Annotated in this window: 118 protein-coding genes, 4 pseudogenes and 1 other annotated feature (1 of these 123 cut by a window edge); of the genes and pseudogenes, 58 read left to right on the top strand and 64 right to left on the bottom strand. The window is 55.4% G+C overall.

Going from position 1 to position 113,377, the window contains the following annotated elements:
* Window positions 1-20: the final stretch of an acetolactate synthase 3 large subunit gene (locus TR2A62_RS02040; RefSeq protein ID WP_009157531.1), read on the top strand. Its footprint begins 1,732 nt before the window's first position; the window shows 20 of its 1,752 coding nt (coding positions 1,733-1,752); its start codon lies beyond the left edge, outside the window; the stop codon is at window positions 18-20.
* A gap of 92 nt (window positions 21-112) precedes the next feature.
* Window positions 113-676 (top strand): acetolactate synthase small subunit, encoded by a 564-nt coding sequence (gene ilvN, locus TR2A62_RS02035; protein WP_009158573.1) that lies wholly within the window; start codon window positions 113-115, stop codon window positions 674-676.
* An 80-nt stretch (window positions 677-756) separates the two neighbouring features.
* Here ilvN and TR2A62_RS02030 read toward each other — a convergent pair whose 3' ends face one another.
* Window positions 757-1,011, bottom strand: a complete 255-nt coding sequence (locus TR2A62_RS02030) for a calcium-binding EF-hand (protein WP_009159666.1) — start codon at window positions 1,009-1,011, stop codon at window positions 757-759.
* A gap of 349 nt (window positions 1,012-1,360) precedes the next feature.
* Here TR2A62_RS02030 and TR2A62_RS02025 point away from each other — a divergent pair, with 349 nt between their 5' ends.
* Together TR2A62_RS02025 and TR2A62_RS02020 are read left to right on the top strand one after the other, a co-directional pair.
* On the top strand, window positions 1,361-2,515 hold the full coding sequence (locus tag TR2A62_RS02025) for an aromatic ring-hydroxylating dioxygenase subunit alpha (protein ID WP_009158936.1): 1,155 nt from the start codon (window positions 1,361-1,363) through the stop codon (window positions 2,513-2,515).
* Entirely contained in the window at window positions 2,512-2,721 is a 210-nt protein-coding gene (locus TR2A62_RS02020; protein WP_009159214.1) for a hypothetical protein, read from the top strand. The genes TR2A62_RS02025 and TR2A62_RS02020 overlap by 4 nt, the downstream gene beginning before the upstream one ends.
* Here TR2A62_RS02020 and TR2A62_RS02015 read toward each other — a convergent pair.
* Window positions 2,718-3,812 (bottom strand): anhydro-N-acetylmuramic acid kinase, encoded by a 1,095-nt coding sequence (locus tag TR2A62_RS02015; RefSeq protein ID WP_009158300.1) that lies wholly within the window; start codon window positions 3,810-3,812, stop codon window positions 2,718-2,720. The two genes, TR2A62_RS02020 and TR2A62_RS02015, sit on opposite strands and share 4 nt — an antisense overlap.
* Window positions 3,813-3,873: 61 nt before the next feature.
* On the opposite strand from TR2A62_RS02015, the gene tyrS reads away from it, so the two are divergent.
* Window positions 3,874-5,127: a tyrosine--tRNA ligase gene (tyrS, locus tag TR2A62_RS02010; RefSeq protein WP_009160566.1), complete on the top strand. Its 1,254-nt coding sequence runs from the start codon at window positions 3,874-3,876 to the stop codon at window positions 5,125-5,127.
* Here tyrS and TR2A62_RS19305 read toward each other — a convergent pair.
* A complete protein-coding gene (locus TR2A62_RS19305) occupies window positions 5,124-5,255 on the bottom strand; it encodes a hypothetical protein (protein ID WP_009160515.1) in 132 nt (43 codons plus the stop codon). The two genes, tyrS and TR2A62_RS19305, sit on opposite strands and share 4 nt — an antisense overlap.
* Before the next feature lie 46 nt (window positions 5,256-5,301).
* On the opposite strand from TR2A62_RS19305, the gene TR2A62_RS02005 reads away from it, so the two are divergent.
* Entirely contained in the window at window positions 5,302-6,159 is an 858-nt protein-coding gene (locus tag TR2A62_RS02005) for a GNAT family N-acetyltransferase (protein ID WP_009159791.1), read from the top strand.
* Here the strand turns inward: TR2A62_RS02005 and TR2A62_RS02000 are convergent.
* From TR2A62_RS02000 to TR2A62_RS01990, 3 genes are all read right to left on the bottom strand, one after another.
* Window positions 6,156-7,127, bottom strand: coding sequence for a DUF3179 domain-containing protein (locus TR2A62_RS02000; protein WP_009160448.1), 972 nt, complete (start codon window positions 7,125-7,127; stop codon window positions 6,156-6,158). The genes TR2A62_RS02005 and TR2A62_RS02000 overlap by 4 nt on opposite strands.
* An 89-nt stretch (window positions 7,128-7,216) precedes the next feature.
* On the bottom strand, window positions 7,217-7,771 hold the full coding sequence (locus tag TR2A62_RS01995; RefSeq protein ID WP_009159017.1) for a peptidylprolyl isomerase: 555 nt from the start codon (window positions 7,769-7,771) through the stop codon (window positions 7,217-7,219).
* A complete protein-coding gene (locus TR2A62_RS01990; protein ID WP_009157286.1) occupies window positions 7,764-8,270 on the bottom strand; it encodes a peptidylprolyl isomerase in 507 nt (168 codons plus the stop codon). Before TR2A62_RS01990 ends, TR2A62_RS01995 begins: the two co-directional genes overlap by 8 nt.
* A 134-nt stretch (window positions 8,271-8,404) precedes the next feature.
* On the opposite strand from TR2A62_RS01990, the gene pgk reads away from it, so the two are divergent.
* From pgk to TR2A62_RS01960, 6 genes are all read left to right on the top strand, one after another.
* Window positions 8,405-9,592: a phosphoglycerate kinase gene (gene pgk / locus TR2A62_RS01985; protein WP_009160859.1), complete on the top strand. Its 1,188-nt coding sequence runs from the start codon at window positions 8,405-8,407 to the stop codon at window positions 9,590-9,592.
* A gap of 126 nt (window positions 9,593-9,718) precedes the next feature.
* Window positions 9,719-10,648: a class I fructose-bisphosphate aldolase gene (locus tag TR2A62_RS01980; RefSeq protein WP_009159425.1), complete on the top strand. Its 930-nt coding sequence runs from the start codon at window positions 9,719-9,721 to the stop codon at window positions 10,646-10,648.
* A 175-nt stretch (window positions 10,649-10,823) separates the two neighbouring features.
* Window positions 10,824-11,123: a septum formation initiator family protein gene (locus TR2A62_RS01975; protein ID WP_040821025.1), complete on the top strand. Its 300-nt coding sequence runs from the start codon at window positions 10,824-10,826 to the stop codon at window positions 11,121-11,123.
* Window positions 11,124-11,270: 147 nt separating this feature from the next.
* Window positions 11,271-12,272, top strand: a complete 1,002-nt coding sequence (pdhA, locus tag TR2A62_RS01970; RefSeq protein ID WP_009158774.1) for a pyruvate dehydrogenase (acetyl-transferring) E1 component subunit alpha — start codon at window positions 11,271-11,273, stop codon at window positions 12,270-12,272.
* Window positions 12,273-12,275: 3 nt separating this feature from the next.
* Window positions 12,276-13,646, top strand: coding sequence for a pyruvate dehydrogenase complex E1 component subunit beta (locus TR2A62_RS01965; protein WP_009157754.1), 1,371 nt, complete (start codon window positions 12,276-12,278; stop codon window positions 13,644-13,646).
* A 12-nt stretch (window positions 13,647-13,658) separates the two neighbouring features.
* A complete protein-coding gene (locus tag TR2A62_RS01960) occupies window positions 13,659-14,954 on the top strand; it encodes a pyruvate dehydrogenase complex dihydrolipoamide acetyltransferase (RefSeq protein WP_009159755.1) in 1,296 nt (431 codons plus the stop codon).
* Window positions 14,955-15,060: 106 nt separating this feature from the next.
* Here the strand turns inward: TR2A62_RS01960 and cysE are convergent, their stop codons facing one another.
* The 4 genes and pseudogenes from cysE to TR2A62_RS18930 form a co-directional block, all read right to left on the bottom strand.
* Window positions 15,061-15,870, bottom strand: a complete 810-nt coding sequence (gene cysE / locus TR2A62_RS01955) for a serine O-acetyltransferase (protein ID WP_009160757.1) — start codon at window positions 15,868-15,870, stop codon at window positions 15,061-15,063.
* Between the two features lie 78 nt (window positions 15,871-15,948).
* Window positions 15,949-16,251: a hypothetical protein gene (locus TR2A62_RS01950; protein ID WP_009157462.1), complete on the bottom strand. Its 303-nt coding sequence runs from the start codon at window positions 16,249-16,251 to the stop codon at window positions 15,949-15,951.
* A 479-nt stretch (window positions 16,252-16,730) separates the two neighbouring features.
* A pseudogene (locus TR2A62_RS18935) lies at window positions 16,731-17,783 on the bottom strand (DNA-packaging protein); the annotation flags it as partial.
* 64 nt (window positions 17,784-17,847) lie between these two features.
* Window positions 17,848-18,216, bottom strand: coding sequence for a hypothetical protein (locus tag TR2A62_RS18930; RefSeq protein WP_009159079.1), 369 nt, complete (start codon window positions 18,214-18,216; stop codon window positions 17,848-17,850).
* Between the two features lie 457 nt (window positions 18,217-18,673).
* On the opposite strand from TR2A62_RS18930, the gene TR2A62_RS01935 reads away from it, so the two are divergent.
* The 4 genes from TR2A62_RS01935 to TR2A62_RS18345 all read left to right on the top strand — a co-directional run bounded on the left by TR2A62_RS01935 (window position 18,674) and on the right by TR2A62_RS18345 (window position 22,669).
* Window positions 18,674-18,907, top strand: coding sequence for an acyl carrier protein (locus TR2A62_RS01935; protein WP_009158003.1), 234 nt, complete (start codon window positions 18,674-18,676; stop codon window positions 18,905-18,907).
* 389 nt (window positions 18,908-19,296) lie between these two features.
* A complete protein-coding gene (fabF, locus tag TR2A62_RS01930) occupies window positions 19,297-20,559 on the top strand; it encodes a beta-ketoacyl-ACP synthase II (protein ID WP_009157585.1) in 1,263 nt (420 codons plus the stop codon).
* A complete protein-coding gene (gene mltG, locus TR2A62_RS01925; protein WP_009158626.1) occupies window positions 20,559-21,713 on the top strand; it encodes an endolytic transglycosylase MltG in 1,155 nt (384 codons plus the stop codon). Before fabF ends, mltG begins: the two co-directional genes overlap by 1 nt.
* A gap of 620 nt (window positions 21,714-22,333) precedes the next feature.
* Complete coding sequence (locus TR2A62_RS18345) at window positions 22,334-22,669, top strand: hypothetical protein (protein ID WP_009158436.1); 336 nt, start codon at window positions 22,334-22,336, stop codon at window positions 22,667-22,669.
* Here TR2A62_RS18345 and TR2A62_RS01920 read toward each other — a convergent pair.
* The 8 genes and pseudogenes from TR2A62_RS01920 to TR2A62_RS01880 form a co-directional block, all read right to left on the bottom strand.
* Window positions 22,633-23,861, bottom strand: a protein-coding gene (locus TR2A62_RS01920; protein WP_369699497.1) for an IS3 family transposase whose coding sequence is annotated in 2 segments (ribosomal slippage) — window positions 22,633-23,564 and window positions 23,564-23,861 — 1,230 coding nt in all. Because the reading frame shifts where the segments join, the coding sequence is not laid out codon by codon here. The two genes, TR2A62_RS18345 and TR2A62_RS01920, sit on opposite strands and share 37 nt — an antisense overlap.
* Window positions 23,458-23,574: a sequence feature (AL1L pseudoknot), on the bottom strand. Its footprint overlaps the gene before it by 117 nt.
* A gap of 720 nt (window positions 23,862-24,581) precedes the next feature.
* Window positions 24,582-24,713 (bottom strand): annotated as a pseudogene (locus TR2A62_RS18335) (IS481 family transposase); the annotation flags it as partial.
* A gap of 243 nt (window positions 24,714-24,956) precedes the next feature.
* Entirely contained in the window at window positions 24,957-25,640 is a 684-nt protein-coding gene (locus tag TR2A62_RS01905) for an aspartate/glutamate racemase family protein (protein WP_009158121.1), read from the bottom strand.
* 6 nt (window positions 25,641-25,646) lie between these two features.
* Window positions 25,647-26,369 (bottom strand): ABC transporter ATP-binding protein, encoded by a 723-nt coding sequence (locus TR2A62_RS01900; protein ID WP_009160439.1) that lies wholly within the window; start codon window positions 26,367-26,369, stop codon window positions 25,647-25,649.
* A 3-nt stretch (window positions 26,370-26,372) separates the two neighbouring features.
* Window positions 26,373-27,155 (bottom strand): ABC transporter ATP-binding protein, encoded by a 783-nt coding sequence (locus TR2A62_RS01895; RefSeq protein WP_009159405.1) that lies wholly within the window; start codon window positions 27,153-27,155, stop codon window positions 26,373-26,375.
* Window positions 27,152-28,132 (bottom strand): branched-chain amino acid ABC transporter permease, encoded by a 981-nt coding sequence (locus TR2A62_RS01890; RefSeq protein ID WP_009158402.1) that lies wholly within the window; start codon window positions 28,130-28,132, stop codon window positions 27,152-27,154. The genes TR2A62_RS01895 and TR2A62_RS01890 overlap by 4 nt, the downstream gene beginning before the upstream one ends.
* Window positions 28,133-28,136: 4 nt before the next feature.
* On the bottom strand, window positions 28,137-29,006 hold the full coding sequence (locus TR2A62_RS01885) for a branched-chain amino acid ABC transporter permease (RefSeq protein ID WP_040820034.1): 870 nt from the start codon (window positions 29,004-29,006) through the stop codon (window positions 28,137-28,139).
* A gap of 92 nt (window positions 29,007-29,098) precedes the next feature.
* Window positions 29,099-30,286 carry an ABC transporter substrate-binding protein gene (locus tag TR2A62_RS01880; protein WP_040820031.1) on the bottom strand — a complete coding sequence of 396 codons (1,188 nt, stop codon included), beginning with the start codon at window positions 30,284-30,286 and terminating at the stop codon, window positions 29,099-29,101.
* A 226-nt stretch (window positions 30,287-30,512) separates the two neighbouring features.
* Here TR2A62_RS01880 and TR2A62_RS01875 point away from each other — a divergent pair, with 226 nt between their 5' ends.
* Window positions 30,513-31,235, top strand: a complete 723-nt coding sequence (locus TR2A62_RS01875) for a GntR family transcriptional regulator (protein WP_009160883.1) — start codon at window positions 30,513-30,515, stop codon at window positions 31,233-31,235.
* 621 nt (window positions 31,236-31,856) lie between these two features.
* Here TR2A62_RS01875 and TR2A62_RS01870 read toward each other — a convergent pair.
* Window positions 31,857-32,675, bottom strand: a complete 819-nt coding sequence (locus tag TR2A62_RS01870; protein ID WP_009159470.1) for an aldo/keto reductase — start codon at window positions 32,673-32,675, stop codon at window positions 31,857-31,859.
* A 66-nt stretch (window positions 32,676-32,741) separates the two neighbouring features.
* A complete protein-coding gene (locus TR2A62_RS01865; protein ID WP_009158259.1) occupies window positions 32,742-33,674 on the bottom strand; it encodes a phytanoyl-CoA dioxygenase family protein in 933 nt (310 codons plus the stop codon).
* Between TR2A62_RS01865 and TR2A62_RS01860 the strand changes: the two genes are divergently transcribed.
* From TR2A62_RS01860 to TR2A62_RS01850, 3 genes are all read left to right on the top strand, one after another.
* A complete protein-coding gene (locus TR2A62_RS01860; protein ID WP_223296058.1) occupies window positions 33,625-34,656 on the top strand; it encodes an AraC family transcriptional regulator in 1,032 nt (343 codons plus the stop codon). The two genes, TR2A62_RS01865 and TR2A62_RS01860, sit on opposite strands and share 50 nt — an antisense overlap.
* A 706-nt stretch (window positions 34,657-35,362) precedes the next feature.
* Window positions 35,363-35,785, top strand: coding sequence for a hypothetical protein (locus TR2A62_RS01855; RefSeq protein ID WP_009157786.1), 423 nt, complete (start codon window positions 35,363-35,365; stop codon window positions 35,783-35,785).
* A gap of 60 nt (window positions 35,786-35,845) precedes the next feature.
* A complete protein-coding gene (locus tag TR2A62_RS01850) occupies window positions 35,846-36,349 on the top strand; it encodes a hypothetical protein (RefSeq protein ID WP_009157538.1) in 504 nt (167 codons plus the stop codon).
* A 29-nt stretch (window positions 36,350-36,378) separates the two neighbouring features.
* On the opposite strand, the gene TR2A62_RS01845 is transcribed toward TR2A62_RS01850, so the two are convergent.
* From TR2A62_RS01845 to fabD, 3 genes are all read right to left on the bottom strand, one after another.
* Window positions 36,379-36,681 carry a hypothetical protein gene (locus TR2A62_RS01845; RefSeq protein ID WP_009160703.1) on the bottom strand — a complete coding sequence of 101 codons (303 nt, stop codon included), beginning with the start codon at window positions 36,679-36,681 and terminating at the stop codon, window positions 36,379-36,381.
* Window positions 36,682-36,883: 202 nt separating this feature from the next.
* A complete protein-coding gene (gene fabG, locus TR2A62_RS01840) occupies window positions 36,884-37,621 on the bottom strand; it encodes a 3-oxoacyl-ACP reductase FabG (RefSeq protein WP_009159643.1) in 738 nt (245 codons plus the stop codon).
* Between the two features lie 22 nt (window positions 37,622-37,643).
* Entirely contained in the window at window positions 37,644-38,582 is a 939-nt protein-coding gene (gene fabD / locus TR2A62_RS01835; protein WP_009160212.1) for an ACP S-malonyltransferase, read from the bottom strand.
* 258 nt (window positions 38,583-38,840) lie between these two features.
* Between fabD and TR2A62_RS01830 the strand changes: the two genes are divergently transcribed.
* The gene (locus TR2A62_RS01830; RefSeq protein ID WP_009157575.1) at window positions 38,841-39,179 is read left to right on the top strand and encodes a P-II family nitrogen regulator; all 339 of its coding nucleotides are present in this window, start codon (window positions 38,841-38,843) and stop codon (window positions 39,177-39,179) included.
* Between the two features lie 30 nt (window positions 39,180-39,209).
* Entirely contained in the window at window positions 39,210-40,616 is a 1,407-nt protein-coding gene (gene glnA / locus TR2A62_RS01825; protein ID WP_009159954.1) for a type I glutamate--ammonia ligase, read from the top strand.
* A gap of 91 nt (window positions 40,617-40,707) precedes the next feature.
* Here the strand turns inward: glnA and TR2A62_RS01820 are convergent, their stop codons facing one another.
* Together TR2A62_RS01820 and TR2A62_RS18660 are read right to left on the bottom strand one after the other, a co-directional pair.
* Window positions 40,708-41,481, bottom strand: a complete 774-nt coding sequence (locus tag TR2A62_RS01820) for a PqqD family protein (RefSeq protein ID WP_009158142.1) — start codon at window positions 41,479-41,481, stop codon at window positions 40,708-40,710.
* Window positions 41,482-42,003: 522 nt separating this feature from the next.
* Entirely contained in the window at window positions 42,004-42,327 is a 324-nt protein-coding gene (locus TR2A62_RS18660) for a hypothetical protein (RefSeq protein WP_223296057.1), read from the bottom strand.
* Window positions 42,328-42,568: 241 nt separating this feature from the next.
* Between TR2A62_RS18660 and TR2A62_RS01815 the strand changes: the two genes are divergently transcribed.
* Genes TR2A62_RS01815 through TR2A62_RS01805 form a run of 3 tightly spaced genes read left to right on the top strand, consistent with a single transcriptional unit; the run spans window position 42,569 to window position 44,447 of the window.
* Window positions 42,569-43,672: a hypothetical protein gene (locus tag TR2A62_RS01815; protein WP_009160576.1), complete on the top strand. Its 1,104-nt coding sequence runs from the start codon at window positions 42,569-42,571 to the stop codon at window positions 43,670-43,672.
* 31 nt (window positions 43,673-43,703) lie between these two features.
* A complete protein-coding gene (locus TR2A62_RS01810; protein ID WP_009159786.1) occupies window positions 43,704-44,072 on the top strand; it encodes a hypothetical protein in 369 nt (122 codons plus the stop codon).
* Window positions 44,073-44,447 carry a hypothetical protein gene (locus TR2A62_RS01805; RefSeq protein ID WP_009157515.1) on the top strand — a complete coding sequence of 125 codons (375 nt, stop codon included), beginning with the start codon at window positions 44,073-44,075 and terminating at the stop codon, window positions 44,445-44,447.
* On the opposite strand, the gene TR2A62_RS01800 is transcribed toward TR2A62_RS01805, so the two are convergent.
* Genes TR2A62_RS01800 through TR2A62_RS01795 form a run of 3 tightly spaced genes read right to left on the bottom strand, consistent with a single transcriptional unit; the run spans window position 44,444 to window position 46,382 of the window.
* Entirely contained in the window at window positions 44,444-45,382 is a 939-nt protein-coding gene (locus tag TR2A62_RS01800; RefSeq protein WP_009157591.1) for a methyltransferase domain-containing protein, read from the bottom strand. The two genes, TR2A62_RS01805 and TR2A62_RS01800, sit on opposite strands and share 4 nt — an antisense overlap.
* A gap of 32 nt (window positions 45,383-45,414) precedes the next feature.
* Complete coding sequence (locus tag TR2A62_RS18925; RefSeq protein WP_009157856.1) at window positions 45,415-45,660, bottom strand: hypothetical protein; 246 nt, start codon at window positions 45,658-45,660, stop codon at window positions 45,415-45,417.
* The gene (locus TR2A62_RS01795; RefSeq protein ID WP_009160555.1) at window positions 45,657-46,382 is read right to left on the bottom strand and encodes a DUF3445 domain-containing protein; all 726 of its coding nucleotides are present in this window, start codon (window positions 46,380-46,382) and stop codon (window positions 45,657-45,659) included. Before TR2A62_RS01795 ends, TR2A62_RS18925 begins: the two co-directional genes overlap by 4 nt.
* Window positions 46,383-46,489: 107 nt before the next feature.
* Between TR2A62_RS01795 and dddP the strand changes: the two genes are divergently transcribed.
* Window positions 46,490-47,830, top strand: coding sequence for a dimethylsulfonioproprionate lyase DddP (gene dddP, locus TR2A62_RS01790; RefSeq protein ID WP_009159900.1), 1,341 nt, complete (start codon window positions 46,490-46,492; stop codon window positions 47,828-47,830).
* A 218-nt stretch (window positions 47,831-48,048) separates the two neighbouring features.
* Window positions 48,049-48,618 (top strand): annotated as a pseudogene (locus TR2A62_RS01785) (OsmC family protein); the annotation flags it as partial.
* Between the two features lie 101 nt (window positions 48,619-48,719).
* Here TR2A62_RS01785 and TR2A62_RS01780 read toward each other — a convergent pair.
* From TR2A62_RS01780 to TR2A62_RS01770, 3 genes are all read right to left on the bottom strand, one after another.
* Window positions 48,720-49,325: a biotin transporter BioY gene (locus tag TR2A62_RS01780; protein WP_009159209.1), complete on the bottom strand. Its 606-nt coding sequence runs from the start codon at window positions 49,323-49,325 to the stop codon at window positions 48,720-48,722.
* Window positions 49,326-49,400: 75 nt separating this feature from the next.
* Window positions 49,401-49,817, bottom strand: a complete 417-nt coding sequence (locus TR2A62_RS01775; protein WP_009158939.1) for a DUF6314 family protein — start codon at window positions 49,815-49,817, stop codon at window positions 49,401-49,403.
* Window positions 49,818-49,819: 2 nt separating this feature from the next.
* Entirely contained in the window at window positions 49,820-50,155 is a 336-nt protein-coding gene (locus tag TR2A62_RS01770) for a hypothetical protein (protein ID WP_009158414.1), read from the bottom strand.
* An 83-nt stretch (window positions 50,156-50,238) separates the two neighbouring features.
* Between TR2A62_RS01770 and purB the strand changes: the two genes are divergently transcribed.
* From purB to TR2A62_RS01735, 8 genes are all read left to right on the top strand, one after another.
* Entirely contained in the window at window positions 50,239-51,540 is a 1,302-nt protein-coding gene (purB, locus tag TR2A62_RS01765; RefSeq protein WP_009160601.1) for an adenylosuccinate lyase, read from the top strand.
* Between the two features lie 82 nt (window positions 51,541-51,622).
* Entirely contained in the window at window positions 51,623-51,793 is a 171-nt protein-coding gene (locus TR2A62_RS18655; protein ID WP_009159796.1) for a hypothetical protein, read from the top strand.
* A gap of 63 nt (window positions 51,794-51,856) precedes the next feature.
* On the top strand, window positions 51,857-52,387 hold the full coding sequence (locus TR2A62_RS01760) for a tetratricopeptide repeat protein (protein WP_009159819.1): 531 nt from the start codon (window positions 51,857-51,859) through the stop codon (window positions 52,385-52,387).
* Between the two features lie 71 nt (window positions 52,388-52,458).
* Window positions 52,459-53,520 carry a flagellar motor switch protein FliG gene (locus TR2A62_RS01755; RefSeq protein WP_009158535.1) on the top strand — a complete coding sequence of 354 codons (1,062 nt, stop codon included), beginning with the start codon at window positions 52,459-52,461 and terminating at the stop codon, window positions 53,518-53,520.
* Between the two features lie 37 nt (window positions 53,521-53,557).
* Complete coding sequence (locus TR2A62_RS19300) at window positions 53,558-53,911, top strand: SH3-like domain-containing protein (RefSeq protein ID WP_009157736.1); 354 nt, start codon at window positions 53,558-53,560, stop codon at window positions 53,909-53,911.
* Entirely contained in the window at window positions 53,901-54,182 is a 282-nt protein-coding gene (locus TR2A62_RS19295) for an SH3-like domain-containing protein (protein WP_009160163.1), read from the top strand. Before TR2A62_RS19300 ends, TR2A62_RS19295 begins: the two co-directional genes overlap by 11 nt.
* A gap of 3 nt (window positions 54,183-54,185) precedes the next feature.
* Window positions 54,186-54,830, top strand: coding sequence for a nitrile hydratase subunit alpha (nthA, locus tag TR2A62_RS01740; RefSeq protein ID WP_009160091.1), 645 nt, complete (start codon window positions 54,186-54,188; stop codon window positions 54,828-54,830).
* Window positions 54,831-54,906: 76 nt separating this feature from the next.
* Window positions 54,907-55,797, top strand: coding sequence for a lysophospholipid acyltransferase family protein (locus TR2A62_RS01735; RefSeq protein ID WP_009158530.1), 891 nt, complete (start codon window positions 54,907-54,909; stop codon window positions 55,795-55,797).
* 13 nt (window positions 55,798-55,810) lie between these two features.
* Here TR2A62_RS01735 and TR2A62_RS01730 read toward each other — a convergent pair whose 3' ends face one another.
* On the bottom strand, window positions 55,811-56,515 hold the full coding sequence (locus TR2A62_RS01730) for a thioredoxin family protein (protein ID WP_009158408.1): 705 nt from the start codon (window positions 56,513-56,515) through the stop codon (window positions 55,811-55,813).
* A gap of 207 nt (window positions 56,516-56,722) precedes the next feature.
* Between TR2A62_RS01730 and acnA the strand changes: the two genes are divergently transcribed.
* Window positions 56,723-59,407, top strand: a complete 2,685-nt coding sequence (acnA, locus tag TR2A62_RS01725; protein WP_009157292.1) for an aconitate hydratase AcnA — start codon at window positions 56,723-56,725, stop codon at window positions 59,405-59,407.
* Between the two features lie 120 nt (window positions 59,408-59,527).
* On the opposite strand, the gene TR2A62_RS01720 is transcribed toward acnA, so the two are convergent.
* Genes TR2A62_RS01720 through yajC form a run of 10 tightly spaced genes read right to left on the bottom strand, consistent with a single transcriptional unit; the run spans window position 59,528 to window position 66,298 of the window.
* Window positions 59,528-60,061, bottom strand: coding sequence for a DsbE family thiol:disulfide interchange protein (locus tag TR2A62_RS01720; RefSeq protein ID WP_009160939.1), 534 nt, complete (start codon window positions 60,059-60,061; stop codon window positions 59,528-59,530).
* Window positions 60,054-60,203 carry a heme exporter protein CcmD gene (gene ccmD / locus TR2A62_RS01715; protein WP_009159217.1) on the bottom strand — a complete coding sequence of 50 codons (150 nt, stop codon included), beginning with the start codon at window positions 60,201-60,203 and terminating at the stop codon, window positions 60,054-60,056. Before ccmD ends, TR2A62_RS01720 begins: the two co-directional genes overlap by 8 nt.
* Window positions 60,196-60,927 (bottom strand): heme ABC transporter permease CcmC, encoded by a 732-nt coding sequence (gene ccmC / locus TR2A62_RS01710; RefSeq protein ID WP_009158794.1) that lies wholly within the window; start codon window positions 60,925-60,927, stop codon window positions 60,196-60,198. The genes ccmD and ccmC overlap by 8 nt, the downstream gene beginning before the upstream one ends.
* 41 nt (window positions 60,928-60,968) lie before the next feature.
* Window positions 60,969-61,625, bottom strand: coding sequence for a heme exporter protein CcmB (gene ccmB, locus TR2A62_RS01705; RefSeq protein ID WP_009158032.1), 657 nt, complete (start codon window positions 61,623-61,625; stop codon window positions 60,969-60,971).
* Window positions 61,622-62,236 carry a heme ABC exporter ATP-binding protein CcmA gene (ccmA, locus tag TR2A62_RS01700; protein ID WP_009159477.1) on the bottom strand — a complete coding sequence of 205 codons (615 nt, stop codon included), beginning with the start codon at window positions 62,234-62,236 and terminating at the stop codon, window positions 61,622-61,624. The genes ccmB and ccmA overlap by 4 nt, the downstream gene beginning before the upstream one ends.
* A 3-nt stretch (window positions 62,237-62,239) precedes the next feature.
* A complete protein-coding gene (locus TR2A62_RS01695) occupies window positions 62,240-62,596 on the bottom strand; it encodes an Mth938-like domain-containing protein (RefSeq protein WP_009159610.1) in 357 nt (118 codons plus the stop codon).
* Between the two features lie 10 nt (window positions 62,597-62,606).
* On the bottom strand, window positions 62,607-63,332 hold the full coding sequence (locus TR2A62_RS01690) for a sulfite exporter TauE/SafE family protein (protein ID WP_190275689.1): 726 nt from the start codon (window positions 63,330-63,332) through the stop codon (window positions 62,607-62,609).
* Window positions 63,333-63,342: 10 nt separating this feature from the next.
* On the bottom strand, window positions 63,343-64,317 hold the full coding sequence (secF, locus tag TR2A62_RS01685) for a protein translocase subunit SecF (RefSeq protein ID WP_009158138.1): 975 nt from the start codon (window positions 64,315-64,317) through the stop codon (window positions 63,343-63,345).
* A gap of 1 nt (window position 64,318) precedes the next feature.
* Window positions 64,319-65,983: a protein translocase subunit SecD gene (gene secD / locus TR2A62_RS01680; protein WP_009160292.1), complete on the bottom strand. Its 1,665-nt coding sequence runs from the start codon at window positions 65,981-65,983 to the stop codon at window positions 64,319-64,321.
* Window positions 65,984-66,010: 27 nt separating this feature from the next.
* Window positions 66,011-66,298 carry a preprotein translocase subunit YajC gene (gene yajC / locus TR2A62_RS01675; RefSeq protein WP_009159332.1) on the bottom strand — a complete coding sequence of 96 codons (288 nt, stop codon included), beginning with the start codon at window positions 66,296-66,298 and terminating at the stop codon, window positions 66,011-66,013.
* 165 nt (window positions 66,299-66,463) lie between these two features.
* Here yajC and serS point away from each other — a divergent pair, with 165 nt between their 5' ends.
* Window positions 66,464-67,756, top strand: coding sequence for a serine--tRNA ligase (gene serS, locus TR2A62_RS01670; protein WP_009158723.1), 1,293 nt, complete (start codon window positions 66,464-66,466; stop codon window positions 67,754-67,756).
* A 28-nt stretch (window positions 67,757-67,784) separates the two neighbouring features.
* On the opposite strand, the pseudogene TR2A62_RS01665 reads toward serS, so the two are convergent.
* Window positions 67,785-69,032 (bottom strand): annotated as a pseudogene (locus tag TR2A62_RS01665) (DUF2235 domain-containing protein).
* A gap of 107 nt (window positions 69,033-69,139) precedes the next feature.
* Between TR2A62_RS01665 and TR2A62_RS01660 the strand changes: the two are divergent.
* A complete protein-coding gene (locus tag TR2A62_RS01660; RefSeq protein ID WP_040820020.1) occupies window positions 69,140-69,847 on the top strand; it encodes a hypothetical protein in 708 nt (235 codons plus the stop codon).
* 4 nt (window positions 69,848-69,851) lie between these two features.
* Here the strand turns inward: TR2A62_RS01660 and der are convergent, their stop codons facing one another.
* The 3 genes from der to TR2A62_RS01645 are packed head-to-tail and all read right to left on the bottom strand — an operon-like array spanning window position 69,852 to window position 73,453.
* Entirely contained in the window at window positions 69,852-71,339 is a 1,488-nt protein-coding gene (gene der / locus TR2A62_RS01655) for a ribosome biogenesis GTPase Der (RefSeq protein WP_009158286.1), read from the bottom strand.
* A gap of 47 nt (window positions 71,340-71,386) precedes the next feature.
* The gene (locus tag TR2A62_RS01650; RefSeq protein WP_009160899.1) at window positions 71,387-72,703 is read right to left on the bottom strand and encodes a PQQ-like beta-propeller repeat protein; all 1,317 of its coding nucleotides are present in this window, start codon (window positions 72,701-72,703) and stop codon (window positions 71,387-71,389) included.
* Between the two features lie 54 nt (window positions 72,704-72,757).
* Entirely contained in the window at window positions 72,758-73,453 is a 696-nt protein-coding gene (locus tag TR2A62_RS01645) for a hypothetical protein (protein ID WP_009157805.1), read from the bottom strand.
* Between the two features lie 293 nt (window positions 73,454-73,746).
* Here TR2A62_RS01645 and TR2A62_RS01640 point away from each other — a divergent pair, with 293 nt between their 5' ends.
* From TR2A62_RS01640 to TR2A62_RS01630, 3 genes are all read left to right on the top strand, one after another.
* The gene (locus TR2A62_RS01640; protein ID WP_009158624.1) at window positions 73,747-74,979 is read left to right on the top strand and encodes an efflux RND transporter periplasmic adaptor subunit; all 1,233 of its coding nucleotides are present in this window, start codon (window positions 73,747-73,749) and stop codon (window positions 74,977-74,979) included.
* Window positions 74,976-78,671, top strand: coding sequence for an efflux RND transporter permease subunit (locus tag TR2A62_RS01635; protein ID WP_009159491.1), 3,696 nt, complete (start codon window positions 74,976-74,978; stop codon window positions 78,669-78,671). Before TR2A62_RS01640 ends, TR2A62_RS01635 begins: the two co-directional genes overlap by 4 nt.
* A 62-nt stretch (window positions 78,672-78,733) precedes the next feature.
* Window positions 78,734-79,060 carry a DUF1801 domain-containing protein gene (locus TR2A62_RS01630; RefSeq protein ID WP_009158043.1) on the top strand — a complete coding sequence of 109 codons (327 nt, stop codon included), beginning with the start codon at window positions 78,734-78,736 and terminating at the stop codon, window positions 79,058-79,060.
* Here TR2A62_RS01630 and TR2A62_RS01625 read toward each other — a convergent pair.
* Complete coding sequence (locus tag TR2A62_RS01625) at window positions 79,057-80,880, bottom strand: ABC transporter ATP-binding protein/permease (protein WP_009160263.1); 1,824 nt, start codon at window positions 80,878-80,880, stop codon at window positions 79,057-79,059. The genes TR2A62_RS01630 and TR2A62_RS01625 overlap by 4 nt on opposite strands.
* Window positions 80,881-80,990: 110 nt before the next feature.
* Complete coding sequence (locus tag TR2A62_RS01620) at window positions 80,991-82,442, bottom strand: LysM peptidoglycan-binding domain-containing protein (protein ID WP_009159082.1); 1,452 nt, start codon at window positions 82,440-82,442, stop codon at window positions 80,991-80,993.
* 105 nt (window positions 82,443-82,547) lie between these two features.
* Here TR2A62_RS01620 and TR2A62_RS01615 point away from each other — a divergent pair, with 105 nt between their 5' ends.
* Window positions 82,548-83,096, top strand: coding sequence for a TIGR00730 family Rossman fold protein (locus TR2A62_RS01615; RefSeq protein WP_009157998.1), 549 nt, complete (start codon window positions 82,548-82,550; stop codon window positions 83,094-83,096).
* Window positions 83,097-83,208: 112 nt separating this feature from the next.
* On the opposite strand, the gene TR2A62_RS01610 is transcribed toward TR2A62_RS01615, so the two are convergent.
* Window positions 83,209-84,762 carry a phosphatidylserine/phosphatidylglycerophosphate/cardiolipin synthase family protein gene (locus tag TR2A62_RS01610; RefSeq protein ID WP_009159024.1) on the bottom strand — a complete coding sequence of 518 codons (1,554 nt, stop codon included), beginning with the start codon at window positions 84,760-84,762 and terminating at the stop codon, window positions 83,209-83,211.
* A 434-nt stretch (window positions 84,763-85,196) separates the two neighbouring features.
* Between TR2A62_RS01610 and TR2A62_RS01605 the strand changes: the two genes are divergently transcribed.
* Window positions 85,197-85,820 (top strand): RNA ligase family protein, encoded by a 624-nt coding sequence (locus TR2A62_RS01605; RefSeq protein ID WP_009159621.1) that lies wholly within the window; start codon window positions 85,197-85,199, stop codon window positions 85,818-85,820.
* A 129-nt stretch (window positions 85,821-85,949) separates the two neighbouring features.
* Here the strand turns inward: TR2A62_RS01605 and TR2A62_RS01600 are convergent, their stop codons facing one another.
* On the bottom strand, window positions 85,950-86,549 hold the full coding sequence (locus TR2A62_RS01600; RefSeq protein WP_009159567.1) for a superoxide dismutase: 600 nt from the start codon (window positions 86,547-86,549) through the stop codon (window positions 85,950-85,952).
* 493 nt (window positions 86,550-87,042) lie between these two features.
* Here TR2A62_RS01600 and TR2A62_RS01595 point away from each other — a divergent pair, with 493 nt between their 5' ends.
* From TR2A62_RS01595 to TR2A62_RS01585, 4 genes are all read left to right on the top strand, one after another.
* Window positions 87,043-88,344 (top strand): hypothetical protein, encoded by a 1,302-nt coding sequence (locus TR2A62_RS01595; protein WP_009160858.1) that lies wholly within the window; start codon window positions 87,043-87,045, stop codon window positions 88,342-88,344.
* Window positions 88,345-88,599: 255 nt separating this feature from the next.
* The gene (locus tag TR2A62_RS18915; protein ID WP_223296142.1) at window positions 88,600-89,100 is read left to right on the top strand and encodes a glycosyltransferase family 2 protein; all 501 of its coding nucleotides are present in this window, start codon (window positions 88,600-88,602) and stop codon (window positions 89,098-89,100) included.
* Window positions 89,079-89,399, top strand: coding sequence for a hypothetical protein (locus TR2A62_RS18910; protein WP_009159308.1), 321 nt, complete (start codon window positions 89,079-89,081; stop codon window positions 89,397-89,399). Before TR2A62_RS18915 ends, TR2A62_RS18910 begins: the two co-directional genes overlap by 22 nt.
* Before the next feature lie 137 nt (window positions 89,400-89,536).
* A complete protein-coding gene (locus TR2A62_RS01585; RefSeq protein WP_009160424.1) occupies window positions 89,537-90,349 on the top strand; it encodes a sulfotransferase domain-containing protein in 813 nt (270 codons plus the stop codon).
* A 30-nt stretch (window positions 90,350-90,379) separates the two neighbouring features.
* Here TR2A62_RS01585 and TR2A62_RS01580 read toward each other — a convergent pair whose 3' ends face one another.
* The 6 genes from TR2A62_RS01580 to TR2A62_RS01560 form a co-directional block, all read right to left on the bottom strand.
* Window positions 90,380-90,928 (bottom strand): hypothetical protein, encoded by a 549-nt coding sequence (locus tag TR2A62_RS01580; protein WP_009159269.1) that lies wholly within the window; start codon window positions 90,926-90,928, stop codon window positions 90,380-90,382.
* Window positions 90,929-91,029: 101 nt separating this feature from the next.
* Window positions 91,030-91,599: a sarcosine oxidase subunit gamma gene (locus TR2A62_RS01575; protein WP_009160089.1), complete on the bottom strand. Its 570-nt coding sequence runs from the start codon at window positions 91,597-91,599 to the stop codon at window positions 91,030-91,032.
* Window positions 91,592-94,603: a sarcosine oxidase subunit alpha family protein gene (locus TR2A62_RS01570; protein ID WP_009160936.1), complete on the bottom strand. Its 3,012-nt coding sequence runs from the start codon at window positions 94,601-94,603 to the stop codon at window positions 91,592-91,594. Before TR2A62_RS01570 ends, TR2A62_RS01575 begins: the two co-directional genes overlap by 8 nt.
* Window positions 94,600-94,929, bottom strand: coding sequence for a sarcosine oxidase subunit delta (locus tag TR2A62_RS01565; RefSeq protein ID WP_009157740.1), 330 nt, complete (start codon window positions 94,927-94,929; stop codon window positions 94,600-94,602). Before TR2A62_RS01565 ends, TR2A62_RS01570 begins: the two co-directional genes overlap by 4 nt.
* 114 nt (window positions 94,930-95,043) lie before the next feature.
* Window positions 95,044-95,214, bottom strand: coding sequence for a hypothetical protein (locus TR2A62_RS18650; RefSeq protein ID WP_009158769.1), 171 nt, complete (start codon window positions 95,212-95,214; stop codon window positions 95,044-95,046).
* Window positions 95,215-95,485: 271 nt separating this feature from the next.
* Window positions 95,486-96,733 carry a sarcosine oxidase subunit beta family protein gene (locus TR2A62_RS01560; RefSeq protein WP_009157505.1) on the bottom strand — a complete coding sequence of 416 codons (1,248 nt, stop codon included), beginning with the start codon at window positions 96,731-96,733 and terminating at the stop codon, window positions 95,486-95,488.
* Between the two features lie 182 nt (window positions 96,734-96,915).
* Here TR2A62_RS01560 and ccmI point away from each other — a divergent pair, with 182 nt between their 5' ends.
* The 3 genes from ccmI to TR2A62_RS01545 are packed head-to-tail and all read left to right on the top strand — an operon-like array spanning window position 96,916 to window position 98,782.
* Window positions 96,916-98,079, top strand: coding sequence for a c-type cytochrome biogenesis protein CcmI (gene ccmI, locus TR2A62_RS01555; protein ID WP_050761058.1), 1,164 nt, complete (start codon window positions 96,916-96,918; stop codon window positions 98,077-98,079).
* A complete protein-coding gene (ruvX, locus tag TR2A62_RS01550) occupies window positions 98,076-98,552 on the top strand; it encodes a Holliday junction resolvase RuvX (RefSeq protein WP_009157416.1) in 477 nt (158 codons plus the stop codon). The genes ccmI and ruvX overlap by 4 nt, the downstream gene beginning before the upstream one ends.
* Window positions 98,549-98,782, top strand: a complete 234-nt coding sequence (locus TR2A62_RS01545) for a DUF1289 domain-containing protein (protein ID WP_009158945.1) — start codon at window positions 98,549-98,551, stop codon at window positions 98,780-98,782. The genes ruvX and TR2A62_RS01545 overlap by 4 nt, the downstream gene beginning before the upstream one ends.
* Here TR2A62_RS01545 and TR2A62_RS01540 read toward each other — a convergent pair.
* The 5 genes from TR2A62_RS01540 to TR2A62_RS01520 are packed head-to-tail and all read right to left on the bottom strand — an operon-like array spanning window position 98,774 to window position 103,260.
* Window positions 98,774-99,535 carry a hypothetical protein gene (locus tag TR2A62_RS01540; protein WP_223296056.1) on the bottom strand — a complete coding sequence of 254 codons (762 nt, stop codon included), beginning with the start codon at window positions 99,533-99,535 and terminating at the stop codon, window positions 98,774-98,776. The two genes, TR2A62_RS01545 and TR2A62_RS01540, sit on opposite strands and share 9 nt — an antisense overlap.
* Before the next feature lie 5 nt (window positions 99,536-99,540).
* Window positions 99,541-100,365: a sulfite exporter TauE/SafE family protein gene (locus TR2A62_RS01535; RefSeq protein ID WP_009157702.1), complete on the bottom strand. Its 825-nt coding sequence runs from the start codon at window positions 100,363-100,365 to the stop codon at window positions 99,541-99,543.
* Between the two features lie 55 nt (window positions 100,366-100,420).
* Entirely contained in the window at window positions 100,421-101,413 is a 993-nt protein-coding gene (gene dusA, locus TR2A62_RS01530; RefSeq protein ID WP_009160588.1) for a tRNA dihydrouridine(20/20a) synthase DusA, read from the bottom strand.
* Window positions 101,414-101,461: 48 nt separating this feature from the next.
* Window positions 101,462-102,553: a Gfo/Idh/MocA family protein gene (locus tag TR2A62_RS01525; protein ID WP_009159710.1), complete on the bottom strand. Its 1,092-nt coding sequence runs from the start codon at window positions 102,551-102,553 to the stop codon at window positions 101,462-101,464.
* Window positions 102,554-102,564: 11 nt separating this feature from the next.
* Window positions 102,565-103,260 carry a GntR family transcriptional regulator gene (locus TR2A62_RS01520; protein ID WP_009158706.1) on the bottom strand — a complete coding sequence of 232 codons (696 nt, stop codon included), beginning with the start codon at window positions 103,258-103,260 and terminating at the stop codon, window positions 102,565-102,567.
* 102 nt (window positions 103,261-103,362) lie between these two features.
* Between TR2A62_RS01520 and TR2A62_RS01515 the strand changes: the two genes are divergently transcribed.
* The 6 genes from TR2A62_RS01515 to dctP all read left to right on the top strand — a co-directional run bounded on the left by TR2A62_RS01515 (window position 103,363) and on the right by dctP (window position 109,174).
* The gene (locus TR2A62_RS01515) at window positions 103,363-104,520 is read left to right on the top strand and encodes an LLM class flavin-dependent oxidoreductase (RefSeq protein WP_009159078.1); all 1,158 of its coding nucleotides are present in this window, start codon (window positions 103,363-103,365) and stop codon (window positions 104,518-104,520) included.
* On the top strand, window positions 104,521-105,417 hold the full coding sequence (locus tag TR2A62_RS01510; protein WP_009159843.1) for an aldo/keto reductase family oxidoreductase: 897 nt from the start codon (window positions 104,521-104,523) through the stop codon (window positions 105,415-105,417).
* The gene (locus tag TR2A62_RS01505; protein ID WP_040820010.1) at window positions 105,417-105,908 is read left to right on the top strand and encodes a flavin reductase family protein; all 492 of its coding nucleotides are present in this window, start codon (window positions 105,417-105,419) and stop codon (window positions 105,906-105,908) included. Before TR2A62_RS01510 ends, TR2A62_RS01505 begins: the two co-directional genes overlap by 1 nt.
* Window positions 105,909-105,984: 76 nt before the next feature.
* On the top strand, window positions 105,985-106,581 hold the full coding sequence (locus tag TR2A62_RS01500; RefSeq protein WP_009159828.1) for a TRAP transporter small permease: 597 nt from the start codon (window positions 105,985-105,987) through the stop codon (window positions 106,579-106,581).
* Window positions 106,581-108,074 carry a TRAP transporter large permease gene (locus tag TR2A62_RS01495; protein ID WP_009158731.1) on the top strand — a complete coding sequence of 498 codons (1,494 nt, stop codon included), beginning with the start codon at window positions 106,581-106,583 and terminating at the stop codon, window positions 108,072-108,074. Before TR2A62_RS01500 ends, TR2A62_RS01495 begins: the two co-directional genes overlap by 1 nt.
* A 32-nt stretch (window positions 108,075-108,106) precedes the next feature.
* A complete protein-coding gene (gene dctP, locus TR2A62_RS01490; RefSeq protein ID WP_009160501.1) occupies window positions 108,107-109,174 on the top strand; it encodes a TRAP transporter substrate-binding protein DctP in 1,068 nt (355 codons plus the stop codon).
* Window positions 109,175-109,386: 212 nt separating this feature from the next.
* Here dctP and TR2A62_RS01485 read toward each other — a convergent pair whose 3' ends face one another.
* A complete protein-coding gene (locus TR2A62_RS01485) occupies window positions 109,387-109,857 on the bottom strand; it encodes a tetratricopeptide repeat protein (protein WP_050761104.1) in 471 nt (156 codons plus the stop codon).
* Window positions 109,858-109,917: 60 nt separating this feature from the next.
* Between TR2A62_RS01485 and TR2A62_RS01480 the strand changes: the two genes are divergently transcribed.
* Window positions 109,918-111,171, top strand: a complete 1,254-nt coding sequence (locus TR2A62_RS01480; RefSeq protein ID WP_009158157.1) for a cytochrome-c peroxidase — start codon at window positions 109,918-109,920, stop codon at window positions 111,169-111,171.
* On the opposite strand, the gene TR2A62_RS01475 is transcribed toward TR2A62_RS01480, so the two are convergent.
* Both TR2A62_RS01475 and TR2A62_RS01470 read right to left on the bottom strand, forming a co-directional pair.
* Window positions 111,168-112,397 (bottom strand): glycerate kinase, encoded by a 1,230-nt coding sequence (locus tag TR2A62_RS01475; protein ID WP_009158602.1) that lies wholly within the window; start codon window positions 112,395-112,397, stop codon window positions 111,168-111,170. The genes TR2A62_RS01480 and TR2A62_RS01475 overlap by 4 nt on opposite strands.
* A 23-nt stretch (window positions 112,398-112,420) precedes the next feature.
* Window positions 112,421-112,993, bottom strand: coding sequence for a nitroreductase family protein (locus TR2A62_RS01470; RefSeq protein WP_009160218.1), 573 nt, complete (start codon window positions 112,991-112,993; stop codon window positions 112,421-112,423).
* 128 nt (window positions 112,994-113,121) lie between these two features.
* On the opposite strand from TR2A62_RS01470, the gene TR2A62_RS18905 reads away from it, so the two are divergent.
* Window positions 113,122-113,377, top strand: a 256-nt coding sequence (locus TR2A62_RS18905; protein ID WP_223296055.1) for a hypothetical protein, incomplete at its 3' end; no start/stop codon positions are given.

The raw sequence follows: 113,377 nt of genomic DNA, 5'->3' as shown, positions 1-113,377 counted from the left end.
CAGGACAGACATTCGTATGATCGCCCTGCCCCTTACATTTTTGCAAAACACGCTCACTCTGCGCCCTGCACGTCTCGTCGTTGCGGCGCAACAGACCAAAAGGACCCTATAAATGTCCGCACTACATATCAAAAAAGGCGCGACGAGCCACTCTGCATACAACCTAAGATCGAATTACGGAGACGAGGTTGAACGCCACACGCTCGCGGTCATCGTGGAAAATGAACCGGGTGTTTTGGCTCGTGTAATTGGTCTGTTTTCCGGTCGTGGCTACAATATCGAAAGCCTGACAGTTTCGGAAATTGATCACGAAAGCCGCCGTAGCCGGATCACTGTTGTGACCGCTGGGACACCCCAAGTGATTGACCAGATACACGCACAGCTTGGACGGATCATTCCGGTTCACGAAGTTCACGACCTCACATCCGAAGGCCCAAGTGTCGAGCGCGAGCTTGCATTGTTCAAGGTCGCGGGCGACGGGGAAAAGCGGGTCGAAGCCTTGCGCCTCGCCGATATTTTTCGCGCCAATGTGGTTGATAGTACCTTGGGGTCGTTTGTCTTTGAGGTCACTGGAACGTCTGAGAAAATCGATGCCTTTGCCGATCTGATGCGCCCGCTTGGTTTGCAAGAACAGGCACGGACGGGTGTAGCAGCACTGTCGCGCGGCGCAGACTAAAGCACTGTTATATTAGCTTAACTCCTTCCCACGCACAGGCACGGGAAGGAGCACTTAAGACAGACGTGCGGATCTGGGGTTTATCCGTCTGTCACAGGCAACAGGGCCGCGTCTTGTGCTGCGACCATCTCTTCTGCGTCGATCGCGCCGTCTGCATTGGCATCGATCGCAACAAAGAGTTCTTCGTTCATTTCGGCATAGGCCTCGGTCAACTCGGGAAAGCTGTAGAGGCCATCGCCATCCGTATCGACCGCCGGATCAATTTCCATTGCGAATGCAGTGGTCGCAATCAGCGTGGTACCAGCGAGGCTCAGGGCAAAAACGGTCTTGGTCATGGGTCGTCTCCTGTTTGTAGTCTCGTGAGTGGTGAGAACGAGCGCCGTGATTGGCGGCTCGTCACAGGGTTTGCCCCAATACGCTTTCGTCACGCTAGAACCAGTATCCAATCATCCATTTTCGCGCGGCTTCCTGCCCGTTTAGCGGGAATTGCCTGCAATCCTCCGCGCATTTTCGCGAACGATGATGCGATCGGCAGAGGATGTCCGACCCACACATCGGATTTGGGCGCTTTCTCACTTGTTGAGCTGTGAACATGTCGCTGTGAGAAAAACGCAGGTCGCGGTGATAAAAGTCTGCGCTCAGAAATGCGGTACCTTTTGTGTTGTATCTTTAGGGAATCGCATCATGGCAAAAGACCTCGACACGACCGACCTCGCCCCTGTCCGCCAGCCTCTGGAAACTGCGAACGGGTTGCCCAACGCGCATTATATTGACGATGCGGTGTTCCAAGAAGAGAAACACGCCATCCTCTTTGACAGCTGGACAGGACTAGCCGTCGCATCAGACGTTCCCGAGGCCAGAGATGCCAAGCCGATTGAATTTCTCGGCGTTCCACTATTACTGATCAGGTCCCGCGAGGGCGAAGTGCGGGTGTTTCAAAACATCTGCCGTCACCGCGGCATGATTTTAGTAGATGCGCCTCGCAAGATTGAGGGGGCGATCCGCTGCCCCTATCACAGCTGGTGCTATTCGACGGCAGGCAAGCTGGTGTCGACACCCCATGTCGGCGGCCCAGGCCACAATACGCATGAGGCGATCAAGAAGGACGACCTCGGATTAACCGAAATCGCCAGCTACATCTGGCGCGACATCGTATTTGTGAACATCTCGGGCACAGCCGAGCCCTTTGAGGTGGTGAATGCCGACCTGATGGACCGGTGGAAAGAGTTTGACCAACCCCACCATCATGGCGGTGAAGACAGCCGGTTTGATCTAGATGTCCAGACCAACTGGAAGCTCGCCGTCGAAAACTATTCTGAAAGCTACCACCTGCCGTGGGTCCATCCGGGTCTCAACAGTTATTCACGGCTAGAAGACCACTATCACATTGACGAAAAAGGCAAGTTTTCGGGCCAAGGCACTTTGGTGTATCGCCAACTGACCGACGATGCTGGTCAAACATTGCCTGATTTTACCGAACTCTCCGAGTTCTGGAACGAAGGCGCTGAGTATATCACCGTCTTTCCAAACGTGCTGATGGGCGCGCAACGCGACCATGCTTTTGCGATTATTCTCGAGCCGAAATCGACGCAGCAGACGATTGAACACGTTCATCTCTACTATGCATCCGCGACGATTGACCAAGGTTTGCGGATCAAGAATGCCACCCTTTGGAAAGAGGTTTTCGAAGAAGATATTTTTGTTGTCGAAGGCATGCAAAAGGGCCGCCATGCACCGCATTTTAATGGTGGGCGTTTTTCACCTGCGATGGACGGCCCAACGCATTGTTTTCATGATTGGGTTGCAACCAAAATCGAGACGCATCGCGCTGCCGAATGAACGAGCTCGACACACGGCTGTTGGCGGCACATGCGCAGGGTGATCAATGGGCGTTGGTCGCGCTCTATACCCAAGCGGCGGATCAAGCAGCCGACATAGATGCCGCATGTTTCTATCTAACCCATGCGTATGTCTTTGCGTTGGAACTGAACCACCCCGATCAGGATGCGCTGTTTAAGCGACTGCGAGCGGCCGGCCGCGTCTAGCTCGGCTGACTTAGGGTGCCACCAGCAACGGCACCGCGGACACCGGTCGTGCTGGGCCCCGACGTGGGCAAGCCGCGCATGACGCGAACCGCTAAATGAGCAAAAGCTTGGGCCTCTAACATATCCCCATCTAGCCCCACCTCTTCGACAGGCACGACACGCGCCGGTACGGCCTGTGCCAATGCCTGCATCAGGGCCGCATTATGCCGCCCCCCGCCGCACACGAGGATCTGGGCAACTGCCGTCGAGAAATAGGAACACCCTTGGGAAACAGACTGCGCCACACATGCGGTCAAAGTAGCCGCTGCATCTGCGTCGCTTAACTCAGCAACAGCCTCAGACAGCTGGGAGAAACTATCGCGGTCCAGCGACTTGGGCGGCATCTTTGCAAAATAACGATCCGACAAGAACGCATCGACAATTGATTGGTCCGCTGTGCCCGACAATGCCAATGCGCCGCCTTTGTCGATCTCGACACCACATCGCGCGCGCATCAGGTCATTCAATGGGGCATTGGCAGGACCAGTATCGAACGCCAACAGCGCGCCGTCTTCTTCGGGTTGATCATAGCTGGGATCAACGTAGGTCACATTCCCGACCCCACCGAGGTTCAAAAACGCGATGGGCTCGGACGCCCCGATAAAGCGACCGCAGGCAAAGTGGAAAAACGGTGCCAGAGGGGCCCCTTGCCCGCCTAGCTGCACATCAGCGCTGCGAAAGTCCCAGACCACAGGAACATCCAGAACCGCCGCCAAGACATCACCTGACCCCGCCTGATGGGTTCCACGATCCTGCGGATCATGGGCCAGTGTTTGACCATGAAAGCCCACGACATCGATGTTCTCAAAGCCAGACAAAACCTGGGCGTGGACCGTTTCAATCACTTCGGCGGCTTGCGCCACATCGTCGTCATGCCAACGGCCTAAAACACCGCGCAAGACCCCTCGTTCGGCATCCGAATATGCACGGTATGCAGTCGGTCCAAAGCTGCTGATTGTCACGCCATCCGTGACCACCACGGCGGCATCCACACCGTCCAACGATGTCCCGGACATCGCGCCTAGGGCTGTCACTGGTCCTGAATTCAACATACGCTTCCCCTTTGCGCGTGGCGCGCCTATAGAGTTCGGAGTAATTCTAAGGGACCGATCGATGACCTACCATCCAAAATCCGACTTTATCACCGTGATGATCGAACGTGGCTTTTTGGCCGACTGTACCGACTATCAAGGTTTGGATGATGCGTTTGCCGCGGGCGTTGTGCCGGCGTACATCGGTTTTGATGCAACTGCCCAGTCGTTGCATGTTGGATCACTGATCCAAATCATGATGCTGCGCTGGCTGCAAAAATGTGGCGGCAAGCCGATCACCTTGATGGGTGGCGGCACGACCAAGGTCGGTGACCCGTCGTTCCGCGCGGACGAGCGTCCGTTGCTGACCACCAAACAGATCAATGCAAACATCGCTGGGATCAAGCAGGTCTTTGCCGCCTATATTGACTACGAGTCCGGTGACGACACTCAGGCGTTGATGCTGAACAACGCTGAATGGCTCGAAGACCTGAATTACCTCGATTTCCTGCGCGACATTGGTCGCCATTTCAGTGTGAACCGCATGTTGGCATTCGAAAGCGTCAAATCGCGACTGGATCGCGAGCAAAGCCTGTCGTTCCTCGAATTCAATTACATGATCCTACAGGCGTATGATTTCCTTGAATTGAACCGTCGGTACGGCTGTCTGTTACAGTTGGGCGGCAGCGACCAGTGGGGCAATATCGTTAACGGCATCGACCTGACGCGCCGGGTTTTGGATCATGAAATCTATGGCCTGACCTCTCCTCTTTTGACAACCAGCGATGGCAAGAAGATGGGCAAATCGCAGGATGGTGCCATTTGGCTGAATGCCGAGATGTGCGCGCCCTACGAATTCTGGCAGTTCTGGCGCAACACCAACGACGATGACGTTGGTCGGTTCCTCAAGCTCTACACCGACCTGCCGATCGCCGAATGTGATCGTCTCGGCGCGCTCGAAGGGTCCGACATCAACGAGGCCAAGATCGTGCTCGCCAACGAAGTCACCAAATTGTTGCACGGCAAAGATGCCGCCGCTGCCGCCGAGGCAACTGCGCGCGAAGTGTTTGAAAAGGGCGGCGTGGGCGATGATCTGCCAACGTTGACTTTGACCGCTGACGACGTGTCCGATGGCATTTCGGTTGTGCAGCTGATCGTGCGGTCCGGCCTTGCCGGATCAGGCAAAGAGGCCAAACGCTTGATCGCTGACAACGGGGCCAAGATGAATGACGAAGCCCTGACCGACGCTGGCATGGTCTTGCAAGCCGCGGATTTGGTTACACCAATCAAGCTGTCCGCTGGCAAGAAACGTCATGCATTGGTCCAGCTGGGCTAAATAATCGCCTGCACCACAGCCACAAGGCACATCGCGGAGATAGCAACCGCGATGCCCAGAAACAGGCGCAATAACACTGTCGACGTTGGCGGCGGAATTACGTGACCCATGACGGATTTGTTTTTCATGTCCGCGATTAATCACATTTTAGGTAAATAGCCGGTTAATCGCGGGATGACCTCGATAATCCCGCTGCAACAGCATCCTACATATCATCGCGCATTGACCCTCATTGGGGCCGATGCAGACTATGTTGATGGCACGATGGTTCTTCGGCGGCGGTTGCCCATGTTGGGTCAGGTTGCTCTTGTTTCAAGAGCCGCCGAGGTTCCAATCGACGTCTTAGCCCAACAAGCCCGCATCGTTCTGATCAATGCCGAGACCGCGGAACAGGCGGCTCGGCTTCGTGCGTTTGGGGCCGTTCAAATTGTAACCCCACGGTCAATCGCCGAACTTGCGTTGACGCAATCTGAAGCGGATCAACGCAACCTCATGCACGGTAAATGGCGCAATCGGTTGGTCGCAGCAGAACGGGCCAATCTTTGTGTAGATCGCCGTTCCTTTGATCCTGATGGTCACGGCTGGCTTCTGCAATCGGACCAAGACCAACAGCGGCGCAAAGGGTTTCGTGGATGGCCACCTGCCCTAACCCATGCCTTTGCATCCACCAACCCAACAAGCACCCATGTCTGGACTGCCTACGCCCAAAGCAAACCCATTGCAGCGATCATGATGTTGCGCCACGGCGCCGTGGCCACCTATCACATTGGCTGGAGCAGTGACGCAGGCCGGAACGTTCACGCGCATTGTGCGTTGATCTGGCGTGCCAGTCGTTGGCTCGCAGCCCAAGGGCACAGCCTGTTGGATTTGGGGGGGATCGAAACACAGCATGCGCCCGGTTTGGCGCGTTTCAAACTGGGGACCGGCGCCGTCCCACGCGCCCTAGGGGGGACGTGGGTTTATACGGCGCCAACCGGCTTTCTTTCACGCGGGGTCCGGCGTATCGCCATGAGAACCCCGCTCGCGTCCTAGCTACCTAGCATCCATTCGCCATCTGGGAAAAACGCATGGAAGGCGAAGGCGAACATCACGTCATGGGCCACATCCGCGCCAGATGCATCGCGCACACGCACAGTGCCGACTTCTTTGGCCTCTGCAATGTCGCGCGCGTCCAAGGCCGAGACTTGCCCCTCTTCCCAAGACAGCGTCAAACCGTTCTCTGATACGGTGCCAGCGCGCAGGCGGGAAACAGGCCAAGCCTGTTCACCCACACGGACCACACGGACCAGCGCGGGGATATCATGGGGCGGCAATTCGCCGGAATATAGGAACGGTCGGTGTGACCCGTCGTAGCCAACATAAGGGTTTGATCCATAGGGGCGATTGTGACCTGTCGGTTCGGCCATCACGATCCCGTCGGGATTGCGCGCGCGGAATTGGTCCCAGCTTTCCATCCAAGTCGGCAATTGAAACAGTTCGACACCTGTCAGCTCGCCCACAATGCCAGTGCCGATGGCCTGCTGCCACCAGCTTTGAGTTTCGCGGTCAAACATCACCATATCCGAATTGCGCAACTTGCCCGATACGCCAAAATTCAGAACCCCGGCTTCGGTGCGCCGATCAAATGTGATGCCTGAATTGCACAATGGGCAAAACGTCACCGCAATCGGGACCCCTGCCACAGTATCATTCACAATCTCATGCCACGTCAGATACCGCACCGGATAGGCACGTGGTTCAGCACCGTCGATTTCAACAGCGATCACCGGCTCGCGGCCGCCAATGTCCATCTCGTCCGCGACGCGAATGAATTGGGGATCCGTTAATGCAGGAATACCGTCCTTGGGGGGCCCACCCGATAGAATCTCAACCCAGTTTTCTACGGTCGTTTTTTCAAAGTCCGTGTCGGGCCATTCGAATGACCAAAATTCAGGCGAGGCGTTGGCCAGACTGCCAGACAGGGCAATCACAGCAGCAGATGCGAGGGTTCTAAAAAACATGGGCGCGGCTCCTTTTGGCCAAACTGTGCCAAGGAACCACGCCCAGTGATAGGTCTCTCGCGCAACTGTGATGCTGCGCGAGGTTGTTCTTATTCGGTGACGGCCACGGTGACCATTCGGTCAGGCTCGCCCAGAACCGACCCGTTCGGGCCTTGGCCCAATTTGATCGCGTCGACGGTTTCCATACCAGCCGTGACTTGGCCGACGATGGTGTATTGTCCGTCCAGAAATGCACTGGACTCAAACATGATAAAGAACTGGCTGTTGGCCGAGTTCGGGTTCTGCGACCGCGCCATGCCAATCACGCCACGCTCGAACGACAACTCGTTCGAAAACTCGGCTGGCAGGTCGGGCAAATCTGATCCGCCCATACCAGCACGGCTGGTGTCTTCACCCGCCTTACCGAACTGCACATCGCCTGTTTGCGCCATGAAGCCTTCGATCACGCGGTGAAAGACCACGCCATCATAGGCACCCTCACCCGCCAGTGCCGTGATCCGCTCGACGTGCAAAGGTGCGACTTCTTCGAACAGATCAACAGAGATGGTGCCGTTTGCTTCGCCCGCAACAGTGATGTCGAGGCCAGCGGCCTGGACACCACCCGGTGCAGCAACAATCGCAAGTGCCGCCAGCGCCTTACGCATCTGCGGCTACCTTGACCGAAATCATGCGGTCCGGATTCATTGGCGGCTCGCCACGTGCGATCGCATCAACATGCTCCATTCCAGATGTCACCTGTCCGTAGACAGTGTATTGACCGTTCAAGAAGTTGTTGTCGCCAAAGTTGATAAAGAACTGGCTGTTTGCGCTGTCTGGGTTTTGCGAACGGGCTGCGCCTAGCGATCCACGCGCGTGCGGAACTTTGGAGAATTCTGCTGGCAGGTCAGCCATGTCAGAACCGCCCGTACCGGCCATGCGGATGTTAAAGTCGTTTTCCATGTTGCCGTTTGCGACGTCACCAGTCTGGGCCATAAAGCCGTCGATCACACGGTGAAAGGCGACATTGTCATATGCACCGGAACGAGCCAGCTCTTTCATCCGCTCGACGTGCTTGGGTGCTACATCTGGCAGCAACTCGATGGTTACTGTGCCGTCTTTGAGTTCCATCAGGATTGTGTTTTCGGGATCTTTAATATCGGCCATTTGCCTGCTCCTCAGAGTGTATTGTTTCGCGCCGGACCCTAGTGTCCCATGCGCAGAATGCCAAGGTCGCCAGTTGACCTCATCGCGCATACGTAAGAGGTAGACCCCAAATTACCAACCAGAAGGGGTTTGAGATGGGCTGGAAAACACTCGACGACATGGAATTGGATGGCAAAACAGTGCTGACGCGCGTTGATATCAACGTTCCCGTCGAAAATGGCGCTGTCACTGACACGACCCGCATTGACCGGATCGTCCCAACCATTCGCGATATTCTAGCCTCAGGCGGCAAGCCGGTTCTCTTGGCCCACTTTGGCCGTCCAAAAGGTCAAGTTGTCCCCGAGATGTCCCTCAAACCGCTTGTTCCAGCGCTCGAGGCGGCCTTTTGCACCGCGGTCACATTCATCGAACGACCCAGCCGCGAGGCATTCGATGCTCTCCCCCAAGACGCTGTTGTCCTGATCGAAAACACCCGCTTTTCCGCGATGGAAGAAGCAAACGACCCCAAAATGGCCGGTTTTCTTGCGACCCTCGGTGACATCTATTGCAATGATGCGTTCTCAGCGGCGCACCGCGCGCACGCATCGACCACTGGTGTGGCCGAACTCTTGCCAAACTGTGCCGGACGTTTGATGGCCGAAGAGCTTGCCGCTCTAGAAAAAGCACTTGGCGACCCACAACGTCCTGTCGGGGCGGTGGTTGGCGGGGCCAAAGTCTCGACCAAGCTCGACCTGTTAAACAACCTTGTTGAAAAACTGGACGTGCTTATCATTGGGGGCGGCATGGCAAATACGTTCCTGATGGCCCAAGGCGCACAATTGGGCGCATCTCTGGTAGAAGCTGACCTGCTGGACACCGCCCGTGAAATCATGGCCAAGGCACATACAACTGGATGCGCTCTGGTTCTGCCAACTGACGGTCTTGTCTCACGTGCCTTCGCTGCTGGTGCGAACTTTGAAGAGATCGAACTGACCGCCGAGACCGTACTCGACGCCGACCAAATGGTACTTGATGCAGGTCCCGCAAGCGTGGCTGCAGTAATTTTACAAATTGGCGACCTCAACACGTTGATCTGGAATGGTCCACTGGGCGCATTCGAGATCGAGCCATTCGACACAGCCACAATCGCCTGTGCGCAGATCGCAGCACAGCACACACGCGATGGATCACTCGTTTCCGTGGCAGGTGGCGGTGATACGATTGCTGCATTGAACCAAGCCGGTGCTGCAGCTGATTTCACATACATCTCGACCGCCGGTGGTGCGTTTCTTGAATGGATGGAAGGCAAAAAATTGCCCGGCGTCGCGGCTTTAGGAGGCTAAACGCCGGAATATCCGGCGACAAAACCTGATGCTAGCGCAAACACACGAAACGTTAGCGCTAATACATTTGCAACATTTTTTGCTGCCCCTTATGGCGTCCTCAGAACGTTAATTCAGAGGTCTGCCATGAAAGCTACACGCGCCGTTTCCCAAATTCTCAAGAACTACGAAGGCGAGACGCCTGGTGTCAAAGCGAACCTCAACCGGATATTGATGACGGGCAAACTGGGTGGCACGGGCAAGATGGTTATTCTGCCCGTCGACCAAGGATTTGAGCATGGCCCGGCACGGTCCTTTGCACCGAATCCAGACGCATACGACCCGCACTATCACTACAAACTGGCGATTGATGCCGGCCTGAATGCCTATGCGGCCCCTTTGGGTATGCTAGAGGCCGGCGCTGACACATTTGCGGGTCAAATTCCAACGATCCTCAAAGTGAACTCAGCAAATTCGTTGATGCCAGACGAACAGCCCAAAACCCAAGCTATCACTGGCAGCGTGGATGACGCGTTACGCCTGGGCGCGTCGGCCATCGGCTTTACGATTTATCCAGGATCATCCGCTGGTCTGGGCATGTTTGAAGAAATCGCTGAAATGCGCCGCGAGGCAGCGGCCGTTGGCATCGCCACAGTGATCTGGTCTTACCCGCGCGGCGAAGCGTTGGACAAGGACGGCGAAACAGCCATCGACATCGCAGCCTATGCCGCACAAATCGCGGCACTGCTTGGTGCACATATCATCAAGATCAAGCTGTCGACGGACCATCTGTCGCTGAAAGAAGCCAAATCTGTCTACCAAGATGAAGCGATCGACATCGCAACCCAAGCAGCGCGCGTCAAAAACTGCGTCGACAGCGCCTTTGCCGGACGCCGCATCATGGTGTTCTCGGGCGGGTCGAAAAAAGGTGCCGACGCCATTTATGACGACGCCCGCGCAATCCGCGATGGCGGCGGCAACGGCTCGATCATTGGACGCAACTCCTTCCAGCGCTCGCGTGCCGACGCGCTCAATATGCTGGGCAAGATCGTCGATATCTACCGCGGCAAAGCCTAAAACCTAGGGCACGCTGCACAATCGGCGTGCCCCCACCCTTTTCTAAAAACGCAACATCTGCCCACGCCAAGGACATCCCCCCCACATAAAGGGGATTCCCAAAACGAATCAGATGTGCGATTCTGCCCGAACCAGCCAACAAGAGCTGTTTGATAACTGGACTGAGGCAGACCAGATGACCCTAAGAAAACGCCCCGCTTTTGGCGCCTTGATGTATTTCTCCTGCATTTTCATGCTGGGGCTATATTTCACGTTTGCGGCTGTGCAGGGCGACTTTGGCGTCTTTAAACGGGCCCAGGTCGACGCCGAGGCAGATACCTTGGCTGTTGAGCTGGCCGAAGTTCAGGCACAGGTTGACACCATGGAAAACCTGACCCAACGTTTGTCGGACAAATATCTCGACCTTGACCTCTTGGACACCCAAGCCCGCGATGTACTTGGCATGATCCGCGCAGACGAAATCGTCATTCGCTAACTATATCCCCTATTTTACACTTAAAAACCGCTATGCACTGGGCGCAGACCTGCTGCGACTATTCCGGTTTTGTATTTCCGATCCATTTAGGCTATGAGATAGTTTAACACTAAACTACTTTCATAACGTCGGGGAGGACGGCCCAAGATGGCAGCCAAGAAATCCACCAAGAAACCGAATGTCTCAGCAGACGAATTGCTGGGCCATTATCGCGAGATGCTGTTGATCCGGCGCTTTGAAGAAAAGGCTGGCCAGCTTTACGGCATGGGACTGATTGGCGGCTTCTGCCACCTCTACATTGGACAAGAGGCCGTTGTTGTCGGTCTCGAAGCTGCCGCCGACGAAGGCGACAAGCGCGTCACATCCTACCGAGATCACGGCCACATGCTGGCCTGCGGAATGGACCCCAAGGGTATCATGGCCGAATTGACCGGACGCGAAGGCGGCTTTTCCAAGGGTAAAGGCGGCTCGATGCACATGTTTTCCAAGGAAAAGCATTTCTACGGCGGCCACGGCATTGTTGCGGCTCAGGTTCCACTGGGGGCTGGCCTTGCATTCTCGGACAAGTACAAAGGCAACGACCGCGTGACATTCGCCTATTTCGGTGATGGTGCGGCCAACCAAGGTCAAGTCTACGAGACCTACAACATGGCAGAACTTTGGGACCTTCCGGTGGTTTTTGTAATTGAAAACAACCAGTACGCCATGGGTACAAGCGTTCAACGCTCGACCAAATCCCCGTCCTTGTGGGAACGCGGTGCAGCTTACGGCATCGAAGGCGAAGAAGTTGACGGCATGGATGTTCTCGCTGTCAAAGAAGCCGGTGAAAAGGCTGTCGCCCACTGCCGCGCTGGCAAAGGACCCTACATCCTAGAGGTCAAAACCTATCGCTATCGCGGCCACTCTATGTCGGATCCTGCGAAATACCGGACCCGCGAAGAAGTTCAAAAGATGCGCGACGAGCGTGATCCGATCGAACAGGTTCGCGATCTCTTGCTGACCGGCAAGCACGCGTCCGAGGACGACCTCAAATCCATCGACAAAGAGATCAAAGCGATCGTGAACGAGGCCGCGGAATTCTCGAAAGAGAGCCCCGAGCTCGCACTCGAAGAGCTTTGGACAGACATCTACGCGCAAGAGGACGTATAAATCATGGCAACAGAAATTCTCATGCCCGCCCTCTCGCCCACGATGGAAGAAGGCACGCTCGCTAAATGGATGGTCAAAGAAGGCGACACAGTTTCGTCCGGGGACATCCTAGCTGAAATCGAAACCGACAAAGCCACCATGGAATTCGAAGCCGTCGACGAAGGTACGATCGGTAAAATCCTGATCGCCGAAGGCACCGAAGGTGTGGCTGTGAACACAGCAATCGCAGTTCTTCTCGAAGAAGGCGACGACGCGTCAGCGATTGACAGCCTTGCTTCAGCCCCTGCCCCAGTTGCAAGCGCAGAACCCGCCGCACCGGTGGCACCTTCAGCAGCCGCAGCACCTGCGCCCGTTGTCGTCGACGCGACACCCGATTGGGCCGAGGGAACCGAGGTCAAATCAACCACTGTTCGCGAAGCATTGCGTGACGCGATGGCCGAAGAGATGCGCCGCGACGACAGCGTTTTCTTGATGGGTGAAGAAGTCGCCGAATACCAAGGTGCCTATAAGATTTCCCAGGGTATGCTGGATGAATTCGGCGCCAAACGGGTTATCGATACGCCGATCACCGAGCACGGATTTGCGGGTATCGCCACAGGTGCGGCCTTTGGCGGTTTGCGCCCGATCGTCGAGTTCATGACATTTAACTTTGCCATGCAAGGCATTGATCACATTATTAACTCTGCCGCCAAGACACTCTATATGTCGGGTGGTCAGATGGGGGCTCCTATGGTGTTCCGTGGTCCAAACGGTGCTGCTGCACGTGTTGGTGCACAACACTCTCAGGACTACGCTGCATGGTATATGCAGGTGCCGGGCCTCAAGGTTGTGATGCCCTACTCAGCAGCGGATGCAAAAGGTCTAATGAAGACTGCGATCCGTGACCCCAACCCAGTGATCTTCCTCGAAAACGAAATCATGTACGGCAAATCCTTTGATGTGCCGGTCATGGATGATTTCACCATTCCGTTTGGCAAGGCCAAGATCGAACGCTCGGGCGACGATGTCACCATCGTGTCGTTTGGCATCGGTATGACCTATGCGCTTGAAGCCGCCGAGAAATTGGCAGCTGACGGTATCAACCCCGAAGTGATCAACCTGCGGACCCTGCGCCCAATGGACACCGAGACGGTCCTCGCGTCTGTGCGCAAGACAAACCGTTGTGTCACAGTTGAAGAAGGCTGGCCTCAGGGCAGCGTCGGCAACTACATCAGTTCGGTTATCATGCAGCAGGCGTTCGATTACCTCGACGCGCCGGTTGTAAATTGCACCGGCAAGGATGTTCCAATGCCTTATGCCGCCAATCTCGAAAAGCACGCGCTGATCACCGCTGATGAAGTGGTCGAAGCCGTCAAATCCGTCACATACCGCTAAGGGAGCGCGCAGATGCCAACAGAAATCCTCATGCCCGCCCTCTCGCCTACGATGGAAGAAGGCACACTGGCCAAATGGCTCGTCAAAGAAGGCGACACAGTTTCGTCTGGCGATCTTTTGGCCGAGATTGAAACCGACAAAGCCACGATGGAATTCGAAGCCGTCGACGAAGGTACGATCGGCAAGATCCTGATCGCCGAAGGCACCGAAGGTGTGGCTGTGAACACAGCAATCGCTGTTCTTCTTGAAGACGGCGAAAGCGCAGACGACATCGGGTCCGCCCCAGCAGCGGCCGCGGCCCCTGCTCCGGCAGCAAAATCCGACGATGCGCCAGGAGCACCTGTAGCAGCTGCGCCTTCAGCACCAGCAGCGGCACCAGTTGCCAACAACGGAACGCGCATCTTTGCGTCACCACTTGCCCGTCGCATCGCAGCAGACAAAGGGCTTGACCTGAGCCAAATGGCTGGTTCCGGTCCAAAGGGTCGCATCGTCAAGGCGGACGTCCAAGGTGCCGCAGCCCAACCCGCGAAACCTGCGGCAAGCGCTCCAGCAGCCACGACGGCCCCTATGGCGTCGGGTCCGTCGTCAGATGCTGTCATCAAGATGTACGAAGGTCGCAGTTTCGAAGAAGTACCGCTCAGCGGTATGCGCAAGGTGGTTGCGACACGTTTGACCGAGGCCAAACAAACCATTCCGCACTTCTATCTGCGTCGTGACATCCAGATCGACAACCTGTTGTCCTTCCGCGCGCAGCTGAACAAACAGCTTGAGGCCCGCGGCGTCAAACTCAGCGTCAATGACTTTATCATCAAGGCCTGTGCATTGGCCCTTCAATCAAACCCCGAGGCAAACGCCGTTTGGGCGGGTGATCGCACACTCAAAATGGAAGCATCTGATGTTGCCGTGGCCGTGGCGATCGAAGGCGGCCTGTTTACACCTGTTCTTCAAGATGCAGAAAACAGATCTCTCTCGGCCCTCTCGGCTGAAATGAAGGATCTCGCGTCCCGCGCCCGTGACCGCAAACTGGCACCTCACGAATATCAGGGCGGCAGCTTTGCCATTTCAAACCTCGGTATGTTTGGCATCGACAACTTTGACGCGGTGATCAATCCGCCGCATGGCGCAATCCTTGCGGTTGGTGCTGGCAAGAAACGCCCACATGTTGGCGCGGATGGCGAGCTTGGCGTTGCGACAATCATGTCGTGTACCTTGTCCGTCGACCACCGTGTGATTGACGGCGCTTTGGGCGCTGAATTATTGCAATCCATCGTCGACAATCTCGAAAACCCGATGGGTATGCTGGCCTAACAGCTCTGGGAAACAAAACTCTGGTGTCTGGTGCTACGCGCCAGTCACACACAAAAAAGGCCCCACTGATATTCAGTGGGGCCTTTTTCGCATGTCTTGGCTAGAATTAAGCGCCGTCGTTCAGCAACTGATCCATCGTTAGGGACGGCTGTGAACAGCCCGCCTCGCCCACGATCCGCGCAGGCACACCCGCAACGGTCTTCATCGGAGGGACAGTTTCCAGAACGACTGAACCCGCTGCAATCCTGCTGCAATGGCCAATCTCGATGTTCCCTAGAACCTTGGCGCCGGCACCGATCAAAACACCATCGCCGATCTTGGGATGACGGTCGTCGTCTTCTTTGCCTGTACCACCCAATGTGACGGAATGCAGCATCGATACATTGTCGCCGACCACAGCCGTTTCACCAATGACGATCGAATGGGCGTGATCGATCATGATCCCCTGCCCAATCTTAGCGGCTGGATGCACGTCGATGCCAAAAACTTCGGACACGCGCATTTGAATGAAATAGGATAAATCTTTGCGGCCCTGTTCCCACAGCCAATGCCCCATACGGTAAGCTTGGATCGCTTGGAACCCTTTGAAATACAGCAACGGCTGAATAAACCGGTGACAAGCTGGGTCGCGTTCGAACACGGCCACCAGATCTGCACGCGCAGCGGCCGACAGCTCCGGTGCCGCGGCATATGCCTCATCTGCGATCTCGCGCAAAATCTGTTCAGACATTTCACCGGATGCAAGCTTCATCGACATGCGAAATGCCAAAGCTGCCTCAAGCGTGTCGTGATGCAAAATGCTAGAATGCACGAGACCGCCCAACAGCGGCTCTCCTGCGACGGCCTCGGTTGCCTCTGACTTGATCCGATCCCAGACCGGATCGACAGATGTCACATTTGTATTCAGCTTACCCATGGGGATATCCTCGTATCAGGCCCTTGTCCTACCCTAGATAGGCACCCGAGGCCAAGAACAAACCCGTGATGCTCTCAATCACTGATTTTGATCGGCAATTCTCGCTTTCCAACAGGTTATCCCATCAATGACGATCCGCATCGCCGCGAGGAATTCCACGATGCATCTGCCCGGCAAAGGCGCCAACGGTCGCGCCGTTGCGGCTGACATCAGCGCCCCTTCCCCACGTCCGGCCAAACCGCGACCTAGCCGTTTGCGGGCACAATCTGCGAGATGCGGGTCCCGCAGCATATCCGCAACCAACTGGTCCTGCGCCTCTGGCGGCACGGACATCGCCGCCCGTGCCGCCATGATGATATCTTCGACCAACAGCCCCCGCATCAGGCTGCGACATCCACCGATCTGAATGGACCTGGTCCAAACTTTTCAGACACTTGCGCGACCGCAAGCTGGTAATTCGCCCCACCAGTATCCGCAGATCGCAGGCCTGTAAAATAGGTCCAGGTTGTCGAGGTCACGACGGTTTCACGGACAATCGCCCCTTCAACAATGACACGTACCAGATATTGCTCACTGGCCTCGCCCAATGGCACGTCCAACCCGACCCAAGCGTTCCCATCAATTCGCGTTCGGCGGATCCATGAGACGGCCGTGTCTCCTCCGTCTTGAACCACGTTGATGTGACATGGCGCGTATGGCCGCAGGCCGATCCCTTGGAACGCCTGCACCTCGTATTGGTAGGACGGATCGTCATTGGGCCGCAGAGCAGGACCATATCGGAAGTGCCGCGCCACATCGCGCGCACTCGCCGCCAAGCCAATTTGCTCAGGCACGCCATCAAGCAAGACAACCCGCGAACCGACATGATGCACCCGCCCTTGTTCATACAGCGCGGCCACTGGCTCTGCCCGGGCCACCTTGCCCTTGCTCGCGCGGACAGATGTATATGACACCAGCGGATCGACCTGTCGGACGACGGCTTCTACCAGTGATCCGCCTTGGTTCACCTCAGCCACCAAACATTCTGCCCCATGGCGGTGGTATGCCGCAACCGCGGCCTCGGCCCACTCAAGCGGTGACGCAGCCGCAACTGTTGCATCCTCGATCACATATGCCCGCCAATCTTGTGGTGGCCCGTCCATCGTCACGCCTACTACGATAATTCCGCAATCATCCGATCCCATGTGCCCTGTGACCGGCGGATCCACCGATACCAACACGCGATCGCACTGCGGCACGACTTCTACATGACTGGCCTCTAACCCCTTCGACGTCCACAACGCGCCCTCAGCATCCGCAAGCAACACACCATCCAATTCCTGGCGCCCCAATCGCGTGCCAGCGTATCTTGTGCGCACCTCATCCAGAAACGCGTCCGCCAAATGCGCCGCATTCGCTTCGGTTGTGCCATGAGCCGTCACCGTCGACGATCGTGCCAATAAACTTCGTAGCACACCCACATTGCGCGGCGTTGTCGTCACACAGACACGCGGATCATCGCCTAGCCGCATACCAAACTGCAGCATATCCCACGCCTCTTGGCCCTTTTTCCATTTGGCCAGCTCATCCACCCATGCCGCATCAAACTGCGGTCCACGCAGCCGCTCAGGATCACTGGCCGAAAACAGCTGAGCGACTGCGCCGTTCGGCCAACACAGTTGGCGACGCGTAGTGCTCCAAACCGGACGACGGTCATCGGGCGAACAGGCCAAAATCCCACTCTCACCAAAGACCATCACCTCGCGGGCTTGTTCAATTGTCTCACCGACCAATGCAACACGGGTCGCTGGCCCCACATCCAGCGGCCCTGATCCCTCGACCTGCGCACGCACCCATTCTGCGCCTGCGCGCGTTTTGCCAGCACCGCGACCGCCCAAAATTACCCATGTGCGCCAGTGCCCCTCGGGCGGCAACTGATGCTCGAACGCTCAGAACTCAAAAAGAAAAGGCAGAGCACGAAGCTCTGCCTCATCAAGTTCACTCAGAAACGCGGCCTGATCTGCTACATCTGCGCAAGCGACCAAGCTTGCACCTGATCGAACGCCGTGTTGCGTCAAAGTCGATGACCTCCCCAAGGAGCCCGTTTTCCTTGTCTGATCGTTCATCAAGCCGTTTCTCCAGTTCCAAAGACAGCCGCAAAGCCGCCTCGAGTTCCTTTTGTCGTTTCGTCATTTCAGTGGCTGAACCGTCCTCTCCGGCGTCCATTCGCCGGAGCATTTCAGTCAAATCGGCACTAATGCGGCGGAACAAAACCAAACTGTCGCCTAGCCGTTCCATTGGCAAAGCCTCACCCACTTCACCTCGCACGCCACCCTGCTCGGGGGTCTGTTTTTGATCCATTTTCATAATGAACTGCCTGTATTGGGGGGAAACCGCCACAAAGGGAAAGCCACATCAGGCCTGTCGTCCACGCTGCCCAGACTGACAAATTGGCCTCTAGCTACAAACTGAGAACCAACCCACAAAACCCCATAAAGTCAAGCCTTACCAGTAACTTAGGTTTCAACCACCGTTCGCAATGATAGGACTTACTTAACCTCTCAAGCGCCCCAAGCAGGTGTTTCACCTTGTGCCGCGGCGCTCGTCAACGCGCTGTAACCGGCCAAAACTGTGTGCTTGCGAAACCATTTGCACCTTGTCGCACCTATGCTATAGGCGGCGCACAACCAAAAGGCTGTGGACCTTGCGCCACGGCTGATCGGACCTTACCTAAGGTTCACTAAGCCGCCCATATGGGCAACACAGCATGCAACTCTCGCATGCACCCTATGGGCCTCGGCCCCCAAAAGATGAGGACTTGCACATGAGCGACGTCGCAGATCGCGTTCGTAAGATCGTAGTAGAGCACCTTGGTGTAGAAGAAGACAAAGTGACGGAAGCCGCGTCCTTTATCGACGACCTGGGCGCAGACAGCCTGGACACCGTTGAACTGGTTATGGCGTTCGAAGAGGAATTCGGCATCGAAATCCCAGACGACGCTGCTGAAACCATTCAGACTTTCGGCGACGCCGTAAAGTTCATCTCGGCCGCTTCCTAAGACGCCCGAACCGCCATCGCGGCGGACATGGACGGATCCGTCCCACGACATTTAAAAACGCGCTCAGCACACAGCTTGGGCGCGTTTTTCTTTGGCTGACACTTCATTCATATGACCATCACCCGACGGCCCTTTCTTTCGCACCGAATCCGAATCCTGCTTGGGTTTCTTTGCCCTCGACATGGCCCTGTCCCTCCACACCAAAGCAAGACAAAGCGCAACAAAATCTGCGCGGGCCTTTGCCGATTCCAAGGTCTCAAAAGTGCACGCAGTTCTTTCATTGACCGTTGCTCTTGCCCCATAGGGGCTTGCCGTTGTATCCAGCGCGAAACGATGTGGGGATCGCGCATAAATAGATGCCCACATGTGATCAAAAGCGAGGGCAGAATATGCGTCGAGTAGTTGTAACAGGCTTGGGTCTCGTCACCCCTTTGGCAGACGGCGTCGAGCCTACATGGTCGCGTCTTTTAGGCGGACAGTCTGGCGCGGGCACAATCAAGCAATTTGATGCCTCTCACCTTGGCACTGGGTATGCATGCGAAGTTCCCTTGGGGGACGGCACAGACGCCACATTCAATGCCGACACCTATATGGCCCCCAAAGAACAGCGCAAAGTTGATGACTTTATCCTCTTTGGTGTCGCAGCAGCCCAGCAAGCTGTAGAAGACGCTGGCTGGATGCCCGAGGATCAAGAGAGCCTCGAGCGGACTGGCGTCATGATCGGCTCTGGCATCGGTGGCCTGAAATCCATCGCAGAAACAGCAGTGATGATCAAAGAGCGCGGCCCACGCCGCGTCAGCCCCTTCTTTATCCCTGGTGCGCTGAGCAACCTGGTTTCGGGCCAGGTCGGCATCAAATACGGGTTCAAAGGCCCTAACCATGCTGTGGTCACAGCGTGCTCAACCGGCGCGCACGCGATTGGTGATGCATCTCGCCTGATCAAATACGGCGATGCTGACGTGATGATCGCTGGTGGTGCCGAAGCATCCATTTGTGAAATCGGTATTGCAGGTTTCAACGCATGCAAGGCGTTGTCGACCAAACGCGCCGACGATCCAACCAAAGCGTCCCGTCCCTACGACGCAGACCGCGACGGATTTGTGATGGGCGAAGGTGCCGGTGTCGTCGTTCTCGAAGAATACGAACACGCCAAAGCACGCGGCGCCAAAATCTATGCAGAAGTGCTGGGTTACGGCCTTTCTGGCGACGCCTACCATATCACAGCCCCGTCCGAAGACGGCGAAGGCGGTGAACGCTCCATGCGCGCCGCGCTCAAGCACGCCGGTATCGAACCTGCGGATGTCGATTATATCAACGCCCACGGCACATCGACCATGGCAGACGTCATTGAATTGGGCGCTGTCGAACGGATGATGGGCGACGCAGCAGGCTCGGTGACCATGTCGTCAACCAAATCTGCGACAGGCCACCTTTTGGGCGCTGCAGGCGCAATCGAAGCTGTGTTCTCGATCCTCGCGATCCGCGATCAGGTGGCCCCGCCCACCATCAACCTCGACACCCCAGCGATCGAGACCTCCGTTGACCTTGCCCCCAACAAGAAAGTCGAGCGAGAAATCAACATCGCCTTGTCGAACTCCTTTGGCTTTGGTGGCACCAATGCGTCCGTCGTCTTTGGCAAGGTGACTGGCTAATGTGGCGCCACATCGCCTCGAACGCACTGACATTTCTCGTTGTCGCAGCCTTCTTAGTGGCGGGTGTCATTGTTTGGGGCCAGCAACAGTTCCGCGCTGAGGGTCCGCTGGACCAAGCGATCTGTCTGCGTGTTGAAAGCGGCTCAAACATGACCCGTGTGTCCGAAGACCTAGTCGAACAAGGCGCCATCGGTTCGCGCGCGCTGTTCCGCATGGGCGCCGACTACACTGACAAAACCAGCCAACTGAAGGCAGGCAGCTTTCTGGTCCCAGAGGCCAGCACGATGGAAGAAATCATCGACATCGTGACACGCGGCGGCCAATCTACTTGCGGCACAGAAGTCGTCTACCGTGTTGGCATCAACAGCGTCACAACCCAAGTCCGTCAACTGGACCCTGCAACCAACCGCTTTGTTGAAAAGGCATCGTTCAATCCCGAAGTTGACGAAACCCCCGAAGACTACACTCGCGTCCGCGACCTATCCGACACACGCTACCGTGTCGCTGTGGCCGAAGGCGTAACCAGCTGGCAAGTTGTCAATGCCCTCAATGGGTTAGAAGTGATGGGGGAAGAATTCTCTGACACACCACCCGAAGGTTCCCTCGCGCCAGACAGCTACGAACTGACCCCCGAGATGGCCGTTTCACACGTGATCACGCGCATGACGTCAGCCCAAGAGCGCATCCTTGCAGACGCATGGTCCAAGCGCGCATCAGACCTCCCTCTTGCCTCTCCAGAAGAGGCCCTCGTGCTCGCCTCTATCGTTGAAAAAGAGACTGGCGTGGCAGACGAACGGTTCCAAGTCGCCAGCGTCTTTACCAACCGCCTAAACCGCGGGATGAAGCTGCAAACCGACCCGACAGTCATCTATGGCATTACCAAGGGCGAAGGCATCTTGGGTCGTGGACTGCGTCAATCCGAACTGCGCCGCGAAACACCGTGGAACACCTATGTGATCGCCGGACTGCCCCCCACCCCAATCGCAAATCCAGGGCGCGCGGCGATCGAAGCGGCGCTGAACCCAGACACCACCGAATATATCTTCTTTGTGGCGGACGGCACGGGTGGGCACGCATTTGCAACAAACCTCGACGACCACAACAGCAACGTCGCTGTTTGGCGCCGGATCGAAGCCGAACGCGCCAATCAATAGGCTCGGGCCTTTTTCTGAGACATGTCTACTGGTTGAAGATACGCAGCACCAATCTGCGTTGGCGACGTCTTTGACAGCTACTGTGTCATAGGGATCATGATCTCACGATCAGCGCCTACGGCGAGCGGGGAGCGGGGAGCGGGGAGCGGGGCTCTGCCGCGCAAGGGGCCATTGCTCCAACGACCGAGTGGTCATTCCCCAAATTTTCGTGAACAACGACGCTCGATCAGGGCATCGTATCACACCCAAAACTCCCATAAAATCATAGATTATCAGTTATAATCACCGATACGGGGCTATTTTACGAGGTTGTTTACGGGGTTGTTTTGCATAATTCTGGAGATACTCACTCGGCACTGCTTCGGTTGGAAGCTACCTCGTCATTTTTTGACAGCAACGACACAAACAGACCACGGTTCGTCAGAAATGGAAGTACGGTTCCTCGCAAAACAACCTCTTTTGGTTTACATCAAAGTCAACCAATGGGGTCATCAATGTCCAAGACAATCCAAGACAAGCTTCCACAGTAAGTTTATCGGACGCCTTTTGGGGTCTACCGTCTGCGTAGGAATGTCCCGAAAGACATTGTGGAAGTGTCAGGTCGCAAGCTCTGGTAAAAGGTGCTAGGCAACGATTTCAAAGATGCGATGCGTACTTACTCGACAGCCTTGCTGGAGTTTGATCGCTTTGTTGCCACCTATCGGAATGAAGCTCCTGTTCGTGACGCCGCCCTTGCGATTGTTTCTTCCGAGTACGGTGAAGAGGCAATGCTACAGTTGGCTCGTGGTGATGTTGATGAAAACCTCGACTTTGCCTTGATGGATTTGTCCGACAAGGTTGAGGGGGTGGTCTCCAAGGAAGTTCAGGCAGTGATACATTCTGAACCGCCCCGGTTTTACCGGAGACTGTTTAGTTCTTCTCAAGCGACTTTATCGAGTGTGTTCATGTTTGCATAGAAGGCCTCCTCTGCCTCAGTTGGTGTGATGTATCCGATGGGTTCGAGCAGTCGGCGATTGTTGAACCAGTCGACCCAATTGAGCGTTTCCCACTCGACCGCGTCAGCGGATTTCCATGGCCCCAATCTGTGGATGACTTCGGCTTTGAACAGGCCAAACATCGTCTCGGCCAGCGCGTTATCATAGCTGTCACCGACTGTTCCAACAGACGGCTCCAAGCCCGCATCAGCGAGGCGTTCGGTATATTTGATCGACAGATACTGGCTGCCCCGATCGCTGTGATGGATCAGGCTCTCTGAAGGCCGTCTTTCGTAAAGGGCCTGTTCAAGCGCGTCCAAGACAAACTGTGTCTGCTGCGATCTGGAGGCCTTCCAACCGACGATCTTGTTGGCGAAGGTATCGATGACGAATGCCACATAGACAAACCCTTGCCAGGTCGAGACGTAGGTAAAATCTGACACCCAGAGTTGGTTGGGCATTATTGCGCGGAACTGCCTGTTCACTCGGTCCATCGGGCACGGCAAAGCCTTGTCTGCCCAAGTCGTTTTGACCTTCTTGCCGCGACGGACACCTTCGATACCGATGTCACGCATGAGCCGCTCAACCGTACAGCGCGCCAAATCATAGCCTTCGCGGCGCATGGCATGCCACAGTTTACGGGCACCATAGACAGACTGGTTATCGTCCCAAATCCGCTTCATCTCAGCGCGCAATTCAGCATCACGTTTGGCGCGATCCGACGCTTTGTCTGGATCATCCTCGACGGCCAGATGCGCGTAGAACGTCGAAGGGGCAATCTGCAAAACGCGACAAATCGGCTCGACCCCGCAGACATCACGATGTTCTTTGATAAAGCTGATCACTTCCGAAACGGGCGGTCGAGCTCCGCCTGAGCGGAATACGCTGATGCTTTCTTCAGTATCTCATTGGCTTGCCGAAGCTGGCGGTTCTCGCGCTCCAGGGCTTTGATCCGGTCACGTTCAGCCGTCGTCACACCATCACGTCGACCGCTGTCCGCCTCAGCTCGTCGAACCCACGCCCGAAGCGTATCAGGCCCACAACCAATCTTAGGCGCGATCGATTTGATCACTGCAGACTGACTGTCAAATTCGCCCTGATGCTCAAACACCATCCGTACAGCACGTTCGCGTACCTCTGGCGAACATCTGTTTCCACATTTGTTCTTTTCCATAACCCAGTATCCTTACTTCTGGGTCTCCGGCAAACAAGGGGCGGTTGAACTTCTCCAAAGGGTGGCTGTCAGGTGGAGACATTGTTGCCCTAGGTCACAGTCTTTGACCCTCATGGCCGGTACTTCGGAGACCCTCGCGCCGGTATCACGCAACACGGATTTAGCAATTGTACATGTACGTAAAGACCAGCGTGTCCGTGCTCCACTGCCCCGTCGGCCGACAGTTCTGGTAGACCTGCTTCTGACCCGATAGCTGAATGCGAAGTGGGTTCCGCAGCACGGGGCCTTCAACATAATATTCCGATGGACTAGCCGGACAGGCATTTGAGAAAACGCGGGCCGTACCGCCATACCATTCGCCAGACTTCCGCCCGTTGAATAGCAGCGTACCCGGATATACGCCAGCCGGGCTTTGCCAGCTGTGTGGAGTGGACTCGTACCAAAACCAGCGGTCATTGTCGCTTGCTGTAAGCCGCATAACCGAGCCATTGTGGTTCCAGCAACTGTCGGCTGCGGCTTGTGAAGCGAGCAAAAGGACAAATAAAAATATCCGCATGTTTGTTATCCTGTCCGAGGAATGTTCTGAGCAGCTCCACTTGAGTGGTTCGTATTTAAAGTTAGTGTATGATTTGCCTTTGGTCCATCTTTACGATGGTTTCAGTCTCAGGTGCGGTTACTGGCTGGGCGCTTCAGGGCCCACTACAGCTTTTCTCTAAGCGCTTAGTAAGGTGCCTTTCCATTGTGCGCCCCATTCGGTCTGTGGAAGTTGTAGGAGGCTTCCCATTCGCCCAATCTGGCTTCGAGATTGACGTCGCCTTTGTAGCTGAGAGGTTGATATAATTCTTGCTGGTCGAGGCACCAATTTTACTCGTCTTGGGGTATAGGGGGTTCTTCTTCAGGAACTGGATCACTTGTCCGTGGGCAAGCCGAGCGCGATTGTCGTTCAGTACCCCGAACTGGTCTCGGGTTTATGGAGGAAGGATCGACGGGCAATTTCGCTGCGCTTGTGCCAAGGTCCGCTTCGGAGCACGCATGCTCAGACAAGTTCCAAGTATATGTGCGTCAAGATGCAGTGGAATGCCGCTAAACGCGTCATCAATTCTGCGAATAGGCTCCGATTTTTGAGGTCCGCAACCGATTGTTCACAAGCGCTTCTGCAAAGGTTACGCCTGCCGCAATGCCATCGATAACAGGAAGCCCGAATTCCTTGCTGAGCTGCGCCATCAGATCGGTCATCCCCGCACATCCCAGAACGATTGCTTCTGTGTTGTCTTGCGCGATGGATTCGCGGATTTCAGACTTGATTTTGAACAGTGTCGCCGGATCGCCTTCTTCCAGTTTCAACACCGGAATATCTGTGGCCCGAACGCGGGCGCATTTTTGGGCAAGCCCGTAGAGCATCAAGTTATTCTCCAGGCCGGGCACGGAGCGTGAGAGGGTCGTGATCACGCTAAACTTGTTCGCGATCATACTGGCCGCGTGATAGGCGGCCTCGCCAATGCCCAAGACAGGCACATCCACTAGCGTGCGCACCGCGTCCACACCGGTATCATCAAAGCAGGCAATGACGATGGCATCTACGTCCGGATGCTTTGCCACCTCGGCCAGCAAGCCAGGAATGCAGGTTGCGACGTCCAGAAAGCCTTGAATACTGGCCGGTCCATCTTGCGAGTTCGCGGTCACGATTTGTGTATCAGGACGGGCGATGGCGCGGGCTGCAATCGCGATTTTGTCTGTCATGGATGCGGTTGTATTGGGGTTGATCACAAGGATTTTCATGTCAAATCAAACCTCTCCGCCAAGGTAGGCAGCCTTGATCCGGTCATCATGCAGCAATTCCCTGGAGTTCCCTTCGATGACAACATTTCCGGTCGCCATAGCATAGGCGCGGCGCGAAATGCTGAGCGCCATACGTGAATTTTGCTCCACCAATAGTACGGACACACCCTCATCGCGGTTGATGGCAACGATCGAGCGCGCGATGTCCTGAACCAATTTGGGCGCGATCCCGAGGCTCGGTTCGTCCAGCAACAACAGCTTCGGCTTGGCCATCAACGCGCGGCCAATCACCATCATCTGTTGTTCGCCACCAGAAAGCGTGCCCGCCGCCTGAGAATATCGTTCCTTGAGGCGGGGAAAGCGGGTCAGAATGCTGTCCAATGTGTTCTGGATGTCGGCCTTGTCTGCGCGGGTGAAGGCCCCCATCATCAGGTTGTCTTTGACGGACATAAACGGGAACACACGGCGGCCTTCCGGCACCATTGCGATACCCCGTTTGACGATGTCGGAGGGGTCAGTGCCGTCCACGCGGTCTCCTTCGAAAGTCACGGATCCCTTGGCAGGCTTCGCCAAACCGGTGATGGCGCGCAGGATTGATGATTTGCCCGCCCCATTGGCTCCGATCAACGCAACCGTCTCACCTTGGTTCACATTCAGGGAAACACCTTTGAGTGCATAGACATGATCGTAATAAAGTTCGACGTCTTTGAAATCTAACATGGCTGTCATGATCTACATTCCGATCTCGTCGTCGACGCTGCCCAGATAGGCCTCGATGACTTTTTCATTGTTCTGGATTTCCGAAGGCGTGCCTTCGGCGATCTTTTCGCCAAAGTTCAGCACAACAATCCGGTCCGAGATTTTCATAACCGCGGGCATGTCGTGTTCAACCAGCATGACCGTCACCCCGCGTTCGTTGCGCACCGAACGTACCAAATTGACCATATTCATGGTCTCGTCGTGGTTCATGCCGGCAAAGGGTTCATCCAGCAGCAGCACCTTTGGGTCTGTCGCAAGGCCGATCGCAATGCCAAGCGCGCGCAGGCTACCCTGCGGCAGATTGCTGGCCTGTTCACCACTGATCGGCGACATACCGAGAAACTCCAGCAACTCATCCGCATATTTTTCAAACGTGGTGACATCGTCTCTGGCCGTCTTGGACCCCCAGAAGTAACCCGCGAGCGAGGCCTTGGCGCGCAGATGCTGAGCCACCACTACGCTTTCGCGCACGGTCATGCTTTTGAAAATGGTGGTTTCCTGAAACGTGCGAACGACCCCCTTGCGCGCCACGATATGTGGTTTGAGGTTGGAGATACGCTCACCGCGATAGATTACCTCTCCGCTGGATGTCGGCGTGAAGGAGGTGATCATCTTGAACAGCGTGGATTTCCCCGCGCCGTTCGGTCCGATGACGGACAGAATTTCGTTCTCTGCCACATCAAAGCTGATATCATTATTCGCCGTCAGACCACCGTAACGCTTGGTGACATTCTTGACCTGAAGAAGCGCACTCATTTGACACCTCCTTTGCCGAGACGGATACTCAGCAAGCCGTTGGGCAGGAAGCGGATGATAATTATCAGGAGTGTTGCATAGATCAGCATCTGGTATTTGCCGAATTCGAACAGTAGGTCCCAGCCAAAGTAGAGCGCCAGCGTGCCAAGCATCGGGCCAAATACATAGCCAAGGCCACCAAGGAAGCAGTTCAGCATGAAATCTACGCTGTCTTTCACCACGAAGGTGGCAGGGTAGACAGACTGTGAGATCGACCCGAACATCGCGCCACCGATGCCACCGAAAAAGCTGGAGATCGCGAAAATCAAAATCCGGATATAGGTGATGTTCACCCCAATCGAGCTGGCGAGTTCCTCATTTTGCTGCATGGAGCGGCATAAGTGACCAAGGCGCGAGTTCACCAATCGGTAGAGCGCGGCATAGGTGATGATCATCAAGATAATGGCCGTAAAGTAGAAGGCCATCCGCGCGTTTTCCAAAGTGGAGAAATCAGGAACTAGCGGCATACTAAAGATCGAGATCGCACCGGGCAGTGGAATACTGGTAATGCCCTTGGCGCCGTTCGTGATTGGCAAGGCCAGCGCGGTCAATGTGGCCACTTGGGTCAGCACCAGTGTGATCATCGCAAAATAGACCCCACGCAGCCGCAAGATGGGCAAGCCAATGAGAACGGCAACAAGAGCCGCGAACAATCCTGCCGCAGGCAAAGAGAGCCAGAAAGACCACCCCGTCTTTACCACCAGGATGGCCGAGACATAGGCCCCGACAAGGGCAAACGCACCCTGTCCGATGTTGATGCGGCCGATATAAAACGTCAGCCAGACCCCCGCACTCGCAATCGCCAGAAGCGCCACGGAAGTCAGGGTAAAGTAAAAGTCCCACCGGCCAGTCGCCGCGATCAGGACAGGGACGCCTACGAAGAAGATAGCCAGAAAGGCAACAACGCCCATTATTTGAGTTTTTGAGAAGTTCAGCATGCGATCAACCCCAAGGTTTACCCATCAGACCCTGAGGCCGGATAGCGAGGAAAATCATCAGTGATACGAAAATCAGCAGATATGTGATATCGCCATATTGCGACAGATAGGCGAGGCCAAACGCTTCCATAAAGCCCAGAATGAAGCCGCCCCAGATGGCGCCCGAGATGACCCCTGCGCCCCCGATCATCACCATCATAAAGGCCTTGATCGACGTCGGGCCGCCCATGCCAAGGTTGATGCCTGTAATGGTGACGAGCAAGCCACCAACAAGACCCGCTAGCATGGCGCCAAGCGCGAAGCCGATCATCGAATAGCGGTCCACGTTGACGCCCATAAGTTGTGCGGCTGTCCTGTCTTGTGCCAACGCACGCAGCGCGCGGCCCGTCTTAGAATATTGCATCAAGGCGATGAAAGCGACGATAGAGAGAATGGCCAGAATACAGATCAATATGCGGTCGTAAGGCATGATCAGACGGAAATCCCAGTTGAAAACCCCGTCAACGATCTTGGGAACGCCACGCTGCTTTTCGCCGAAGATCAAAAGGATCAGGGCATCCAGCAAAAAGGCGATACCCGCCGCAAGAAGCATCGTGCTCTCTTCGCGTGCAGACCCTTTGATCACTGGAGCGAACAGGTATCGTTCAATCAGCGCGCCGACAATAGCCAAGGTGATGCATGACATGAAAAGCGCCAATACAAATGGCACGCCCCATTGTCCGTAGAACGTATATGTCACAAATCCGCCAATGACATACATCTGCCCATGGGCAAAGTTGAGAACATTCATCAAGGCGAAAATCAGGGTCAATCCCAGTGCGATCATCGCATACTGGGAACCCAGATAGACTCCATTGGCCATTACCTGTTCCATGAGCACTTTCTTTCTGTGATTAAAACCGGCCTTGCCGGCAGATAGGGACTGATCCCGGCCGAAGCCGGAAGCAGTGTGTCATAGAACGTGGTTTAGTCGACGCGCGCGATGAACATCGTCTCGAACGCACCATCCTGGTAGACGTTGACGACCAGTGGCACCGCGATCTGACGCTTTTGACCAAAAGAGCTCATACCCACGTAGCGCAGCTTTTCATCACCGTTCATATAGGGGTTTGGTGCTTCAAAGCTGTCCATGGACGCTTGGAAGGCCGCCACGTTTTCGATGGCTTCGGGCGTGGCTTTGATCGTCTCAAGGATATACTCGAGCGCGTAGACCTTGGTGTTGGATTCGTCATTATACTCCCCAAACATGGATGTGTACCGCTCTACGAATTCATTCATCATCGGCGAGGCCAGTTCCGGTGTGGACGCGCCACCAACGGAGATAAAGCCATTGGCCAAATCACCGGCACCTTCCGCCAGAACGCCTGCATCCTGTGCGGTTTCAGTGGAGATCAGACCCTCAAAGCCCAACTCACGCGCGGAGCGGATAAGCTGTGGAGCGTTGGCAGGTGAAACACCGGAGAGCACCAGCAGATCAGGGCGCGTGCGCAGGATTGGTGTCAGCACAGGCGTGAAGTCCGTTGTATCGACTTGATACGTGACGCTGTCGGACACAACTTCCAGACCCAGTTCCTTGGCTGCGGCCACCCCGCCGTCACGCTGGCTGAGCGGATCGGATTCGTTTGCGGCAATGAAGGCAACCGTTTTGACACCTTCGTTTTCCATCAAGTGCTTATAAATCGCGGGGCCTGACTGGTAGTTGGCAATCATGCCCAGCACAGCGTTCGACGCAGGCGCTGAATAAAGCTCTTTCGGGAACGCATAAGGGAAGTACATGATGTCGTTGGCTTCGGCGACCGGACGCACAGCTGCTGCCCCGTCGTCAACGTTTGGTCCGACAACATAGTGGATGCCTTCTTGTGCCATTTTCTCCATGCCCGCGATGGCGCGCTTGGGGTCTTTCTGGTCATCAAAGGAAACGATTTCAATGTTGTAGGTTGTACTGCCGATGGTGTAGCCGCCGGTCTCATTGATCCAAGCCGCACGCGCTTCCATGGAGCGCTGGTTTGAGATACCCCAAGCCGCAGCCGGACCGCTGGTCACGCCAACAAATCCAATTTTCAGGACAGGGTTTTCTGCGAGGGCAGCAGTCGACCCAAATGCAGTCAATGTTGCAGCGGTAAGAACCGCCTTCATAAGTAATCGTCTTTGCATGTCTTAACTCCCGTTGAGTTCATTTTCGACGCGTTTCGCGCTATTATTGACCGGCAGTTAGATGGAATCCCCATGTCTGCCGCGCCATCAGTTCACGATTGTTAACAATTTTTGTCAACACAGTTAGCATTTTCGTCGACAAAGCCTAACGCTTGGCCTTAGACAGATTAAAGTTTAAGCATGTAAAGCCAACGAGGCCGCAGAATTATTCAACTTTGAAAGTGACATGGTGTCCTCTACTCATCATCAAAACAGCATCGGTAAGACGGAGACTAATCCGGGATCAGATGAAAATTTTATTGTTGAGCGCATCTACAAAGCGGTGATGGAACAACGTTTGGCACCAAACACCAAACTGAGCGAAGCGCGCCTGTGCGAGACGTTTGGCGTTGGTCGGATGCGCATTCGGCGCGCCCTTTTGCTGCTCTCAAGTCAAGGCATCGTAGAGTTGCAGTCAAACCGTGGGGCCTATGTCGCCTGTCCCGACAAGTCCGAAGCGACCGACGTCTTCGCCGCAAGGTTGTTGATCGAACCACCGCTCGTTCGATTGCTGGCGCAGAACGCAAGTGATCTTGATCTGACCGTTCTTGTCGATCATATTGCGTTAGAAGAGGCCGCCCGCGCGCGAAACGAGCGCACAGAAATCATCCGGTTATCTGGCGAATTTCACACCAAACTCGCCCAAGCAACGAGCAATAAATTTATCTTTCGAATGATGCGCGAACTGGTAACGCGGACATCGCTGATTGTTGGCCTCTTTGGATCATCACAAAATGCAAGCTGCCCGGATGACGAACACAGCAACATTCTAAAGGCGATCCAGTCACAGGACCCAGAAAATGCTGAACAGCTTCTCATATCTCACTTGAACCACATTCAGAACGGCCTCGATATGGACGTGCGCCAGCAACCCCAAGATGATTTAGTGGCTATCCTGGTGTCAGATTAATCAAGGATCTGACCGATCTGCGTTGGCAAACAGAGAACTTTTCTTTTTGTTCAGCGAGGTCTAAGCTTTAAAACTCATGGGTTCTACTCGATCAAAGCCGTTATTCGTGCACCATGCAGCATCGGTGGCTCTGGGCTCATTTCTGCCATTCGCTGCGCTTTGGTTGAAAGTCTGCTCAGACCTGTCACTTGTCCACTTCGCCATCACTCCACCCATACCTGCAATATGTGCTCCTGCATGACCTCCAGCGCATACCCCGAACCATAGTTGCTAACCACTCCGCCCAAGGTGGAAACGGTGGGAAGCAGCCCTTTGCTACATTCTGCCCCGATGTCTGCTTTGCGGGACATAGCGACGGTGATAACAGTCGACCTTCACCAATATGTCTCTAGCTTGATGGAGTGACAATTAAGCAAAATGCGCACAACGGCCAGACCCCTTACGGGGTTCTCCGAGACAAGCTATAGTAGCAACGCAATTGTCTCAAAAGCTCGGCTAGGCTACACTCAAAGTCAGATGATACGCAATTCGTGCGGCGTCTGTTGCTGCTGTGTCATGCAGCGATGGGTTGCAAAGCCGCGCGTGTCGGGCTGATGTTTTGGTGACAGAGATTCGTGCGAGCTAGTCCCACTCAGGCACGAAAGCGTTATCGGTTTTGCCTACGATCCGATAATTGGTTGCGTTCAACGCATCGATCCTCGCGACATCGACGTTGGATAATTCGAAATTCATGATGTCGAAGTTTGCACGGATGTTTTTGGACTTTGTCGACATCGTGTTTAGGCTCACACCTTTCTGCAAAATCCACTTTAGCACGACTTGGGCCGCTAATTTTCCGTACTTGACACCAATTTCTGAGATCTCCGGGAATTCGAAGACGCGGCCACGGGCGACCGAGCAATACGAAGAAACAGGTACACCGAGATCGCTTGCACCATTTAGAAGCCGAGATTGATCTAAAAGCGGGTGAAATTCGACTTGGTTTGTAACGGGTGGTTCACCAAGTACGTCGATTGCGGTTTTGAGCATCGCAACAGTATAGTTTGAGACACCGATGTGCCGGGCCAAACCCAGTTCTTTGGCCTCCAGTAGCAGCTTCAAAGAAGGAACAACATCGCCATCAATCGGCGGCCAGTGCAGCAAAAGGACGTCAACGCAGTCAACGCCAAGGTTGGACAGGCTTTGTCTTACCGATGGAATGAAGGATTTAGCGTTCATTCTTTCAGGATGAACTTTGGTGGTTATGAGGAAATCCGAAAGCGGAATTCCGGCCTCAGCAATTGCCAAACCTGTTTCAACTTCGTTTCCGTACCATTGCGCTGTGTCAAATGCGCGATAGCCAACTTCAACAGCTGTCGCGATCGCTTTCCGCGCTTCGCTTCCGGCCAATGGAAATGTTCCAAATCCTCTTTGGAAGGTTCTTTGCTGAAAAATTCCCATTGCTTTATTTCAGCGTCAGCAAACTAGTCACTTTATTAGTTCCCGACCACTGCACTCTTGTTCGAGCTACCATGGAGCAAGCCCAAGCAGCTTTTGTCCCAGATCGGTCAGCTTTGCGACCTCCGCATTGTTCTTTTCCCATTCGCGAGGATCGCCCGGGAAGGCGTCTCTTTTGGGGTGGTCTTGCTCTCGCCAAAGTCGAACACGTTCCTCACGCTCAACCTCGTTATCGGCTTCTGCGGGATGCATCGAAATATACTGCGCCATTCTCGGCCGATTTCCAGAGTGATTGGGTCGCACACCATGCGCCAAAAGTGTATTGAAAACCAGCAAATCCCCTGGATCCATTTCGATGTTTTCTCGCAACATTCCTGCCATATCAGGGTGCATGGGATCTCGATCTGCTGGTTGCGTCGCCTTCCATTCCTCAAAGTGCTCAAATAAGTACGGAACGCACTGAAAGCCACCTGTTTCCTCATCCTGAGGCATCAGACTCAGAACGCCCTGGACACCAATTGGTAGTGGATCAAGCGATGTATCCACATCCCAATGAATGAACCCATCCAGGTTTCCTTTGACTTTCTTGGGGGGGTTGAGATTGGCACGGTCGATCGTGACCCAAAGATCTTCGCGATCCCAGATATCGACGAAAATATCATAGACCCGCTGTTCCGTACGATTATCCCAAAGGCACTGATGATTGTAGATTTCCAGCATTCCGGTGTTGTTAAGCTCTGTCATCTTATGATCGCGGCGCTGTGGCGCGTACCAAGTGGATTGATCGTGTGGATCCTTTTCGTCGAACTGCCAAAGTACTTCGGTCAAGCGTTCAACGTTTTCCTGCAGGACGGCTTGGCGCACGATCACATAGCCCTTTGTGGTCCACTGATCCCAGTCTGCCTGCGACAACACCCGTAGTGGAAGCCGCTTTTGGATCAGGTGCAGTGGCGTGGTGCTGGATGTTGTGGGGTGGTGGTCAAGTACTGCAGGTTCCGGCATTTCAGGCTCCTCTTGGTCAGTGTACATTATAAAATATCTTACACGATGCTACGCGCCAAAGTGGTCGACATCGATCCAATTCCAGTACTATCTTGGCGTCATGACGGCAGATGAATCTAAAAAAACTTCAAATCGTGAAATTATAGCACGGTGCGACGATCTTTCCTGGCAACGATTGGACCGGCGTCTTGAAGAGGAAATACCGTTCATTTGGCACCATCATCCCGAGATGGAGTTAACGCTGACGCTGAACTGCAAGGGGCAGCGCTTCATAGGTGACCATGTTGCCGAGTTCAGTGATGGCGACCTTGCAATAGTTGGGTCAAACCTACCGCACACTTGGGTGTCGAGCGAACGCATGAACAAAGGTCACCCGTTCAAAGCAAAAGTGATCTGGTTTGACAAAGAATGGCTAGACAGTATCGCGCAAAGTACTCCTGAATTCTTGCCGCTCGAAGGCTTTTGTGAACGGGCGCAGCGCGGGTTAAGTTTTTCCTACGCAACAAAGCAAAAGGCACGACCCATCATTCTGAGGCTCTTCGAAATCCCACACCGAGATGGGATCACGTCACTACTAGAGTTGCTGCGGCTTTTGGCACAGGATCAGCACGCCGTGCCTTTGGCCTCGCATGGTGTCGTGCAAAGCATCAACCAAAGCTATGATCGCATCAATCGTGTACTGAACCATCTTCATGAGAATTATGAGAAGGCCGTTGGCCTGAACGACCTTTCGGAGATTGCCGCGTTAAGCCAATCGGGTCTACACCGTCTTTTCAAAAAGCATGTTGGCGTCACCGTTTCCAACTACATCATCAACCTCCGCATTGGCGAAGCTTGTGCGCGTTTGGCTGCAACGGATGCCCCAATCAGCGTCATCTCACAAGACGTCGGGTACCAATCTCAGGCTAATTTCAACAGGCACTTTCTGCGTCTGCGATTGATGACACCTCGGGCATATCGGAACACCTTTCGGTCTTCGTGATACAGTTGGCCCAGCAGCGTTTCGTGCTTGTATCTGGGCAACCCAGTCGCCGCGGCGGCTGGCCTCAAGACGTTGGAGGTGCTGCGCCGCAAAGGAGGCTATGACATCCTTCGGGCCATTGCGGGGGGTTTTGGTGTAAGCCATTGTAACGGCTCCTTCTATTGGATGTTTGAGGGGGGGTGACCCTCTTCTAGAAGGTCTGGTTTATCTTGTTCTCTTTGGAAGAGACTGTGGGATTTCTCGGATTTTCACCCGTAAAAAACACGCAGCATCTCGCTACGCTCTTTCATAAGGGTCAAGTATTTATTCTTCCCATAAAATCATGGGGAATGTGAGAAACAGCCAAAGGGGTGTTATCATTATTCCGCCCTATTTATTCGGACTGCTGTCTTCATAAGGGTCAAGTATTTATTCTTCTGATGAAACCATGAGGTTTGATGACATCATTATCATTATTCCGCCCTATTTATTCGGGCAGTATCTCATAAGGGGTTCCTATTTATTCGGAGGTGCCTTGGGTCATTATTCCGCCCTATTACCTGCTCTGCCGTTTTCATAAGGCTCAAGTATTTATTCTTGCTGTGCGAATAAGGAAATCGTACCACGTTGTCTCAAAATGATAGCAAGCCTATCCGAAAGAGTAGACTGATTATCCTTTTGGTGATACTTGACGTATACGTCACCCAGAATTGTCAAAGGAAGCACCATGAACGAACTGACCCCTATTGGAACTGACTATCAAGCTGTTAGAGCGAAAATCGAAGGGACTATCCTGCCAAAGCTGGCAGAATTTGAAGAGTATTCTCTCGCCCAACTGTCCAAGCATGTGGCTGACGAGATGCGCGGTATTCATGTCAAGAACACTGCGAACCTGATGTCGCTCTTTACCTCTGACTTATACGAAGATTGTGTTTCTGCGTATGGAGCAGACACTTCTAGCGACGACTTCGTAGACTTCTGTCTTCAAGAGCTGAACGACAAGATTGCTTTCATGTCTCTCGTGGCTTGGCCTGTTGCTTACGACAGGGAAGGTGCGTGGTCTGCTTTGAGTTTTCATATGCCTCAGTGGGCCGACAAGGTCAGCATCATTGGCGAGCACGCTAGTTCCAATATTGGGGATGTTATCTAGGAAAACGCTGAGTTCTCACCGACACAGATTGACGAGATTTCGGAAGCCTTCAGTGGCGACTTGGACAAGGCCAAGGCTGTCTATCGCGACTTCACTGACGGTTGCGCTACTGGGATGGGGATGGATGACCTGCTACAAATCGGTCGCGAAATAGCGGTGGGTATTCCTTACACTATGACTGAAACAGCACCTCCTGTACCAAACCCGATGACCCTTGAGTACTTGGTTGAGGTTTTCTCAAACGGCTACACCAAAGAACAGGTTGAAGGGTTTGTTGAAAAGCTTGGCTTAGACGAGGTCGCATACATGGCAGAAGTTCACGCTAAACTGCGCTACAAAGCGATTGAGGAAGACCCAACGGCTGAGACAGAACGGCCAGAAAACCACAGAATGCTTGTAGACGCGTTTGGAGGTGCTTTCACAGAACAAGAAGCTGTCTCTAATGCTGTTGCCTTTGATTGGGATGTGAACAGGGCTGCGAACCTCTACAAAAACCTCATAGACGGTTCTGCTAGTCACATGTCCGTGGAAGACCTTATCAGTGCAGGTAAAGAGACTGTCTGACGCCTAATCAGAACTACGGGGTGGCAGACTTATCGATAGCTTTGCCATACTGGGGCAAAACTGTCATACCCTTGATCGCGTCCCTGTTGCTCACCTACACGAAACGCTGCTTCGAAAGCTTGTTCGATTGTCTGGAGTTCTTCAGTCCCTTCGTGAGAGAGCAGTCGGAAGTTCTCGGAGTACAAAGTGCATAGGTGCTTGTTGCCTTCTTCCTCATCGACCAACACCTCGACCTGTTCCTCATCGGCTTGGATGACTGTTCCTCGGAACGGTCCAACACCGTGAACCTCTGCAATCACAACACGGTCTTCTTCTCTGAAAGTATGGTCCAAGACTGTCTCTTTGGATGTTGCGAAAACAATGCCCAGAGTGACTGTTCAGGGTTCGTCCGTTTCTGACTTTTGGAGGTCCGTTTTTGACGTTTGGTCAGTTCTTTTCAGTGGTTTTACGAGGACGTTCACGGGAACGCTTTTAGATTTTGCGACCCAGATTCTTGTTTATAATTCAATACTTACAGATTGACACGATTCCCGATCAGAGCATCGCCATCCCACCGTTGACGTGCAGCGTCGTACCTGTGACGTAACCTGCCTCGGGGCTCGCGAGATAGAGCACCGCACTTGCGATCTCTGCGCTCGACCCCATACGGCCAGACGGGATTTGCGTCAGGATCCCGGTCTTCTGATCATCTGTCAGCTTGTCCGTCATTGCGGTTTCGATGAAACCAGGAGCCACGGCATTTACTGTGATCCCACGGCTTGCAACCTCGTAGGCCAATGACTTGGACATCCCAACCATACCCGCTTTGGATGCTGCATAGTTGCCTTGTCCAGGGTTACCAGTCGCGCCAACGACCGAACTGATGTTGATGATCCGGCCCCAACGGGCCTTCATCATGCCGCGCAGCACACCTTTGCACAGCTTGAACGTCGCGGTCAGGTTCACGTCAATGACGCTGTTCCATTCATCGTCCGACATCCGCATGAACAGATTGTCCCGCGTAATGCCTGCGTTGTTCACCAGAATATCGACCGATCCCATTGCCTCAGCGGCTTGCTTGGGCAGCGCGTCAACAGCCTCCATATCACTTAGATTACAAGGCAAGACATGCGCCCGCTCGCCAAGCTCTGTAGCCAAAGCTTCGAGCGGCTCAACCCGTGTGCCAGACAAACTAACCGTCGCGCCTGCACCATGTAAATGCCGTGCGATATCACCACCGATGCCACCAGATGCACCTGTGATGAGAACGTTTTTACCATTGAGATCAAACATATATCTGTCTTTCTTTGTTCAGTTAAGCGTCAAGAGACGCAACAGCAGCATCCACATCAGCAGACGTGCCGACAGCGCGGCATGTGATGTCGCGATTGATCCGACGGACCATCCCAGACAGCGCTTTGCCCGCGCCAATTTCCCAAATCTTGGTCACACCTTCAGCATCCATTTGCTGCACGCTTTCGCGCCAACGCACAGACCCGGTGACCTGCTCAACCAGCAACGCGCGGATCTCATCTGGATCGCTAACTGCAGCTGCCCGAACATTTGCAATAACTGGAACGGCAGGTGTCGAAATCTGAACCTCAGCCAAGGCCGTCGCCATCGCATCCGCTGCAGGCTGCATGAGCGCACAGTGGAACGGTGCGCTAACAGGCAGCAGAACCGCCCTCTTGGCGCCGCGCTCTTTGGCAATATCAACAGCCCGTTCAATTGCGGCCTTATGGCCAGAGACGACAACTTGGCTGGGGTCATTATCATTGGCGGCTTGGCAAACGTCGCCTTGGGCCGCCTCGGCTGCCACCGCTTGGGCCGCCTCAAAGTCGAGACCTAGCAGCGCTGCCATAGCGCCAACGCCCACAGGCACCGCGTCCTGCATAGCCTTGCCGCGAATACGCAACAAACGTGCAGTGTCCGCCAAACTGATCGCACCGGCCGCGGCCAATGCCGAATATTCGCCCAACGAATGCCCTGCGACGAAAGACGCCGCATCGATTGAAACACCGCGCGCTTCGAGCGCTCGCATCGCTGCAATAGATGTCGCCATCAATGCTGGCTGTGCGTTTTGTGTTAGCGTCAGCTCCGCAATATCGCCTCCCCAAATCAGCTTGCTTAGATTTTCGCCCAGAGCGTCATCAACTTCTTGAAACACGGCCTGTGCTTCGGGCACGGTAGTGGCCAAATCATGGCCCATTCCGATGGCTTGAGCCCCTTGGCCCGGAAAAACGAATGCGCGCATGGTGTCCCTTCCTTGCGAGGTTTTCCCACCTCTAGCGGCTTGGCTTGCAGCCTTCAAGTTCGCGATCCCCCTAGGTCAACCGACACCCTCAAAAGCATCATAGATTCAAAACTGATTACTTTTTGTGCAAGCCGCACTAAATCTCAGCAATGCGCCTCATTTTCGCGCAGCCTGCCAACAACGGTAGTGCGCGGAAATTGAGCCATCGCAGCATCCGTGATCCAAACCATTCAACAGTCAGCTTAGGGAGCCGCTGCCATGAAGAAAATCGAAGCGATTATCAAACCATTCAAATTGGACGAAGTCAAAGAAGCCCTTCAGGACGTTGGTGTCCAAGGTCTCTCTGTGATCGAAGTAAAAGGCTTTGGCCGCCAAAAGGGCCACACCGAGCTTTATCGCGGCGCAGAATACGTCGTTGATTTCCTGCCCAAGGTGAAAATCGAAGTCGTTCTATCCGACGATCAGGTTGACGCCGCAGTCGAAGCAATCATCGCAGCCGCGAAAACCGATAAAATCGGCGACGGCAAGATCTTTGTATCGACCATCGAACAAGCCATTCGCATCCGTACCGGTGAATTCGGCGCAGACGCTATCTAATCCATCCCCCTGCATCAGAGGATACTACCCATGAACAACCAAGAACTCGTCCAAAAGATCAAAGATGAGGAAATCGAATACGTCGATATCCGTTTCACTGATCCGCGCGGTAAACTTCAGCACGTCACCGTGATTTGTGACGAAGTCGACGAAGACTTCCTCGAAGGTGGCTTTATGTTTGACGGCTCGTCCATCGCAGGTTGGAAGTCGATCGAAGAGTCCGACATGAAGCTGATGCCAGACGCATCCTCAGCCTACATCGACCCCTTCTATGCGGAAAAAACCATCTGTGTGCACTGCTCGATCGTGGAGCCGGACACAATGGAGCCATATGCACGTGACCCGCGCGGCACTGCCGAAAAAGCCGAAGCGTACCTGATCGCATCCGGCATCGGTGACCAGTCGTTCTTTGGTCCAGAAGCTGAATTTTTCTTGTTCGACGACGTTCGCTTCTCGAACTCGATCAACAAAGTATCCTACGAAGTAGACGCCCAAGACGCATCTTGGAACACAGACACCGAGTATGAAATGGGCAACATGGGCCACCGCCCAGGCGTCAAAGGCGGCTACTTCCCCGTCAACCCAATCGACGACGCACAGGACATCCGTTCTGAAATGCTCTCGACCATGAAGCGCATGGGCATGAAGGTCGACAAGCACCACCACGAGGTTGCTTCTTGCCAGCACGAGTTGGGTCTCGTCTTCGGCTCGCTGACCAAACAGGCGGATGAGCTGCAGAAATACAAATACATCATCCACAACGTGGCGCACGCTTACGGCAAATCGGCAACCTTTATGCCTAAGCCAATCGCAGGCGACAACGGCACAGGCATGCACGTGAACATGTCGATCTGGAAAGACGGCAAGCCGCTCTTTGCTGGCGATAAATACGCCGACCTGAGCCAAGAAGCGCTCTACTTCATCGGTGGTATTCTCAAGCACGCCAAGGCGCTCAACGCGTTCACGAACCCTGCGACAAACTCTTACAAGCGTTTGATCCCGGGCTTCGAGGCGCCTGTTCTGCGCGCGTATTCGGCTCGCAACCGTTCGGGTTGTGTTCGTATTCCATGGGCAGAATCGCCCAAGGCCAAGCGCGTCGAGGCACGCTTCCCCGACCCAGCTGCGAACCCATACCTGTGCTTTGCGGCCCTGCTGATGGCTGGCCTAGACGGCATCAAGAACAAGATCGATCCAGGTGCGGCGTCCGACAAAGACCTGTACGACCTGCCACCAGAAGAGTTGGCAGAAATCCCAACAGTCTGTGGCTCACTTCGCGAAGCACTGGACGAACTCAAGACCGACATGGACTTCCTGCTCGAAGGTGACGTGTTCACCAAAGACCAGATCGAAGGCTATATCGACTTGAAGATGGAAGAGGTCACTCTGTACGAGCACACGCCTCACCCAGTTGAATTCGGTCTCTACTACAGCTGCTAATCTCCCAGCAGCTTAGGATTACCATAGGCGTCCCCTTTGGGGGGCGCCTTTATTGTTGGTGTATCTTAAGTTTTTCAGGCGAGCCGCAGGTCTAGGTCGCAACCAAAAGACCGGCACGTCGAAACCGTCGGACCGCACCGCTGACGTCGTTCTCTATCTGTGCGGCATCAACAGTTGGGAATGCGGCACTCAAAATATCGACAACCTCTCTTTCACGGGTGCGCACGTCAAATAGTCCTAACACCCGCAGCGCCCCCTTATCCAAATGAACGATATTGCGTTGATCCGCCGAAACACCAAAGGCTTCTCCCTCCAAATCAACCACTGTCGCCTGCGCACGCCGAACCAACGGTTGATCCGGTTCGCTATCACCCCATCCCAACTCTACGTTTTCAACAGCAGGCAACACAGGCATCATAAGGGACGGCGCGTCCCCGTTCGCAAACGCAGTTTCAAGCGCCTGCGCCGCCGCAACAACATCGGAATACCGCAACAGATAACACGGCAAATGCTCAACCATATGGAACAAAGCCGCCAATATCTGATCACCATCCGCATCTCGAGAAAAATTCTGTTTTAAAAATGATTTCAGCATCTTGCCGCGTGATACCTCGACCAACTCGGTCTCGGCATCTGACGCATAGTCAATGCTGACAAAGGCGCAAAGCGGCGCAGACGCATCTTGGTCGGCAATAACTGGCGACGGGACATAGAGATACTGGCGGTTCTGCGACCCTGCGTGCGCCTCGATATGATCGCGTACAGCGGGTGGCAATTGCTCTGGTAGCGGCAGGCGCAAGCGGATCGAAGCAACGGTTGCACGCCCAACGATCGGAGCTCCAGAGAGCGCGCTGATCGGCAACACATCGTCGCTGAAAACCCCATGTCCTCGCGCGCCCAAAAACCGCCGTCATAACAGATTTCCCTGCCCGTCGCGTTGCAGGCATGACCACCAACCCCTCGCCCACCTGTACGGCAGAGGCATGCAGGCACAAATCATCGGGGCGTTCACGCGTTCTTTGTCGTGCGGCATGTGCAATTAAATCGCACACCATATTGACCAGCGACGCATGCGGGGCGGGTCCGTCACCAAAGTCAGACGAAAACACAAACCCGTGGTCTGTGCGTTCCCGCGTGGCAAACGGGGTTGCGTCTGTCACATCTACAATCTCGAATGGCCAGTTTGGCAGAAACTCTGAAAAGTCTCCCGCATTCCAACCTTCGCCAGACAAACGAACCGGGGCCACGAGACCCCGGAGCATTAAGTTTTGCTGATTCATACCTGTCTCATTCATGGGTTTTGATAACAGGCTACCGGTTCAACCATCTTCTGCAAAGTTGCATGAGAAGTACCATGCATCAAACACAATAGATCCGGTATCCGAGATCAGGGTGTAACCAAACAGGTGCGGAAATCATCCATTGTCGTGCTGGTCTTTTTGCAGGAATTATATTTCCGTACCTGACCGGCCGTATAGGAATGATCGCTTGGCAAGCTTGGCAAGCTGGCACCGCTTGAGGCACTCGATGCGCTAGACACACTCGACACGCTTGATGCGCTAGAGGCGCTCGACACACTGGATGCGCTTGACGCACTCGAGGCGCTAGACACACTGCTCGCACCTGCGGTCGAAAGCGTCGAAAATCCGGGGGCGACATAGGCCGCTGTTGCAAACAATCCCAAACGGGACAATGCAGCGCGGCGGGTCATTGGGGCGCTCTTTTTCTTCATATTTCAATTCATTTTTTGCGACTTTCTCGTCTCTTCTGTTTTTTTATCTATCCACTCATTGTGGCCAAACTAGGACCTGCGGGCAGTCCCCCCAGCGGACAACATGCACTAAACCTTATTATGAATAGGCCACTGTTTGCTTCCCTTTTTCTGCGACACCTTCTAACTCTGTATTCTCAAGTGCCGGTTAGCTCCGGCAAAGTTGGATTTAGGTGCCTCGATGCAGTCCCAAATTGTTGATCTCGCAAGCGTAGTCTTTGACACCGACGGACCCAGCCGCGAGTTGCCTCGCCCGCACCGCGATGCACCCCCAGAGGCCGTCGCAAAATATGACCGCAAGACACTGATTTATCACACGTATTGGGCTGACGACGCTCTCTATTGTATTTGCCCAAAACTGCGGAATTTTGCCAAACTCTTGGGGGATATGACCTTTGCCGCCGATGGCCAAACATTGCCGCGGCCGCACCTGAAATCTTATCGCCGTCACGATATCCTGCGGTTTGACTGCCCAACCCGCCCAATCGAACTGACCATTCGCGGTGCCGGCCACAATTGGACCCTGCCCCTTCATGCACCAGACCAATGGCGCGGGTTTGAAGATCGCAACACGCTGATGACGCTTAGCCAAAACAACGATCTACGCTGGATCAGCGATTGGGCGCGCTATCATGTCAGCGCGCAGGGGGCGCAGGCGCTCTTGCTCTTTGACAACGCCAGTACGGCCTATACGCCCAAACAGATTGTTACTTCGCTTGAACAAACGGGTCTTGAGCACGTGACCGTCGTGCGCACGCCCTACCCATACGGCCCAAGATTTCGCACGAAACCGTGTCACATTGCCAAATACTTGCAGGCTGGAATTCTAAACATCGCACCACGTGACATGCTCGCCCGTGCGCGCGCCATTTTGCAGATCGACGTGGACGAACTGGTTTGGACGACAGGCGCAAACATTTTCGACCGTGCCGTTGCTCACCCTTTGGGCTATCGCCGCATTCCCGGGGTTTGGCGCATGGTGCATCCCGACACGCAAAACCCGACACATATCGACCACACCTATATCCAGACAAACGCCAAACAAGTTCCTAGCAAGTATTGCGCCGTTCCCTCAGGATGGCTGCGCCGTCATGAATGGGACGTGCATGTCATCAATGGCCTACCGCGCCTATCGATCCACCAAAGGCCGAACCCAGAGGTCGGGTTTTATCACTGCAGGGCGATCGGCACCATGTGGAAGGGGACAGGCCGTATCCAAAACCTTGATCTTGGGCCACGCGATGAGGCTGCACATGCAACGCTGACACGCCATCTCACGTCATAATTTCGCGCAGACCTGCGACTATCACATCGCCATGGCAGAATATCATCCCCTAGATGTGCGGCACAAAGCACAGGCACAAACCGGCAAATCACGGTTCAATTTCTCAAAGTCCCCAACACCGGGCTTTGACAACGCAATCCTTGATGCGCCCGCTTTCGACACGCCACCTACCACGGCAGGAAAACGGGCCACTCTGACCCAGCCTTGGGTCGACGCCAAACAGGACAGCAGGTTTTCCGACAATTTTGAATCTCGCATGTCCAACACAGTAGCGCCTAGTCAGCAGAGCAACCCGTTTACGGTCGACCTCGTGATCAACACGGCCAAAAGGTTCTACACCTATTTCGGATGGCGCGGTCTTCTGGCACTGTTCTTCGTGCTCCAGTACTTGGCGTTTTGATTGTTGTGGAAACGGCGAACAGAAAACCCCTATGACCCACCGGTACTAAACACATCCAAACCCGTCCAACTGGTGGATTTCCTCGCAGATCGCACCCCTGCGCACGCAGCGCACCGCTCTGAGGCGGAGAAGGCCCAAGACCTTCGTGCAGCTGGCGACGCCGCCGCTGAGAAAGTTTTGCGCGAACCCGACGGTGTGATCACACAGGTCTTCAAGCCAATCCGCTCCGAAATTGCCCGCGCCCTTGTCCACAGCAACTCACCGCTCAAGATCACCACTGGGATCATATCCCTTGCGGTTGTGTACTACCTTGCGGTGGAGATAGATCGGATCTCGCAGGCCACCAATATGCTTGTCTACGGACAACAGTTCTAACGGCGCAGCAGCCGTGAATACCACATTTTGTTCCAGCCACATAAAGCGTCATCCAGCGCCGCCCAAGCCGTATCAAACGAACCCTGTTCCAGACCCGACCCTGCCTGTAGCTCGGCCAGACTGCGGCGTCCGTTGATCCCTGCCACCGCCCGCGCAATGCCCTTGGGAACCGCCAGCTTTAGCGTAACCTCGCCCTGTACAATCGGAACAGACCCACTGTTGGCAATCACCTGTGCCAGCTTGTTCGCCAACTTAGGATCATTGCGCGTCCCGTCGAGATGGGGAACCTGATCCGGCCGAGCGACAGCCCGTGACACGGCGCCCCGTGCGTCTGGCACGGCATAGCCCACATGAACCTTCATTGAGCCTGACAACTGTTCCGCAACAGACATCGCAGTCATCCAGTCCAAACCATGATCAACCACAGCGTAGAGGGCAGGATCATAGGCGCTAGGGGCCAACAGATCGACCAATCCCAACCCTGCGCCTTTCAGTTCGTCCAGCAGTTCGGACACTGCATATGGGCGGTCCGTGGAATGCAGCAACAAATCATAAAATCCGGCATCCCCACTGGTGTGATCGACGACATGGGTATTGCGCGCAAACATATGTCCATCAGGCAGCGTCTCGAACACCGCTTCGGCGGCAGCCAGTTTTACCGCTGGTGGCAAATGGCCATAGAGCGTCTCGAATGCGGCCTGAAGCGGATAAACCCCTGCCCGACCGTATGGCGCATAGACCATAAACCCCAAGCCGCCACCGGGGGCCAAAGCCCCAGACAATGCCGCAAACCCTGCGGATGGGTCCGGCAAATGATGCAACACACCACAGCAATCAATATAGTCGAACGACCCCAAATCAGGCGCATCCAGCAGCGATCCGGTCAGGAACGTGATCCCCTCTAACCAGCGTTCGGCCGCACGAGCCTCGGCCACGGCGCGGCTCGCCTCAGACAGATCGATATATGTTATGTTATGTCATGTTGCACCTTAGCCGCGCGCAACATCACGGCCAGCTGGATCAACCCGTCGCCCGTGCCGCCGCCGGCCACCAAGACCCGAGTGCCTGCCGCCCAATCGCGCGCGCCGTCCCACAGATAGTGATCCATCTCCATCAACACGGACGGTGATCCTGTAATCAGCCGCTTTGCCTCGTCCGCAGGATCGCGAGCAGGATATGGGTAAACCTCATATTGAGCTTTGACAGTGCTCATGATGTCTCCTGGTTGAACACAAAACTATGGATCGAGAACACAACAGCGCGCGTCTTGGGTAGGCGCATGACAACTTGCCGCTCGCTGCGAAAATATGGGGCTGGTGCGTCGCTGATCAGTTTACCAGAGGGCTGAAACAGATGCGGCTCGTGATAACTCAAACCATTGACCCGCCACAGTGGGCGGCCCACTTGGACACCATCAAACAATCGCTGAACACGCTTGGCGATTTCGCCTGCATACTCGGGAACCGGGTCATGGATTGCGGTCAGCGGACGACCGATTTTATCTGCCAGCCGCCAATTGGCAGGGAAACAAACAACAGCCGCAACTAACAGATGCTCGTCTGATCCATCTGGACGCTGCAACACACACATATCTGCCTGTACCAACCGTCCAATCGTGCCCAAAGGGTCCCCAAGCGGCACCCTCACCCCATCTGGACACAGCACATCGTCGTCGCCGACTTGAAAACCATCAGCCCCTCGCAGCCCGTCGATCACGACCTCGAACAGCTCTTGCGCCGCGGCAACGCCTTCGGGCAACACCGCAAGCACATCTGTTTCTTGCTGATCCAACCGCGCGCGACGCTCTGCCATCTGCGCCTCGTAGTCTGGCGTTCGCCACAACCAACCCTCATCTCCGACAGGCCCAATTCCGGGCAAGACACAGGCGGCCTGCTCGACAGGATCATACGGCAGATCAATAATATTTCGGATCATCCACCCCCCAATCGCGCCGCAAACAGACCACTCAGCATGTCGCAATCAGACCGGACAGGCCCAATTCCCGCCTCCACCATGTCAAACAACACACAGGGAGGCCAGCCATGAACACCCATTATCGCGACACGCGCAAGATTGACCCGTCGCGCGGCGCAACCCTAGGCGACGGCACCCCTAACGACGCAGATCGCATCGAAATTGGCCCAACTCAGCTGGCTTTTCGCGAATGGGAGGCCGCAGGCCTTGAACTGCCCAACCTTGCCAACATGCGCCAGTTCCGGCTTGACCGCCTTGTGGCCCAGATCAACCAACGCGACCTCGCCGGTATTTTGCTCTTTGATCCGCTCAACATCCGCTATGCCACCGACAGCACCAACATGCAGCTTTGGAACACACACAATCCGTTCAGATGTGTTTTGGTCTGCGCAGACGGCTATATGATCATCTGGGACTACAAAAACTCGCCGTTCTTATCGACATTCAACCCGCTGGTTCGTGAACAACGCTCAGGCGCTGACCTGTTTTACTTTGACCGTGGCGACAAAATTGATGTGGCGGCTGATGTCTTCTCAAACGAAGTCCGCACCCTTCTGGCCGAACACGTCCCCAGAAACAAACGCCTCGCTGTCGACAAAATCATGCTCCACGGCCTGCGCGCCCTCGAGGCCCAAGGCTTTGACGTGCACCCCGGCGAAGAAGTCACCGAACACACCCGCGCGATCAAAGGTCCCGACGAATTGCTCGCCATGCGCTGCGCAAACCACGCCTGCGAAACCGCTGTCCGCAAGATGGAGGATTACGCCCGCGAACACGTCCCCAACGGCAATACCTCTGAGGATGACATCTGGGCCGTCCTGCACGCGGAAAACATCAAACGCGGCGGCGAATGGATCGAAACCCGCCTGCTCGCCTCTGGTCCCCGCTCGAACCCATGGTTTCAGGAATGCGGCCCGCGTATCACCCAACCGAACGAAATCATCTCGTTTGATACCGACCTGGTTGGTGCTTATGGCATCTGCATCGACATCTCGCGCAGCTGGTGGATCGGCGACCAAAAACCCCGTCCTGACATGGTCTATGCCATGAGACACGCGGTCGAGCACATCCAAACCAACATGGAGATGCTCAAACCGGGCGTCACAATCCCCGAGCTGACCGCCAACTGTCACAAGCTCGACAACAAATACATGGCGCAAAAATATGGCTGCCTGATGCACGGCGTGGGCCTATGTGACGAATGGCCCCTCGTCGCCTACCCCGACAAGGCCGTCGCAGGCGCCTTCGACTATGAACTCAAGCCCGGCATGACCCTGTGCGTCGAGGCGCTGGTCGGCGAAGTCGGTGGCGATTTCTCCATCAAACTCGAGGACCAAGTCATCATCACCGAAGACGGCTATGAAAACCTCACAACCTATCCGCTTGATGGGGCGTTGATGGGCCATTGAGCTTTGGGAAAATCCACTTAACATGAACGCTTTATCACCAATTGATTGAGCACCCATGCGCCTGACACCCCCTCGCCCTAAAATCGAACTCTATAAGGAAGGGTTCGGCGACAACGATGTCCTTGGCTGCAAAAAAAACCAGCGCACAACTGTCGAACATCATCGAAAAGGTCGAAGAACCATTGGTGATTTGCCTCGATGTTGAATGGGGCACGGGCAAGAGCTTTGTCACTTTGGATGATGCAGACCACCTGATCACCCGACCGGACGATGCAGAATACGCCGCCGAAGTCATCGCAACTTGGTCCGCTAAATATCTCAAACTGCGCCCCCCAGCACCCCCGATCGGCGCTCCCGAGGGTGTTATTCGTGTCGCCGAGGCCGACAAGAATGGCTTTCTCCAAGACATCAATGCAGGACCATTTCACCATGCCTTGGCAGACGAGCCGATGGCATATGGCGGCACGAACAAGGGCATGACCCCATACGGGTTTTTAGCCGCGGGATTAGGGGCGTGCACTTCGATGACGATCCGGATGTACGCCCGCCGCAAAGGGTGGCCGCTTGATCATGTTTGGGTTGATGTGACCCACAACAGCCTGCACGCGCAGGACGCGGATACGTCTGCTGTCAAAAAGGTTGATTACTTTACCAGAGAGATCCATCTGCGCGGAGATCTGAGCGATGACCAACGTCAGCGTTTGGTAGAAATCGCCGACTAATGTCCGGTTCACCGAACCATGGAGCGCAGCTCGGCCGTCATCACGCGACTTGCTGAAGCAACCTAAAGCAGTCTCAACAACCGCCCTAACACAAGACAAAAAAGGCGCGTCCAGTTCTGGACGCACCTTTCTGTTTATAGGCCTATCAGGGACTTACGTCCAAAAGGTTATGTGCGTGCGTTGCCAATCAGTTTCCACAGTGCAGGCACGATCAAAGCAGCCAGTGCGAGCTTCATCAGGTCACCAATGATGAACGGTGTCAGGCCCCACTCGAGGATCGGCTTGTCCCAGCCGTTGAGTGTGCCGAGCCACAGCAGGCCAGGAACATAGATCAACGCCGAGCCGATCAGCATCCCCAGCGCCATTTTCACAACGCTACGGTCCCAACCAGCGCGTGCCGCCATGCCAAGCGCAACTGTCGCCAACAGGTAGCCTACGAGATAGCCGCCAGTGCTGCCCATAATATACTCACGTCCGTTAAGTTCCGAGCTCGACCCTGCGAACACGTCCCAACCCAGTGCGCCGATCAGCAGGTAGCCAATGATCGTCGCAAACCCCAAACGTGGGCCGTAGGCTGCGCCGATTGTCAGCACGCCGAACGTCGTCAGGGTGACGGGAACGGGTGATGGTGGGATCGCAAATTTCACTTTTGCAGTCAGGGCCAGCAGGGCCACGCCAAGCACAACCAATACGATCTGCTTGAGAAGGCGGGCTGCGCCCTCGGACGGCCCAACGGCCTCGGTCAATACTTTGTCTGTCATTGCGAGCGCCATATCGGTCTCTCCGCTAGTTGTTGAACTTCACCTTAATTGCCCCAGCGTCCCCATTTCTGCAAGCGCAAAGGCTGATCAGCCGCGATGATAGAGCGAACGCAGGTTGTAATCTTTGCGTGGTCCCGTGACGCGGTAAGTTGCCGACCACACTGGAAATGCCGCAAAATCATACCGGACACGGTAGAGATCATTGATGCACAGATGTTCGGTTCCATCCTCATGACCTTGAGGTGAGAAATCATGGAACGGCTGCCCCTCTTCAAACCCGACCCAGACGCGGTCTTTGGAAAAAGTCCATTGGTATCCACGTGTTGCCGCCAATGTAGTCCCATCAGGCAGCGTCATTTGCCCCTGCTCACGGTAGGCCAATTGATCAGTCCCCTGCTCTGAGAACTCAGCAATTCCAGCAAACAGCGACTGCGTGCCCGAGGCCGCATCTGCGATCACTCGTGAAACCTGCCACGTGCCTCGAAAATCATCCGGACCCAACATTTTCAGTTTTGCAATGTGCCGTCGGTTTTGCTGCCATCGCGGGCAATAAAGCGGATTTGGTCGCCATCGCGGGCCATGTCGTAGCATTCCCACAAATCGCTAAGGGGCCACTGGCTGCAATATTGGTCGCCTTCAACACGCCAATACCCTGTGCTGGGCCGATCCTCAGTATATTCGGTACGCCCCGAACCCAAGAACGTTTGACGCGCATTGGAATAGACGACCGTTTGGCCCGTCAGTGCGTCAGCTATTTGTGCACCTGTCATAGGGGACCAATCTGCGGCCCAAGCGGGGGTCGCACCAATCAAAATCACAGTGAATACGCCAAGCAGTTTCATAACGTGTCCCCTTCCGGTTGTTTTTTGCACCCCCCGAGTTTATGACGCGCAGCATCTGCTCACTAGTAAAAAGGTCGTGCGCCATGATCCCTCGTTATTCCCGCCCCGAAATGGTTGCTATTTGGTCACCAGAGAGCAAGTTCCGCATCTGGTACGAGATCGAAGCACACGCCTGCGACGCCATGGCCGACATTGGTGTGATCCCACGCGAAAATGCCGATGCTGTATGGAAAGCCAAAGACGTCGAATTTGACGTGGTACGCATCGACGAGATCGAAGCCGTCACCAAACACGACGTCATCGCGTTCCTGACCCATTTGGCAGAGCATGTCGGCAGCGATGAGGCACGCTTTGTGCACCAAGGCATGACCAGCTCGGATGTGCTCGACACATGTTTTAACGTCCAACTGGTCCGCGCCGCTGACATTTTGATCGCTGATATGGACCTGCTGCTCGCGGCCCTTAAACGTCGCGCGATCGAGCACAAAGACACCGTACGTGTTGGTCGCAGCCACGGCATTCACGCCGAACCAACAACAATGGGTCTGACGTTTGCCCGGTTCTACGCCGAAATGGACCGCAACCTGACCCGCCTACGTACAGCGCGTGACGAGGTGGCAACGGGCGCGATTTCCGGCGCTGTCGGAACCTTCGCCAACATTGACCCCGCCGTAGAAGAGCACGTGTGTGGAAAACTGGGCCTTTCGCCTGAGCCGATCAGCACGCAGGTTATCCCGCGCGATCGCCATGCGGCGTTCTTTGCGGCCCTTGGTGTTGTGGCCAGCTCGATTGAGAACGTCGCAACAGAAGTCCGTCACATGCAACGGACCGAGGTTCTTGAAGGTGCCGAGTTCTTCTCTGCGGGGCAAAAGGGATCGTCGGCAATGCCGCACAAAAAGAACCCTGTCCTAACTGAGAACCTGACAGGTCTGGCGCGGACTGTCCGCATGGCCGTTATCCCAGCAATGGAAAACGTCACACTTTGGCACGAGCGGGACATTTCACATTCCAGCGTCGAGCGCGCAATCGGTCCGGACGCAACGATCACACTCGATTTTGCGCTTCACCGTCTCACTGGTGTGATCGACAAAATGCTGATCTTCCCAGACAACATGATGGACAACATGAACAAATTCCCGGGTTTGGTCATGTCCCAACGAGTTCTGTTGGCCCTCACACAGGCTGGCGTCAGCCGCGAAGACGCCTATGCGATGGTTCAGCGCAATGCGCTCAAGGTTTGGGAAGAGCGCACTGATTTCCAAGAGGAATTGCTGGGCGATGCAGATGTTGTCGCAGCACTTGGCGCAGACGAAATCAAAGAGAAATTCGACATGGCATACCACACCAAACATGTTGATACGATTTTCAAGCGGGTCTTTGGCTAACCCACCTCGCGCATCCGTGTCTTGAGATTGGCCTCGCCCGTGTTACGCTGGCGGGGCTTATTTTATTCAAGGAGACGCCAAGATGACCATTAAGACCCTCCTCATTGCTGCAGCTCTTACCCTCGTGCCCGGCCTCGCGCTGGCAATGGGATGCCACGGCAGCAATCACGCAGAACGAGCAAACATGTCCTGCGCGGCTGGCACCACATGGGATGCCGACAGTCAAACCTGCGTTGCAGGAACAACCAGCTAACGTTCGAAACTTTTGTGGAGCGGGCTACGTGTCTCTTATACTCATTCAATCACGGAGAGACCTATGACACTTCGCGCCGCCCTAGCCCTTAGCCTTTTGCCTGTTGTGGCCTTTGCCGCCGGATCAAGCGACAACACGCCACCAACCAAGACCGAAACCACAGAAGTCTGCACGGACGGAATGGTTTGGGACGAGGTCAAAGAGGAATGCGCTGCCCCAAGTGATGCGCGTCTCGATGACAAAACACTCTACGACGCCGCGCGCGAATTCGCATATGCAGGTCAATTGGACGATTCCCGCGGTGCGCTAGAGGCGATGCAGGTCAAAAGTGACGGTTATCTGACCTATATGGGCTTTATTTCGCGCAAGTCAGGTGACTTGGACGGGGCCGAGGCATTCTATCAGGCGGCTCTTGCATTGAACCCTAATAATCTGGGCGCGCGTTCTTACATGGGCCAAGGTTACGTCGCCGCAGGTAAAAGCTATAAAGCGCGCGCCGAACTAACCGAAATCCGCACCCGTGGCGGTCGTGGCAGTTGGGCCGAGATTTCGCTGCGCATGGCCATCGAAAATGGATCGGGTTTTAGCTACTAACTCGCTCACATTAGGGAATTATTCACCAGTCTACGATTATCTGGATTCAGGTATTTCGTGGACTGGCCAGAATGAACGCACAAACCCCAACTGTTTCTGACCCGCAGTCGCGGCTGCCGAATTTGTCGCACCGTCACAAGGCCGCAATTGTGGTTAAGCTGTTGATTTCAGAGGGTTTTCCACTTGCTCTCGACCGGCTTAGCGAGGATGAACAGATTGCCCTGACCCATGCGATTGGTGAAATGAATCGCATCGATCAAACGACCCTCCATGAAGTGATCAAAGAGTTTGCAACCGAACTAAACGCGTTGGCCCTCACGTTTTCAGGTGGCGTCGATGGCGCATTGAATTTGTTGGAAGGCAAGATCGCACCACAGGCGGCCGAACGTATCCGCCGCGAGGCCTCGGTAGGAAAAACGCTTGATCCGTGGGATCATATTCGCCGCGTTGACCCAAACCGGCTGCTGCCATTGCTAGAAGACGAAAGCGTTGAAGTCGGCGCTGTCATTCTCTCGAAGCTGCCAATCAAATCGGCCGCTGAATTGTTGGGGCAATTGCCCGGTGAACGGGCGCGGCGGATTACGTTTGCTGTGTCACAAACTGGGATGGTCACGCCAGAAGCCGTGGCTCGCATCGGTGCCAGCGTGATCGAAGAGCTGGACGAGGCCCCTACCCTTGCCTTTGATACCCCGCCCGTTGACCGGATCGGTGCAATTCTAAATTCCTCACCGGCATCCACGCGCGAGGACGTTTTGGATGGCCTCCTCGAGACTGACCCCGAATTTGCCGAGGATGTGCGCCGCACGATCTTCACCTTTGCAAACCTGCCAACTCGGGTCGATCCCAAAGATGTGCCAAAAATCACCCGCGATGTAGATGCTGCCATCTTGGTGACCGCACTTGCGGCTGCATTGAGCGATGACGGCGCGGACACGCCCGCCGCGGAATTCCTACTCGAGAATATCTCTCAGCGCATGGCCGGACAATTACGCGACGAAATTGGCGAGCGTGGAAAGGTCAAAAAGACCGAGGGTGAGGCCGCGATGACAGCAGTGATCGATGCATTGCGCACTCTCGAAGAGACGGGCGAAATCACGTTGATCTCTCCAGATGAGGATGACGAAGACGGGTGATGTGGACAGCTTCAGGCTTCCCCCTTATGGTCATGAAATGACAGAATTTACCGGCAAACGATGGCATGACATGGGCGGCGATGACGCGGGCCCCATGAATGGCCATGCCCCGACCGACGATCATGACAATGCCCTGTGGGAAAAGCGCGTCGATGCCCTGCTCGTGCTGTGCTCTGGCAAAGGACTATTCACTGTAGATGGGCTACGCCGCGGGATCGAAGATCTCGGGCCAGAAGCCTTTGAAACGATGACCTACTACGAACGCTGGATCGCGAGCGTGAACCAAAACCTCGTTGAAGGTGAGATTTATACCCTCGCGGAACTTGGCGAACGGATGGATTCGGTGGCCAAGCGCGGCGATACCTATGGGATTGCGACACATGACGGCTAATGCACTGACACAACGGGTGCGGGTCAAAACGATGATGCCCCCTGGCCATATCCGTACACCCGCATATGTACGCGGTAAAGTTGGCGAAATTGAACGCACACTTGGACCTTTTGGCAATCCAGAACAGCTGGTTTACGGCATTGATGCCGAACGTCTGCCACTGCTGCGCGTCCGCTTTACGATGGCCGAAGTTTGGGGCGATGCAGCCGAGCGCCCCAGCGACACGTTGGACGCCGAAATCTATGCCCATTGGCTCGAAGAGGTGGATTGAAACATGCTCCACGATCATCACGACCACGATCACCTGAGCCCTTCAGGTCACCCATATCGCGCGGATAACGACGTGCCGCTGACCTATTGGCAGACGATGGAAATCGCTGTGCGCGAATTGTTGATTGAGAAAGGTGTCAGTACCGCTGCTGAAATAGCAGGGCAAATTGATGCAATGGACCGTCGGTCGCCCGCCGATGGCGCACAGGTTGTGGCCCGTGCGTGGACCGATCCAGCATTCAAGGATCGTCTGCTCGCGGATGCCTCTGAAGCCAGCCGTGAAATGGGCTTTGACATCGGGACCTTGCGGCTGATTGCGGTTGAAAACACTGTCGATGTTCACAACGTGATCGTCTGTACCCTTTGTTCTTGCTATCCGCGTAACCTGTTGGGGATGGCGCCAGACTGGTACAAATCCCGCGAATACCGCAGCCGCACAGTCAAGGAACCCCGCAAAGTTCTGTCCGAATTTGGCGTCGTTTTACCCGATCATATACAAGTCCGCGTCCACGACAGCACGGCTGACATGCGCTATATCGTGTTGCCAGAACGTCCAGCTGGGACAGACGGCTGGGATACTGAGGCGCTGGCTGATCTTGTTACGCGCGACAGCATGATTGGCACGAGCGTATTATCGACCGTGACGTGACCACGCCTCGGCACCTTGCGCAGTGGCCTGCTCGCCTTTAAGGTATGCGCGGCATCCTCAAACGAGACCAGCACCCATGGCAGAAAAAACCCAAGGCGACGGCGGATGGACCGACTGGATCATCGACCGCGTTCTGCGCGTCCTGATCGCGGCCTTGCTTATTTTGCCTTATCGCCCACGTATTCGGATGATGGGATGGGCCGTGCGCCGTGTTCTGGCCCCCCTCGCCCGCTATGAGAAACGGGCGATCGCACATTTGGATTACACGGACCCTGATATGTCCGAGGCCGAAAAACAATGGATCGCGCAGCAGGTCTCTGACAATGCGGGACGTACTCTCATCGAGAACTATTCGTCGCCTGGGTTTGCACGGCGCATGGCGGCAACCGAAATCAGGGGCCAAGGCTTGGCAGCTGTTGAGGACGCCAAGGCCCGCGGTCAGGGGGTGATTTTTGTCACTGGTCACTTTGGAAACTACGAGGCACCGCGCAACGCCTTACACGCGCGCAGCATCGAGGTCGGTGGTCTCTACCGACCAATGTCCAATCCGTTCTTCAACAGCCACTATGTAAAAACCATGGAAAAGGTCAGCGGCCCGATCTTCGAACAAGGTCGCCGTGGCACGATGGGCTTTGCCCGCCATATCAAATCAGGCGGCATGGCTGTGCTGTTTTTTGATCTATGGGATCGTGGCGGGACGGTCATCCCGTTTCTAGGCAAGCCTGCCCCAACATCCACGTCCGCAGCCGAGATGGCGCTCAAATTTGATGCGTTGCTGGTTCCCTACTTTGGTGTCCGGCAGGCGAACGGCCTAGATTTTGATGTTTATATCGAAGAACCGATTGCCCCATCCGATCCAGAAACGATGACACGCCAGATGACAGAGCGGCTTGAGGCGCGGATCACAGAAAATCCAGAGCAATGGTTCTGGTTCCACCGTCGTTGGAAACCGCACCGCAAGGTTTGACTGGTTTCAGCGTTTACCGAAGACGCGCGGCACCCAAAATCTTGCCGTGGTCTTCTTCTTGGACCAACACGACGACAGGTGCATTGCCAGACAGGCGCACTGTGCTGGCATACGTGCCGTTGCCGTTCCACATGCCAATCGTGGTCCAGTTCGACACGATGTTTGCATAGTCAATCGTACGTCCCGCGTTTTCACCGCGGCGAATGCTAACCTTGGACGACGGCGTGTAGCGAACCACGTGGACTTCGACGTCTCCAGAAATCGAACGGGCCGAGTTTGCCGAGATCGCGAGACGGTTGCCGTCACGGGACAAATCAATGGAAACACCAGACTGTTCTGCAGCATGTTGATCGATGAGCTGGGACATTTGACGCCAGCGTGCACCGATGATGAAATCTTCGCCATCAATGATCATTTGCGGGGTGTAGACGCGTCCGTCGCCGCCTGATTGGGCATAGGCCCGTTGGCGGTTGGAATATTGCGGGCTGGCAAAGGTGTCTTTCCAGCCGATGTAATCCCAATAGTCGACGTGCAACGCCAGCGCGATGACGTCATCACGTTTCGCGAGATCGTGCATCAATTCATCCGCAGGTGGACAAGAAGAGCAGCCTTGGGATGTGTAGAGTTCAAGCACGACAGGATTGTCCTGTTGCGCCTGAGCGGTGCCGACAAGCGCCACCCATGTTCCCAAAACCAATCCGGTTAGTGGCTTCAGCATTGTCGTACCTTTCGTATCCCTTCTCTGATTTAGCTAAGCTGCGCTGAAATGACCAATCAACCAATTGCGAGAATCTTGTCAGAAGATGTTACAAAACGAGCGTAGCTGCGGTCTGTGTGCAATTGTATACAATGGGGCTTGAACCTGAACCCACATGGGTCTAAAGCACCCCTAATCATCTCAGCCACCTGCTAGGAGAACCCCCACATGATTACTGTCGGACAAGACACCGCTAAAACGCGCAAGACCCTGACGGTCGGCGATGCGTCGATTGCATATTATTCAATTCCCGCAGCGACTGCTGCCGGGTTGGGCGATTTCGCTCGCTTGCCTGCAGCGCTCAAGGTTGTGCTGGAAAACATGTTGCGGTTCGAGGACGGCAAAACAGTCAGCGTTGACGATATCAAAGCCTTCGCCGAATGGGGTGCCAAAGGTGGCAAAAACCCACGCGAAATCGCATACCGTCCTGCCCGCGTTCTGATGCAGGACTTTACAGGTGTTCCCGCTGTTGTGGACCTCGCCGCAATGCGCGACGGGATCGTAGCATTGGGCGGCGACCCAGAGCAGATTAACCCGCTGAACCCAGTTGATTTGGTCATCGACCACTCGGTCATGATCGACGAGTTTGGCAACCCGCGCGCGTTCCAGATGAACGTTGACCGCGAATACGAACGCAACATGGAGCGCTACACATTCCTCAAATGGGGTCAGTCTGCGTTTAACAACTTCCGCGTCGTTCCACCCGGCACAGGCATCTGTCACCAGGTGAACCTCGAATATCTGTCGCAAACCGTTTGGACTGACAAAGACCAAAACGGCGACGAGGTCGCATATCCTGACACGCTCGTTGGTACAGACAGCCACACAACCATGGTAAATGGCGCTGCTGTTCTGGGTTGGGGTGTCGGCGGCATCGAGGCCGAAGCGGCCATGTTGGGCCAGCCAATTTCTATGCTTATCCCAGAAGTCATCGGCTTTGAGCTGACCGGCGAGATGATGGAAGGCACAACTGGAACGGACCTCGTACTCAAGGTTGTTGAAATGCTCCGTGCCAAAGGCGTGGTTGGCAAGTTCGTAGAATTCTTTGGCGCAGGTCTCGACACGCTGCCACTGGCTGACCGTGCAACGATCGCCAACATGGCGCCTGAATACGGTGCAACATGTGGCTTCTTCCCAATCGACAACGAAACCCTGCGCTATTTGCGCACAACTGGCCGTGACGAAGACCGCATTGCGTTGGTCGAAGCCTACGCCAAGGAAAACGGGTTCTGGCGCGATGCGGACTACGCACCGATCTACACAGACACGCTGCACCTCGACATGGCGTCAATCGTCCCCGCGATCTCGGGTCCGAAGCGTCCGCAGGACTATGTGGCACTGACCAACGCAAAGGAGGCGTTCCATCAGGAAATGAAGAACACCTTTGATCGTCCGATGGGCAAAGAGGTTGCTGTTGCTGGTGAAGATTACACGATGGAAAGCGGCAAAGTCGTTATCGCATCGATCACATCCTGCACAAACACATCGAACCCCTACGTCATGATCGGCGCAGGTCTGGTTGCACGCAAAGCCGCCGCTCTGGGCCTGAACCGCAAGCCTTGGGTCAAAACATCGCTCGCACCTGGTTCGCAAGTTGTGTCTGCCTATCTCGAGGCCGCTGAGCTTCAGGACGACCTAGACGCGCTTGGCTTCAACCTTGTGGGCTACGGCTGTACGACCTGTATCGGTAACTCTGGTCCGATCCAAAAAGAACTGTCCGACGCAATTGCCGAAGGCGATCTGGTCGCGACATCTGTTCTTTCCGGCAACCGCAACTTTGAAGGTCGCATTTCGCCAGACGTCCGTGCCAACTACCTCGCGTCGCCCCCTCTCGTGGTGGCCTACGCAATCGCGGGTACATTGGACATCAACCTTGCAACTGACGTGATTGGTCAGGACAAGGATGGCAATGACGTCTACCTGCGTGACATCTGGCCCACGTCGCAAGAGGTCGCCGAGTTGGTCGAGCAGACTGTGACACGTTCGGCATTCCTCGAGAAATACGCCGATGTGTTCAAAGGCGACGAGAAATGGCAGGGCGTTGAGACAACGGATGCCAAGACATATGACTGGCCCGCAGCCTCGACATACGTTCAGAACCCGCCTTACTTCCAAGGCATCACAATGGACACCAAAGAGATCACCAACATCGAAGGCGCCAAAGTTCTGGCCGTCCTCGGCGACATGATCACAACCGACCACATCAGCCCTGCTGGTTCCTTCAAAGACACGACCCCTGCGGGTCAGTATTTGATCGAACGTCAGGTACCGGTTCGGGAATTCAACAGCTACGGCTCGCGCCGCGGCAACCACGAGGTCATGATGCGCGGCACGTTCGCCAACATTCGCATCAAGAACGAAATGCTCGATGGTGTTGAGGGTGGCTATACAAAGGGCCCCGATGGCGCACAGTCCAGCATCTTTGACGCTGCAATGGCGCACCAAGAGGCTGGCACACCGCTGGTCATCTTTGGTGGCGAACAGTACGGCGCGGGCTCTTCGCGCGACTGGGCGGCCAAAGGCACGGCCCTTTTGGGCGTCAAAGCTGTGATTGCCGAGACGTTCGAGCGTATTCACCGTTCCAACCTCGTTGGCATGGGTGTGATCCCGTTCGAATTCACAGGTGGTGACACGCGCAAGTCGCTGGGTCTGACTGGTGACGAGACTGTCTCGATCAAAGGGCTCGATACTATTCAGCCGCTACAAGAGGTTCCGTGTGAGATCACGATGACCGACGGTACGGTCAAAGAGATCATGCTCAAGTGCCGCATCGATACAGGCATCGAGATTGAATACATCGAGAACGGTGGCGTCTTGCACTATGTGCTGCGTAACCTCGCCAAGGCCGCTTAAGCGCTTTGGCGATACCAATTTAGAACGGCGGTGCCCCAACTGGTGCCGCTGTTTTCTATTGTGGTACGAAAAACCCGTGGCAGGTGTTTTTTCTGAAGGAGCACCGAGCGGAGGCCAGAACTACTCGGCGGCTAGGGCAAGCTCGGGGAGTATCGTGCTCTCCATCACGCGATGGATCGGTCCGGCGAACCTAAAGGTGACAACGCCGTCACCGTCAATGATGAACGTTTCGGGCAAGGCAACCACACCCCAATCCAATGACTGGCGCCCATTCGTATCCGTAACAATCGCCGCAAAAGGATCACCCAATTCCGCAAGAAACGCTTGGGCATTCGCGTCATTGTCGCTCTTGTTGATTCCATAAACAGGGACGCCATCAGCAGCCAAATCCATCAATGCAGGATGCTCAGCGCGGCACGGCGGGCACCAGCTGGCCCAAATATTAACGATCTTAACTTCACCATCAGCCAGCGCCGCACTGTCAAAGACTGGCAGTTCACCAAGCGGTGTCGCAACAATTTCAGGGGCCAATTGCCCAACCAAAGCAGACGTGATGCTGTCATCGTTGTCTTGGGTCAACCCAACCGCAAAGAGCCCTGCAATCCCAGCAAACACTAACGGAGGTGCGATCATCAGTGGCGACAGCTTAGCCATCTGTTTGGGCCTCTCGTTCAGCGAGGCGTGCCTTGGCACTGCGGCTGGCGTGGAGGGTGCCGATTACAAGCACACCCAGCACAACAATCGATGCGCCGTATGCTGCAAGAACTTCAATTGCGTATTGACCCAGATCAGGCATTTCGGGACCTCAGATCTAACGCACGAATGCGGCGGTTGCGAATTTCGGTACGGGTGCGCATCAACAAGAGTGTGACAAACAGCAGGACGAACGCCGCCATACAAATCAGAAGCGGCGCAAAGAAAACGTCCGAAACGGTGCGTTCACCGGTCGCCACGGGGATCGAGGTCCCTTGGTGCAATCCTTGGTTCCAGAACCGAACTGCATAGCGGCTCAGGATCGCAAAGACGGAACCGACGATGCACAACACTGATGTCAGATCAGCGGCGGCATCAGGATCTTCGATTGCAGACCACAGCGCGATGTAGCCCAAGTAGAACAGAAACAAGATGAGGAACGAGGTCAGACGGGGGTCCCATGCCCAATATGTCCCCCACATCGGCTGGCCCCAAATCGCGCCGGTCAACAAAGCGACCAATGTCATAGCAATCCCGATCGGGGCGGCTGCACGAGCAGCGAGTGCTGACACGTGATGGCGGCGCACCAACCAGACCAGCGAGGCAAGCAACATCATAATCCAGATGTTGATTGCCATCATTGCTGACGGTACATGGAGATAGATAATTTTGACTGTCGATCCTTGACGTAAATCATCTGGTGTTAAAAAGAAACCCCAGATCAAACCAACAGCCATAGACGCGATAGTCAGCACCGATAGCGCCGGTAAAACCTTTGCGGTCCAGTCCATGAAACGTTTTGGATTTGCGAATTCCCAGAATGACATAGTTATTTCCTAGCGCTCTGTTCTTTGGGCCTCAACCCAGGTCAACGTAGATTGATCCGAAGTGTCGCGGCAGTGGCAAAAGGTAACAAGGCGATGCAGGCAAGACTGATCGCACCAAGCAAAATAAGCGGGGTTGTGTAGGCCAAACCATCAGCCGCGCGGCGCACAGCTTCTGCACCGAAAATAAGAGTTGGCGCATAAAGCGGTAGAACCAACAGTGACATCAACAGGCCACCACGTTTCACGCCAACGGTGAGCCCTGCGCCAAAGGTACCAATCATCGACAGCGCCGGTGTTCCGACCAACAGCGATACAAACAATGGAACAAAGGCACCAGACGGCAGTTGCAACAAGAGCCCCAACAACGGGGCCGCGACCGCAAGCGGCAATCCTGTCGTCAGCCAGTGCGCGGCAGCCTTGGCCACGGCCACGGTCTCGAGCGGGATGGGAGCGAGGGCCAAAAGTCCGAGCGCACCATCCTCGAAATCAAGTGCAAAGAGACGGTCAAGCGTCAAGAGTGCCGCCAACATTGCACCGACCCAAAGGATGCCCGGAGCAATTCGTGCAAGCACTTGGGTCTCGGGGCCCACACCAAAGGGAACCAGCACCACAAGGATCAAGAAGAACGCGAGCCCAAGGCCAAAGCCGCCCCCTGCCCTGATCGCAAGGCGAATATCGCGAAGCAAAAGTGCGATCAAAGGAATGCCTCATCCGTATCTGCATCAAGCGGCGTGTCCGTCGCAAAGGCATCCAGATCCAGCGTTCTGGCCGGAATGTCCAAGTCGATATGGGTTGCGATCACCGCAGCGCCGCCTTTGGCCAAATGATCAGCTGTCAGCATATCCTCGAACAGTTTGACCGAAAACCGATCCAACGACACGGTCGGTTCGTCCAATAGCCAAAGCGGGCGGTTCAACACGGCCAACCGCGCCAATCCTACACGGCGCTTTTGCCCCGCTGAAAGGGTTCCAGCCGCACGGTCGCGCAAATCTTCGAGGTCAAAGCGCTTGAACACTGATGGGCCCAGAGTTCCCCCATAGGTTTGCGCCCAAAACGCAAGGTTCTCGGTAACGCTCAAAGTTGCCTTTACACCGTCCGCATGGCTGGCATAGGCGGCTGTGTCTTCGGCATATTCAACTTGTCCGCTCACTGGTGATTGCAATCCTGCGAGAGTGCGCAAGAGCGAGGTCTTGCCCACTCCATTTGCACCGCGCAAGATCAAAGCCTCGCCTGCCGAAACCTCAAACGACAGATCGCTGAGAATACGCCGACCACCACGGGCCACGGACAAGTCAGAGACACGCAGCACGGGCTAGCTAACCGCAATCAGGGCTGCCGCGATACGACGCCCCTCGGACAACAGAACGTTATAGGTACGACAGGCCGACGGAGAGTTCATCACCTCGACGCCGACACCTGCATCTTCGAGCGTCTGGCGCATCTCTGCAGGTATATGGGCGATTTCAGCGCCAGTTCCGACAAACAAGACATCTAGTTGGTCTGCCATTTCCAACAGCGGCGCAAGATCGTCGAACCCCTGCCAAATACCCGCGCCAGTAGGAGCCACGATAACGTGCCCGTTGACGATCGCCCCGCCCACGCGGAAGAACCCCGGCCCGTAGCCATCAATCGGTTGGGCGTCGGTATATGTGACTTCGTTCAGGCGCATTCTTTGTCCTTTAGTCGAAAAACGGCAAGCTCGACAGAGCCGAGGCCGCAATGATCAAATAGGCCACCACGCGGTACGCCTTTTCCAGTTCTGGTCGGAAAATAGCAGCGCCCACCAGATTGGCTAACAGGTAGGGCACGATTAGGAAAACACCAGTGCCAACAGCGGACAAAACCAGATGACCAAACAACGCCAGCACGAACAAAATGACCACATCCGAAAGCAACCGAAAGACCGTGTTGTTCGCACGGACAACAGATGCGGGATGCGGCGACGCCATATAAAGCAGGATCACAGGAGGTCCGGGGATGCCCGCAGATCCTGCCAGCAGGCCAGATGCAGCCCCTGTGCCGTAGATCATTGGTTTCATCAATGTCCCACGGTACCGCAGACCAGAGATCAAGCAAATCAATAGGGTTAACGAGATCAAAGCGACAAGATAGCGAAAGCTCTCGGGACTAATATAGGCAAGGATCATAACACCGATTGGCACAGTCAGAACCATTGCAGAGACAAGACGGGTTACATCCGCAGGGTGCCCATCGCGCAGCGCCCGAGGAATGGCTGGTAGTGGGCCAACGAGATCCATGATGAGCAAAACGGTGACAGCAGCAAAGGGATCAAGTACCTGCCCCACCACAGGCAAGAAAATCATCGCCGTGCCGAATTCAGCGAACCCACGCAAAAGTCCTGCGGCGATGGCCCCACCGATCAACCACATGAGATCGGGGGTCATCCAATCCATATCAGGCGTCTACGTTTCCGAACTGCCCAACTGGGTTATTGTCTTGCTTGGACCAGTCACGTTTGACGCCCAACCACAACAGCATCGCCGAGGCTACAAACACCGATGAATAGGTGCCTACAATGACGCCCCAGATCATCGCGAAAACAAAGCCTCGGATCACGTCGCCACCCAGCACGTAGAGCGACACAAGCGCGAGCAACGTGGTGACCGAGGTCATCACCGTCCGCGACAGTGTTTCGTTGATCGAAAGGTTTAGAACCTCTTTTAGGTCCTTCTTTTTGTATTTCCGCAGGTTTTCACGAACACGGTCAAAGACAACAACAGTGTCATTCAACGAATAACCAACGATCGTCAGCAAAGCCGCAATAATCGCAAGGTCAAATTTGATCTGTACTGCTGAAAAGACGCCAATCGTCAGGATCACGTCGTGCACAAGCGCTGCAACAGCACCCAATGCGAACTGCCATTCGAACCGGAGCCAGATGTAGATCAGAACCGCAGCAATGGCCAAGAGCACAGCAATTACGGCTGTCTTGATCAATTCGCCTGACACCTTTGGGCCCACAGATTCAACAGAAGCAAAAGGCAGCTGCAATCCGGGGTCGACAGCCAACAATGCTGTGCCGACGTTAGTGACCAGCGCATTTCCAACGGATTCCTCGCCTTCTTGGGCTTGGATACGGAGCATCGTGACGTGCTTGTCTGGACCAAAAGTCGGGTCAAAAACTTGGGTGATTGTGATGTCGCCCAAATCGAGCGCCTCAATCGCATCGCGGTAAACACCCACGTCAACAGCCTCAGTCGATTGGGTCCGGATCGTCGTGCCGCCCTTAAAATCGATGCCAAAGTTCAGCCCTTGGATCATGAACGACGCAAATGCCAGCACCATCATCAGGGCCGAAATGCCCAACCAGAGTTTCGAGCGGGAAAAGAAATCCCAGTTTGTTGTTTCCGGAACCAGTCTCAGGCGCATATCAAACCTCGATCGTCTTAGGGCGACGGCGTTCAAACCAGATCACGACCAACAGTCGTGTCACAAAGATCGCCGTAAAGACCGATGTGAGGATGCCCAGACCCAACGTAATAGCAAAGCCGCGCACTGGGCCCGAGCCCATTGCGAACAGGATCACAGCAGTGATGAATGTGGTGATGTTCGCATCCAAAATAGCCGACAGCGCCTTTTCATAGCCTAGCTCGATCGCTCGTGCGGGGCCTTTGGCAGTCTTCAGCTCTTCTCGGATACGTTCAAAAATTAGCACGTTTGCATCAACGGCCATACCGATCGTGAGAACGATACCCGCGATCCCCGGCAGCGTCAGTGTCGCGCCAATCAGGCTTAGTAATCCAAAGATCAGCCCGACGTTGATGATCAACGCGACGTTGGCAAACAATCCAAACAACCCGTAGCTTAGGAACATAAAGAACAGCACGGCTGCAAATGCCACCAGACATGCGATGCGACCTGCGTCGATGCTGTCTTGGCCCAACTCTGGACCAATTGTGCGTTCCTCAAGGAAGGTCAGCTCGGCAGGCAATGCACCAGCGCGCAGCAACACAGCCAGCGACGTACTTTCCTCTACTGAGAAGTTACCTGTGATGATGCCCGAACCGCCCGGAATATGTGATTGGATCGTGGGGGCTGAGATAACTTCGTCATCCAAAACGATCGCAAAGGGCGAGCCAATGTTCTCGGCCGTGTAATCACCAAACTTTCGCGCGCCCGTCGGGTTAAAGCGGAAGTTAACTGCTGGACGTCCATTTTGGTCAAAGGCGGGCTGTGCATCGACCAATTCTTCGCCAGTGACAACCGGGGTCCGCTCAAGGATATAGAACACGCCCTCTTCGTCCAGCGATGGGATGATTTCGTTTGCAGAGCTGCCAGCGTCCGCATCGGCGCTACCTGTGCGACCAACAACTGGCTGGAACGTCAGCTGTGCCGTAGTTCCAATAATGTCTTTGACTTCTTGCGCCGAACCAACACCGGGGACCTGAACAAGGATACGCTGGGCACCCTGACGTTGGATCGTAGGTTCGCGTGTCCCAACCTCGTCAATCCGGCGGCGGATGATTTCCAGCGATTGCTGCATCGTGCGTTCATCGGTTGCCAAACGTTCAGCCTCGGACAAAGTGACGATGATGTTGTTACCCTCGGCCCGTACATCAATGTCAGAGGCACCCGCCCCCGTCAGCGACACAACAGGGCGCGCAAGACCGCGCACCAATTCCAGTGCCCGTGGCACGCCAGCTTCTTCACCGATCCGAACAACCAACTCGTCAGGTGCGCTGTCTTGCAAGCGGATTGTGCCAAATGTCGCCCGCTCGGACCTCAGTACATCAACAACCTCTGGCCATGTCGCCGTCATACGTGCGGCGTAGACGTCTTCAACTTTGACTTCGGCCAACAAATGCGCCCCGCCCCGAAGGTCGAGCCCTAGGTTAACCAAACCAGACGGCAAAAATGACGGCCACAGCGATGCGTCGGCTTCAACTTGGGCATTGGTGATCCCCAACTCGATTTGCGTATTCGCATCATTGTGCGCCTCAACACGGGTGTAGAACCCGTTAGGCAACGCAAGAAGAAGGCCAGCGGCGATCGTCAGCCAAATGGCCACCCGCTTCCATAGGTCAATCTGAAGCATATTGCGCCCCTAACGGTCAGCGATGGATCAGCTGTTTGCTGGCTCTGTCTTGTTCAATACAGTCGTGATCGTAGACTTGATCACGCGGACATTGACGCCCTTGGCGACCTCGACGTCGACTTCGCCGTTGTCACGCACCTTGGTCACTTTACCAACGAGACCACCTGCCGTGATCACCTCATCGCCGCGGCGCAGAGCCTCGACCATAGCTTGATGCTCTTTCAGCTTTTTCTGCTGTGGGCGGATGAGAAGAAAATACATGATCGCAAAAATCAGGATCAGCGGGATGAATTGAGCGAAAGCGCCACCTTGCATGGGAAGTCCTCTGTGTTGGCGGGACATGCCCGCGAAAGTCGCGGCACGTTACTTGGGGGGCAACAGATTGGCAACGCCTCGCGCTACATTTACCTGTTCAAAACCCTGTGCCTTTAGGGCATATGAAGGTCACGACTGATTTGTTCAATCCAAAGGATGAGACCCATGCATGATATCCGGACGATCCGCGACAATCCGGCAGCATTTGACGCCGCCCTGTCCCGCCGTGGAGATGCACCCATGTCGTCACAGGTTTTGGAGTTGGACGAGGCGCGCCGCGCGATGATTCTGGCCGCTGAAACAGCACAGGCCGAGCAAAACAAAGCATCCAAAGAAGTCGGTGCGGCCAAAGGCCGTGGCGACGACGCCGAATTCGAGCGTCTGCGTGCCTTGGTGGCTGAGAAAAAGGCGCAAGTTGCGCAGCTGAACGAAGACGCCAAGACCAAAGATGCCGAGCTGACTGACCTTTTGGCAGTGATCCCGAACCTCCCCTACGAAGATGTGCCTGATGGCGCTGATGAGGGTTACAATGTCGAGATCAATCGCTGGGGCACGCCGCGCGCGTTCGATTTCAAGCCGGTTGAGCACTTTGAAATCGCAGGTGTTGCGTCGTCGATGGATTTTGAGACAGCCGCCAAGATGTCCGGCAGCCGATTTGTGCTGCTGTCCGGCGCTGTGGCGCGTGTGAACCGCGCAATTGCTCAGTTTATGATCGACACGCATGTCGACAAAAACGGGCTGATCGAAACTGTTCCGCCTGTGCTAGTCCGTGACGAGGCAATGTACGGCACCGACAAATTGCCCAAGTTCGGCGAAGACAGCTACCGCACCACCGAAGGCATGTGGCTGGTCCCGACATCCGAGGTCCCACTGACTTATATCGCGGCGGGTGAGATGATCGAGCAAAGCTATTTGCCACGTCGCTATACGGCGCACACCCTGTGCTTCCGCTCCGAAGCTGGATCGGCTGGTCGGGATACGTCGGGCATGTTGCGCCAGCACCAGTTCGAAAAGGTCGAAATGGTATCGGTGACCCACCCCGATGCATCTGACGACGAACAAAAACGGATGCTGGGCTGTGCCGAGGGTATCCTAGAGGCGCTGAAAATTCCGTACCGCACTGTGATCTTGTGCACGGGCGATATGGGATTTGGCGCACGGCGCACCTACGACATCGAAGCGTGGTTGCCTGGCCAAGACGCATACCGCGAGATCAGCTCGGTCTCGACGACGGGTGATTTCCAAGCACGCCGTATGAATGCACGGTTCAAGCCTGAGGGCGGTGGCAAACCACAGTTCGTTCACACCCTGAATGGATCGGGTCTGGCCGTTGGCCGTTGTCTGATCGCCGTCCTTGAAAACGGTCAGCAAGCCGATGGATCGGTCACCCTGCCCGACGCGCTGGCACCGTACCTAGGCGGCAAGACTTCGATCACCGTTGAGGGTGTTCTGGCTTAATGTCTTGAGTGGATCAGTGGCGAGACCGCTACTGATCCACGTCACAGTTTGATTTGCGAGAATGCGTACGTCCGCCATCTCTGGCCAACATTTGTGCGCGGATCATCGTTTTTTCTGTGGCATCCAGCTTGAATAATTCGTCGTACAAATGTTCGAGCGTATTGGGTCGGTAACTGTTGTCTTCGACATATCGGTCAAAGGCGGCAAGCGACAATTCCATCAAATCGGTTGGTCCGTCCCGCTCGCGTACTGAGTTTTGCATGACCCACTGGCCTGCGCTAGGCGCTGGACCAAAATCATTGGACAAGTCCTCGTGCACATCCATGTCCCACGCCTGACGATTCAAATCCTCTTCGGACAACGCCAACCCTGCGCTTTGCGCTCCTATCGCCATCCAGCGCAGCGTTATTGAGGACAGTCCGATCTTGTTGCCTCCGCCACCAACCGATCCGTGATTTCCTGCAAACCACAACTGTTGAAACGGTTGATCCGCGAAACCGCGACCGTCCACCCGAACTCCGGACGAGGCCGCGTTCAGAACAGGCGTGTTCCCCCGCCCCAAGCTGGGAAATGTTGAACGCTTTTCATCAATCGAGATCGCATGACGTGCGGCACTGACCATGCTCGAGAGCTTGTCATCGTGAAACTCATACCGATGATTGATGCGTTTCGAGAAGGGCAAGAATCTGGGAATGCCCATTGCCTTGACCGTGTCCCAGAGCCCTAGATAGTTGATCCCCAACCAGATCGCATCGCTACCCAAATTGCGCCGCCACTCGTGTTCCTTCTTGCTCGTCGCTGTGAACGTCGAGATTTCAGCGCGAAAGCGCCACATATCCGGATCATCGGGATAGGTGTTGTCGCCCCGCTCAATGTAGCGTTCGATCGCTTCGGGCACTCGGTGCAGGTTGTCTTAGGTCGGTATCCCACATGACCGGATCAACCCGACTAGGGATCGGGCCGTAAAAGCCGCACGCGAAAAACCGAAAATGTAAATCTCATCACCTGGCTCATACGCAAAAATGAGAGCGCGATACGCCTCTTTGATCACGGCCATGACGCCCCAACCAAAGGCCCCGCCTAAAAGTTTATCTGTCCAGCGTGCAAAGGCGTTGGTTCCACGTCCTGTGCCAACGCCAGGATAATAGAACACGACCTGCTGCGTACCGTCGTCATCCGTGTGCCGAACGCACCGCGCCAGTTTGACGACGTTCGTTTGATCTTTGGCATCATGGCGGTTCCATGTGCCGTCACAAAAAATCGCGATACGCTTCATTCAAATGCTCCCAATACGATGACCAGTCTTGGGCCTTGCCCTTTGGTCACGCGCGGTGTCTTTTTCTCAAAAATGAACCAAAACGCATCTTGGGACGTTCTACTTGTATGACTAGAATATATGCACTCACTCTCGCGGTGGTCACAGCAACTTTTGTTTTGTCCCCGTTCGTCATCCCGCCATTTTCGGGATTTACCGTAGATCAATTGCCTGTTCCGCAGGTTGACCCACCATCCCAACCGGCTGGGTGGGCCTTTGGTATTTGGGGACTGATCTACACATGGCTAGTTGTCTCTGCCGTCTTTGGCCTGCTCTATCGTCACGATGATGCGGGTTGGAACGTGGCACGCCCATGGCTGATTGGGTCATTGCTGATCGGGACACCGTGGTTGGCTGTCGCAAACGCATCCGCTGAATGGGCGACCGTCCTGATCTGGGCCATGCTCGGCCTAGCCGTCATGGCAGTGCTCAGGGCGCCCCGCACGGACCGATGGTGGTTTCAGGCACCTGTAGCGCTTTATGCTGGATGGCTCACCGCCGCGTGCCAAGTTTCGCTCGCCAGTTTAGGCGCAGGCTATGGCATTATTTTTGGTGGATTTGGCTGGGCAATCATTGCAGTCGCCATCGCTCTAGTCATCGCGCTTAGCGTTATGACCCGAAAACGCGGCATTCCAGAATACGCAGGCGCGGTGATCTGGGCGCTGGTCGGGATTATCGCCGCGAATTGGACCGCCACACCCGCGATTGCATGGCTCGCCATGGGCGGGGTGCTGGTCCTGTTGGTGGGAGCCAGCGCCACTCGCCATAGAACATGACGCGTTAACTCTGCGGTTTTTGCTTGTGCGCGCCGAGGTGCTTGCGCAGCCGTGATGGCATCGTCTTTTTGCGCCCTTTGTAGGGGTTTTGATCCGCTTGAGATCGCATGTGCAGACGGATCGGCGTGCCCGGCATATCAAAATCCTCGCGCAGTCCATTGACCAGATAGCGCGTGTAGCTCGCAGGTAGCTTGTCAGGGAAACTACACATCACGACAAAGCCCGGAGGCCGCGTTTTCACCTGTGTGGCGTAACGCATTTTGATCCGGCGGCCGCCTGGTGCGGGGGGCGGGTGTGCCTCGGTCATACCAGCGAGCCAGCGATTAAGTGCCGAGGTCGGAACACGGCGGTTCCATGTGTCATGGGCGCGCAGGATCGCGTCGTGCAAACGGTCGAGACCACGCCCCGTTTTTGCGGAAACAGTCACCAGAGGCGCGCCTCGCAATTGCGGCAAAAGCCGTTCAAAGCTCTCGCGCAAGTCCTTGAGTTTGGCCTGCTTTTCGCCCTCGATGTCCCACTTGTTGACCGCGACGACGACCGCTCGGCCTTCACGTTCAGCCAAATCCGCGATACGCAAATCCTGTTGTTCAAACGGGATTTCAACATCCAGTAGGACAACGACAACTTCGGCAAATTTAACAGCACGCAGGCCGTCTGATACACTCAGTTTTTCCAGCTTGTCTTGCACTTTGGCACGTTTGCGCATGCCTGCCGTATCAAAGATACGCACATGGGTTCCGTCCCATTCCGTACGCAGCGAAATAGCATCACGGGTGATGCCCGCCTCTGGACCGGTCAACAGGCGGTCCTCGCCCAAAATTTGGTTGATCAACGTTGATTTGCCCGCGTTAGGGCGACCCACGACCGCGATCTGAAGCGGTTTTGACGCAGTGATCGGGCGGACCTCAGGAATGTTCTCTTCGTCTTCGTCGTCAAACACATCGACGTCGATCTCGATTGAGGCTTCTTCGTCCTGACGCGCAGCCTCTTCAGCAAATGCATCAGAGATGGGCATCAGTTCGGACAGCAGTTCAGCCATGCCCTCGCCGTGCTCAGCAGAAAGGCGAAGAGGTTCGCCCAGGCCCAGTGAATAAGCCTCGATTACACCAGCGTCGGCTGCTTTGCCTTCGCCTTTGTTTGCCGCCAGAATAACCTTGGACGCTCGACGGCGCAGAATGTCAGCAAAGACCTCGTCCGCAGGCAGAACGCCAGCGCGCGCATCGATCATAAACAGACAGACATCCGCCATATCAACCGCACGTTCGGTCAGCTTGCGCATCCGGCCCTGTAGGCTTTCGTCAGTCGCCTCTTCTAGACCCGCCGTGTCGATTACTGTGAATCGCAGGTCAGCTAGACGTGCTTCGCCTTCGCGCAAATCACGCGTTACGCCGGGTTGGTCATCAACCAACGCCAGACGTTTTCCCACCAAACGGTTGAAAAGAGTGGACTTTCCCACATTTGGTCGTCCCACGATTGCGAGGGTAAAGCTCATGTCAGGTCACTTTTCTAACGGGTCAGGCTCGCCCGCTATACCAGAACTTAGCGGAACGCCACCAGTTGTCCGCGTTTCGTCACAATATAGAGCGTCCCGCCCGCAACAACGGGGTTGCTCGCGGCACCCCCGCGCAGTTCGGCTTGACCAATCAACGACCCATCTTGGGGGTTAAACAGGCGCACATTGCCATCTGACGACGCAACGATCAGGCGGCCACTGGCCAAAACAGGGCCATAGTGGGCAAAAATAGTCCGCTGACGACGGGTCCGCTTTTCTACAAATACTGGAAGCTGAGTGCCCCAGAGCCGGCTGCCATCATTTGAATCAAGACGCACCAGTTCGTTGAGATCATTGACGAGGAACAAAGAACCGCCTTCTGGCCAGATGGGGTTCAACGCGCCCTCAGTCGCGGTCCAGATACGATCGCCATTCGTCGCGTTCAACGCCACGAGGCGTCCGCTTTGATTGCCAACGTAGATCCGGTTGCCATCCACGACGGGATCACCTGAAATGTCAGAAACAGACGCTGCCGCACGGCCATCACGCTCTCCCGACACGGTCGAGCTCCAACGACGCAGGCCGCCCTGCCGGAACATTGCCATGACTTCGCCAGATGGGAATGGGAAAACAACAAGGTCCCCCGCAATCGCGGCTCCTGCCCCACCCGCAAAATTCGACGATGATGGTGTCCCATCAACGGCATAACGAATGCGGCCACTATCAACTTCGACGGCCCATGCGCGGCTATCGCGCGATGTCACATAGACCAAATCACCTGCAACTGTCGGGGCAGAGCCACCCGGCGCATCAAGGTCTTGGGACCAAATCTCGGATCCTGTTGCAGCATCGATAGCGGTCAATTCGCCAAAGCCTGTGGTCACGAACAGACGGTCGCCTGCAAATGCCAGTCCACCACCGGATGCGTCAGTGCCGCGTTCAATCCCCGGGGTCAGATCACGGGCCCAGAGGGTCGCGCCGCTCGTAGAGGTCGCTACCACTTGGGACAGTGCGTCCAAAGTAAAGATTCGCCCGCCCGCAACAATCGGATCGGCGGTGATCCGTGCGCGACGGCTGTCGCCACTGCCGATGTCAGCAGTCCAAACAGGTGTCAGCGATCCAGAATAGGCGGGATGTTGCAGACGGTGCTGTGCAGAACCGTTGCGGTGCGTCCAATTTGCGTTGGCTTGTGTGGCAGGTAGCGAGATTGGAACCGACTGGTTCGCCTCAGCTGTGTCTACCGCTTCGCTTCCAATTCCGTCGCGAATATCAACCCGCTCACCCGGAAGGATAACATCGCGACCGCCGCATGCGGTCAACGCGGCAAAGCCACAGACCAAAAGAGTGGTTCTGACTGTAATCACGTTCCTGCCCTCTCACTGCATCACCGTTGGGACTATGCCCAATTGGGGGTGACCCTATTCGTTCGTCGCGGCGGTGTCTTCTACAAATGCATCTGACACCAATTCGTCCGGATCCGCGCCCAAGGCCACAATCATGCCTCTTGCACGGCGACGCAAGCCTGTCGTCGCTTCAGCGTCTTCTAGAATGGCTGCAAAACCGCGCAGAGCCGCCTCAAGATCATCTGCTTCGACATCCAGCAACGCGATCTGTTCAACCGACATCAACCGATAAGGGTTGCCCGGTTGGGACAACGCGTGGAAACCTGCGCGGCGCTCGGACGCGTCCAAGGTGTCCGCGCGCAGCAACAATGCCTTGAATGTAGCGAGATCGCGGTAGATCGGATCAACGTCGCCATCCAACGACACACTATCCAAGACGTCAGCGGCATCAGCCGCAGCATCTGCTCGCTGCAACTCAGCGGCGCGCAACAATGCAGTGACTGCGGCGGCATTGCCCGTGGCGTCTATTGTCTCAAGCGCGGCAACAGCGTCAACGGGCTCTTCAGTCTCTAGGGCATCGAGGACGGCATCGCCCAACGCCTTGGCCTGATTTTCAGTGCGCGACTTGCTGAATTCGGACCATGCAGCCCCGCCAACCAGAGCCACAACCACAAGGGCGGCAACCCATCCGTATTTGCGAAAGGTCTGGAACAACTGATCCTCGCGGACCTCGTCGTTCACTTCATTGATAAAGCTGTCTTCGTTGCTCACCGTTGCACCCTATGAATTTGTTCAACGCGAGATGCGCTGTCTGTTGTGCCTCTCATACCTTGGATTCCAATGCATTGCCAAGCCCTCGCCCGGATCGACCTAGCACATCTTGCGGCAACGGTTTCTGCACCTGCGAAATGAGCCTTGCGGCTTGTCCCAAAAATCTTTAATCTGAACTGGTTAGTTTAGCGTATTATTACTATATCACTCTCGCTGGACATCGAACCGGCTCTCACCGTTCCCATAGCGGGTGACGCATAGGTCACTCGCCTGCCAGACTAAGAGGCATTGCCATGCGACTGTTTCCGATCTTGACCGCCATTTTGGTGTCTGCGTTTCTCTACACGCTGGTCATTGAGCGCGAGAGCCTGATGGCGTTTGCCCAAGGTGGCGCAGTCTCAAGCGACGTGGCTGGCGAAGAAGCTCCCGATGAAACGCCACGCGTCGGTGTGGTTGCGGTGAAATCTACAGCCTCTGACATCGCCAACGCAATCATCCTGCGCGGCCAAACCGAAGCAGCGCGACAGGTCGACGTCCGCGCCGAAACGTCCGGATTGGTTATCTCTGACCCGTTGCGCAAAGGTGCGTTTGTCGAGGCTGGCACGATTCTATGCCAATTGGACGTGGGGACGCGCAACGCATCGCTGGCCGAAGCACGCGCTGCATTGGCCGGAGCCCAAGCACGCCTGCCCGAAACACAAGCCCGTGTCGTCGAGGCTCGCGCCCGCGTAACAGAGGCACAAATTAATTTGAATGCAGCACGCAAACTAGGCCAAGACGGATTTGCCTCGGACACCCGCGTGGCAAGCTCGGAAGCTGCCGCAGAATCCGCTGAGGCAGGTTTGCAAGCCGCTATTTCCGGTGTGGCGTCTGCAGCATCCTCAATCGAGAGTGCCGAAGCCGCCATCGCCGCGGTTGAACAGGACATCGAGCGTCTGCAAATCTCTGCGCCATTTGACGGCCTGCTCGAAACAGATGCAGCCGAGCTGGGGTCCCTCCTACAGCCCGGTTCCGCATGCGCAACGATCATTCAGCTCGACCCGATTAAACTGGTTGGATTTGCCCCAGAAACCGAAGTCAACAAACTCGAAGTTGGCGCAGTCGCTGGTGCGTTGCTGGCATCGGGCGATGAAGTCACTGGGCGCGTTACATTTCTGAGCCGCTCGGCGGACCCAACCACACGAACGTTCCGCGTCGAAGTACAGGTTCCCAATAGCGATCTCAGCATTCGCGACGGACAAACAGCAGAAATCCTAGTCCAAGCCGCAGGCACAGCCGCACATATGCTGCCTCAGTCCGCTTTGACATTAAACGACCAAGGTGCGTTGGGTGTTCGGATTGTAGAACAAGACAACATCGTCACTTTTAATCCGGTCACGTTGCTGCGCGATACGGCAGACGGTGTCTGGCTTGCTGGTTTGCCTGATCAGGCCGAGGTGATTGTGGTCGGTCAAGAGTTTGTCACTGACGGCGTCGCAGTTGATGTGACCTACCGAGAGACAGCCATGAACGAGGTCTCAGAATGACTGGTATCGTAGATTGGGCCGCGTCGCGTGCGCGGATGGTCATGGCGTTTATCGCCCTGTCACTTTTGGCGGGCGGTATGGCATATGTGGGGCTCCCAAAAGAGGGTGAGCCGGACATTGAAATTCCAGCGCTCTTTGTCTCTGTCCCCTTTCCTGGCATTTCGGCCCAAGACAGTGAAACGCTGTTGGTCAAACCAATGGAGACAGAGCTAGGTGATCTGGACGGCTTGAAAACCATGTCATCGACGGCCTCTGAAAACTACGCCGGTGTTGCGCTTGAATTCGAGTTTGGCTGGGACAAAACCAAGATCCTCGCCGACGTGCGCGACCGGATGAACAGTGCAGAAGCACAGTTTCCAGCGGGCGCCGATCAATATTCGATCAACGAGATCAACTTTTCTGAATTCCCGATCATCATTGTCTCTCTGACAGGGGCGGTACCGGAACGCACTTTGCTGCGTGTCGCCAAAGATCTTCAGGGCCGGATCGAAGGTATGGATGCTGTTCTCGAGGCTGGCCTTTCAGGTCAACGTGACGAGATGCTCGAAGTGGTGATCGATCCTTTGCGGCTCGAAGCCTACAACGTCACAGCCGGCGAACTGATCAATGTGGTCGTGAACAACAATCAGTTGATTGCAGCGGGCGAAATCGAGACCGAAACCGGCGCATTCGCGGTGAAAATTCCGTCGTCCTTTGACAGCCCCCAAGACGTCTACAACCTGCCCGTCAAAACCAACGGCGACCGCGTTGTGACACTGGGCGATCTGGCGCAAATCCAGCTGACGTTTGAAGACCGCACAGGGACCGCGCGTTTTAACGGCGAGAGCACCGTGGCGCTACAAGTGGTTAAGCGCAAAGGCTTTAACCTGATCGATACGGCCGCGCTGGTGCGCGACGAGGTCGCAGCAGAGCGCGCCAGTTGGCCACCCGAACTGCAGGCCGCTATCCAAGTGAGCACATCGAACGATCAGTCGCGCACCGTCGCCTCTATGGTTAGCCAGCTTGAGGGTTCCGTCTTGACCGCGATCGCATTGGTTATGATCGTTGTACTGGCCGCGTTGGGCACACGCCCTGCCCTGCTCGTTGGCTTTGCGATCCCGACCTCGTTCCTTTTGTGCTTTGTTCTTTTGGGCGTCATGGGCATCACCATCTCTAACATCGTGATGTTCGGTTTGATCCTTGCCGTGGGCATGCTGGTCGATGGCGCAATCGTTGTGGTGGAATACGCCGACAAACGAATCAAAGACGGATCCGGACCGATGGAGGCGTATGTCGAGGCCGCAAAGCGTATGTTCTGGCCAATCGTCTCATCGACCGCGACGACGCTCTGCGCGTTCCTGCCGATGCTATTCTGGCCGGGCGTTCCAGGTGAATTCATGGGCATGCTCCCCGTCACCTTGATCTTTGTTCTGTCCGCTTCGTTGGTTGTGGCTTTGGTTTATTTGCCAGTTATGGGCGGTGTTACTGGCCGCGCAAGCCGCATGTTTGGCAATGCCTCGGACGCGTTGCGGCAGCGGTTCCCATGGATCGTGCGTGCCCTGTTGGTCATTCCTGCGCTCTACATGGTGTTCCTTGGAGCGATGCAAACACTGAACCCCGCCTATCTCTTTGGCTCATCGGTGACGTCAATGATCCCCGGTGCGATCCTATTTATTGTCGCTGCAATCTTGTCGTCGATCACATTGGGCGCCGCTCAAATCCGGCGCAGCGAACGCAAGGTCAAGGCAGGCTACAAGAGATCGCCGTTCGGCCATTTCATCAACTTTATCGCCGGCAACCCGATCATGCCTATCGTCTCGATTGGCGCGATCGGTGTGTTTGTCATGATGACGTTCACGTATTTCGGGGCCAACAACAACGGCGTCGAATTCTTTGTTGAATCCGAGCCTGAACAGGCGACCGTCTATGTTCGGGCCCGCGGCAACCTGTCGATCACCGAAAAGGACGCGATGGTACGTCAGGTAGAGGACATCGTCATTGCCCACCCTGGCGTGATCAACACCTTCTCGTTTGCGGGCGATGGCGGATTGAACACCGACGCGAGCGGGAACTCTGTACCCGGCGATACCGTTGGGCAGGTCCAGTTCGAAACCATTGCGTGGGACGAACGCTCGGATCGTCCCGATCTGGACGGCGACGTCGTTATTGAAGAACTGAACGTACAGCTGGCGCAAATTCCAGGGTTCAAAGCTGAGATTTTGGCACTGGCACAGGGTCCTGCATCCGGCAAACCGGTGCACCTGCGTCTCAAGAGTGACGACACCGAGACATTGACCGCCGCCGTTTTGACGGCACGCGCCCAATTCGAAGCAACGTCGGGTTTGACCTTGATAGAAGACACGCTGCCACTGCCCGGGATTGACTGGCAGATCGATGTGGACGTTGAAAAGGCCGGTCGCTATGGCGCCGATGTTGCCACCGTTGGCGGCATGGTCCAGTTGGTGACGCGCGGTTTGCTGCTCGACACTATGCGGGTCCCATCATCGGATGAAGAGATCGAAATTCGGGTCCGCCTGCCCCGCGAGGACCGCGTGTTATCGACCCTCGACAGCCTGCGGGTACGCACGACATCCGGTCTGGTTCCATTAGCAAACTTTGTCACCCGAACACCAGTTCCAAGCCTCGCCAAGATCGACCGTGTGGACCAACAGCGCTACTTTGACGTCAAGGCCGACGTCGATGGCAGTCTGGTCAAACTGAGCGATGCGGATGGAAACGAACTGGGGCTGTTGCGCCAACTCGAACCGGATGCTGACACCAGCAACGCAATCGCAAATGCGGCAGGTGACACCTATTTCGAAGTGTTCAAGCGCGCCGAAGACATCACAGGGTCTGTTATTGTCGAAACCATTGGAGCCGATGACGCCAAGTTTGACGTGATCAATCCAAACGAACGGATCGCGCTGCTGACCGAATGGTTAGACACGTCGCCTTTCCCTGACACTGTTGATTGGGAATGGACTGGCGACCAAGAAGAACAAGCTGAATCCGGCCAGTTTCTGATGACCGCATTCGCGGGCGCTTTGGGTCTGATGTTCATCATCCTGCTAGCGCAGTTCAACAGCTTTTATAACGCGGGTCTCGTGCTCTTGGCGGTTGTTCTATCCACCGCCGGTGTTCTGATTGGCATGTTGGTGATGGATCAGGCGTTCTCGATCATTATGACGGGTACGGGCATCGTGGCCTTGGCTGGGATCGTGGTGAACAACAACATTGTTCTGATCGACACCTATCAAGAATACGAACGTTACATGCCGCGGACCGAGGCGATCACCCGCACTGCGGAAGATCGCATTCGCCCTGTTCTATTAACCACGATCACTACAATGGCTGGTCTGGCGCCTATGATGTTTGGCCTCAGCCTCGACTTTATCGGTGGTGGCTATAGCATCGACAGCCCAACTGCCCTGTGGTGGAAACAGCTGGCAACAGCAGTCGTCTTTGGTCTCGGGATTGCGACGGTACTGACGTTGATCTTTACCCCGTCCATGTTAGCCCTGCGGGTTTGGGTCACGACCTATGCGCGCTGGATGGGACGCTTGTTGGCCAAACTGTCGATGGGTCGGTCATCACGCGCTGCAAAAGACTGGGCGCTCGCCTGCGAAGCCAAACGTATCAAAGCCCCAGAGATTATTTGGGACGATGATGCGCTCGCTCCTGCGGATGTGACGCCGCTGCGCGCTGCAGAGTAACGACAAAGAGGGCCCCATCTGCGGGGCCTTTTTTCTGCGTGCTGGTTTGCTAGGGTATTGGGATGGACACCAACGACATTCACGACATCGACGCCGCGATCAAAGAGATCGTCGACACATTGCACCCCGACGCTCGATATCTACCAAAATATGGTGGCGAGGTCATCGCGCCCGATCCCGACAGCGACAAAACCTTTGTCGGTGGGATCTATGCCTACGACGGCTATGTGTCGCTAGAGCTATCCAAGGGAGCGACGTTTGACGACCCCTCAGCGCGTCTCGAGGGCAAAGGCAAAGCCCGCAGACATCTTAAATTTCAGTCCGCACAAGAAGTCGCGGACAAGGATGCCGCGTTCTACTTGCGACAAGCCTTGGCCGACTACCTCTAGGCGGCTTCCTCGTCCTGCATCTGGCGATGCCACATCGACGCATAGCGCCCATCACGCTCTAACAGATCATCGTGGCGACCGTGTTCAGCAATCACACCGTTCTCCAACACTACAATCTGATCTGCATCAGCGATCGTCGATAGACGGTGCGCAATTGTGATCGTGGTGCGGCCTTGGCTCATCTCGCGCAGGCTGTCTTGGATATCGCGCTCTGTTTCGCTGTCCAGCGCACTTGTCGCTTCGTCCAACAACAGGATCGGCGGGTTTTTGAGCAAGGTCCGCGCAATGCCGACACGCTGTTTTTCACCGCCAGACAGTTTGAGCCCACGCTCGCCAACGGTCGTGTCATAGCCATCTGGCAAGGTCAGGATAAAGTCATGGATTTTGGCCGCTTTTGCCGCCTCGACGATTTCGGCTTTGGACGCATCGGCCCGCCCATACGCAATGTTGTATAGGATCGTATCGTTGAACAGCACGGTGTCCTGCGGCACGACGCCGATTTGCGCGTGCAGGCTGTCTTGGGTCACGTCGCGAACATCCTGTCCGTCAATCGTCAACGCGCCGTCGCCCACATCATAGAAACGGAACAGCAGCCGCCCAATGGTTGATTTTCCAGACCCCGATGGCCCGACAATCGCAACGGTCTCGCCCGCATATACAACCAATGAAACACCTTTGAGGATCGGACGCGCGGCATCGTAGCCAAATAGCACATCATCAAGCCGCACAGCCCCGCCAGTGACCACCAGGGACTTGGCATCCACCTTGTCCTGAACCTCGGCTGGTTGTTCTAACAGGCCAAACATCTCACCCATATCGACCAACGCCTGTCGAATTTCGCGGTAAACCGTCCCGAGAAAATTCAGCGGCATGGTGATCTGGATCATGTAGGCATTGACCATCACAAAATCCCCGACGGTCAAGGCCCCGTTTTGTACGCCGATTGCAGCCATCACCATGACAGCCGCCAAACCGCCGGTAATCAGGATCGACTGACCGAAATTCAAAAACGCGAGCGTGTAGGAGGTTTTGAGCGCGGCAGCGACGTATTTCTCCATCGATTGATCATAGCGTTCCGCCTCGCGGGCCTCGGCCCCAAAGTACTTGACTGTCTCAAAGTTCAACAGACTATCGATCGCCTTTTGGTTGGCATCTGTGTCTTGGTCGTTCATCTCCTTGCGGATTTTCACCCGCCATTCGGTGACCGCAAAGGTGAACCAAACATACAGAGCAATCGTTAGGACAACGACCGCCAAGTACCAGACATCAAACAAGAAAAATAAAATGACCGAGATCATCAGCAGCTCGAGAACAAGCGGTCCAATGCTAAAGAGTAGGAACCGCAACAGAAACTCGACGCCTTTGACACCGCGTTCAATAATGCGGCTTAAACCACCGGTTTTGCGCGTGATATGATACCGCATCGACAAGCGGTGAATGTGGGTAAACGTCTCTAGCGCCAACTGCCGCAGGGCCCGTTGGCCAACTGCGGCAAAGATCACGTCGCGCAGCTGTTGAAAGCCCACGTTCATCAATCGCGCGAGACCGTAGGCAATTGTCAGGCCAACGGCGCCCAGCGCCAAAAACATAGCATTTTCAGATCCGTCCCCCGCCAACGCGTCAACGGCGCCTTTGTAAAAAAGCGGTGTTCCGACTGCGATTAGTTTGGCTACAAACAAAGTAGCGAGCGCCAAAACCACACGGCGTTTCACCCAGCTCTGCCCCTCAGGCCACAGATACGGCACAACCCTGCGGATCGTCCGCCAGCCGTTCAGCTGGTCGTCGTTCAAATTGCTTGCTGTGTGCTTTAGTTGTTTCATTCCGGCCCCAACGTCATCTCAGAGAGCAAGACTTAGGGTGCCACCCTGCCTTTGACCAGCCTAGAGATGCACATGCCCCTGTCCGCTACCGCACAGGGGGCAGATCAGGGTCAGTCGGGCAAGTTAAAGATTTGACCAGGGTAAATCAGATTTGGGTCGCGGATGCGGTCACGGTTGGCCTCGAACACCTTCACATAGGCGACACCATCACCGTATTGCTCTTGGGCAATTGCCCACAGCGTTGCACCGGGTTGGACGGTCTTTACGGCAACTTGGAAACCCTCAGCGCTTGTCTCTTCGATCAGCGCCTCAACAACAGCTTCAGGTTCTTCGCGTTTGAACGGTGTCTCGATGCGGCTCACCACCTCGCCCTCGTCGTCGACCTCGTCAATACGAAGGGTGTAGATACCCGTATCGACATCAGGCAGATCCGTGCGCCAGTTGCCGTTTTGGGCGATCCGGCTCGTAGTGATCGGCGCGTTGTCGAGGTAAACCCGAACGAACCCATCACCCTGTGCACGTCCCTGTAGCAACACTTCGCCTTCAGGATCATAGGTGATCGCATCCAATGCGACCGACGACATCACCTCGGGACCAGCGCCTGCTGCGATTGCAGGTTGAAGAACCTCGACGCCCTCGGCATCTGCCTTGAGAATGGGTTGTGTGGCAGGTGCTTCTGGCGCGGTGCCGTCACCAATAGTTTCGCTGCCCTCTACCGTAAGTGCCGGTGCGGGTGTGGGTGTCTCAACGACAGGCAGCGGACCATCATCAACAATCTCACCGCCCTCGACGACCAACGCGGCAAGAGGCTCTTCCTCTGGGGGTTCAACGATCTCTGGCACTTCAGCAGCTTGGACATCCAGCTCTGCAATCTCGACAGGAGCTTCTTCGACCTCGGGGACTTCGACGCTTTCAACAACCACTTCCACTTCGGGTTCAGGCACAATCACTGGCACCTCAGCAGCTTGGACATCCAGCTCTGCAATCTCGACAGGTGCTTCTTCGACCTCGGGGACTTCGACGCTTTCAACAACCACTTCCACTTCGGGTTCAGGCACAATCTCTGGCACCTCCCCGCCCTCAAATTCGAGCGCTGCGATTTGCGGCGCGACGCTTGGCGGCAGAATCACGGTTTCCTCGGACGGGATCGATAGATCACCAGCGTAGGCCATCAGGCGCATCACACGTGGTTGGTCGCTAGGCTCAAGTTCTACAAAAATCGCGAACTGACCGTCACGGGCCAAGTCGAATTGCTCGATCATGGTATCCCCGACAATGATTTCGATCCGCTCGGCACCTGGTGCCCGGCCAGAAACCAGAGACGGCTGTCCTGGCTCGCTGCTGACAAAATCAAAGGTTGGCGCGGCGAGCGTCGGCACGACAGGTTCTGCTGCGACTTCGGGTTCTGGCGCGGGTGCGGGCTCTACTAGGGCCACTGGCGCAGGCTCAGAAGTTGGCGGAGCTGCGCGTGGCAACAAGACAACCGCACACACGATCACCGCGGCGCCGATGCCCCCACCCAACAAGATACCCGTTGCGTTTGCTCCTAGATTTAGAACCATGCCATTCGCCTCTATGCCCCAAGACCACCCAAACGGATGGTTGAGTGATCTTAACAAGCCCACTATCCTTGGTCAAAACCCAACTCCAAACTGTGAGGCCACACCATGACCAAACCCTCTGTCTGTGTCTTTTGTGGCGCGAGATCGGGTGAAACCCCTGCTTTTGCGCAGTCCGGAACCGATACCGGCACCATGTTGGCCCGCGCAGGCTTTCGTTTGGTCTACGGCGCAGGCGATGTGGGCATCATGGGTTTGGTTGCCCGCGCGGCACAAACGGCGGGCGGTGACACCTTTGGCGTAATCCCAAAACACCTGATGGACTGGGAGGTCGGCAAGCGCGACCTAAGCCATTTTATCGTGACCGAAACCATGCACGAGCGCAAAAAGGTCATGTTTATGAACGCGGACGCCATGGTCGTCCTGCCCGGCGGCGCAGGCTCGCTTGATGAGTTTTTCGAAGTGCTGACGTGGCGACAGATCGAGTTGCACGACAAACCGATCTTTTTGCTGAATGTCGAGGGCTATTGGCAACCGCTGCTGGCGCTGATCGATCATGTGATCGAACAGGGTTTCGCAGACGCGTCCCTGCGCGACTACTACCGCGTCGTCGATACCGTCGGTGCCCTAGGGGTGGCACTGAAGAACGCGCTGTGATTGGAACGGCGCAGCGACGAAAAGCGGCGACGGGTTCATTTTAACGTCTGTCGGGGGCTGCAGCTAACATCCGGTTCTAGCACAATCAGAACTCTAGTATAGACCGACCTATTCAAAGCAACCATTCAACTGGTAAGATTTGAAGCACAGTAAGACTCATCTGCTTTAACCAGCTTGTTCCTGGCTCTTGTTGCCAAATTGTAGAGGAATCACTGTCTTTAGCCGCTTCTAACCAAACCATTCGTCCATCTGCAGTCAGAAAGGGTTTATAGCTGACTAAGGCGAGTTGCATGTCAAATACGTCACTCACTGCTTGCGCAATCGTCGGGCTATCGATCAGAAAACCCATCTCACAGTTTAGATTGGCCGAGCGCGGGTCAAAATTGAATGAACCAATGAAGACCCGTTCTCCGTCAATAGCGAAAGTTTTCGCGTGCAGCGAGGCACCCGATAGACCAACGGGATTGATTTGATTTTCAGTTCCCCCGTTGGCGTTGTTGCGCAACCTGAGTTCGAATAGATCAGCCCCTGCCATCAACAGATCTCGACGGTATTTTGTATAACCTGCATGAACCATCATCACGTCTGTGGTGTTCATGGCGTTGGTTAGGATGTTTACATCTACGCCCTGTTGCGCGAGTTCCGCAAAAAATCCTGCACCGGTTTCGCCTGGTACGAAATAGGCGCTCGCAAGATCAATGCGGCTTTCTATATCACCCAATATGTCGCCAAGTTGAAAAACCATTAGATCATCACGGTTCGCCAAGCCTTCGCCTTTTTTCGGATCATCTGCAACCAACTGAACTGTCGTCCATTCCAGTCTTTCAAAGCCATCCATAAATTTCGCTGCACTGTTTTGGACGTCAGTCAGAACGATTTGTGTTCTTGCAGAACTTTTCACATCAGCAACGCGCTGTTCGAAACCAACACGGTCACCTGTGCCTGAAATCATATTTTCAACCTCAAACACCGATTTACTGTTCCAGTATTCGTCGAAGGTGGACGCCATTTCTGGCACAATTTCACCAGTCGCCAACACATCCAGATCTTTATAGAACGCCTCTCCAATCTCAAAATATTCGTCGCCAATATTTCGCCCACCAATAATTGTGACAGCGCCATCGACTGTAAGAGATTTGTTGTGCATTCGGCGGTTCATACGGAAGAGATCAAACAGGAAACCCATAGCTTTGGGGCTGCGGACAGTCGAAGGATTAAACAATCTGACTTCGAAGTTCTCGTAAGTGTTCAAAGTTGCCAAGAACGGATCTAACCCTGGCACTCCATTGTCATCTAACAAAAGGCGGATACGAACCCCTTTTTGTGCCGCTTGATCGAGAGCATCGAGGAGCAGAATACCCGAGATGTCGTCCTGCCAAATATAATACTGTGCATCGATACTCTCTTGCGCTTGGCTTATTGCCGCTAGCCGGCTCATCAGTGCGTCCGTTCCGTCAGCCAAAGGGAAAACGCCTGAAAGACCGGGATAGTTCAAGGCAATATCTGTTGTCGTTCGCCCCAAAAGGGTGTTGTTGCTAGCAGGAATTGAATGTGTTGATACGCGGCTCGAAATATCTGGCAGTGGGAACAACAATCGCGCAGCAATGACCGATACGGCGAAAAGTGCGGCCAAAACAGTCAATAGTTTGAATATTTTTCTCAGCATTTTCAGTGAAGACTTCCATTTCTAAGTAGCGCAACAGAGGAAGGTCCACCGTATAGCTTGACCGCAAAGGATCAAAGCACAACATTCAATCTCGTTGCTCGGATTGCCGAATTTAAAACTTGTATGTCGGGTGGGTAACGACAGCATTTTCCGCTAAGCAGACACTTCTGTCTCCATCCAACCCCAACAAAAAACGACTCACCCGGACCGGATGCGTCGCCTCTCGGTTTTCTAGTCTGAACAATGCGCGGCAGCGCACCTATGAAAACATCACATGCGTCCCTACGCGACTATTACCGTGTGGTAGATACGGTCGAGGCGCTCGAGGTGGCGCTGAAGAACGCGCTGTGATTGGGAAGACGTAGCGACGAGAGGTTGTTTAATGCCCAAATCAACTCTTTTCTTCTGTCAGCTAAGCATTCAAGAATTCACGCATGAAAAAATATGGCCGTACATTCCATTTGCCGATCTCACTAGGCGCAACAAGTAACGACAAAATCATGTCTTCGCTTGAGGGCCTGAAGGTTGATGATCTCGTAATCACAGAAAAGATGGATGGTGAAAACACGACCATTCATAGCAAAGGTACGCACGCCCGTAGCCCAGACAGTCGTTACCACCCATCGCGTGACTGGCTTAAGGCATTCGCAGCGGGGGTTTCTCCCCAGCTTGCAGACAACGAACGTATCGTAGGTAAGAACTTATATGCGCAACACTCGATAGGTTACGAAACGCTGCCGTCATTTTTCATGGGTTTCTCTTGGATTATCGGAAACGACATTCAGCCTTGGGATGAAACACTTCTTAGGTTCGAAGAGTTGGGGATCACTCCTGTGGTAGTACTGTATAGTGGACAGTTCACAGACAGGCTTTTCGAAGACCTTGCGGACCAATTGAACCTAGAAAAACAAGAAGGGTTTGTTGCACGAGTTGCGTCTGGGTTCACCGAAACAGAAATGCCAATTCGTATGGGCAAATATGTGCGAGCGAACCACGTCCAAAGCGAAACTCACTGGATGAAATCGGAACTTGTTACTAACCGTTTGGCACAAAACTAACTTAGGCTTGTCCCGCAAAACAGACACCTTTGCCCGACTGCCCAACAAAAAACGACGCACCCTGACCGGATGCGTCGCCCCTCAATTTTCTAATCTCAAGAATGCGCCGAAGCGCATCGTTGAGTGACATCACATGCGGGATGCGACGTTTTCCCAGTTGACCAAGTTATCGAGGAAGTTGGTCAGGTACTTGGGACGCGCGTTGCGGAAATCGATGTAGTAGGAATGCTCCCATACGTCACAGCCCAACAGCGTTGTCTGGCCAAAGCACAGCGGGTTCACGCCGTTCTCGGTCTTGGTGATCTTGAGGCCGCCGTCAGCGTCTTTGACCAACCATGCCCAGCCGGATCCGAACTGGCCTGCGCCTGCTGCGGAGAACTGGGATTTGAAATCATCGACCGAACCAAAGCTGTCTTTGATCGCGGCTTCCAGCTCGGACGGCATCGCGGATTTGCCCGGGCCCATCATTTCCCAAAACTGGTTATGGTTCCACAGCTGGCTGATGTTGTTGAAGATGCCGTTTTGGGCAACCGCGTCCGCGTCATATGTGCCAACGATGATCTCTTCGAGAGTCTTGCCCTCCCATTCGGTGCCTTCAATCGCCTTGTTGCCATTGGTGACATAGGCATTGTGGTGCAGGTCGTGGTGATACTCGAGCGTCTCTTTGGACATGCCGTTGTCGGCCAGAGCGTCGTGGGCATATGGAAGATCAGGAAGTTCAAAAGCCATTTGTTAGGTCCTCTCAGTCAAAAAGCAGTGCGTCTCTGCGCTCTTGTTTGCGCAGCAGCAGCGGTTGGTCAAGTCGTCACGTAGTGCTTTTGTACCATATGTCCCCTGTCCGAGGGTCTAGGTGGACTTTTTCGCGATGCAGAATATGATTTTCTCCAAACCTCGGATAAACCGAGGCTAGCTGCGAGAATTGTTTCTTTCCCCCTTGTTCCGAACGGGCCGCTTGGCCTTAAAGGAATGTGTATCAGGGGTAAGACATAACATCCGAACGGGCAGACGACAGGACAGACATTAATTATACCACCCTTCTCTTGATCGGCACGCGTTTCATGTGCTCAAACGGCCGCAAATGAGCCCCAAACATACATATACCATCCTTTCGATGATGAAGGATGAGGGCCACAGCCTTGTCTAATGGGTCGCCTATCACAGCCACATCGGGTTCGATAATATCTGATTTTATACAAACAACTGTTCGGACCACACCGACGACATGTTGATCCGGTTCGAGGAAATGGGTTGGGTCAAGCATTTCCGCAACGAAGTGCCCAAGGGCAAGAAGCCCCAACCAAACGCGTTGCAACTGGCCACGGCGAATAAACACGTCATGGACAGCGAATGGATTTTGACCATGGACGCTGACGAATTCCTGTCGGTCAAATGTGGTCGTGGTCATGTCGGCGATTTGATCGAGGCGATTGACGACGATGCCGACGCTGTTGTGATCACTTGGCGGTTCTTTGGCTCGAACGGGATCACGGCATGGAACCCCGGTCTTGCGATCGAAAACTACACCAAAGCTGCACCAAACAAGTTCAAGAAGGGCTGGGGCGTCAAAACTATGTTCCGCCCTTACGAGGACATCAAACTGGGTATCCACCGCCCTCACATCAAAAAAGCCAAACAAGACTCGGCAAACGCTAAACGTCTGTTTGATCAGAAATGGATCAACGGCTCAGGTGTGGCGATGCCCGACGAATTCTCGCTCTCTGGTTGGCGCTCTACAAAACCCGCGCTGAGCTACAAACAGGCCGAGATGAACCACTATGGTGTCAAATCCTACGAGGCTTATCTGCTGCGCCGTGTTCAGGGCAACGTGATCAACAAGCCTGACAAATATGATGCGAGCTGCTTCGCGCTGTTTGACTGCAACGAGATCGAAACGCCAAACGCCCTGCGCCACGCGCGTGGGACCAAGAAAAAGATGGCTCAAATCCTGTCAGATCCAACGATGAGCGCACTTCAGGAAAAGGCACTCGCCTTTCACCAAGAGCGAGTCAAAGTCCTGTATGACAGCGGCGAATACGACTCGATGCTGACCGAACTCAAGGAAGCCTCCGAGGTTCCTATCGACAAACTGGATCAGGTTCTGTTCATCCAACACTTGCCCAAAGAATGTCAAGCCAAGGTCAACCAGATGCAAGCCGCTGGTGTTCCTGACAAGGTGATCGCCAAGATGATCGCCCAGACGCAGACAGCGAAAAAGGGAGAAGCGCGCAGCGCGCTTTTGGCAGCGGCTGGTGAAACAGTCCCTTACAAAAAGGCCGAACCCGAAGAGGAAATGGACGAGAAAAAGCGTCAACGCCTCAAGGAAAAAACATACACCGTAGACGACAACCCATTCATCGGCACCAAAGAAGCGGCCGAGCTTGGGGTGCCTGCGGCCAAGATCCAAGGCATGGCGCTCGACAGCTCGCCCCCATTAGAAGCGATCGTAAACGCGGCGACCACGACCGAGGCGGCTGATGCAGTAGAGGGCGACCGAGGCACCGTACCGCTCCCCCCCCGAGCTTAAGGCGGGCCCACCGGAACCAGAGACGCCCCCTGCTCCAAAGAAGCGGGCCGCGACCTCTAAAGCCAAGACTAAAGCCAAAGCTAAGACGGCTTTGAAAAAGCGCGCGACGACCAAATCCACCACGCGCAGCACCGCAAAAACAACGCGCTAAACAACCAAGTCAACCAAAACTGCTGCCGCCAAGGATAAAACATCATGACCTCTCCGCATGGCCGCAAGGTTCTCGTCTCGACGATGAAAAACGAAGGCCCCTAAATCCTAGAATGGCTGGCCTATCATAAATCCATCGGGATCGATGAGTTCTGCATCTTTTCCAATGATTGCTCGGACGGATCGAACCTGTTGTTGAACCGGCTCGACCAAATGGGCGTCATCAAACACTTTGACAACCCGCCCGGCCCTCGGATGGACCCACAGCGTGCAGCCTATTCTTGGGCAAACCGAATGGAATTTGTCCGCAGCGCAGATTGGGTTCTGATCGTCGACGCCGACGAATTTTTGAATGTCAAAACTGGCGATCATTCGATCGATCATCTGATCACCGAATGCGGTGGCAAAGACGCTGACGCGATCTCGGTCAATTGGCGTCTGATGGGATCGTGCGGTCAGGCCCATATGTCTGACGATCTGGTCACCACGCGCTTTACCCGTGGTTCTGACTTTGATGACCCCGAGAATGGTTTGGTTTGGGGGGCAAGACCCTCTTCCGCCCCGGCAAATTCGACTTCTTTGGCGTGCACAGCCCCAAGTTTCTGAAATATCGCAATATTTCTGATGTCAAAATCAATTGGAAAAACGGCGATGGTGATCCTGTCGGCGGCAAAATCCTAGAAAAAGGGTGGCGCAACAACAAAGACAGCATCGGCTACAGCTTGGCCCAAGTGAACCACTACGCCATCAAATCTCGCGAAGAGTTTCTACTGAAACGCCTGCCCGGCACGGCCAATTCCAAAAATAAAGACCGCATTGATATGGGGTATTGGGACAAATACGACATCAACACCCACGAAGATCTCAGCATCCCAACAGATGCGATCCAGCCTCAGATCGACTAATGGCTCGCTGATGCCGATCTCGCCGCCCTGTTGCGCGCGACCAAAGAGGTCTCTCGCCGCACTTTGGACTACCAACTGGAACAAGATGCGTATCGCACCTTTATCGACACCGGAATTTTCGACGCAAAGGCCGCCTAATGCCCACCACATCCACACCCGCCCGTTTCTTGTGCATCGGAACACACCACAAATCCGGTACGATCTGGATGCGGAAAGTCTTTCGCGCGATCAAAGAGGATCAGAACATCCCGTTCATGCAATGCTACCGCGCCAAACGGCTCGCGGACGCGGCGGAAACTGGACCACAGATCATCGTGAATCGGTCATCGACCTTTCCAAAGCAACTGATGGAGATGGAGCACGCGCGCTTTATCCACATCATCCGCGACCCGCGTGATGTGCTGCTTTCTGGCATGCGCTATCACCGCGTGGCCCCGCTAGGGAACGAAAAATTCCTGCGCAAGGCACGCGATGAATGGGACGGCATGACCTATCAGGACTATATCAACGCCCTGCCTAACGACCTCGATCGTTTGATGTTCGAGATGGACAACAAACACGATCACACTGTGCAAGAAATGCTCAAATGGCCCTATGGCCACGCCTCTGCCGCTGATCTCAAATACGAAGATCTGATCGCAGATACAGATTGCACCCTCTTCCGTAAAACCCTGACCGATTTCAACATCGAAGGTTTGGACATCGACCGAGCGGTACAAACCTATTGGGATCTGTCCCTCTTTGGTGGCTTGGCCAAGGCTGACGACCGCAGTGACCGCCAGAACCTACATGTCTCTTCAGGATCGGCCGCCCAGTGGGTCAGCAAATTGCCACGTGAAATCGCCGAACCCTATGCAGAGAAATATAGCGATGCGCTCAAAACTCTTGGATACGCCGATGACGCCTCTTGGGTTCAGCAATGCAAATCTGCAAAAGACCTCGCCGCTTAAACGATCCGAGGCAGCACTTGCCCCGCTACACTAGTAGCCGCAATCCGCGCGCGTGACAGGCACGTTGAGCTTTCCGTCATCATACTGATAAGAATAGGAAACCGTTTCGACGAGTCCTTTGTAATACCCTTCGAGGTCTGTGCAGATACGGATGCGCAACTCTTCGGTATTCAGGCTATCTGCAGTCCGGTCACCGATGCCCTTGGCGATCTGATATGTGTCGGACAGAACGCTGCCCCTCAGTCCAGCATCGACAAGCATGACGCTAGATTCGACCTCAATCGGAAGCGACATCAGAATAGCGTTGAACTCTTGGTGGATCGATAAGGTCGTCACCCGAACGGACGGATTTTGAACTTTGTAGCCATTGTAGGCATAGCTGATCGTGCCGACAGCGATCAACAACATCCCTATCCATGTCCATACACTTGGGGTACGCGCGTCATGCATACTGCGCCACAACGCCCGCGCCATCAGCAGCGCACAGCACACGCCGATCCCCATCAAAGCGGTAGATACACCAAGTGCGAGACCTTCTTGTCCCGCAAGGATGGTCCGCAATTGCCAAGGCGTGATCAAAAAATATATAACGTAATCAGTAGGTTAAAACCAACTAACCCGATCCAATAGGTTACGGATGCAGATCGTTTCCCTTGGATCAATTGGATCATGATTTAACCTTAGCTGTGGAACACCTCGACTGCATCATGTGCCGAGGCCATCGTCAACAGCCCGTACACATAGTCCGAGACGGACCGGAAACAGATCACGTCAATCGCGGTGTCATCGACCAACCAAAACGCGCCCGCCACTTGGGCCAATCTAGCCCGGCGCAGATCACCAGCAGTCAATTTTGAGGCATGCATATCCACGGGCGTCAGCCGGGCCAATACGTCCCGCGCACCTGCACCAGAGACACGAATGACCGACCGTGCATCGGACACATTCACCACCAACACATGCTGCTTCTTTAGCCCCGAAGTCAGCGCCTCGGCGGCGGCGGCCACGTCCGTATAAGGAACCATCACAAGCACTTCGTCCGGAGACATCCACGCCAGTCCGTTATCACCATCAACAGCGATCTTGCCCAGCTTTGGCATGGCAAGCCCCGTGACCGATTTTACAACGCTCTTGATCTTGGTCCCAGACAGATCGCCGCGCAGCGTGATCATGCCCCGCAATCCCGTATCCGAAACCGTGACCGCGCCATTTTGCGTGGCGCCATTCAATGCACTGACAGCCTTAGACATCTTGCTTCTTCCCTTCACGATCAAAGAACACAGGGTCTACAATCTTGGCAAAAACGCTGGTCCCATCGATCTTCGGGAACTCGAGACGCTCGCCCATTCTATCAGGCCCGTGTTTGACCAACCCCATCGCGATGCCGCGTTCCAACGTCGGTGAATGATACGTCGACGTCACACGACCGATCATGTTGCGCTGGCCGTTGGCGTTTTCGCCCTCGGTCACGGCATAGGCCCCGTCGGGCAAAACTGACCCATCGACGGTTTCTAATCCAACAAGCTGCCAGCGATCTGGGTCCGTCATATGACTGCGCTGCTGCGCGCGTTTGCCCAGAAAATCGTCTTTCTTTTTCGAGATCGCCCAATGCAGACCCAAATCCTGCGGGATTACTGTGCCATCGGTCTCGTCGCCGATCATGATAAAGCCCTTTTCGGCCCGCATGATGTGCAGCGCCTCGGTGCCATACGGCATGACGCCGAACTCCTCGCCAGCTTCCAGCAGCGCATCCCAGAACGCGCGGCCTTCTGATGCTTTGACCGCGATTTCATAGCTCAGCTCTCCAGAGAAAGAGATGCGGTAGACACGTGCGGAAAATCCGCCAATCTCGCCGTCTGCCCATGCCATGAACGACAGCGCCTCACGGGACACATCCATTCCACCCAGCTTTTGCAAAACTTTGCGGGCCTTTGGACCAACAACTGCGACTTGGGCGTATTGTTCGGTCGCGTTAACGGTCCAAACTTTCCAGTCCCACCATTCGGTTTGCAGCCATTCTTCCATATGGGCGTGGATCCGGTCAGCCCCGCCTGTCGTCGTGTGGCACAAGAAAGTGTCTTCATCGATACGTGCAACCACGCCGTCATCTGACAGGAACCCGTTTTCCGAACACATCAGACCATAGCGGCAGCGTCCGACTTTGAGCGTCGACATCATGTTGGTGTACATCATGTCTAGGAATTTGCCTGCATCCGGGCCTTTGACGATGATCTTGCCCAGTGTCGAGGCGTCCAACAAACCGAGGTTCTCGCGGGTGTTGCTGACCTCACGCATGACCGCATCATGGACGGTCTCTCCATCGCGCGGAAATGCGTATGGGCGACGCCAATGGCCGACGGGTTCAAAGTCTGCATTGTTGTCTTCGTGCCAACCATGCATCGGTGTTTTCCGAATGGGTTGGAACAGATCGTTCTGCGCCTCACCTGCGATCGCACCCAGCGAGATCGGATGATACGGTGGACGGAATGTTGTGGTTCCGACTTGTGGGATTTCAGCATTCAGCGCACCCGACAAAATCGCCAATCCGTTGATATTACTCAACTTACCTTGATCTGTGGCCATACCCAACGTGGTATAACGTTTGGTGTGCTCGACGCTTTCATAGCCTTCTTGGGCGGCCAATTGCACGTCCGAGACTTTGACGTCGTTTTGATAATCCAGCCACATCTTGGCCCGTTTTGCGATCGGCGCGCCTTGCGGCATCATCCACACAGGTTCGATAATCGCGTCCTCAGTACCCTCCCCTGTCGGAGCAGCACCACGTTTTGGTTTTAGACCTGCCGCCTGAACCGCCATGTTGCCAGCCGCGTGGGCGTCAGTCAGCACATCATTGATGTCCATCGCACCATTTGCCATGCCCGCAGGCACAACAAAGCCGCTGCCGTCCGCGCCCAAAGGTGGACGTGTACCATCAGGGCGGAAATGCGCCTGTTCTTCATCCCATAGCAGCTTGCCACCACAGTGCGACCACAGGTGAACGACCGGCGACCAACCACCCGACATTGCGACCACATCGCACGCGATTTCTTCTTGGACAGCACCTTCGCCCGCTTGCGCACATACGCCGACAGCTTTAACACGTTTGGTTCCTTTGACCCTGCTAATGCCCTTACCTGTCAGAACACGAATGCCTGCGGCCTCAGCCTCGGCGCCTAGCGCGCCAGCACCACCGACACGGGCGTCGACGATAGCAGGCACATCAAGGCCCGCCGCTTTGACAGCCAGTGCGGTGCGGTATGCGTCATCATTGTTGGTGACCACAACAACGCGGTCGCCACAGCTAACACCGTAATTCACCATGAAATCGCGCACCGCCCCTGCCAGCATCACACCCGGCACATCATTGCCTGGGAACGACAGAGGCCGCTCTAGCGCACCAGTCGCAGTCACGATCTGGCTCGCACGAATGCGCCACATCCGCTGACGCGGGCCGTCTTTGGATTCCAAGTGATCCGTTAGTCGTTCGTAGGCTAGAACGTAACCGTGGTCATAAACGCCTGCGCCCATCATGCGGGTCCGCAACGTGACGTTGTCCATCGCACGCAATGCATCCAGCGTCTGTGTGACCCACTCTTCGACCGGCATCTTGTCGATGGTGCCACCATCAACAACAGCACGACCACCCCAATCGGCGCCCTGCTCGACCAGCAGAACCCGCGCACCGGACTCACCTGCCGCCAATGCAGCTGTTAGGCCCGCGATACCACCACCGACAATCATGACGTCGACATGGGCATAAAAGTACTCATAGCGATCCGCATCTCGATCTTTAGGCGCTTTGCCCAGACCCGCCGATTTACGGATGATGGGCTCGTAGACGTGCTTCCACAACGGACGCGGATGAATAAACATCTTGTAGTAGAAACCAGCCGGCAAAAACCGCGACAGGTGTTTGTTGATCGCACCAACATCGAACTCGAGGCTCGGCCAATGGTTTTGCGATCCTGCTGTCAGACCATTATGGATCTCGGTCGTGGTGACGCGCGCATTTGGCTCGAACCGTCCACCGTCGTTTAGGTTCATCAGGCCGTTAGGCTCTTCTGGTCCAGAGGCAACAATACCGCGCGGACGGTGATATTTGAACGAACGCCCCACCAGCACTTGGTCATTGGCCAACAGCGCCGACGCCAGTGTGTCGCCTTCGAAGCCGGACATGCCAACGCCGTTAAATTTAAAGGTAACTTGCTTTGAGCGGTCGACCAGACGGCCGCCTTGCGCCAAACGAGTGCTCATTTCAACGTCCCCCATGACCAACCGGGACGTTTCTCATCCAACAGGTCTGTAACCTCTTTTGGTGGTTCCAGTGTTTGCGCCGAATAGGTGCCAAACACTTCTAGTGTGGTGGTGCACCGAGCCGCATGAAACCACTTGCCGCAGCCATAAGCGTGCTGCCAACGCTCAAAATGAACGCCCTTGGGGTTCTGGCGGGCAAAGATGTAATCCTCGAACTCTTGGTCCGACGACCCCGGGCCATAACGCGTGATATGCGCCTCACCACCGGCGTGCAGTGTGGTTTCGTCAGCCTCTTGGCCGCAATAGGGACAGGTCAGGATCAACATGGCATTGTCTCAATCATCGCAGGAACAGAAATGTCAGCGCCCCGCACGCACAAAAAGACGGACGTAAAAGGACGCCCGCCAAGTGCAAACAGAGTGTGTGTAGAATGGTGTGGTTTATTCGAGCGGCACGATTGTTGTGTCCGCCGCAGGTTCGGTCGCACCCGAGACTTCGGCTGTGTCGCCTGCCGAAATGACGAGAAACAAGACAACCGCGGCGCACAAAATAGCCCCGACAAGGAGCCCTGCGTTACCGCGCTTGGGTTGGTTGGTAAGGTAGTCGGCCATGATCTGTCCTCCGATATGGATTGCGAGGAGGACAGAATGGCAGCCACGCGCCCTGGTTCAATATAGGCGGAAAACGCCGCACGGTTTGGGCGGCGGCTGGCCGAAATGCAACGCGAGGTTGAGCGGACAATAGCCCGATCCTGGCGCTGGGCTGAAACATCAGCCGCATTGGACGGACGCACAGCTGGTCCAAAACCGCTGGAATGTCTCGTCTGGCCAAAGGCTTGCGCGGGTGGACCGCCGCGCAACATTTTCGGATCCGTGTACATCATCAGTGCGCCACACCCGCGGCAACGCTTTCATCGATGAACCGACCCTCGCGGAAACGGTCTAGCGAAAACGCCTCGGCCAATGGACCGGGTTCACCTTTGGCGATCAGCTCGGCCGTGGCCCAACCGCCACCCGGGATCGCCTTAAAGCCACCAGTGCCCCAGCCGCAGTTGATAAAGCAGTTGCCCAATGGCGTTTTGCCAATGATCGGCGAACGGTCACCAGTGACATCCACAATTCCGCCCCACTGACGCAGCATCTTGAGCCGCGACAGGATCGGAAAGGTTTCATTCAATGCACGAACGGTTTCTTCGACGTGGTGGAACGATCCGCGCTGGGTGTAGTTGTTAAACCCGTCCGTACCACCACCGATCACCATTTCGCCCTTGTCAGATTGCGACAGGTAGCCGTGCACAGTGTTCGCCATCACAACGATGTCCATGCAGGGTTTGATCGGCTCTGAGACCAACGCCTGAAGCGCCACCGACTCCAGCGGCAAACGGAAACCAGCCATTTCAGACACGTGCGAGGAGTTACCGGCAACCACGATGCCCAGCTTGTCGCAATCAATTGCGCCTTTGGTTGTATCGACCCCTTTGACGACACCGTTCTCAGACCGAACACCGGTGACTTCGCATTGCTGGATGATGTCCATGCCCATGTCAGAACAGGCCCGCGCGTAGCCCCATGCCACAGCGTCATGCCGTGCCGTGCCGCCGCGTGCCTGCCACAAGCCACCCATAACCGGATAACGAGGACCATCAATGTTCATAATCGGGCACAGCTCTTTGACGCGCTGTGGATCGATCCATTCGGTTTTGACACCCTGCAGGGCGTTGGCATGTGCCGTCCGTTGATAGCCGCGCACCTCGTGATGGGTCTGCGCCAACATGATCACGCCACGTGGGCTGAACATGATGTTGTAATTCACGTCCTGCGACATTGTCTCGTAGAGGCTTCGCGCCTTTTCATAAAGCGCGGCAGACGGGTCTTGCAGATAGTTCGAGCGGATGATCGTGGTGTTGCGGCCCGTGTTGCCACCGCCTAGCCAACCTTTTTCAATGATCGCGACGTTTTTGATGCCGTAGTTCTTGCCCAGATAAAACGCTGTCGCCAATCCGTGGCCACCTGCACCGATGATCACCACATCGTATTTCTTTTTCGGTATCGGCGCGCGCCACGCGCGTTCCCAACCTGTGTGATAACGGGCGGCTTCGCGGGCAATGGCAAAGGCAGAATAACGTTTCATGGTATCGAATCCCTGTGGCGCAAAACGGGTCAGTCGTTGCAGGAATATCTGGCGGAATGGTTTGTTTGAACCCCCACGCGTGCGGCATTTACGTGTGGGATTGCGACATCGGGTTCCATTCACGACTTTTTAATGTGTCGGGGGGTTTTGTAAGCCCGCGTCCCTGCGTACATGGGAGTATGATGTTTTGGCTCACAGTCTTTGCTTTGACGCTCTTTGTTGCGGTGCCCATCGCCCGTGCAATGGGGCGTGGTCAGTCGCCACAGGATGACGGCGCGAATGTCGCATTCTACTGTGATCAGCTGGCAGAAATTGACCGTGATGTCGCTCGTGGCGTTCTGGATGAAGACGAAGCCGACCGTGCGCGGCTCGAAGTCCAGCGCCGTTTACTGGCATCAGATGCCGCGTCAGCGCAACGCTCGGTCCCCAGCGCACGCACCCGCTATGTCATGCCGTTTATCGTTGTGGCCGGATTGCTCGGCGGCGCAGGGGCGATCTATTCAACGATCGGTGCGCCCGGCTATGGCGATCTACCACTTGCCGATCGGATTGCCGAAGGCGACGCCCGCCGCACCAACCGCCCGTCTCAGGCCGCCATGGTCGCCGCGGCCCCTGCCCCCAATGCCGTAGATGCTGATCCTGCCTATCTCGATTTGGTCGCGAAACTGCGTCTGGTTATGTTGGATCGACCAGATGACATCGCAGGCTGGCAACTGCTGGCCCAACACGAGGCCCGCCTCGGTAATTTCGCCAACGCAGCAGATGCCGCCGATCAAGTCATCGCAATCAAGGCCGGCGACGCCACCGTTGATGACCAAATTATTTGGATCGACCGCGCCGTTGCTGCGGCAGGCGGGTTGGTCTCACCCGAAGTAGAAGACCGGCTGCGCCAAATCCTAGTTGACGCACCGGGGTCTCTGGCCGCGCGCTATTACCTAGGCCTTCTCTATGCGCAAACTGACCGGCCAGATCTGGCTTTCCGCTTTTGGCGCAGCGTGGTCGAGGCCGATGTGCCCAGCCCCCACACGACGCTTGCACGGCAGAACATCGAAGAAGCCGCATTTCGAGCAGGCAGCGATTATACCCTGCCCGAAACCAACGCAGCCCCTTCGGGGAATATCGACAGCGACGACATCCAGAATATGGTCAGTGGGCTTGCCAGTCGTCTTGCCACCCAAGGCGGTAGCGCGCGCGAATGGGCACGACTGATACGGTCATACGGTGTATTGAACCAACTCGATGCCGCAGCCGAGGTCTGGGCAGAGGCCCAAACGACCTTTGCCGCCTCACCCGAAGCGATCTCGATCCTACGTGAAGCCGCATCCCAAGCAGGTGTTCTACAATGATTTTCAACGATATCACCGAATTCGCAGCGGCAGTTCCTCAGATGTCTGCGCTCGCTGGCCTTGACCTTGGCACTGTGACCATCGGTGTTGCAGTCAGTGACCGATTTCTCAGCGTGGCGACACCTCTTGAGACGATCAGGCGAAAGAAGTTCAGCCTCGATGCGGCACGACTTCTTGAGATTGCCAAGGACCGCGAGCTTGGCGGTCTAGTGTTAGGCCTGCCCTACAATATGGACGGCAGCGAAGGGCCAAGATGCCAATCAACCCGTGCGTTTGCGCGCAATCTGGAAAAGCTCACCGACCTTCCCATCTCGTTTTGGGACGAGCGTCTCTCAACCGTCGCTGCCGAACGTGCCTTGCTCGAGGCGGATACGACCCGAAAACGTCGCGCCGAGGTGATCGATCACGTCGCAGCAGGTTATATTTTGCAGGGCGTACTAGATCGGTTCGCACATCTGAGGGCATCAACATGAGCGACAACGTTTGGAAACGGGACGAGATAGAAAGCCCCTGTATCAAGATTTGCGTGATCCACCCAAAAACACGAACATGCACCGGCTGTATGCGTACCATTGACGAAATCGGTGCGTGGAGCCGTATGACCCCAGAGGTCCGGCGCGCCATCATGGAAGAACTGCCAAGCCGCGCTGGCGATCTCACCAAACGTCGCGGCGGACGTGCCGCGCGGTTGAAATCAACCTAGCCAATCACTGATATCGGCCACTTCTGGTCGAAAATACGCGATCATGCGCCCTTCGGGTGGGATGGTCTCTCCATCTTGCATCGGGGCAACCCCATGCAACAGATGTCTATCAACTAGGGTCATTTCGCCAGGGCGCACGACAACCTGGCGGGGCGTCAGAGTGTCAAAACACTGCTTTCGGGCCGCTTTGTACGGCGCGGAAACATCCAAATCCCCCCATGTCTCAGGCGGCACGCCGTCGAAGGTCTCGGCAAAGGCGACACGCATGATCCGGTGACTGCCGTCCCACACCACAAGAGGACAGGCGCTGACATCGTTTAAAGGTAATCCCAGAATGAAGTCATGCGGCTCTCGTAAATGTCGCTCGAGCGGGTCACCCTCACCCAGCAAGCCGTCAACATGCGCCGAACATCTATTCACGCGAAACCGGTGCGCCACATCCGTGTCTTGCGCAGCTTGTCTTGGGTAGCCCTCATAAACAACCGAAACTTGGGCACGGTGCCAAGACGCCGGTATCGAGACCTGATCTGCAATGCCTTCAGTAGGCAGCGGAACCCCAGAAATGGACCCGTCGCCCGCATTCTCAAGTGCATCAACCCCTACAAACCAAGTCCCATTATGACGCAACCATTCACGTCGTTTATCGGGGTCCTGAGTAGCAATCAAAGCGTGCGAATATGCTGCGTGTGCCCAGTCGAGAACAGCAGCACTGTGCGGGACAATGCACCATCCGTTGCGCTCAAAATCGCCCATTGCATTCATCCAAACAGCACTTCGCGTAGCATATTCAGCGCCACGAGAACCAAGAACACACCAAAGGCCCGCTTGAGTGGTTTGGGGTTCATGCGATGCGCAAGCTTAGCCCCGTAAGGTGCTGTTATAATTGTCGTTGATACGATCAGAACAAATGCAAATACATTCACCGCTCCAATAGAAAACGGCGGCGTTTGATCGCTTGGGATATCCAAAAACATAAAGCCGATGACAGACGGAACCGCGATCGTTACGCCAAACCCCGCGGCCGTCGCTACTGCACGGTGGATAGGTACACCAAAGAGCGTCATCATCGGCACGCCGAACGATCCGCCACCGATGCCCATCAACACCGACAACAATCCTGCTGACCCTGACATGGCCCAAACCACCGGCCCTTTTGGCATCGCCTCGCCCAAACGCCACGTGTCGCGGCCCGCCAACATGTAGCAGCCGATGACCAGCGCAAGGATGCCAAAGATCAGCTGCAAGACGCCGCTCTCTAGGGACGATGCGATGGTCACACCGATAGCCGCGCCCACAACGATGCCTGGGGCCCATGTCCGCAAGATGCCCCAGTCGACAGCACCTTTTTTGTTGTGGCTCATAACTGACCTGATCGATGTGACGATGATCGTAGCAAGCGACGTCGCCAGACACATCTGCATCAAGAACGGGCCTTCGTAGCCAAGCACCGAGAACGCATAAAAGAACGCCGGGACAAGAACGATACCACCACCGACCCCCAACAATCCGGCGAGAACGCCTGCGATAGCACCGATCACCAGCAAAAAGCCGACTAGGGGCAACAATAGCGACATCTCAGGCATCTACATTCTCCTTGTGTTGGGACTGTGTTTGACCAAGCGTTGGACGATTAGCAAGTCAGGCCGCGGTTTGGATACGGGCCAATGCGAGGTCCAAAACCTCAATTGGCGCATCGCCCTGCCCTTGTGTGCTCAGCACTTGCCGCCACCCCCGCGCACCCGGTTGGCCAGAGAATAGTCCCAGCATGTGACGCGTGACATGATGCATCCGCCCTCCACCAGCGATGTGATCCGCGATATAGGGCTTCATTCTGTCGACAACTTCAAACGAACTGCGTGTCGTGCCTTGACCCCAAATCATTTGATCCGCATCCGTCAGGATCGCGGCTGGTGTATGATAGGCTGCGCGCCCAATCATCACACCATCAAGCCCTTGGTTTAAATGGATTTTAGCCTCATCAAGCGAGGCGATCCCGCCATTGATGCTGATGTGCAAATCTGGAAATTCCGCCTTCATTTGGTGCACCAGCGGGTAATCAAGCGGCGGAATATCGCGGTTTTCTTTGGGCGACAGACCCTGCAACCACGCCTTGCGCGCATGAATTGTGACGCGCCGCACACCTGCCGCACGGATTTTCGTAAGAAACGTCGGAAGAACCTCGTGTGGGTCCTGATCATCAACGCCAATACGGCATTTCACGGTGATTTCAGCATGCGAGGCCGCAATCATCGCGGAACAAATCTCGGCTACCAGATCCGGTGTGGTCATGTGGATCGCACCAAACGCCCCTGATTGCACCCGATCCGATGGGCACCCGCAATTCAAGTTGACCTCTGGATACCCCTCGTCGGCGCCAATCCGCGCCGCTTGCGCCAATTGCTGCGGGTCCGCACCGCCCAATTGCAGCGCGACAGGTTGTTCGGCTGGGTCAAACGCCAGCAAATGCCGCGCATCCCCCCGAACAATAGCCGGCGCCGTAACCATTTCTGTATAGAGCAGCGCTTGGCTCGAAAATTGCCGGTGGAAGTAACGACAATGCCGATCAGTCCAGTCCATCATGGGTGCAACGGACAGGCGAGCAGATGAATCGAGATCGGTATCGTGCGTCATGCGGGGCGTTTAGACCAATTTCTGGGCCATGTCACATCCCTGAAACGGCTATAGCGTGATTGAGCGGCCTTCGCGTGCCGACTGCTGTGCAGCTAGCCCCATTGCAACCGCACGAGCGCCATCATCAACAGTGACGTCCACCTCGCCTACTCCTTGGACAACTGCGAGAAACCGCTGATGCTGATAGAAGGTCGATCCGTTGTGATCTCCGGCCGCCAGTAGCGTAGGATCTACAGGGATTTCAATGCGTTGCGGCCGCTTGGGGTTGCGAGGGCTATTGATAATATGCGGGACTGGGGCCTCACCCAAATCCTCGGGCCAGAACCGTCCGGGTCCGGGAACAAAGGTTTCGATCTTGCCCTTGGGCCCCACCGCCGAAATCTGTTCTTGGTAGTCAGCCCCTTCCGCAAACATACAAAGTTCGAGCATAGCGCGTGCGCCATTCTCAAAATCGACGATGACATAGCCGTTGTCCCAAATATCAGGAACGGCGCCACCGTAGGTCTCATCGAGGTGGTTCACCGATTGACCGGCACTGGCCATGACGCGCACAGGCTCAGATTTGAGGATCAACCGCATAAGATCAAAGAAATGGCAGCATTTCTCGACCAATGTACCGCCGGTCTGAGCATTAAAACGGTTCCAATCGCCAATTTTTGGCAAGAACGGAAAGCGGTGCTCGCGTATGGTCAGCATCTTAATGCCACCAGTTGCCTCTTCTGCCTGTTCGATCAATGCGGCCACCGGCGGCATATAGCGATATTCCATCGCCACCCAAACGGGCCCATCATAGTCAGTAGCAAACGCTGCAATCGCTGTTGCATCGGCGGGATCCGTATACAGCGGCTTTTCAACCAAGATCGGCAGGGTCCGCAGCGATGCAATCTCTTGAAGCTGACGGACATGCAAAAAGTTCGGGCTGACAATGACCAGAGCATCCAGATCATCTTGCGATAGCATATCAGCGATCGAGGACGTTACGACAGCACCCCCTGCGACCTTGGCTGCGTGCTCTGCCAGTTCAACATCGGGATCAAAGACATACCCAACCTCGGCGGCATCCAAGAGCGCGATATTGTGGATATGTTCGTTGCCCATCATGCCGCAGCCGATCAAACCGTACTTGAACTTTTTCAACATTTTCGTCCTTATCACAGCCTGCTAATGTAGCGAGCCTTGTTATTATCGAACCAAGTGCGCGAATATTCGGCTGGTTCATTGTCTTGGGACCAACTGATCCGCTCGATATAGGGTGTGATGGCACCTTCAAGTGGATCAAAGGCGCCTTGGGTCCAATCCGGCACAGGCTCGGCACCGATCTGGTCCTCGATCCGCGAGATGATGAGCCCGAGGTGTTTCTTGTAATAGAGGTACAACGACTCTGACAAATCCTCTGGCCGCAGCACGTCAGCATAGCTCGCGTCGAGCCATATTTCCTCTAGCGCCACCACATCACCGTCCAAACTGCGCAATCGCCTGATCCGATGCCCGTTTTGTGCGGGACCAAATGCCACCCCGTGCGGCTTGGGCAAATGATCGACACTTAGAACCTGTGCGGTGGGCAAACCGCCGCCCGACAGTTTTTCCAACCTGAGGAAGGCATAGACGCTCGGCACTGTTTTCTTTGTAGAAATGTAGTTCCCCGACCCTTGCCGCCGGACCAATAGACCCTTTTGCGCCAAATCATCCAACGCCTTGCGCAACGTGGTCACTGATGTCCCCAATGTTGCGGCCATCTCGCGTTCTGGCGCGAGGCGCGCGCCATCAGCAAGGTGCCCTGCTGCGATTTCACGGATCAGCATCTCGGCAATCTGCACGTATTTCGGCAGGCTCAAACGATCGGTCATACGTCGCCCTCCCCGCGCCGAATGAAAAATTGATACACCATTGATTTACCTAAAACTGGATGCTACGCAAGTCCTAAGTCAAGACTTTGGGAGGGGGAATCGATGACAGTCGTTCCAGTTACATCTGCTGACCTCGATGCCACCGAAGTCTCGTGGTTCTCGGCGCTATGTTCGGATGACTATGAATTCCTAGGCGTTCCAAATGGCGCCCTGCGCAGCAGTTGGGACCATTGCAGCGACATCCTGAAGACCGCCGAAGATCAGGGTTTCCGGAATATCCTGTGCCCGTCTTCCTATCAGGTCGGCCAAGATACCCTCAGTTTCGTCGCTGGTGGCGCACCGATCACAGATAAAATCAACATGTTGGCTGCGATCCGTTGCGGTGAAATGCAGCCCATCATGCTGGCGCGCACCGTCGCGACGCTGGATCATATGCTCAAGGGGCGCCTGACGCTGAATGTCATCTCGTCCGATTTTCCTGGTGAAGTCGCCGAAAGCAGCTTTCGCTACAAACGCTCGAAAGAGGTCGTCGAAATCCTCAAACAGGCTTGGACCCAAGACGAGATCAACTACCAAGGCGACGTCTACCAGTTCAAGAATGTACCAACAGGGCCGGCCAAGCCATACCAACAAAATGGTGGCCCCCTGCTTTATTTTGGTGGCTATTCGCCCGCAGCTCTCGATTTGTGTGCCCAACATTGCGACGTCTACCTGATGTGGCCAGAACCCGAGGAAAACATCGCCCAACGTATGCGCGACGTTCATGCGCGTGCCGCTGAATATGGGCGCACTCTGGACTACGGGCTGCGTGTCCACATGATCGTGCGCGATACCGAGGCTGAAGCCCGTGAATACGCAGATTATTTGGTGAGCAAGCTGGACGATGAATATGGCCAACTGATCCGCGACCGCGCCCATGACAGCATCTCACTAGGCGTGGCACATCAGGCCAAGGCGCGCGAACTGGCGGATAAATTCGGCTATGTTGAACCAAATCTGTGGACAGGTGTTGGTCGCGCACGGTCGGGATGTGGCGCAGCTCTTGTTGGGTCGACAGATCAGGTTCTTAGCAAAATTGAGGCATACCAAAAGATGGGCATTCGTGCTTTCATCTTTTCGGGGTACCCGCATATCGATGAATGTATTTCCCTTGGTCAGCGCGTCCTACCTCAATTGAAAACCTGTTCGCTGCCGCATGAGTATGGCCGCGTTCCTGCTACAACACCCGCGACCCCATTGGGGACAGGAGACCGCACCTAGATGAACCGTGTATCACTAAACAATGACCTCGATCTGAGCCGCATCATCTATGGCATGTGGCGCTTGGGCGATGACGAAGACACAAGCACAGGCCAAGTTCAGGCCAAAATCGAAGCTTGCCTCGCACAGGGCATCACATCTTTTGATCAAGCTGACATCTATGGCGGCTATGAAGCCGAAGAAATCCTAGGGCATACGCTCAAAAAATCGCCCGCGCTGCGCGACCAGATGGAAATCATCACCAAATGTGACATCGTAGCCCCTGCTGGACGCTATGCAGACAAACGCGTCAAATACTACGACACGTCGCGGGCTCACATCCTTTCGTCTGTCGATACGTCTTTGAAATTGATGAATATTGATCAAATTGACGTCCTGCTTGTGCACCGTCCTGATCCATTCATGGACCACCTTGAGACTGGCGCAGCGCTCGACGAGGTTGTCGCCTCGGGCAAGGTCAAAACCGTTGGTGTCTCGAACTTTAAGCTGCACGATTGGACATTGCTATCATCTGCTATGAAAACCCCGTTGGTGACCAACCAGATCGAGGTTTCGCTGGGCGCCCACGAGGCGTTTACCAATGGCGACGTTGCCTATCTTCAGGAACGTGGGATCGCACCAATGGCATGGTCCCCGCTCGGCGGTGGCAGCCTGATGGGCCGTCCTGCAGACGATCTGCTGCGCGAAACCATGGCGCGCATCGCCCAAGAACAGCAGGTCGATTTCGCCAGCGTTGCCGTTGCATGGATCATGGCGCACCCCGCCAACATCATGCCAGTCATGGGCACAAACAACATCAGCCGCATTCAAAGCCTATCCGAGGCGAACCGCGTCGAGATGGACCGCGAGACATGGTTTGAACTCTATACCGCCGCTCTTGGAAACGAGGTGCCATGATGAACGCGCCAGTTCCCTTTGATCCAGCGACCTACCCTCGCGCATTTCGAGATGCCTTGGGCGCATTCGCAACGGGCGTGACTATTGTGACCTGCAACTCATCAGATGGGCCTGTCGGGATCACTGCAAACAGCTTCGCCAGCGTGTCGTTAGATCCTGCATTAGTGCTGTGGTCTCCCGCAAAATCATCCAAACGCTTTGCAGAATTCAATGCTGCGGATCGGTTTGCAATCCATGTTCTGGGCGCGGATCAGCGCAATTGCTGCGATGGTTTCACACGCGACAAAGGCTCGTTTGGCGATCTCGATTGGTCGACAGATGCCCATGGCACACCATTGATCGAGGGCTGCCTTGCGCGGTTCAACTGTACACGTCACGCAGTCCATGAGGGAGGTGATCACGTGATCATCGTGGGCCACGTGCATGAGGCCGAGAGCCGTTCTGGGGCACCTTTGCTGTTTCATGGAGGGCGCTTTCTCGACCTCACGTAAAACATTAGATTAACGTCCTAGGGCGTTGATCTAAAATTATAAAGGCGGATACGCCAGAACGATAGGGAGGACGACCATGACGGTGCTGTTCGGGGTTCTTTGGCCCTTGCAACGGATCAATGATCTGCTGTTGGCAGTCGGTCGCTGGTTGGCGATTGCGGCCCTTGGCATCATGGTCTGCCTTATCCTGTCACAGATCTTTTTCCGCTACGTGCTCGACAGCCCTTTGAACTGGACCGAGGAAGCCGCGCGGTTTGGCATGCTCTGGATGACAGGCCTCATGGCCCCACTTGCCTACCGAATGGGCGGCTTTGTTGCGATTGATATGGCAGAGCGCGGATTGGACCGGACACTCTCGGCATTGCTTACGATTTTTCTGCTGGCGATCTCGCTCGCGGTCATCATCATTTGCCTAGACAAGGGCATCAACAATCACGTCGATAGCCTGACAGGTCGCGGGAAATCCTCGTCTCTGCGCCTTCCTTTGGATTGGTTCGGCGGCGAGCGGACGAAGTTCCGCAACGCGTGGATGTTTTCCAGCCTCGTTGTTGGCTTTGGACTGATGCTGTTGGTCAACATTGAACTGCTGCTACGCCAGATCATCAAACTCTTCGGCCACGGTCACCGCCTCAAACCGCTCAGAGCTGACGAAGAATTGGTGGGGGCTAGCTGATGTTGATTTGGTTCCTCCCCGTTTTCCTCGTGATCTTGATGATCGGCTTGCCGGTTGTCTTTGCGTTGCTCGCAGCACCGGGTGCCCTGCTCTTGTTGAATGGGCAAGAACGGGACCTCAGCATCCTCTACCGCAACCTCTATAACGGTATCGACAGCTTCCCCTTGATGGCGCTGCCGTTCTTTATGCTGGCTGGCGAGATTATGAACCGTGGCGGCATCACCACCCGTCTGGTTGAGTTCTCTCAGGCGTTTATGGGGCATCTCCGCGGTGGGTTGGCCCACGTAAACATCCTGTCGTCGATTTTGTTCGCAGGCCTTTCAGGCTCTGCGGTTGCTGATACCTCCGCTTTGGGATCGACTTTGATCCCTGCGATGGAAAAGAACGGCTATACCCGCAAATTCGCGGCCGCCATCACTGCTGCTAGCTCGGTCATTGGCCCGATCATCCCGCCATCAGGCATCATGATCATCTACGCCTATGTCATGGGCGAAAGCGTTGCCACACTCTTTCTTGCGGGTATTGTGCCCGGCATCCTCGTGGGCGTTGGCCTGATGGTCATGGTTCGGCTCATGGCGGACCGCTACGACCTGCCCAAAGCTGAACGGATTGTGACCAAGGACCAAACCATCTCGCCGCTTGAAAGCTGGGTCAGCTTTGTCCTGTTGCGGATCAACTTTATGGGTCTGTTCTACGTTGTTGTTCTGCTCGCCAGCAAAATCGCAGGCTTTGAGATGCCAACCGGCACGATGAGCTGGCTGTTGCTAGGCATTCTTTTGACCCTATCGCATGTCTTCCTGGTGTGGATGCGCAAACAGACCAGCGGCGACTTCCGGATTGTCTGCAAAAAGGCCGTAGCACCGCTGCAGACCCCCATCATCATCTTGGGCGGCATCCTGATCGGCGTCATGACCCCGACCGAAGCGTCGACCATGGCTGTGTTCTATGCCCTCTTGGTCAGCTTTTTCATTCTCAAATCGATGACCCTGCGCGATCTGGTCGATGTGCTGTCTCGCTCGGCGTTGGCCTCGGCTGCTGTTTTATTGCTCGTTGGCGCAGCCGTTGCGTTCAAGACCGTGGTTAGCCTGTCTTATGCTCCACAAATCTTGTCCGACTTTATTCTCAGCTTGTCCGAGAACCCGCTGATCCTGCTATTTCTCATCAATACTCTGCTGTTCGTCGTTGGTATGTTTCTGGATGCAGGTCCCGCGATCATCATCCTCGGGCCAATCTTGGGTCCCATCTTTGTCGATCTGGGCGTCCACCCCGTACACTTTGCGATCATCATGAGCGTGAACCTAACCGTGGGGTTGGCCACACCGCCCATGGGGCTTGTGCTCTTTGTCGCCTCGACGGTCTCTGGCGAAAAGGTGGAAACCATCGCCAAAGCCATTATGCCATTCCTTGCAGTGGAAGTGCTCGTGATCTTCTTGATCACTTACTTCCCCTTCATTTCGATGACGGTGCCGCGCCTTACAGGCTTCGTCCAATGACCATCAAAAAAGCAATCCTAGGGAGGTATCCAATGCTTAAAGGTCTTACTAAGGCGGCTCTTGCTGCCACAATGCTGGCCACCAGCAGCTTTGCGGCCTATGCCGCTGGCCACGCGGAATACACGATCCGCGCGACCGCAAACTCGAACGAGAACGACGAAGACTATGACGGTCTCGTTGTGTTCAAAAACTACGTCGAAGCTGCGTCCAACGGCGCGATCGAAGTCGAAATCTTTATGGGCACTCAGCTCTGCGCGAACGGCACAGAGTGCCTTGAGGGCGTAGCCGAAGGCACGATCGACGTCTACATTTCGACCTCTGGCGGTGCGTCCGGCATCTTCCCCTTTGTTCAGGTGCTCGACCTGCCATACCTGATGGCAGACGACCGCGTGGCCGAGGGCGTTTTGACTGGCGACTTTACACGCAAGATGCGTGACATGGGTCTTGAAGCATCTGACGGCACGATCCGTTTGATGACAGTTGGCAACACTGGCGGCTGGCGCAACTTTGCGAACACGCAGCGCCGTGTTCAGTCGCCTGCTGACATGGACGGTCTCAAGATCCGTACCGTTGTTGCTGACCTTCCACAGGAATTGGTCAAGGCATTGGGTGCTGCACCAACGCCAATCCCATGGCCCGAGCTGTTCACATCGTTCCAAACGGGCGTTGTTGACGGGTCCAAGAACGGCATCACCGACATCATGGGCATGAAATTCCCTGACGCCGGTCTGCAGTACGTCACACTCGACGGTCATGCCTACATGGGCGCACTGTGGTGGATGTCGAACGAGAACTTCATGGCAATGCCAGAAGACATGCGTCGCGTTGTTGTAGATGGCTTCAGCCAACTGCAGCAGGCTACGTTCGCGTCGCCCAAGCGTAAGTCGATCCAAGCTTATGCAGATTTCGTTGCAGGTGGCGGTGACCTCTATGTCCCAACACCAGACGAAAAGGCCGCATTCGCCGAGGCGGCAGCCCCGGTTCAGGATTGGTTCCGCGCGAACGTCGACGGTGGCAACGAAGTGCTTGATGCTCTGATTGCATCAGTATCTGAGGTTGAGGCCGATCTGGCCGCTGACCGTGCCGCTGACCTAAACTAAGCGAATTCGCTTAGTCTAAGAGGGGCGCGGCATCGAGCCGCGCCCTTTTACCTTCATGCTCTACGGTACTTTGATTTCGAAATCAGAGACACGTCGCTTTCGCATTTCCGAGGATCAGCCATTGTAACTTTGTTGAATTCGATGCAGCGACAGCATTCTTTGGATCAAGCCCACCTGCGCTCTCTATACATGACGTTGCAGACGAAAACTTACTAGCGGAACGGATAGATCCAGATTTGATAGTCATCAATCAACAACTGCGCCTGATCCAATTCGGCCTTGCTCAACTTTGGTGTGATATCTTCGAGCGAAATTGCCGCATCAGGGTCACCACCGATTGCAGAAAGCGCGTACCATGCATAGGCTCGAACCAGATCAGGTGCGGGCAACCCGCGTCCTGTCTCATAGTACCAACCGATACCAGATTGAGCCCCCGGATGCCCCTTGAGCGACGCCCTGAGATACCAGTCAAACGCACGGATGTCGTCGCGCTCGACACCGAGGCCCAGCGCGTACATCACGCCGATCAACTCTTCGGCTTCGGCGTTGCCGGATCGCGCGGCGGGCCACAATGCGGCACGCGCCTCTTCAAAACGCCCCTCTTCCATCATGTCTCGCGCTTCTTCCAGTTCGGCGACCGCAACACCGGCACCCGACACGGCCAAAAAGCACGGCAAAACCATGGATTTAAGAAACTGGCTCATGCGGCTCTCCTCGGGTTGATCTGTGGGGCGACACCCAGTGTGGCGCAACCGATCCAACCGGATGATTTCCTGCCTTTCGACCCAATGCAAGCCGAGATCGGCCAGTTGTTGTTTTATGACAAAATCCTGTCGGGCAATCGCAATATTTCCTGTGGCACCTGTCACCATCACGACCTTGGCGGTGGGGACGGTCTAAGCCTCGGAATTGGCGAAGGCGGTGTCGGGCTCGGCCCTGATCGTACGATTGGCACGGGTGACGCGATGATACGCAAACGGATCCCACGCAACGCCCCTGCCCTGTGGAACCTTGGACACCGCGAGATCGATGTGTTGTTCCATGACGGACGGCTAGAACACAGCAACGTCTATGGAAATGAATTCAATTCTCCTGCTCAGGAATGGCTGCCAACGGGGTTCAACAGTATTCTGGCGGCCCAAGCGGTGTTTCCTCTGACTGCACAGTTTGAAATGGCTGGAAACCCGCGCGAAAACGAAATCGCAGGCGCCGTACATGATCGCATTGATGCCGCGTGGCCGATCCTTGCCAAACGTGTCCGCGTGATCCCCAAATATGGCGACCTCTTTGTCGCGGCCTTTGATCACATCGACAGTTCAGATCAGGTGACCATTGTCGAAATTGCAAATGCGTTGGGCGCGTTTATCGGAACGGAATGGCAAAACCACGACAGTCCATATGACACCTACCTCGCCACTCGGACCCCATTGGACCCTGCCGCCGAACGCGGTCGTCAGTTGTTTTTCGGAGAGGCGAATTGCGCCGGTTGCCACAGCGGCCCTTTGATGTCGGACCAAGAGTTTCACGCCATCGGCCTGCCCCACATTGGCCCCGGTCGAACACGTCAGTTCGACCCGGTCGTGCGTGATGTCGGCCGTATGGGCGAAAGCGATGATTTGGCAGACGCCTACCGTTTTCGAACCCCTATGTTGCGCAATGTAGCGTTGACCGCGCCCTATGGTCACAACGGAACCTATCCGACACTCGAGGGCATCGTGCGTCATCACCTGAACCCTGTCGCAATGCGCGCGGATTGGAGCCGCGACATGGCACGACTGCCCCGTGCAGATCACATCGCGCTGATTGACTTTATTGCGGACCAAGACACCCGAGAAATCGCCCGCCAAGAGGCCGCAATAGCCATTGCGCCTGTTGCCTTGGATGATGCCAGCGTCTTGGACCTCGTGGCATTTTTGAATGCTCTCACTGGGGTCACCGCCGAGACGCGCCCCTTGGGTCGCCCCGACACTGTGCCCAGCGGATTGTCGGTCGACTAGGTTCGGATCAAGACGCCCAGATCCGCGACATTGGTCCCAGTGCCACCTGTCATCACAAGCGCATCCGCCGCTTTGAGCGCAGGATATGCATCGTTATTGTCCAACATCTCTTGGGGGTTGATCCCAGCGGCCCTTATCCGGTCCAGCGTTTGATCATTCACGATGCCGCCTGCGGCGTTAGTTGGTCCATCACGTCCATCGGTGCCAGCCTGCAGATATGTCCACGGAGCTGTCCAACCCTCAGCTTCCGCCAAGAGCGCAACGCGCAACGCCAAATCTTGGTTCCGTCCACCCCGCCCCGTACCGGTCAGCTGAACAGTCGTTTCGCCCCCCAATAGATGCGTGCCCAACGCCAGCTTCGCCACTGCCAATGCTGCGTCGGTGACGTCGCCAATCAATGGTTTGGTGACGACCTGCGCATCCGCGTCAATCGCGGCCATCGCCGTCACGCTGATCGGATTCGAGCCAATCAATCTGTTATCGCAATCCACGGGTGCTGGCGCCTCACCATCCGCACTCAAACGTATCTGCACAGCCTCTGGGACTGTTTCCCACAAATCATAGCGTCGCAGCAGTGCTATGGCCTCGTCTCGGGTGCCCAATGGGTCTGTTGTGGGTCCACTTGCAATCGCTCGCAGATCATCACCGATGACATCAGACAGGATCAACGCCGTGACCGGTGACGGGGCCGCCAACTGCACAAAACCACCACCTTTGAGTTGCGATAGCTGCTGGCGCACAAGGTTCATTTCTTCGATCGGTGCACCTGACGCCAGCAGCCCTGCGTTGACGGCCTGCTTGTCCTCAAGCGTCAAAGCCCCTGCGGGCGCAGGCAGCAGCGCAGACCCACCTCCTGAAATCAGGGCTAGAACTCGGGTTTCAGCAGGCAAACCTCTCAACGCCGAAATAACCGCCTGACCGGCTGCTAGGCCCGCCGCGTCGGGTACGGGATGCGCGCTGGCGTGCACCTCGGCCCCCGTCAACGGCTTTGCATTTTCGGGGTTCGTCACCACGATCATCCGCGTGATGTCAGGCACAATTTTTTGGGCTGCACGTGCCATCGCATGTGCCGCTTTGCCAAAGGCGATAACCAGCGTCGGAGATCCGTCCAAAGGCGCATCTTTCAATGCATCCGAAACCGCAGCATAGGGGTCGGCGGCCGCAACACCCGCCTCAAAGAATCGCATTGCGCGGGCAGCCTGTTTGGCCAAGACAGCATCATTCATACCAAAACCTCGTCATAGGGGCGTCAGGTCCGTGGCGACATTTCACCCGTTGCCGCGCCGAACCGCAACACTTGGATCAACCGGCGGTCACTTGGGATACCCAGCATAGTGCAGAGTTCGCCCCGTGCTTCCGGAACATCAGACAATGCCGCCATTGGCCAACCAGCCAGTCCCAACGACGTGGCCTCGAGCCACATGCGCAGGTAGGCCCGACCAGACGCTACGGGGCTTTCACCCTTGGGGCGATGAAACGCCACAATCATCGGGGCCGAATTCGTCTTGTCCACCTCGGCCGTCAATCCCGCAGTCAGGCCGCACAGGTCCAACAGCAGCCAAAGCGGCCCGAGAGCCAAGCTTGCAGCACGCGCCTCGAACCCGCTCATCCACAGATTGGCCCCTGTCATACCATCGACCGCGGCACCTGTTCCCAACCGCATCAACGATAACAGCTCTCGGCGAAACCCGCGATCGCGCATGATGTCTAAACTGACCCGATCGTTCAGTGCGGCAATATGCGCAACTGTTGGGCGACCCAGCACAATATTGGTATCTGTTCGCGTCCAACCAACGAGCGTCGGCGCCCATCCGTTCAGCATCGCCAGAGAACACACCGTAGTTCAGTGCGCCCGACGCGAGCGTTTTGGATGCTACATCCCGCAATTCTTGGCTCAACCTGTCGAGAGCGTCCCGCTCCATCCATCGGCCGGGGCGTTCGTAAATGTGAATGTCAAAATCGCGCCGCGACGTGATTGCCAAATCCATATACGGACGGGTCAATGTCGACAGTATCGGCTTGAACATTGGCGTCTGGCCTCCTCAGACCAAACTAGACAGCCCCGCGGCTATTGCCAAGGCACGGGAAACCAGACCTTGTCACAACGCCTGCATTGCCAAGGAAAGAATGCCTTACCGCGCCCATGCGATCCAAGGGCGCCGGATGCCGAAGCCCGAATACCAATTGGGGGTGTGGGGGCAGCGCC

This window comes from Thalassobium sp. R2A62 (genome assembly GCF_000161835.1).
In the GTDB taxonomy this organism is placed as follows: Bacteria; Pseudomonadota; Alphaproteobacteria; order Rhodobacterales; family Rhodobacteraceae; genus Thalassobium.
This window is presented reverse-complemented; position numbering and strand designations above follow the sequence as displayed.

Bases quoted from the DNA above. Each gene is read 5' to 3' on its own strand.
- ilvN (WP_009158573.1), top strand. From the start codon at position 113: ATGTCCGCACTACATATCAAAAAAGGCGCGACGAGCCACTCTGCATAC.
- TR2A62_RS02030 (WP_009159666.1), bottom strand. From the start codon at position 1,011: ATGACCAAGACCGTTTTTGCCCTGAGCCTCGCTGGTACCACGCTGATT.
- TR2A62_RS02025 (WP_009158936.1), top strand. From the start codon at position 1,361: ATGGCAAAAGACCTCGACACGACCGACCTCGCCCCTGTCCGCCAGCCT.
- TR2A62_RS02020 (WP_009159214.1), top strand. From the start codon at position 2,512: ATGAACGAGCTCGACACACGGCTGTTGGCGGCACATGCGCAGGGTGAT.
- TR2A62_RS02015 (WP_009158300.1), bottom strand. From the start codon at position 3,812: ATGTTGAATTCAGGACCAGTGACAGCCCTAGGCGCGATGTCCGGGACA.
- tyrS (WP_009160566.1), top strand. From the start codon at position 3,874: ATGACCTACCATCCAAAATCCGACTTTATCACCGTGATGATCGAACGT.
- TR2A62_RS19305 (WP_009160515.1), bottom strand. From the start codon at position 5,255: ATGAAAAACAAATCCGTCATGGGTCACGTAATTCCGCCGCCAACGTCG.
- TR2A62_RS02005 (WP_009159791.1), top strand. From the start codon at position 5,302: ATGACCTCGATAATCCCGCTGCAACAGCATCCTACATATCATCGCGCA.
- TR2A62_RS02000 (WP_009160448.1), bottom strand. From the start codon at position 7,127: ATGTTTTTTAGAACCCTCGCATCTGCTGCTGTGATTGCCCTGTCTGGC.
- TR2A62_RS01995 (WP_009159017.1), bottom strand. From the start codon at position 7,771: ATGCGTAAGGCGCTGGCGGCACTTGCGATTGTTGCTGCACCGGGTGGT.
- TR2A62_RS01990 (WP_009157286.1), bottom strand. From the start codon at position 8,270: ATGGCCGATATTAAAGATCCCGAAAACACAATCCTGATGGAACTCAAA.
- pgk (WP_009160859.1), top strand. From the start codon at position 8,405: ATGGGCTGGAAAACACTCGACGACATGGAATTGGATGGCAAAACAGTG.
- TR2A62_RS01980 (WP_009159425.1), top strand. From the start codon at position 9,719: ATGAAAGCTACACGCGCCGTTTCCCAAATTCTCAAGAACTACGAAGGC.
- TR2A62_RS01975 (WP_040821025.1), top strand. From the start codon at position 10,824: ATGACCCTAAGAAAACGCCCCGCTTTTGGCGCCTTGATGTATTTCTCC.
- pdhA (WP_009158774.1), top strand. From the start codon at position 11,271: ATGGCAGCCAAGAAATCCACCAAGAAACCGAATGTCTCAGCAGACGAA.
- TR2A62_RS01965 (WP_009157754.1), top strand. From the start codon at position 12,276: ATGGCAACAGAAATTCTCATGCCCGCCCTCTCGCCCACGATGGAAGAA.
- TR2A62_RS01960 (WP_009159755.1), top strand. From the start codon at position 13,659: ATGCCAACAGAAATCCTCATGCCCGCCCTCTCGCCTACGATGGAAGAA.
- cysE (WP_009160757.1), bottom strand. From the start codon at position 15,870: ATGGGTAAGCTGAATACAAATGTGACATCTGTCGATCCGGTCTGGGAT.
- TR2A62_RS01950 (WP_009157462.1), bottom strand. From the start codon at position 16,251: ATGCGGGGGCTGTTGGTCGAAGATATCATCATGGCGGCACGGGCGGCG.
- TR2A62_RS18930 (WP_009159079.1), bottom strand. From the start codon at position 18,216: ATGAAAATGGATCAAAAACAGACCCCCGAGCAGGGTGGCGTGCGAGGT.
- TR2A62_RS01935 (WP_009158003.1), top strand. From the start codon at position 18,674: ATGAGCGACGTCGCAGATCGCGTTCGTAAGATCGTAGTAGAGCACCTT.
- fabF (WP_009157585.1), top strand. From the start codon at position 19,297: ATGCGTCGAGTAGTTGTAACAGGCTTGGGTCTCGTCACCCCTTTGGCA.
- mltG (WP_009158626.1), top strand. From the start codon at position 20,559: ATGTGGCGCCACATCGCCTCGAACGCACTGACATTTCTCGTTGTCGCA.
- TR2A62_RS01905 (WP_009158121.1), bottom strand. From the start codon at position 25,640: ATGAAAATCCTTGTGATCAACCCCAATACAACCGCATCCATGACAGAC.
- TR2A62_RS01900 (WP_009160439.1), bottom strand. From the start codon at position 26,369: ATGACAGCCATGTTAGATTTCAAAGACGTCGAACTTTATTACGATCAT.
- TR2A62_RS01895 (WP_009159405.1), bottom strand. From the start codon at position 27,155: ATGAGTGCGCTTCTTCAGGTCAAGAATGTCACCAAGCGTTACGGTGGT.
- TR2A62_RS01890 (WP_009158402.1), bottom strand. From the start codon at position 28,132: ATGCTGAACTTCTCAAAAACTCAAATAATGGGCGTTGTTGCCTTTCTG.
- TR2A62_RS01885 (WP_040820034.1), bottom strand. From the start codon at position 29,006: ATGGAACAGGTAATGGCCAATGGAGTCTATCTGGGTTCCCAGTATGCG.
- TR2A62_RS01880 (WP_040820031.1), bottom strand. From the start codon at position 30,286: ATGCAAAGACGATTACTTATGAAGGCGGTTCTTACCGCTGCAACATTG.
- TR2A62_RS01875 (WP_009160883.1), top strand. From the start codon at position 30,513: ATGGTGTCCTCTACTCATCATCAAAACAGCATCGGTAAGACGGAGACT.
- TR2A62_RS01870 (WP_009159470.1), bottom strand. From the start codon at position 32,675: ATGGGAATTTTTCAGCAAAGAACCTTCCAAAGAGGATTTGGAACATTT.
- TR2A62_RS01865 (WP_009158259.1), bottom strand. From the start codon at position 33,674: ATGCCGGAACCTGCAGTACTTGACCACCACCCCACAACATCCAGCACC.
- TR2A62_RS01855 (WP_009157786.1), top strand. From the start codon at position 35,363: ATGAACGAACTGACCCCTATTGGAACTGACTATCAAGCTGTTAGAGCG.
- fabG (WP_009159643.1), bottom strand. From the start codon at position 37,621: ATGTTTGATCTCAATGGTAAAAACGTTCTCATCACAGGTGCATCTGGT.
- fabD (WP_009160212.1), bottom strand. From the start codon at position 38,582: ATGCGCGCATTCGTTTTTCCGGGCCAAGGGGCTCAAGCCATCGGAATG.
- TR2A62_RS01830 (WP_009157575.1), top strand. From the start codon at position 38,841: ATGAAGAAAATCGAAGCGATTATCAAACCATTCAAATTGGACGAAGTC.
- glnA (WP_009159954.1), top strand. From the start codon at position 39,210: ATGAACAACCAAGAACTCGTCCAAAAGATCAAAGATGAGGAAATCGAA.
- TR2A62_RS18660 (WP_223296057.1), bottom strand. From the start codon at position 42,327: ATGACCCGCCGCGCTGCATTGTCCCGTTTGGGATTGTTTGCAACAGCG.
- TR2A62_RS01815 (WP_009160576.1), top strand. From the start codon at position 42,569: ATGCAGTCCCAAATTGTTGATCTCGCAAGCGTAGTCTTTGACACCGAC.
- TR2A62_RS01810 (WP_009159786.1), top strand. From the start codon at position 43,704: ATGGCAGAATATCATCCCCTAGATGTGCGGCACAAAGCACAGGCACAA.
- TR2A62_RS18925 (WP_009157856.1), bottom strand. From the start codon at position 45,660: ATGAGCACTGTCAAAGCTCAATATGAGGTTTACCCATATCCTGCTCGC.
- TR2A62_RS01795 (WP_009160555.1), bottom strand. From the start codon at position 46,382: ATGATCCGAAATATTATTGATCTGCCGTATGATCCTGTCGAGCAGGCC.
- dddP (WP_009159900.1), top strand. From the start codon at position 46,490: ATGAACACCCATTATCGCGACACGCGCAAGATTGACCCGTCGCGCGGC.
- TR2A62_RS01780 (WP_009159209.1), bottom strand. From the start codon at position 49,325: ATGGCGCTCGCAATGACAGACAAAGTATTGACCGAGGCCGTTGGGCCG.
- TR2A62_RS01775 (WP_009158939.1), bottom strand. From the start codon at position 49,817: ATGTTGGGTCCGGATGATTTTCGAGGCACGTGGCAGGTTTCACGAGTG.
- TR2A62_RS01770 (WP_009158414.1), bottom strand. From the start codon at position 50,155: ATGAAACTGCTTGGCGTATTCACTGTGATTTTGATTGGTGCGACCCCC.
- purB (WP_009160601.1), top strand. From the start codon at position 50,239: ATGATCCCTCGTTATTCCCGCCCCGAAATGGTTGCTATTTGGTCACCA.
- TR2A62_RS18655 (WP_009159796.1), top strand. From the start codon at position 51,623: ATGACCATTAAGACCCTCCTCATTGCTGCAGCTCTTACCCTCGTGCCC.
- TR2A62_RS01760 (WP_009159819.1), top strand. From the start codon at position 51,857: ATGACACTTCGCGCCGCCCTAGCCCTTAGCCTTTTGCCTGTTGTGGCC.
- TR2A62_RS01755 (WP_009158535.1), top strand. From the start codon at position 52,459: ATGAACGCACAAACCCCAACTGTTTCTGACCCGCAGTCGCGGCTGCCG.
- TR2A62_RS19300 (WP_009157736.1), top strand. From the start codon at position 53,558: ATGACAGAATTTACCGGCAAACGATGGCATGACATGGGCGGCGATGAC.
- TR2A62_RS19295 (WP_009160163.1), top strand. From the start codon at position 53,901: ATGACGGCTAATGCACTGACACAACGGGTGCGGGTCAAAACGATGATG.
- nthA (WP_009160091.1), top strand. From the start codon at position 54,186: ATGCTCCACGATCATCACGACCACGATCACCTGAGCCCTTCAGGTCAC.
- TR2A62_RS01735 (WP_009158530.1), top strand. From the start codon at position 54,907: ATGGCAGAAAAAACCCAAGGCGACGGCGGATGGACCGACTGGATCATC.
- TR2A62_RS01730 (WP_009158408.1), bottom strand. From the start codon at position 56,515: ATGCTGAAGCCACTAACCGGATTGGTTTTGGGAACATGGGTGGCGCTT.
- acnA (WP_009157292.1), top strand. From the start codon at position 56,723: ATGATTACTGTCGGACAAGACACCGCTAAAACGCGCAAGACCCTGACG.
- TR2A62_RS01720 (WP_009160939.1), bottom strand. From the start codon at position 60,061: ATGGCTAAGCTGTCGCCACTGATGATCGCACCTCCGTTAGTGTTTGCT.
- ccmD (WP_009159217.1), bottom strand. From the start codon at position 60,203: ATGCCTGATCTGGGTCAATACGCAATTGAAGTTCTTGCAGCATACGGC.
- ccmC (WP_009158794.1), bottom strand. From the start codon at position 60,927: ATGTCATTCTGGGAATTCGCAAATCCAAAACGTTTCATGGACTGGACC.
- TR2A62_RS01695 (WP_009159610.1), bottom strand. From the start codon at position 62,596: ATGCGCCTGAACGAAGTCACATATACCGACGCCCAACCGATTGATGGC.
- TR2A62_RS01690 (WP_190275689.1), bottom strand. From the start codon at position 63,332: ATGACCCCCGATCTCATGTGGTTGATCGGTGGGGCCATCGCCGCAGGA.
- secF (WP_009158138.1), bottom strand. From the start codon at position 64,317: ATGCGCCTGAGACTGGTTCCGGAAACAACAAACTGGGATTTCTTTTCC.
- secD (WP_009160292.1), bottom strand. From the start codon at position 65,983: ATGCTTCAGATTGACCTATGGAAGCGGGTGGCCATTTGGCTGACGATC.
- yajC (WP_009159332.1), bottom strand. From the start codon at position 66,298: ATGCAAGGTGGCGCTTTCGCTCAATTCATCCCGCTGATCCTGATTTTT.
- serS (WP_009158723.1), top strand. From the start codon at position 66,464: ATGCATGATATCCGGACGATCCGCGACAATCCGGCAGCATTTGACGCC.
- TR2A62_RS01660 (WP_040820020.1), top strand. From the start codon at position 69,140: ATGACTAGAATATATGCACTCACTCTCGCGGTGGTCACAGCAACTTTT.
- der (WP_009158286.1), bottom strand. From the start codon at position 71,339: ATGAGCTTTACCCTCGCAATCGTGGGACGACCAAATGTGGGAAAGTCC.
- TR2A62_RS01640 (WP_009158624.1), top strand. From the start codon at position 73,747: ATGCGACTGTTTCCGATCTTGACCGCCATTTTGGTGTCTGCGTTTCTC.
- TR2A62_RS01635 (WP_009159491.1), top strand. From the start codon at position 74,976: ATGACTGGTATCGTAGATTGGGCCGCGTCGCGTGCGCGGATGGTCATG.
- TR2A62_RS01630 (WP_009158043.1), top strand. From the start codon at position 78,734: ATGGACACCAACGACATTCACGACATCGACGCCGCGATCAAAGAGATC.
- TR2A62_RS01625 (WP_009160263.1), bottom strand. From the start codon at position 80,880: ATGAAACAACTAAAGCACACAGCAAGCAATTTGAACGACGACCAGCTG.
- TR2A62_RS01620 (WP_009159082.1), bottom strand. From the start codon at position 82,442: ATGGTTCTAAATCTAGGAGCAAACGCAACGGGTATCTTGTTGGGTGGG.
- TR2A62_RS01615 (WP_009157998.1), top strand. From the start codon at position 82,548: ATGACCAAACCCTCTGTCTGTGTCTTTTGTGGCGCGAGATCGGGTGAA.
- TR2A62_RS01610 (WP_009159024.1), bottom strand. From the start codon at position 84,762: ATGCTGAGAAAAATATTCAAACTATTGACTGTTTTGGCCGCACTTTTC.
- TR2A62_RS01605 (WP_009159621.1), top strand. From the start codon at position 85,197: ATGAAAAAATATGGCCGTACATTCCATTTGCCGATCTCACTAGGCGCA.
- TR2A62_RS01600 (WP_009159567.1), bottom strand. From the start codon at position 86,549: ATGGCTTTTGAACTTCCTGATCTTCCATATGCCCACGACGCTCTGGCC.
- TR2A62_RS01595 (WP_009160858.1), top strand. From the start codon at position 87,043: ATGTTGATCCGGTTCGAGGAAATGGGTTGGGTCAAGCATTTCCGCAAC.
- TR2A62_RS01585 (WP_009160424.1), top strand. From the start codon at position 89,537: ATGCCCACCACATCCACACCCGCCCGTTTCTTGTGCATCGGAACACAC.
- TR2A62_RS01575 (WP_009160089.1), bottom strand. From the start codon at position 91,599: ATGTCTAAGGCTGTCAGTGCATTGAATGGCGCCACGCAAAATGGCGCG.
- TR2A62_RS01570 (WP_009160936.1), bottom strand. From the start codon at position 94,603: ATGAGCACTCGTTTGGCGCAAGGCGGCCGTCTGGTCGACCGCTCAAAG.
- TR2A62_RS01565 (WP_009157740.1), bottom strand. From the start codon at position 94,929: ATGTTGATCCTGACCTGTCCCTATTGCGGCCAAGAGGCTGACGAAACC.
- TR2A62_RS18650 (WP_009158769.1), bottom strand. From the start codon at position 95,214: ATGGCCGACTACCTTACCAACCAACCCAAGCGCGGTAACGCAGGGCTC.
- TR2A62_RS01560 (WP_009157505.1), bottom strand. From the start codon at position 96,733: ATGAAACGTTATTCTGCCTTTGCCATTGCCCGCGAAGCCGCCCGTTAT.
- ccmI (WP_050761058.1), top strand. From the start codon at position 96,916: ATGTTTTGGCTCACAGTCTTTGCTTTGACGCTCTTTGTTGCGGTGCCC.
- ruvX (WP_009157416.1), top strand. From the start codon at position 98,076: ATGATTTTCAACGATATCACCGAATTCGCAGCGGCAGTTCCTCAGATG.
- TR2A62_RS01545 (WP_009158945.1), top strand. From the start codon at position 98,549: ATGAGCGACAACGTTTGGAAACGGGACGAGATAGAAAGCCCCTGTATC.
- TR2A62_RS01540 (WP_223296056.1), bottom strand. From the start codon at position 99,535: ATGGGCGATTTTGAGCGCAACGGATGGTGCATTGTCCCGCACAGTGCT.
- TR2A62_RS01535 (WP_009157702.1), bottom strand. From the start codon at position 100,365: ATGCCTGAGATGTCGCTATTGTTGCCCCTAGTCGGCTTTTTGCTGGTG.
- dusA (WP_009160588.1), bottom strand. From the start codon at position 101,413: ATGACGCACGATACCGATCTCGATTCATCTGCTCGCCTGTCCGTTGCA.
- TR2A62_RS01525 (WP_009159710.1), bottom strand. From the start codon at position 102,553: ATGTTGAAAAAGTTCAAGTACGGTTTGATCGGCTGCGGCATGATGGGC.
- TR2A62_RS01520 (WP_009158706.1), bottom strand. From the start codon at position 103,260: ATGACCGATCGTTTGAGCCTGCCGAAATACGTGCAGATTGCCGAGATG.
- TR2A62_RS01515 (WP_009159078.1), top strand. From the start codon at position 103,363: ATGACAGTCGTTCCAGTTACATCTGCTGACCTCGATGCCACCGAAGTC.
- TR2A62_RS01510 (WP_009159843.1), top strand. From the start codon at position 104,521: ATGAACCGTGTATCACTAAACAATGACCTCGATCTGAGCCGCATCATC.
- TR2A62_RS01505 (WP_040820010.1), top strand. From the start codon at position 105,417: ATGAACGCGCCAGTTCCCTTTGATCCAGCGACCTACCCTCGCGCATTT.
- TR2A62_RS01500 (WP_009159828.1), top strand. From the start codon at position 105,985: ATGACGGTGCTGTTCGGGGTTCTTTGGCCCTTGCAACGGATCAATGAT.
- TR2A62_RS01495 (WP_009158731.1), top strand. From the start codon at position 106,581: ATGTTGATTTGGTTCCTCCCCGTTTTCCTCGTGATCTTGATGATCGGC.
- dctP (WP_009160501.1), top strand. From the start codon at position 108,107: ATGCTTAAAGGTCTTACTAAGGCGGCTCTTGCTGCCACAATGCTGGCC.
- TR2A62_RS01485 (WP_050761104.1), bottom strand. From the start codon at position 109,857: ATGGTTTTGCCGTGCTTTTTGGCCGTGTCGGGTGCCGGTGTTGCGGTC.
- TR2A62_RS01475 (WP_009158602.1), bottom strand. From the start codon at position 112,397: ATGAATGATGCTGTCTTGGCCAAACAGGCTGCCCGCGCAATGCGATTC.
- TR2A62_RS01470 (WP_009160218.1), bottom strand. From the start codon at position 112,993: ATGCTGAACGGATGGGCGCCGACGCTCGTTGGTTGGACGCGAACAGAT.